This is a genomic window from Massilia sp. PAMC28688, from assembly GCF_019443445.1.
Classification (GTDB): domain Bacteria; phylum Pseudomonadota; class Gammaproteobacteria; order Burkholderiales; family Burkholderiaceae_D; genus Telluria_A.
The window spans coordinates 4,361,194-4,475,580 of record NZ_CP080378.1; the positions used below are offsets into that span (position 1 = coordinate 4,361,194).

The 114,387-nt window shown below is 63.6% G+C and carries 106 protein-coding genes and 2 riboswitches (2 of these 108 cut by a window edge); of the genes, 66 read left to right on the forward strand and 40 right to left on the reverse strand.

The window, feature by feature from the left end:
- The 3 genes in view from KY495_RS19445 to KY495_RS24115 are tightly spaced (each overlapping or abutting the next) and all read right to left on the reverse strand, a layout consistent with a single transcriptional unit that may run on beyond the window.
- A protein-coding gene (locus tag KY495_RS19445) for a type IV pilus modification protein PilV (RefSeq protein ID WP_229518378.1) crosses the window boundary here: on the reverse strand, positions 1 to 366 show its 5' portion. 267 nt of this gene lie to the left of the window's left edge; the window shows 366 of its 633 coding nt (coding positions 1-366); its start codon is at positions 364 to 366; its stop codon lies off the left edge, out of view.
- A complete protein-coding gene (locus KY495_RS19450) occupies positions 363 to 839 on the reverse strand; it encodes a GspH/FimT family pseudopilin (protein ID WP_219884337.1) in 477 nt (158 codons plus the stop codon). Before KY495_RS19450 ends, KY495_RS19445 begins: the two co-directional genes overlap by 4 nt.
- A complete protein-coding gene (locus tag KY495_RS24115) occupies positions 833 to 1,234 on the reverse strand; it encodes a type IV pilin protein (protein ID WP_219880974.1) in 402 nt (133 codons plus the stop codon). The genes KY495_RS19450 and KY495_RS24115 overlap by 7 nt, the downstream gene beginning before the upstream one ends.
- Before the next feature lie 220 nt (positions 1,235 to 1,454).
- Here KY495_RS24115 and KY495_RS19460 point away from each other — a divergent pair, with 220 nt between their 5' ends.
- The 7 genes from KY495_RS19460 (at position 1,455) to KY495_RS19490 (ending at position 10,837) form a co-directional block, all read left to right on the forward strand.
- Positions 1,455 to 3,149, forward strand: coding sequence for a peptide chain release factor 3 (locus KY495_RS19460; protein ID WP_219880975.1), 1,695 nt, complete (start codon positions 1,455 to 1,457; stop codon positions 3,147 to 3,149).
- 155 nt (positions 3,150 to 3,304) lie between these two features.
- Positions 3,305 to 3,730 carry a type IV pilin protein gene (locus KY495_RS19465; protein ID WP_219880976.1) on the forward strand — a complete coding sequence of 142 codons (426 nt, stop codon included), beginning with the start codon at positions 3,305 to 3,307 and terminating at the stop codon, positions 3,728 to 3,730.
- Positions 3,718 to 4,350, forward strand: coding sequence for a Tfp pilus assembly protein FimT/FimU (locus KY495_RS19470; protein WP_219880977.1), 633 nt, complete (start codon positions 3,718 to 3,720; stop codon positions 4,348 to 4,350). Before KY495_RS19465 ends, KY495_RS19470 begins: the two co-directional genes overlap by 13 nt.
- A complete protein-coding gene (locus KY495_RS19475) occupies positions 4,347 to 4,787 on the forward strand; it encodes a hypothetical protein (RefSeq protein WP_219880978.1) in 441 nt (146 codons plus the stop codon). Before KY495_RS19470 ends, KY495_RS19475 begins: the two co-directional genes overlap by 4 nt.
- Positions 4,784 to 5,980: a PilW family protein gene (locus tag KY495_RS19480; protein ID WP_229518379.1), complete on the forward strand. Its 1,197-nt coding sequence runs from the start codon at positions 4,784 to 4,786 to the stop codon at positions 5,978 to 5,980. Before KY495_RS19475 ends, KY495_RS19480 begins: the two co-directional genes overlap by 4 nt.
- Positions 5,977 to 6,570 carry a hypothetical protein gene (locus KY495_RS19485; RefSeq protein WP_219880979.1) on the forward strand — a complete coding sequence of 198 codons (594 nt, stop codon included), beginning with the start codon at positions 5,977 to 5,979 and terminating at the stop codon, positions 6,568 to 6,570. Before KY495_RS19480 ends, KY495_RS19485 begins: the two co-directional genes overlap by 4 nt.
- A gap of 52 nt (positions 6,571 to 6,622) precedes the next feature.
- Positions 6,623 to 10,837: a pilus assembly protein gene (locus tag KY495_RS19490; RefSeq protein WP_219880980.1), complete on the forward strand. Its 4,215-nt coding sequence runs from the start codon at positions 6,623 to 6,625 to the stop codon at positions 10,835 to 10,837.
- 36 nt (positions 10,838 to 10,873) lie between these two features.
- Here KY495_RS19490 and KY495_RS19495 read toward each other — a convergent pair whose 3' ends face one another.
- Positions 10,874 to 11,881, reverse strand: a complete 1,008-nt coding sequence (locus tag KY495_RS19495) for a DUF3108 domain-containing protein (protein WP_219880981.1) — start codon at positions 11,879 to 11,881, stop codon at positions 10,874 to 10,876.
- A 324-nt stretch (positions 11,882 to 12,205) separates the two neighbouring features.
- Entirely contained in the window at positions 12,206 to 12,571 is a 366-nt protein-coding gene (locus tag KY495_RS19500; RefSeq protein WP_219880982.1) for a hypothetical protein, read from the reverse strand.
- Between the two features lie 178 nt (positions 12,572 to 12,749).
- Here KY495_RS19500 and KY495_RS19505 point away from each other — a divergent pair, with 178 nt between their 5' ends.
- Complete coding sequence (locus tag KY495_RS19505) at positions 12,750 to 13,871, forward strand: methyl-accepting chemotaxis protein (RefSeq protein ID WP_219880983.1); 1,122 nt, start codon at positions 12,750 to 12,752, stop codon at positions 13,869 to 13,871.
- Positions 13,872 to 13,961: 90 nt separating this feature from the next.
- On the opposite strand, the gene gcvP is transcribed toward KY495_RS19505, so the two are convergent.
- The 3 genes from gcvP to gcvT form a co-directional block, all read right to left on the reverse strand.
- Entirely contained in the window at positions 13,962 to 16,859 is a 2,898-nt protein-coding gene (gcvP, locus tag KY495_RS19510; RefSeq protein WP_219880984.1) for an aminomethyl-transferring glycine dehydrogenase, read from the reverse strand.
- Positions 16,860 to 16,942: 83 nt separating this feature from the next.
- A complete protein-coding gene (gene gcvH, locus KY495_RS19515; protein ID WP_219880985.1) occupies positions 16,943 to 17,323 on the reverse strand; it encodes a glycine cleavage system protein GcvH in 381 nt (126 codons plus the stop codon).
- Between the two features lie 38 nt (positions 17,324 to 17,361).
- Positions 17,362 to 18,480 carry a glycine cleavage system aminomethyltransferase GcvT gene (gcvT, locus tag KY495_RS19520; protein WP_219880986.1) on the reverse strand — a complete coding sequence of 373 codons (1,119 nt, stop codon included), beginning with the start codon at positions 18,478 to 18,480 and terminating at the stop codon, positions 17,362 to 17,364.
- 71 nt (positions 18,481 to 18,551) lie between these two features.
- A riboswitch (glycine riboswitch) is annotated at positions 18,552 to 18,655 on the reverse strand.
- An 18-nt stretch (positions 18,656 to 18,673) separates the two neighbouring features.
- A riboswitch (glycine riboswitch) is annotated at positions 18,674 to 18,760 on the reverse strand.
- A gap of 159 nt (positions 18,761 to 18,919) precedes the next feature.
- Between gcvT and KY495_RS19525 the strand changes: the two genes are divergently transcribed.
- Entirely contained in the window at positions 18,920 to 19,480 is a 561-nt protein-coding gene (locus KY495_RS19525; protein WP_219880987.1) for an ATP-dependent Clp protease proteolytic subunit, read from the forward strand.
- A 182-nt stretch (positions 19,481 to 19,662) separates the two neighbouring features.
- Here the strand turns inward: KY495_RS19525 and KY495_RS19530 are convergent, their stop codons facing one another.
- Positions 19,663 to 19,893 (reverse strand): hypothetical protein, encoded by a 231-nt coding sequence (locus KY495_RS19530; protein WP_219880988.1) that lies wholly within the window; start codon positions 19,891 to 19,893, stop codon positions 19,663 to 19,665.
- Between the two features lie 172 nt (positions 19,894 to 20,065).
- Positions 20,066 to 21,409 carry a methyl-accepting chemotaxis protein gene (locus tag KY495_RS24130; protein ID WP_307728205.1) on the reverse strand — a complete coding sequence of 448 codons (1,344 nt, stop codon included), beginning with the start codon at positions 21,407 to 21,409 and terminating at the stop codon, positions 20,066 to 20,068.
- Positions 21,410 to 21,699: 290 nt separating this feature from the next.
- Here KY495_RS24130 and KY495_RS19540 point away from each other — a divergent pair, with 290 nt between their 5' ends.
- The 5 genes from KY495_RS19540 (at position 21,700) to def (ending at position 31,613) form a co-directional block, all read left to right on the forward strand.
- Entirely contained in the window at positions 21,700 to 24,222 is a 2,523-nt protein-coding gene (locus tag KY495_RS19540; RefSeq protein ID WP_219880990.1) for a DUF1631 family protein, read from the forward strand.
- A gap of 108 nt (positions 24,223 to 24,330) precedes the next feature.
- Positions 24,331 to 27,855 carry a chromosome segregation protein SMC gene (gene smc, locus KY495_RS19545; protein ID WP_219880991.1) on the forward strand — a complete coding sequence of 1,175 codons (3,525 nt, stop codon included), beginning with the start codon at positions 24,331 to 24,333 and terminating at the stop codon, positions 27,853 to 27,855.
- A 112-nt stretch (positions 27,856 to 27,967) separates the two neighbouring features.
- Entirely contained in the window at positions 27,968 to 29,026 is a 1,059-nt protein-coding gene (locus tag KY495_RS19550; protein WP_219880992.1) for a cell division protein ZipA C-terminal FtsZ-binding domain-containing protein, read from the forward strand.
- Positions 29,027 to 29,040: 14 nt separating this feature from the next.
- Entirely contained in the window at positions 29,041 to 31,080 is a 2,040-nt protein-coding gene (ligA, locus tag KY495_RS19555; protein ID WP_219880993.1) for an NAD-dependent DNA ligase LigA, read from the forward strand.
- Complete coding sequence (gene def, locus KY495_RS19560; RefSeq protein ID WP_219880994.1) at positions 31,077 to 31,613, forward strand: peptide deformylase; 537 nt, start codon at positions 31,077 to 31,079, stop codon at positions 31,611 to 31,613. Before ligA ends, def begins: the two co-directional genes overlap by 4 nt.
- Positions 31,614 to 31,624: 11 nt before the next feature.
- On the opposite strand, the gene KY495_RS19565 is transcribed toward def, so the two are convergent.
- The 5 genes from KY495_RS19565 to map form a co-directional block, all read right to left on the reverse strand.
- Complete coding sequence (locus KY495_RS19565; protein WP_219880995.1) at positions 31,625 to 32,338, reverse strand: dienelactone hydrolase family protein; 714 nt, start codon at positions 32,336 to 32,338, stop codon at positions 31,625 to 31,627.
- A gap of 32 nt (positions 32,339 to 32,370) precedes the next feature.
- On the reverse strand, positions 32,371 to 33,282 hold the full coding sequence (locus KY495_RS19570; protein WP_219884339.1) for an ADP-ribosylglycohydrolase family protein: 912 nt from the start codon (positions 33,280 to 33,282) through the stop codon (positions 32,371 to 32,373).
- A gap of 98 nt (positions 33,283 to 33,380) precedes the next feature.
- Positions 33,381 to 34,127, reverse strand: a complete 747-nt coding sequence (locus KY495_RS19575; RefSeq protein WP_219880996.1) for a pseudouridine synthase — start codon at positions 34,125 to 34,127, stop codon at positions 33,381 to 33,383.
- Between the two features lie 20 nt (positions 34,128 to 34,147).
- Positions 34,148 to 36,730 (reverse strand): [protein-PII] uridylyltransferase, encoded by a 2,583-nt coding sequence (locus KY495_RS19580; protein WP_219880997.1) that lies wholly within the window; start codon positions 36,728 to 36,730, stop codon positions 34,148 to 34,150.
- Between the two features lie 3 nt (positions 36,731 to 36,733).
- Positions 36,734 to 37,564, reverse strand: coding sequence for a type I methionyl aminopeptidase (gene map / locus KY495_RS19585; protein WP_219880998.1), 831 nt, complete (start codon positions 37,562 to 37,564; stop codon positions 36,734 to 36,736).
- Between the two features lie 315 nt (positions 37,565 to 37,879).
- On the opposite strand from map, the gene rpsB reads away from it, so the two are divergent.
- The 17 genes from rpsB (at position 37,880) to KY495_RS19670 (ending at position 54,506) form a co-directional block, all read left to right on the forward strand.
- Positions 37,880 to 38,626, forward strand: coding sequence for a 30S ribosomal protein S2 (rpsB, locus tag KY495_RS19590; protein WP_219880999.1), 747 nt, complete (start codon positions 37,880 to 37,882; stop codon positions 38,624 to 38,626).
- 108 nt (positions 38,627 to 38,734) lie between these two features.
- Positions 38,735 to 39,643, forward strand: coding sequence for a translation elongation factor Ts (tsf, locus tag KY495_RS19595; RefSeq protein ID WP_219881000.1), 909 nt, complete (start codon positions 38,735 to 38,737; stop codon positions 39,641 to 39,643).
- Between the two features lie 103 nt (positions 39,644 to 39,746).
- Positions 39,747 to 40,463, forward strand: coding sequence for a UMP kinase (gene pyrH / locus KY495_RS19600; RefSeq protein WP_219881001.1), 717 nt, complete (start codon positions 39,747 to 39,749; stop codon positions 40,461 to 40,463).
- Between the two features lie 43 nt (positions 40,464 to 40,506).
- The gene (gene frr / locus KY495_RS19605; protein ID WP_219881002.1) at positions 40,507 to 41,067 is read left to right on the forward strand and encodes a ribosome recycling factor; all 561 of its coding nucleotides are present in this window, start codon (positions 40,507 to 40,509) and stop codon (positions 41,065 to 41,067) included.
- Between the two features lie 97 nt (positions 41,068 to 41,164).
- Entirely contained in the window at positions 41,165 to 41,917 is a 753-nt protein-coding gene (uppS, locus tag KY495_RS19610; protein ID WP_219881003.1) for a polyprenyl diphosphate synthase, read from the forward strand.
- A complete protein-coding gene (locus KY495_RS19615; protein WP_219881004.1) occupies positions 41,918 to 42,751 on the forward strand; it encodes a phosphatidate cytidylyltransferase in 834 nt (277 codons plus the stop codon).
- 11 nt (positions 42,752 to 42,762) lie between these two features.
- Complete coding sequence (gene ispC / locus KY495_RS19620; protein WP_219881005.1) at positions 42,763 to 43,944, forward strand: 1-deoxy-D-xylulose-5-phosphate reductoisomerase; 1,182 nt, start codon at positions 42,763 to 42,765, stop codon at positions 43,942 to 43,944.
- Positions 43,941 to 45,281, forward strand: a complete 1,341-nt coding sequence (gene rseP / locus KY495_RS19625) for an RIP metalloprotease RseP (RefSeq protein WP_219881006.1) — start codon at positions 43,941 to 43,943, stop codon at positions 45,279 to 45,281. The genes ispC and rseP overlap by 4 nt, the downstream gene beginning before the upstream one ends.
- A gap of 64 nt (positions 45,282 to 45,345) precedes the next feature.
- Positions 45,346 to 47,676, forward strand: coding sequence for an outer membrane protein assembly factor BamA (gene bamA / locus KY495_RS19630; RefSeq protein ID WP_219881007.1), 2,331 nt, complete (start codon positions 45,346 to 45,348; stop codon positions 47,674 to 47,676).
- A 37-nt stretch (positions 47,677 to 47,713) separates the two neighbouring features.
- Complete coding sequence (locus KY495_RS19635; protein ID WP_219881008.1) at positions 47,714 to 48,226, forward strand: OmpH family outer membrane protein; 513 nt, start codon at positions 47,714 to 47,716, stop codon at positions 48,224 to 48,226.
- Between the two features lie 50 nt (positions 48,227 to 48,276).
- The gene (lpxD, locus tag KY495_RS19640) at positions 48,277 to 49,341 is read left to right on the forward strand and encodes a UDP-3-O-(3-hydroxymyristoyl)glucosamine N-acyltransferase (protein WP_219881009.1); all 1,065 of its coding nucleotides are present in this window, start codon (positions 48,277 to 48,279) and stop codon (positions 49,339 to 49,341) included.
- Positions 49,338 to 49,838, forward strand: coding sequence for a 3-hydroxyacyl-ACP dehydratase FabZ (fabZ, locus tag KY495_RS19645; RefSeq protein ID WP_219881010.1), 501 nt, complete (start codon positions 49,338 to 49,340; stop codon positions 49,836 to 49,838). The genes lpxD and fabZ overlap by 4 nt, the downstream gene beginning before the upstream one ends.
- Positions 49,838 to 50,626, forward strand: coding sequence for an acyl-ACP--UDP-N-acetylglucosamine O-acyltransferase (gene lpxA / locus KY495_RS19650; RefSeq protein ID WP_219881011.1), 789 nt, complete (start codon positions 49,838 to 49,840; stop codon positions 50,624 to 50,626). The genes fabZ and lpxA overlap by 1 nt, the downstream gene beginning before the upstream one ends.
- A gap of 13 nt (positions 50,627 to 50,639) precedes the next feature.
- Entirely contained in the window at positions 50,640 to 51,773 is a 1,134-nt protein-coding gene (lpxB, locus tag KY495_RS19655; RefSeq protein ID WP_219884340.1) for a lipid-A-disaccharide synthase, read from the forward strand.
- On the forward strand, positions 51,770 to 52,465 hold the full coding sequence (gene rnhB, locus KY495_RS19660; protein WP_219881012.1) for a ribonuclease HII: 696 nt from the start codon (positions 51,770 to 51,772) through the stop codon (positions 52,463 to 52,465). The genes lpxB and rnhB overlap by 4 nt, the downstream gene beginning before the upstream one ends.
- Positions 52,462 to 53,274 (forward strand): RNA methyltransferase, encoded by an 813-nt coding sequence (locus KY495_RS19665; protein WP_219881013.1) that lies wholly within the window; start codon positions 52,462 to 52,464, stop codon positions 53,272 to 53,274. The genes rnhB and KY495_RS19665 overlap by 4 nt, the downstream gene beginning before the upstream one ends.
- Positions 53,275 to 53,306: 32 nt before the next feature.
- On the forward strand, positions 53,307 to 54,506 hold the full coding sequence (locus KY495_RS19670) for an EAL domain-containing protein (protein WP_219881014.1): 1,200 nt from the start codon (positions 53,307 to 53,309) through the stop codon (positions 54,504 to 54,506).
- A gap of 147 nt (positions 54,507 to 54,653) precedes the next feature.
- Here KY495_RS19670 and KY495_RS19675 read toward each other — a convergent pair whose 3' ends face one another.
- The gene (locus KY495_RS19675; protein WP_219881015.1) at positions 54,654 to 56,021 is read right to left on the reverse strand and encodes a DUF389 domain-containing protein; all 1,368 of its coding nucleotides are present in this window, start codon (positions 56,019 to 56,021) and stop codon (positions 54,654 to 54,656) included.
- Positions 56,022 to 56,394: 373 nt separating this feature from the next.
- On the opposite strand from KY495_RS19675, the gene KY495_RS19680 reads away from it, so the two are divergent.
- Positions 56,395 to 56,661 (forward strand): hypothetical protein, encoded by a 267-nt coding sequence (locus KY495_RS19680; RefSeq protein ID WP_219881016.1) that lies wholly within the window; start codon positions 56,395 to 56,397, stop codon positions 56,659 to 56,661.
- Between the two features lie 34 nt (positions 56,662 to 56,695).
- On the opposite strand, the gene KY495_RS19685 is transcribed toward KY495_RS19680, so the two are convergent.
- A complete protein-coding gene (locus tag KY495_RS19685) occupies positions 56,696 to 57,544 on the reverse strand; it encodes a pyruvate, water dikinase regulatory protein (RefSeq protein ID WP_219881017.1) in 849 nt (282 codons plus the stop codon).
- A 265-nt stretch (positions 57,545 to 57,809) separates the two neighbouring features.
- On the opposite strand from KY495_RS19685, the gene ppsA reads away from it, so the two are divergent.
- The 5 genes from ppsA to KY495_RS19710 all read left to right on the forward strand — a co-directional run bounded on the left by ppsA (position 57,810) and on the right by KY495_RS19710 (position 63,835).
- On the forward strand, positions 57,810 to 60,167 hold the full coding sequence (gene ppsA, locus KY495_RS19690) for a phosphoenolpyruvate synthase (protein WP_229518645.1): 2,358 nt from the start codon (positions 57,810 to 57,812) through the stop codon (positions 60,165 to 60,167).
- Positions 60,168 to 60,326: 159 nt separating this feature from the next.
- Complete coding sequence (locus KY495_RS19695; RefSeq protein WP_219881019.1) at positions 60,327 to 60,749, forward strand: NfeD family protein; 423 nt, start codon at positions 60,327 to 60,329, stop codon at positions 60,747 to 60,749.
- A 21-nt stretch (positions 60,750 to 60,770) separates the two neighbouring features.
- Positions 60,771 to 61,718, forward strand: coding sequence for an SPFH domain-containing protein (locus KY495_RS19700; protein WP_219881020.1), 948 nt, complete (start codon positions 60,771 to 60,773; stop codon positions 61,716 to 61,718).
- 61 nt (positions 61,719 to 61,779) lie between these two features.
- Complete coding sequence (gene lepB, locus KY495_RS19705) at positions 61,780 to 62,445, forward strand: signal peptidase I (protein ID WP_219881021.1); 666 nt, start codon at positions 61,780 to 61,782, stop codon at positions 62,443 to 62,445.
- Positions 62,446 to 62,620: 175 nt separating this feature from the next.
- Positions 62,621 to 63,835, forward strand: coding sequence for a multidrug effflux MFS transporter (locus KY495_RS19710; RefSeq protein ID WP_219881022.1), 1,215 nt, complete (start codon positions 62,621 to 62,623; stop codon positions 63,833 to 63,835).
- Here KY495_RS19710 and smpB read toward each other — a convergent pair.
- The gene (gene smpB, locus KY495_RS19715) at positions 63,832 to 64,281 is read right to left on the reverse strand and encodes an SsrA-binding protein SmpB (protein ID WP_219881023.1); all 450 of its coding nucleotides are present in this window, start codon (positions 64,279 to 64,281) and stop codon (positions 63,832 to 63,834) included. The genes KY495_RS19710 and smpB overlap by 4 nt on opposite strands.
- Positions 64,282 to 64,357: 76 nt before the next feature.
- Here smpB and KY495_RS19720 point away from each other — a divergent pair, with 76 nt between their 5' ends.
- Together KY495_RS19720 and KY495_RS19725 are read left to right on the forward strand one after the other, a co-directional pair.
- Positions 64,358 to 64,789, forward strand: coding sequence for a type II toxin-antitoxin system RatA family toxin (locus tag KY495_RS19720; protein ID WP_219881024.1), 432 nt, complete (start codon positions 64,358 to 64,360; stop codon positions 64,787 to 64,789).
- Positions 64,782 to 65,069 carry an RnfH family protein gene (locus tag KY495_RS19725; protein ID WP_219881025.1) on the forward strand — a complete coding sequence of 96 codons (288 nt, stop codon included), beginning with the start codon at positions 64,782 to 64,784 and terminating at the stop codon, positions 65,067 to 65,069. Before KY495_RS19720 ends, KY495_RS19725 begins: the two co-directional genes overlap by 8 nt.
- A 21-nt stretch (positions 65,070 to 65,090) precedes the next feature.
- Here the strand turns inward: KY495_RS19725 and KY495_RS19730 are convergent, their stop codons facing one another.
- Positions 65,091 to 65,606 (reverse strand): DUF4124 domain-containing protein, encoded by a 516-nt coding sequence (locus KY495_RS19730; RefSeq protein WP_219881026.1) that lies wholly within the window; start codon positions 65,604 to 65,606, stop codon positions 65,091 to 65,093.
- Between the two features lie 169 nt (positions 65,607 to 65,775).
- On the opposite strand from KY495_RS19730, the gene guaB reads away from it, so the two are divergent.
- Positions 65,776 to 67,236 (forward strand): IMP dehydrogenase, encoded by a 1,461-nt coding sequence (gene guaB, locus KY495_RS19735; RefSeq protein ID WP_219881027.1) that lies wholly within the window; start codon positions 65,776 to 65,778, stop codon positions 67,234 to 67,236.
- A gap of 94 nt (positions 67,237 to 67,330) precedes the next feature.
- The gene (gene guaA / locus KY495_RS19740; RefSeq protein ID WP_219881028.1) at positions 67,331 to 68,941 is read left to right on the forward strand and encodes a glutamine-hydrolyzing GMP synthase; all 1,611 of its coding nucleotides are present in this window, start codon (positions 67,331 to 67,333) and stop codon (positions 68,939 to 68,941) included.
- A gap of 159 nt (positions 68,942 to 69,100) precedes the next feature.
- Here the strand turns inward: guaA and KY495_RS19745 are convergent, their stop codons facing one another.
- Together KY495_RS19745 and KY495_RS19750 are read right to left on the reverse strand one after the other, a co-directional pair.
- Positions 69,101 to 70,447, reverse strand: coding sequence for an MFS transporter (locus tag KY495_RS19745; protein ID WP_219881029.1), 1,347 nt, complete (start codon positions 70,445 to 70,447; stop codon positions 69,101 to 69,103).
- A 204-nt stretch (positions 70,448 to 70,651) separates the two neighbouring features.
- Positions 70,652 to 72,229, reverse strand: a complete 1,578-nt coding sequence (locus KY495_RS19750; protein WP_219881030.1) for a sensor domain-containing diguanylate cyclase — start codon at positions 72,227 to 72,229, stop codon at positions 70,652 to 70,654.
- Between the two features lie 325 nt (positions 72,230 to 72,554).
- On the opposite strand from KY495_RS19750, the gene KY495_RS19755 reads away from it, so the two are divergent.
- Positions 72,555 to 73,967 (forward strand): DUF1565 domain-containing protein, encoded by a 1,413-nt coding sequence (locus KY495_RS19755; protein WP_229518380.1) that lies wholly within the window; start codon positions 72,555 to 72,557, stop codon positions 73,965 to 73,967.
- A gap of 134 nt (positions 73,968 to 74,101) precedes the next feature.
- The gene (locus tag KY495_RS19760; RefSeq protein WP_219881032.1) at positions 74,102 to 74,860 is read left to right on the forward strand and encodes a SapC family protein; all 759 of its coding nucleotides are present in this window, start codon (positions 74,102 to 74,104) and stop codon (positions 74,858 to 74,860) included.
- 52 nt (positions 74,861 to 74,912) lie between these two features.
- Here the strand turns inward: KY495_RS19760 and KY495_RS19765 are convergent, their stop codons facing one another.
- The 3 genes from KY495_RS19765 to KY495_RS19775 form a co-directional block, all read right to left on the reverse strand.
- Positions 74,913 to 76,082 (reverse strand): DNA topoisomerase IB, encoded by a 1,170-nt coding sequence (locus KY495_RS19765; RefSeq protein ID WP_219881033.1) that lies wholly within the window; start codon positions 76,080 to 76,082, stop codon positions 74,913 to 74,915.
- A gap of 83 nt (positions 76,083 to 76,165) precedes the next feature.
- Complete coding sequence (locus tag KY495_RS19770; protein ID WP_219881034.1) at positions 76,166 to 76,720, reverse strand: hypothetical protein; 555 nt, start codon at positions 76,718 to 76,720, stop codon at positions 76,166 to 76,168.
- Positions 76,721 to 76,820: 100 nt separating this feature from the next.
- Positions 76,821 to 77,216, reverse strand: coding sequence for a DUF4124 domain-containing protein (locus KY495_RS19775; RefSeq protein WP_219881035.1), 396 nt, complete (start codon positions 77,214 to 77,216; stop codon positions 76,821 to 76,823).
- A 264-nt stretch (positions 77,217 to 77,480) separates the two neighbouring features.
- Here KY495_RS19775 and KY495_RS19780 point away from each other — a divergent pair, with 264 nt between their 5' ends.
- Both KY495_RS19780 and KY495_RS19785 read left to right on the forward strand, forming a co-directional pair.
- Positions 77,481 to 79,697, forward strand: coding sequence for an ATP-binding protein (locus KY495_RS19780; protein WP_219881036.1), 2,217 nt, complete (start codon positions 77,481 to 77,483; stop codon positions 79,695 to 79,697).
- A 52-nt stretch (positions 79,698 to 79,749) separates the two neighbouring features.
- Positions 79,750 to 80,976, forward strand: coding sequence for a hypothetical protein (locus KY495_RS19785; protein WP_219881037.1), 1,227 nt, complete (start codon positions 79,750 to 79,752; stop codon positions 80,974 to 80,976).
- A 6-nt stretch (positions 80,977 to 80,982) separates the two neighbouring features.
- Here KY495_RS19785 and KY495_RS19790 read toward each other — a convergent pair whose 3' ends face one another.
- Positions 80,983 to 81,342: a hypothetical protein gene (locus tag KY495_RS19790; protein WP_219881038.1), complete on the reverse strand. Its 360-nt coding sequence runs from the start codon at positions 81,340 to 81,342 to the stop codon at positions 80,983 to 80,985.
- A gap of 2 nt (positions 81,343 to 81,344) precedes the next feature.
- Here KY495_RS19790 and KY495_RS19795 point away from each other — a divergent pair, with 2 nt between their 5' ends.
- Positions 81,345 to 82,031, forward strand: coding sequence for an NUDIX hydrolase (locus KY495_RS19795; protein ID WP_219881039.1), 687 nt, complete (start codon positions 81,345 to 81,347; stop codon positions 82,029 to 82,031).
- Positions 82,032 to 82,038: 7 nt separating this feature from the next.
- On the opposite strand, the gene KY495_RS19800 is transcribed toward KY495_RS19795, so the two are convergent.
- The 5 genes from KY495_RS19800 to KY495_RS19820 form a co-directional block, all read right to left on the reverse strand.
- On the reverse strand, positions 82,039 to 82,293 hold the full coding sequence (locus KY495_RS19800; RefSeq protein WP_219881040.1) for a hypothetical protein: 255 nt from the start codon (positions 82,291 to 82,293) through the stop codon (positions 82,039 to 82,041).
- 62 nt (positions 82,294 to 82,355) lie between these two features.
- On the reverse strand, positions 82,356 to 82,625 hold the full coding sequence (locus KY495_RS19805; RefSeq protein ID WP_219881041.1) for a DUF5985 family protein: 270 nt from the start codon (positions 82,623 to 82,625) through the stop codon (positions 82,356 to 82,358).
- A 5-nt stretch (positions 82,626 to 82,630) separates the two neighbouring features.
- Positions 82,631 to 82,888 (reverse strand): DUF5985 family protein, encoded by a 258-nt coding sequence (locus KY495_RS19810; RefSeq protein ID WP_219881042.1) that lies wholly within the window; start codon positions 82,886 to 82,888, stop codon positions 82,631 to 82,633.
- Positions 82,888 to 83,223, reverse strand: a complete 336-nt coding sequence (locus KY495_RS19815) for a hypothetical protein (RefSeq protein ID WP_229518381.1) — start codon at positions 83,221 to 83,223, stop codon at positions 82,888 to 82,890. The genes KY495_RS19810 and KY495_RS19815 overlap by 1 nt, the downstream gene beginning before the upstream one ends.
- Before the next feature lie 148 nt (positions 83,224 to 83,371).
- Entirely contained in the window at positions 83,372 to 85,159 is a 1,788-nt protein-coding gene (locus KY495_RS19820) for an alpha/beta hydrolase (protein WP_219881044.1), read from the reverse strand.
- Positions 85,160 to 85,304: 145 nt separating this feature from the next.
- On the opposite strand from KY495_RS19820, the gene KY495_RS19825 reads away from it, so the two are divergent.
- From KY495_RS19825 to KY495_RS19835, 3 genes are all read left to right on the forward strand, one after another.
- Positions 85,305 to 85,778 (forward strand): YsnF/AvaK domain-containing protein, encoded by a 474-nt coding sequence (locus KY495_RS19825; RefSeq protein WP_229518382.1) that lies wholly within the window; start codon positions 85,305 to 85,307, stop codon positions 85,776 to 85,778.
- A complete protein-coding gene (locus tag KY495_RS19830; RefSeq protein ID WP_219881045.1) occupies positions 85,750 to 86,934 on the forward strand; it encodes a YsnF/AvaK domain-containing protein in 1,185 nt (394 codons plus the stop codon). Before KY495_RS19825 ends, KY495_RS19830 begins: the two co-directional genes overlap by 29 nt.
- Positions 86,935 to 87,075: 141 nt before the next feature.
- On the forward strand, positions 87,076 to 87,855 hold the full coding sequence (locus KY495_RS19835) for a hypothetical protein (protein ID WP_219881046.1): 780 nt from the start codon (positions 87,076 to 87,078) through the stop codon (positions 87,853 to 87,855).
- 12 nt (positions 87,856 to 87,867) lie between these two features.
- Here the strand turns inward: KY495_RS19835 and KY495_RS19840 are convergent, their stop codons facing one another.
- The gene (locus tag KY495_RS19840; protein ID WP_374040965.1) at positions 87,868 to 88,863 is read right to left on the reverse strand and encodes a diguanylate cyclase; all 996 of its coding nucleotides are present in this window, start codon (positions 88,861 to 88,863) and stop codon (positions 87,868 to 87,870) included.
- A 116-nt stretch (positions 88,864 to 88,979) separates the two neighbouring features.
- Entirely contained in the window at positions 88,980 to 89,825 is an 846-nt protein-coding gene (locus KY495_RS19845) for a sensor histidine kinase (RefSeq protein ID WP_219881047.1), read from the reverse strand.
- A 174-nt stretch (positions 89,826 to 89,999) separates the two neighbouring features.
- On the opposite strand from KY495_RS19845, the gene queE reads away from it, so the two are divergent.
- From queE to nadC, 14 genes are all read left to right on the forward strand, one after another.
- Positions 90,000 to 90,635 carry a 7-carboxy-7-deazaguanine synthase gene (gene queE, locus KY495_RS19850; RefSeq protein WP_219881048.1) on the forward strand — a complete coding sequence of 212 codons (636 nt, stop codon included), beginning with the start codon at positions 90,000 to 90,002 and terminating at the stop codon, positions 90,633 to 90,635.
- 34 nt (positions 90,636 to 90,669) lie between these two features.
- Positions 90,670 to 91,116, forward strand: a complete 447-nt coding sequence (gene queD / locus KY495_RS19855) for a 6-carboxytetrahydropterin synthase QueD (RefSeq protein ID WP_219881049.1) — start codon at positions 90,670 to 90,672, stop codon at positions 91,114 to 91,116.
- The gene (tadA, locus tag KY495_RS19860) at positions 91,109 to 91,603 is read left to right on the forward strand and encodes a tRNA adenosine(34) deaminase TadA (RefSeq protein WP_219881050.1); all 495 of its coding nucleotides are present in this window, start codon (positions 91,109 to 91,111) and stop codon (positions 91,601 to 91,603) included. Before queD ends, tadA begins: the two co-directional genes overlap by 8 nt.
- Before the next feature lie 103 nt (positions 91,604 to 91,706).
- Positions 91,707 to 92,528: an alpha/beta fold hydrolase gene (locus KY495_RS19865; RefSeq protein WP_307728208.1), complete on the forward strand. Its 822-nt coding sequence runs from the start codon at positions 91,707 to 91,709 to the stop codon at positions 92,526 to 92,528.
- An 11-nt stretch (positions 92,529 to 92,539) separates the two neighbouring features.
- On the forward strand, positions 92,540 to 93,463 hold the full coding sequence (locus KY495_RS19870; protein WP_219881052.1) for an alpha/beta fold hydrolase: 924 nt from the start codon (positions 92,540 to 92,542) through the stop codon (positions 93,461 to 93,463).
- The gene (ldcA, locus tag KY495_RS19875; RefSeq protein ID WP_219881053.1) at positions 93,460 to 94,377 is read left to right on the forward strand and encodes a muramoyltetrapeptide carboxypeptidase; all 918 of its coding nucleotides are present in this window, start codon (positions 93,460 to 93,462) and stop codon (positions 94,375 to 94,377) included. The genes KY495_RS19870 and ldcA overlap by 4 nt, the downstream gene beginning before the upstream one ends.
- On the forward strand, positions 94,370 to 95,638 hold the full coding sequence (locus KY495_RS19880) for an FAD-binding oxidoreductase (RefSeq protein WP_219881054.1): 1,269 nt from the start codon (positions 94,370 to 94,372) through the stop codon (positions 95,636 to 95,638). The genes ldcA and KY495_RS19880 overlap by 8 nt, the downstream gene beginning before the upstream one ends.
- Entirely contained in the window at positions 95,635 to 96,801 is a 1,167-nt protein-coding gene (locus KY495_RS19885; protein WP_219881055.1) for a DUF418 domain-containing protein, read from the forward strand. The genes KY495_RS19880 and KY495_RS19885 overlap by 4 nt, the downstream gene beginning before the upstream one ends.
- A gap of 14 nt (positions 96,802 to 96,815) precedes the next feature.
- Complete coding sequence (locus tag KY495_RS19890) at positions 96,816 to 98,087, forward strand: glycerate kinase (RefSeq protein WP_219884343.1); 1,272 nt, start codon at positions 96,816 to 96,818, stop codon at positions 98,085 to 98,087.
- A gap of 53 nt (positions 98,088 to 98,140) precedes the next feature.
- Positions 98,141 to 99,850: a YbaL family putative K(+) efflux transporter gene (gene ybaL / locus KY495_RS19895; RefSeq protein ID WP_219881056.1), complete on the forward strand. Its 1,710-nt coding sequence runs from the start codon at positions 98,141 to 98,143 to the stop codon at positions 99,848 to 99,850.
- Positions 99,850 to 100,359 (forward strand): DUF1697 domain-containing protein, encoded by a 510-nt coding sequence (locus tag KY495_RS19900; protein ID WP_219881057.1) that lies wholly within the window; start codon positions 99,850 to 99,852, stop codon positions 100,357 to 100,359. The genes ybaL and KY495_RS19900 overlap by 1 nt, the downstream gene beginning before the upstream one ends.
- Before the next feature lie 125 nt (positions 100,360 to 100,484).
- Entirely contained in the window at positions 100,485 to 102,083 is a 1,599-nt protein-coding gene (locus tag KY495_RS19905) for an ABC-F family ATPase (protein ID WP_219881058.1), read from the forward strand.
- 45 nt (positions 102,084 to 102,128) lie between these two features.
- Positions 102,129 to 103,265 carry a quinolinate synthase NadA gene (gene nadA / locus KY495_RS19910; RefSeq protein WP_219881059.1) on the forward strand — a complete coding sequence of 379 codons (1,137 nt, stop codon included), beginning with the start codon at positions 102,129 to 102,131 and terminating at the stop codon, positions 103,263 to 103,265.
- Entirely contained in the window at positions 103,262 to 104,128 is an 867-nt protein-coding gene (gene nadC / locus KY495_RS19915) for a carboxylating nicotinate-nucleotide diphosphorylase (RefSeq protein ID WP_219881060.1), read from the forward strand. The genes nadA and nadC overlap by 4 nt, the downstream gene beginning before the upstream one ends.
- Here the strand turns inward: nadC and KY495_RS19920 are convergent.
- The 4 genes from KY495_RS19920 to nadB form a co-directional block, all read right to left on the reverse strand.
- Positions 104,118 to 104,657 carry a lipocalin family protein gene (locus tag KY495_RS19920; RefSeq protein ID WP_307728209.1) on the reverse strand — a complete coding sequence of 180 codons (540 nt, stop codon included), beginning with the start codon at positions 104,655 to 104,657 and terminating at the stop codon, positions 104,118 to 104,120. The genes nadC and KY495_RS19920 overlap by 11 nt on opposite strands.
- A gap of 65 nt (positions 104,658 to 104,722) precedes the next feature.
- Positions 104,723 to 105,535, reverse strand: a complete 813-nt coding sequence (locus KY495_RS19925) for an NAD-dependent protein deacetylase (protein WP_219881061.1) — start codon at positions 105,533 to 105,535, stop codon at positions 104,723 to 104,725.
- Between the two features lie 13 nt (positions 105,536 to 105,548).
- Positions 105,549 to 106,448: a DMT family transporter gene (locus KY495_RS19930; protein ID WP_219881062.1), complete on the reverse strand. Its 900-nt coding sequence runs from the start codon at positions 106,446 to 106,448 to the stop codon at positions 105,549 to 105,551.
- Between the two features lie 6 nt (positions 106,449 to 106,454).
- Positions 106,455 to 108,080, reverse strand: a complete 1,626-nt coding sequence (gene nadB, locus KY495_RS19935; protein ID WP_219881063.1) for an L-aspartate oxidase — start codon at positions 108,078 to 108,080, stop codon at positions 106,455 to 106,457.
- A gap of 160 nt (positions 108,081 to 108,240) precedes the next feature.
- Here nadB and KY495_RS19940 point away from each other — a divergent pair, with 160 nt between their 5' ends.
- Positions 108,241 to 109,632, forward strand: coding sequence for a TIGR03013 family XrtA/PEP-CTERM system glycosyltransferase (locus tag KY495_RS19940; RefSeq protein WP_219881064.1), 1,392 nt, complete (start codon positions 108,241 to 108,243; stop codon positions 109,630 to 109,632).
- A 10-nt stretch (positions 109,633 to 109,642) separates the two neighbouring features.
- Here KY495_RS19940 and KY495_RS19945 read toward each other — a convergent pair whose 3' ends face one another.
- Entirely contained in the window at positions 109,643 to 110,386 is a 744-nt protein-coding gene (locus KY495_RS19945) for a hydrolase 1, exosortase A system-associated (protein WP_219881065.1), read from the reverse strand.
- Positions 110,383 to 111,198, reverse strand: a complete 816-nt coding sequence (locus KY495_RS19950) for a hydrolase 2, exosortase A system-associated (protein WP_219881066.1) — start codon at positions 111,196 to 111,198, stop codon at positions 110,383 to 110,385. Before KY495_RS19950 ends, KY495_RS19945 begins: the two co-directional genes overlap by 4 nt.
- 247 nt (positions 111,199 to 111,445) lie before the next feature.
- Here KY495_RS19950 and KY495_RS19955 point away from each other — a divergent pair, with 247 nt between their 5' ends.
- On the forward strand, positions 111,446 to 111,931 hold the full coding sequence (locus KY495_RS19955; protein ID WP_219881067.1) for a methyltransferase domain-containing protein: 486 nt from the start codon (positions 111,446 to 111,448) through the stop codon (positions 111,929 to 111,931).
- On the opposite strand, the gene KY495_RS19960 is transcribed toward KY495_RS19955, so the two are convergent.
- Entirely contained in the window at positions 111,861 to 112,754 is an 894-nt protein-coding gene (locus KY495_RS19960) for a polysaccharide deacetylase family protein (RefSeq protein WP_219881068.1), read from the reverse strand. The genes KY495_RS19955 and KY495_RS19960 overlap by 71 nt on opposite strands.
- A gap of 178 nt (positions 112,755 to 112,932) precedes the next feature.
- On the opposite strand from KY495_RS19960, the gene KY495_RS19965 reads away from it, so the two are divergent.
- The gene (locus tag KY495_RS19965) at positions 112,933 to 114,000 is read left to right on the forward strand and encodes a glycosyltransferase family 4 protein (protein ID WP_219881069.1); all 1,068 of its coding nucleotides are present in this window, start codon (positions 112,933 to 112,935) and stop codon (positions 113,998 to 114,000) included.
- A 2-nt stretch (positions 114,001 to 114,002) separates the two neighbouring features.
- On the opposite strand, the gene KY495_RS19970 is transcribed toward KY495_RS19965, so the two are convergent.
- On the reverse strand, positions 114,003 to 114,387 hold the 3' portion of the coding sequence (locus tag KY495_RS19970; protein ID WP_219881070.1) for a TIGR03088 family PEP-CTERM/XrtA system glycosyltransferase. It continues 806 nt past the right edge of the window; only the last 385 of its 1,191 coding nucleotides appear in the window; the start codon falls outside the window, past its right edge — the gene reads right to left on this strand; its stop codon occupies positions 114,003 to 114,005.

A 114,387-nucleotide genomic window follows, 5' to 3' on the forward strand; every position in this document is an offset into this window, starting at 1 on the left:
GGCGCCGCCCTTGACTTCGCTGGTGCCGCGCAAGGCCTGGCTCCACTCGCACAGGTCGCGCGCCGGGCGGGTGCTCAGCAGGTTGCAGGCCGCCGGCGCGTCGCCTGTGCCAACGCCCGTGGTGACGTAGCTGGCGGCCAGGGCTGGCGAAGCACTGATGCGGGCGTGCATGTCCTCCATCAGCACCACGGCCTGGGCACGCTGATAGGATTCCACGGAGCCGACCTGGGCCTTGGCCTGGAAAGCGGCAATGCCCAGCAGCCCGAAGGCGAGGATCACCACTGTGACGAGCACTTCAATCATGGTGGTGCCGGCGTGCCGGGACAGCGGGGGCAGCGGGGATCGATTGGGGGTAGCCATGGTCATGAACACGCGCTAGGTTTGTGGGAGGGCAAGCCATTGAGTTCCAGCTCCACGCAGCGCACTTCTTCGCTGCCGGCCACGCTGACCTGCCACTGGGCGCCGGCGCTGCCGGGCGCACGGCCACTGAACTGGTAAATGATATTGGCCGGGCCCGTGATGGTGACGTTCTTGAGCGCACCTTGCTCATGCAGGGCCGGCTGGTCCGGATCCGGGTGCAGCATCTGCCAGCCGCCTTCCCATGACGTTCCGGCGGTAGCCGGGGCCAGGGTGACATTGCGTTCCATCTTGATGGCAGTACTGCGGGCACGCATCAGGGCGTTGACCAGTTCCCCGGCGCTGGCGCGCAGGCGCTGGCGCTGGGTCATGTCCTGCACCGACGGGGCGGCAATGCCGGCCAGGATGCTCAGTACCAGCATGGTCCAGAGCATCTCGACCAGGGTGAAGCCGCGCGCGCGGCGCTGCGCGAGGCTTACCATTTGTCCGAAGGCGTCTTGACGCCGGTATTGGACAGAGTGAGGTCGCCATCGTCGACCTGGTTGCCGATGGCCGTGGCGGTGATCACAAAGCCGGTCGGTTCGGTGCTCGCTTCGCTGGTAATGGTGTAGTAGCGGGAAATGCTGTCCGGGACCGGCAGCAGGTCTGCCATCTCTTCGGCCGTGGCATAGCTGCGCGAGTCAATCAGGATCTCGCCCTGGCGCAGCGCCATGTCCATCATGAACTGCTGGGCATCGGCCCGGTGCGCCTTGCGGGTGTAGGCGCCATACGAGGGAATGGCAATGGCGGCCAGGATCGCGATGATGGCCATGACGACCACCAGCTCCATCAGGGTGAACCCTTTGGCAGAGCGGAGGGAGAAGGGCGAAATAGTCATAGGAAACCTCGGCGAGCAAGTGGAAACGGGAACTTATGTTGCTTAGTATAAACACTGAAGCTGTCAGTTTCCTGAACCTTTCCTGACAAACTGCTGACAATTGCACACCGGCAAGTATTTATCGCATCCGTCGCAGTTGAGCCGCTTAATCAGTTCACACGGCAGGGGGCGGAAACGGTAAAATCGCCGGTTTTGTGTACCGGCCGCGCAGGCGGACTATATGGCCAACGACATCGACCCAACAATTTCCGAATTTGACAGCGCGGCCCCGGCTGCTGTGGACAGTGCCCAGGACGCCGCCGGCGCGGCCTCGCGCCTGCCGGCCCAGATTGCCCGGGAAGTGGAACGCCGGCGCACCTTCGGCATCATTTCCCACCCCGACGCCGGCAAGACCACGCTGACCGAAAAGCTGCTGCTGTTTTCGGGCGCGATCCAGATGGCCGGCACGGTCAAGGCCAGGAAGAGCGGGCGCCATGCCACGTCGGACTGGATGGAGATTGAAAAGCAGCGGGGCATTTCGGTGGCCAGCTCGGTGATGCAGTTCGAGCACCGCGACCACGTGATCAACCTGCTCGATACGCCCGGCCACCAGGACTTTTCGGAAGATACCTACCGCGTGTTGACGGCGGTCGACTCGGCCCTGATGGTGATTGATGCGGCCAAGGGCGTGGAAGCGCAGACCATCAAGCTGCTGGCCGTGTGCCGCATGCGCAATACGCCCATCGTCACCTTCATGAACAAGATGGACCGCGAAACGCGCGATCCCCTCGAACTGCTTGACGAACTGGAATCGGTGCTCAAGATCCAGTGCGCGCCCGTGACCTGGCCAATCGGCATGGGCAAGAACTTTCGCGGCGTGTACCACCTGCTGCGCGACGAGATCATGCTGTTCAAGGCGGGCGAGGAAAAGGCCGATGGCGCCTTCGAGATCGTCAAGGGCATCGACAACCCGAAACTGGCGGCCATGTTCCCGCTCGAGATCGAGCAGCTGAAAATGGAAGTGGAGCTGGTGCACGGCGCCTCGCATCCGTTCGACCTCGAGCAGTTCCTGGCCGGCGTGCAGACGCCCGTGTTCTTTGGCTCGGCGATCAACAACTTCGGCGTGCGCGAGATTCTCTCGGCCCTGATCGACTGGGCGCCGGCGCCGCGCCCGCGTGACGCCAGCCTGCGCGTGGTGGCGCCGAGCGAGCAGCCGTTTTCCGGCTTCGTCTTCAAGATCCAGGCCAATATGGACCCGGCCCACCGCGACCGCATCGCCTTTCTGCGGGTGTGCTCGGGGCGCTTCGAGCGCGGCATGAAGGTCAAGCACCTGCGCCTGGGGCGCGAGATCAAGGTGTCGTCGGTGGTGACCTTCATGGCGTCCTCGCGCGAGCAGGTCGAAGAAGCCTACGCCGGCGACATCATCGGCTTGCCCAACCACGGCAACATGCAGATCGGCGACAGCTTTTCCGAAGGCGAGATGCTGCAGTTCACGGGCATTCCTTATTTCGCGCCGGACTTCTTCCGGTCGGTGCGCATCCGTAATCCTCTCAAGATCAAGCAGCTGCACAAGGGCTTGCAGCAACTGGGCGAGGAGGGGGCGGTGCAGGTGTTCAAGCCTCTGCTCGGTTCCGACCTGGTGCTGGGCGCCGTGGGCGTCTTGCAATTCGAAGTCGTGGCCAGCCGCTTGCTCAACGAATACGGGGTCGATGCGGTATTTGAAGGTACCAGTATCAGCAGCGCGCGCTGGGTCAGCGGTGAGGACAAACGCGTCCTGGCCGATTTCGAAGCAGCCTTGGGTCACAATGTGGCCCACGATGCGGCCGGCAATCTTGCCTATCTTGCTACCTCAAATGTCAATTTGCGCCTCACGGAAGAGCGCTGGCCCAAGCTGACCTTCCATGCCACGCGCGAACACTCGGCACGCCTGGGCTAACCGCCGGCACGCATTGCGGCGACGGCCGTTAGCCCCCTCAAGTTGATGTTTCTTGAGGATAAGTGTGCCTGTCAGCAATTTGTCAGTATTCTTTCAGGCAATTGTCAGCTACCTAAGCTAGGATTGTCACTACACACTTAAACTCAGGAAATGCCATGGTTCGGAAGCAACGCGGATTTACTTTGATGGAAGTGATGATTGCCGTGGCGATCATCGGCATTCTCAGCGCCATTGCACTGCCATCGTATAACCAGCACGTCACCCGCACCCGCCTTAACGGGGGCTTCTCGGCACTGGCGAGTATGGAACTGGTGGCCGAACAGTTCTGGCCCAACGACCGCACCTATGTTGGCCTGGACGAGCGCCTGCCGGCCGACACGGACGACTTCACCTATGAAGCGAGCGACCTGACGGCCTCCACCTATACCGTCACGGCGACCGGGCGGGCCAAGGCAGACGGCTTTGTGTACTCCATTGATCAGAATGGGGTACGCAAGACGGTCAGCGTACCGGAAGGCGGGGAGTGGGAAGCCAAGGACACTTGCTGGGTGGATCGCAAAGGTGGCCTGTGCACGCAATAACGACAAGGCGCCCCAGCGGCGGCTTCACGCTGCTGGAATTGCTTATTGGACTGGCGATCCTGGCCTTTCTCATGATGCTGGCCGCGCCCAGCTTCAGCAACTGGCAACTGAGGACGCGCTCTGCCGCGGCATCCCAGTATTACCTGGAAGCGTTCCGGAGCGCCCGGCTGGAAGCGGTCAAGCGCAACAGTACTTCACGGCTGGTTTTGACGGAAAACGCTGCCACCGGCCAGTTTGACTGGCGGGTCGATATTTGCTTTCGCAACAGCGAGCGCAACTGCGACCGCGACAGCGATGACTGGTCAAGCGTGGACGCGGCAGCGCCGGGGGATCCGGGCGCGGTCGGCTACAGGTCGGTGTCCCATAGCGCCGGCCAGTTGCTCAAGGCCAGCGTCATGCAGCCGACCCTGGTGCCGGACGGCGCCACCAGCGTGTATTTCACCTCTACCGGCTGGGTCAACACAGCGCTGGCGCCGAATCTGAATCGGATCGAGCTGGCCTCCACCGACGACCCCCCCGCTTTTCGCAGGACTGCCGTGGCACTGACGCTGGCCGGTGGCGCCAGCATCTGCCTGCCCGATGACTCCATTGACGTGACTGATTCCAGGAGATGCCCATGATGATTAAGCAACAACGCGGCGTGGCGCTGCTGGAGTCCCTCATTGCCATTGTGCTGCTTGCCATCGGCGTGATCGGCACCATGGGCCTGCAGGCGCGTACCGTGGTGGCGATGTCGGAAGCCACCTTGCGTGCCGAAGCGGCCATTGCCGGCGAGCGCCTGGTGGCGCAGCTGTTCAATGACCAGGCCAACATTCCCGAGTATGCGACCGACGGCAGCAGTGTCCCGGAGCGCCTGGCACCGTGGCTGGCCGAGACCCAGAAATACATCCCTGGCGCCACCGTGGTGGTGGCCGAGACCGAGCTGGCCGAGGCCGAAGCCGGCGCCGCTGCCGCCCATCGGCAGGTCGACATCGCCATCAGCTGGCAGCGCCGCGGCGCCCCGGATGCGTCCATCAACACGCACCGGGTCAGTGCACACATCGCGAGTTCCCAATGATGCGCGCTTTGCGGCCTGCGCACGCGCGCGGCTTTTCGATTGTCGAACTGATGGTGAGCATCGTCATCGGCATGCTGGCCCTGGTCTTTGCCACCCGCATGCTGCTGGTGTCGGAGTCGAACAAGGACATGTCGCTGGGGGCCTCCGACTCCATGCAAAATGGCTTGCAAGCCTTGCAGGCCATGAAAAAAGACCTGGAGCAAGCCGGGTTTGGCCTGAACGATCCCCTGATCAACGGTTGCGACACGGTGTTTAGCGATGCCGATGGCTTCACGCTGGCCACCGCCACGCGCGGCGGCGTCGATACCACGCCCCTGACCGCAGTCGTGATCAATACCAACGCCGGCGGCTCGGATGTGATCAGCGTGTATGCCGGCACGTCGCTGAGCGGCACTGGCAGCGTGGGGATTGCCCTGGACAGCGACGGCGGCAGCTTTACCGCCGACCGTCTTCCATACGGCTTTGCCCGGGGCGATGTTGTCGTTGCGGTGCCCGAGTCGGACGATGACGACCGCCAGTGCCTGCTGGCCCAGATCACCGAGGACCCGGGCGCGACGGTCGACATTGTCACCGGCGGCGATTCACGCTACAACGGCGCTGGCGCCGTTGAATTTACTGGCGGCTCCTCGCGCCTGCTCAATCTGGGCCCGGCGGCAGGGTTGGCGTTTCACCAGTGGTCCGTCGCCGGCGGCTTTTTGAACCTGCGGGCGACCAATTTGCCAGGATCGACCGAGCAGCCCCAGGGCGCGGTCGTGATCGACAATATCGTGGCCATCAAAGCGCAGTACGGCTTTGACACCCGCCCCGCCAACGCCTTCGTGCAGGCCAGCGGGATGCAGGCCACCGGCATGCGGGTGGCGCGGTGGAGCAATACCATGATTGACGCCGACGGCGACGGTACCGTGGGCAGCCATGACGACTGGGCGCGGGTGGCGGCGGTGCGGCTGGCCATTGTCGCGCGCGGACGTAACGTGCAGCAGGTCAAAGGCAGCGCCAGTTGCGATGCCACCACGGTAGCGCCGGAGCTGTTCGGCACCGAAGAGCCGCAGGGAGTGGACCCGGTGGCCGTCACGCCCGTGCTGGCGGTGGCCGATGACCCGGTGGACTGGAAATGCTACCGCTACCGCAAGTTTGAAACGATTGTTCCGATTCGCAACTCAGGGTGGCGCCCGACCCCCTACAGGCCACAATGAAAACTCAGCTACCGCGCCAGGCAGGTGTCGCGCTGCCGATCATGCTGCTGATGGTGCTGACCATGGCCATCACCAGCATCTACCTGATCAAATCGGTCAACTCGGCCGCGATCAATGCCACCAATGCCGCCTACGAGAGTGCGCTGGTGCGCGCGGCCGACCTCGGTCTGCATGAAGGCTACAAGTGGCTGCATGAAAAGTCCAAGGTCAACAAGGCTGCGCTCAACACGCCCAAACCGGCCGACGGCTATACATCGAGCTTTGTGCCGACCCTGGTGCCGAGCGACACGGCGTTCTGGACCAATTCCAAAAAGGTGACCAGTGCCCAGGGGGAGGAGGTGGAGTATGTCATTCACAGGATGTGCTCCCTGAACGGACCGTTCGACCAGACCAAGCCGAACCCCAACAGTTGCGTGATGACGTCGGAAGCCGATATACCGCCACGAGTCTTGCCGCCGGGCGAAAGCATTATTCAGGATAACGGCATGTTCAAGAGCGCACCGCAAGTGCATTACATCATTTCGTCCAGGCTCTCGGGTCCCCGTGGCGGCAGCGTGGTCAATCAGATGGTGGTTTTGATCGGCGTATGACAAGGGCGCCTGCTTGGGCGCACAAGTGGCAATATCTTTGAGGTAGAACGACATGAAACCATTACTCCCGCTCCTGGCAGGCTTGCTGCTGGCACAGGGGGCCCAGGCCGGCCCCACCGAAATCGCGCAAAGTCCACTGCTCAATATCACCGGCGGGGGGCTGGTGCGCCCGAATTTGATGATCCTGTATGATAACTCAGGCTCGATGGCGCGCAATTTCACGCCGGATTACGTGGGCACGGGGGTATGCCGCTCAAGCAGCACGCTGGCCGGCGGCACGCGCACCTGCAAGGCTGGCGATCCCCCCTTCAGCTCGGCCGACTTCAACAAGCAATATTACAACCCCAACACCTGGTACAAGCCCCCGGTCAAGGCTGACGGTACTTTTTACGCGTCGATGACGTCGTCTGCTACGAGCGGCTGGACCGTGGTGCCCACCGATGGTTTCGGCATTAACAAAGTTGACCTGCGCGACGATACGTTCACCAACTCCAATCTGGCCACCAGCTTTCCCGACTTTAAGTGGTGCAATGGCTCCAGCACGACCGACTGCATGGTCAATACGGTGACTTACTCCTACCCCAACGCCACCTATAGAACAGCGCGCGAGATTGTCGGTAACCCGTATTATTACACCATCAACGCAGCAGAGTCCTGTACCGATGCCACGCTGAAAACCTGTATTCCCCTCAAAATCGGTGCCACGCCACCATCGAGCCATCCGTTTCTGGCCAAGGTACGTTTTTGTACGGACCGCAACCTCACCGACTGCCAGGCAAAGAATCTGGACACTCACCCCTGGCCGCGCTTTTCCAATGCGTCCAGCGGCGCGGTCTCCCATGGTTTGCTGGAAATAAATTCGCTCAGTGGCACTGGTTCACGCTCGATCAGCAGCGTCAGCGTGAGCGGCGTCACCATTACCGATACGGGCGTTACCTCCTCCAACGGCTTGAACACCGTCGATAAGGTCAGGGCCTTCACCTCCGCACTGGCCCGTTCGATCATCAACAAGAATGGCCTGACCGCGCCCTATACCGCCTGCGTGCGCACGCCGACACTGTCGAGCGTGCCCGCCTGTGCCGGCTTTGGTATCGTGGTGCCGGATGGCACGATCGCAGTGGTGCCAGTCACCTGCGCACCCAACAGCACAAGCAAGGAAATCGGTGAGGTCTGCAACTTCGTGCTCGACGATTCCCGGGCAGGCAATCAAATAACCGTCTCTACCGGCAATGTGAGCTATAACACGGTGGCCATTGCGGCGGGCAATGTGGTATTTAACCGGGTGGACCTGACTCCCAGCCGCACCCAGTACCCGCGCGGCACCAAACGTGGCGATTGCGCCGCAGGTACCCATTGCACCTATGCCGAGGAGATGACCAATTTCGCCAACTGGTATACCTACTATCGTACCCGCAACCAGATGATGAAGACGGCAGTAGGCATGGCCTTTGACCCGATCGGGGGCAATTACAACGTGGGACTGGTGTCGCTCTCGACCGCCGCTGCGAACGGGACCATGAACACGCCCAAGAAATTCATCGAGTCTGCCCGCAGCGCCTGGTACACCCAGCTGTACGCCATGAATGGCAATAGCTTCACCCCCACGCGGGCGGCGCTGCATGCCATCGGAACCATGTATGCCAACCAGGGTAATTACGTCAAGCCGGCCGGATCCGAAGTGGTGCAGTTCGCTTGCCAGCAAAACTTTACCTTTGTTACCTCGGACGGCTACTGGAACGGTGCCGGCGCGACCTCCGAAGTGACCAACAATGACAGCACCGAGGATCCTGCGCGCTTTTGCACGCAGGCATCGGGCTGCGTGCAGCCAGCTGCCGAGGGCGTCAGCCTGGCCGACATTGCCCTGCACTGGTACAACGGCGGCTCGAGCACATCCACGGAGTCGCTCCGTCCGGATCTGGAAGGGCCGGTCGGCCGCGTGCCTTCTCTTCCGGGCGGCAACAAGCGCTTGCATATGTCCACCTATACGCTGGGACTTGGCGTCGATGGCCTGATGACCTATGAACCGGAGTACAAGGACCGGCCGTCACCGACGGGCGATTTCATCAAGGTACTCAACCGGGTGCCAACTGGATGTCCGTGGAACGACAACAAGGAATGGGTATGGCCTGATCCCAAGGTCTCCGTCACCTCCGGCGATCCCCAGTCGCGCGTGGACGATTTGTGGCATGCCGCCGTCAATGGCCGGGGACGCTATTTCAGCGCCGCGGAACCGGACGAAGTGGTGGAGGGCGTCACCCGTGCTCTGCTGAACATTGAATCGTCCATCGGCGCCGCCGCCGCCGCGGCCACTTCCACGCCGAACATTTCTTTGCAAGACAATGACATTTTCTCCGACACCTTCACCACCGTGAAGTGGTTCGGCGAATTGACCAATCGCCGGCTCGATCCGCTGACCGGCGAGATCATTCCGCAAGTACGCTGGAACAGCTCCAATACGGTCGGGCAAAAAGTGGCAAGCGCCTCCGATACGCGGGTCATCAAGATGCTTGATACCAGCGCGGGCGCGGCTGCCAACAAGCTCAAGGACTTCAAGTTCAGCGCCATGACGAACGCGGAAAAAGCGTGGTTTACCGGCAAATGCAGCACTATGCTCCAGTGCGATGACATGTCGCCGGCACAGCGTACGCTGGTCGATGGGGGCAGCGCCCTGGTTGACTGGCTGCGCGGCCAACAGCAGTATGCGGACGACATCGTGTTCCGTCAGTACAGCACGGTACCGGTGGCGCCCGGCGAGCCGCCAGGCTTGCCCATTGTCCTGGGCGACATCGCATCATCCAAGCCAGCCTTCATGCGTCGGCCACGGCTCAATTACGACGACGACGACTACAAGTTATTCAAGCAGGCCCACGCTGGTCGCCAGGCCACCGTCTTTGTTGGCGCCAACGATGGCATGCTGCACGCCTTCGACGCGGCGACCGGCAACGAACTATGGGCTTACGCGCCGCGCATCACCATGAAAAAGCTGTACAAACAGGCCAGCACCACCTACGGCGGCAACCACCAGTATTCGGTGGACGGTTCGCCTGCCATCTGGGATGTCAAGATTGGTTTGGCCTGGAGAACTGTGCTGGTGTCGGGCTTGAACGGCGGCGGGCGCGGCTATTTCGCGCTGGATGTGACCGACCCTGCCAACCCCAAGGCGCTGTGGGAATTGTGCGCCGACCCGGCAGTCTGCAGCGGCATCAACCTGGAGCCGGAACTGGGGCTGACGTTTGGCAATCCTCAGTTTGGCCTGCGCAATGGCAAATGGGTGGTCTACCTCACCTCCGGCTACAACAATATTCCCGGTACCGACGGCGTGCCAGGGGGTACCGGCAATGGTTTCCTCTTTATCGTCGACGTCGCCACTGGTGAAGTACTCAGCAAGACGCCCACCATGCACAATAATGTGGCAGCAGGCAACGTGACCACACCATCGGGTTTCGCTAAGATTTCTGCAGTCAATTCCAATCCTAACGCCGATCCCATCATTACCGAAATCTATGGCGGGGACAACCTGGGCAATATGTGGCGCTTCAACGTGAACGGGCCGTCCGTGACAGTGCGGCGCATGGGCTCGTCCGGGGTCGATCAACCGATCACCACGCGCCCGGAAGTGACTGCCTGCGTGGTACCGACCAGCCAGAACGGCGTTGAACGCATTGTTACCTTCGGCACCGGGCGCCTGCTTGACGTGCCCGATCTGGCGAGCGAAAAGGTGCAAGCCATCTATACGATCAAGGACAGCGCCAGCAATCTTAATCTGACCGGAGCGACCATGGTGCAGCGCAAGCTCAAGGCCATCGTTGCTGGCGGTACCAATTACATGGTGGAGGAGGCAGATGTGGACCTGGCATCCAAGAGCGGCTGGTATATGAAGCTGGACAAGAACCTGCGCGAACGCGTCAATCTGGATCCGCGCGTCATCGCAGACAGCCTGACGGCAGTGACGAATATCCCAGGCACATCGAGCAGCTGCACTGTGGGCGGCAGTTCCAACATCTATCGTCTGAACGTGTGCACCGGCGGCGCGCTCAATCAGTCAACGACGACCTTGATCAAGGATGCCAATGGCGTGGAACAGTCAGTGGCCGGTGAAGTCTTGTCGGACAATGCGGCCGCGGTGGGCTTTATCGTAGTCCAGCTGCCCAATGGTGCGCTCAAGATCGTCACCACCACCGCCGACGGTGGCACCAGGACCGATACCGGCCCGGTCACCCAGTCCCACGGCAGCCGCAAGTCGGGCTGGCGCCGCGTCGACGACTGACAGGCACAAGCGGCGCAGGCCCGGGCGCGGCCCGGGTCAGCGCAGTGGCGTTTGCGCGCTCGTCAACCGTTGCACGGTCATGCTGCCGTCGGCGGCGCGAGTGATAATTTGCACGGGATACCAGCCCAGCTCCGGCGCCAGCCATAGTTCCAGCGGCGCCGGGCCGCCCGATTGCTGGACCAGATGCCATGCTTCAAAGGTGCCGAGGGGGACGCGGACCGGTTCTACCCCGGCCAGCGTGAATACCACGATCTCGACACCGGTCGGCCCGCCCACAGCGACCTTGACCGGCTCTTGCAGCTGCGCGGAATCATGCAGACCCATGCCGCTCAGCAGCAAAATGATAGCCGTGCGGTCATACACAATGGCGGTGCCCATATCCCCGGCGCCGCCGTCGGCAGCGGTCTCGCGCTCGTACTGCCGGTTCAGTCGCACGCTGCCCTGTCCCAGGCCACGCCAGCTGCTGTCTGCCCGCAGCGGGGCAAAGCCGTCATCGGTACGCGTGCCCTGGCTGCTGGCACCTTGCGCGCCGTCCTGGCCGATCCCGTCCATCACCACCGAATAGCTTTCCGCATCATAGGACAGCGCCAGCCGCGACTGGCCCGTTATCTGGGCGCCGGGACCGCCGGAGCGCGTTTCGTAGCTGAGAATGTTGGGTGCCGGCCAGCGCATGGTGTGCGGTGGTGGGGCTGCCAGATCGTTGGGAAAGGCCACGCCGTCTTCAGCGGCGCGCGCAAGGTTGTCAGGCGCGGGCGCTGGGGTCACGGTTGTGGCACCGGGCTGCGCGGGCGGTAGCGGGACCGCGGCCGGGCTCACCGCCGTCGGCATAGCGGGCCTGGCATCAAGCCCGGCGCTGGCCGTTGTCGGGTTCCGAGCCGGACCGGGGGGCGGCGCGAGGCGCACGCTGACAGCGCGGGTGTGGGGGCCTGTGGGCACGTCCAGCGCGTAGCGTGGTGTGAGCAAGGCCGCCCCGAGGAGGTGAATGCATCCCGACAGCGCCAGCAAGGTGGCCAGCCGGACCGCGGAAGGGTGCTTGTCTGTCATGGCGCTAGTGTACCGCAAGGCTGCCTGGTGCTGATCACGGGAACTGCGCCGCGGCAGGGGTGTGAATGGCGGGCAGGGCCAACTTTCTTTCTCGAGCCGGTAGATATGTACCAGATTAGCAATCAGGGCATGTTGCAATCACCTGCCCATCACTTTTTTGCAGAGGTTTCACAAGCGCCAACGTCGATTTCGCTCCGCACAGATTGTGCAGCCTGGAGTTGCCCCTGCCGCCTCAGCTGGTCGCTTCACACGGGCAAGCCCGCAGGACGCATCGGCGCAGGCCATTAAAGTCGAAAAGGCCCTGGCAATGCTTCCTGATCGCTGTCAGCGGTGCGGGCCAGCAACCCTATCTACATCGGGTTTTGCTTTCCCCACCATCCACGCATCGACGGTCGCGCCGATCCACGCCGCCAGCATGACCAGGGCGGCCACGTTCATCAGCGGCGAGACCGCCTGCCCATTTTCCCGCAGCCGCAGCTCGATCGCTACTGGGTCAAAAGGCATGCTTCCGAGCCGGATTTCCCTGGCAATGGTAAAGATCGGGTCCAGCACGCCGGCCGAAAAATACACCGCCGCTGCCAGCGCCGGGAGCAGAAATACGCAGGCGCGCGCATGGCGGCCCAGGAACAGCTGGCCCACGCCGGGAAAAACGAGGCCGGAAAGTAACGCTGCCTTCGTGGATCGTTGCATCAAAGCATCCTTATTTTTTGACTGTTGATCTGGCGCAAGCCGAGACCCGCCTGAGCGCGTAGATTGGGAATGCGCCTAAGCAACTTTACGCGGAGGACGTTGGCGCAGCGACATCATAACCTGTCCCACCGGCTAAGCCGCACCGGGCATCGAACAACGCGACAACAAGGGGATGGACATGCTGGATCGCCTGCGCATTGGAACCAAACTGCTGCTCGCACCGGCGCTCGTGCTGCTGCTCCTGATTGCCTCATCGGGCAGCGCGTGGTGGGCCATGGTGCGCCAGCACGCCATGCTGGAAACGGTGGTGGAGGTACGCGCGGCCCGCATCCGCGAAGTGGCGCACCTGGCCAGCAGCGTGCAGGCGGCGCATGCGAAAAGCTACCAGCTGCTGACCTGGATCAGCGCCAGCATGTCGGCGCCGCGCACCAGTGCCCTGGTGGGCGATATCCATGCGCGCCACGCGGCCATTGTCCACGCCTTCGAGCAACTGCAGGCCGAGCGCCCGGCCCCGGAGCGAGCCCTGGTGGCGCAGGGGCGCGCCGCGTACGGCCGCTACATCCAGGCAGTTCACGACGTGATCGAGATGTCGCGTGGCGACCAGTCGCTGGCCGCCAGCGCCATGGTCAAGGCCGAACGCACGTTTGACGATGTGGCAGCGCACCTGGCCAAGCTGGCGCAGCGCGAACAGGCCCTGGCAGAAGCGGCTGCACGCCGTGCGGCAGCCGATGTGGCCAGCATGTCGGTGCTGATGCCGGTACTGGTGGCGCTGTCCGTGTTCCTGGCGCTGGGGATCAGCATGGCGGTGCGGCGCTCGCTGCTGGCCGAAGTGCGCGCCATCGCCCAGTCGGCCCTGGACCTTGCCAGCGGCAAGCTCACGGTGCGTGCGCGCGCCTATGGCAATGATGAAATCGCCGACACCGCGCGGGTACTCGATGAAAGCATTCGCAACCTCAATGGCACGCTCAAGGGCGTGATTGATTCGGCCAGCGCGCTGGGACTGGCCAGCGAGGCCAGTGGCGCCATGGTGGAACGCCTGGCGCGTTTCATGGCAGCGGCGCCGGATGACGCCAGCCGCCTGCTGGACTGGCCGGACGCCTGCGCCGTGGTGGAAACGCGCCAGAAAACTTCCAGCAACTGCGTTCTGGTGGAGGAAGCGGCTGCCGTGGCAGCGGCCCTGCAGCAGCAGGTGATGAGCCTGTCGCAGGCGGTGGCCGGGATCGAGCTCGATGGCGGCGACGAACCGCGACCGGTGCCCGGAGCCAGGGCCCATCTGCGCCTGGCGTCCAGACGCGACTGATTCAGCGGCGGGCAAAAAAAAAAGGCAGGCGAGCCATGCCCGCCTGCCATCTGGTGCGGCCGGCGCCAGCGGCCGGCCGTACAGGCACCTTTACTCGTAATCGCTGATCGGTGCGCAGCCGCAGAACAGGTTCCGGTCGCCATACACGTTGTCCGCGCGGCCGACCGGCGGCCAGTACTTTTGCTTGCGCAGCGAGGCGACCGGGAAGGCTGCCACTTCGCGGCTGTACTTGTGCTCCCACACGTCGGCGGTCAGCACTTCTGCCGTGTGCGGCGCACCCTTGAGCGGATTGTCCATGCGGTCATATTCGCCGCGCTCGACCTTCACGATTTCGGCGTGGATGGTGATCATGGCTTCGATGAAGCGGTCGATCTCGGCCTTCGATTCGCTTTCGGTCGGCTCAATCATGAGGGTGCCCGGTACCGGGAAGCTCATGGTCGGTGCATGGAAGCCAAAGTCCATCAGGCGCTTGGCCACGTCTTCATTGCTGATGCCGGTGGCGTCGGTGATCGGGCGCAGGTCCAGGATGCACTCGTGCGCCACCAGGCCATCGTGGCCGGTGTACAGCACGGGGTAGTGCGGTGCCAGGCGCCGTGCAATGTAGTTGGCAGCCAGGATCGCGGTTTCGGTGGCGGCGGTCAGGCCTTCGCCGCCCATCATGGCGATATACATCCACGAAATCGGCAGGATGCTGGCCGAGCCGTACGGCGCCGCGCTGACCGCGCCGATGCCGGCTTCGTCACGGGTATAACCGCTTGAACGCTGGTTGGGCAGGAACTTGGCCAGGTGGGCGCCCACGCCGATCGGGCCCACGCCCGGTCCGCCGCCGCCGTGCGGGATGCAGAAGGTCTTGTGCAGGTTCAGGTGGCTGACGTCGCCGCCAAAGCTGCCCGGAGCTGCCACGCCGACCAGCGCATTCATGTTGGCGCCGTCGATATAGACCTGGCCCCCGTGCGAATGGATGATCTCGCACAGCTCCGTAATGCCTTCTTCAAACACGCCGTGGGTGGAAGGGTAGGTGACCATCACGCACGCCAGGTTCTCGCTGTGCTTTTCCGCCTTGGCGCGCAGGTCGTCCAGGTCCACGTTGCCGTTGTCGTCGCAGGCCGTGACCACGACCTTCATGCCCACCATGTTGGCCGATGCAGGGTTGGTGCCGTGGGCCGACGACGGGATCAGGCAAATGTTGCGGTGGCCTTCGCCACGCGATTCGTGGTAGGCCTGGATCACCAGCAGGCCGGCGTATTCACCCTGCGAACCGGCGTTGGGCTGCAGCGAAATGGCGGCGTAACCGGTGACGGCGCACAGCATCTCTTCGAGCTGGCCGATCATCTCGCGGTAGCCCACGGTCTGGGCATCCGGTGCAAACGGGTGGATGTTCGAAAATTCCGGCCAGGTGACCGGGATCATCTCGCTGGTGGCATTGAGCTTCATGGTGCACGAGCCAAGCGGGATCATGGTGCGGTCCAGCGCCAGGTCCTTGTCGGCCAGGCTGCGCAGGTAGCGCAGCATTTCGTGCTCGGCGTGGTAGCGGTTGAAGGTCGGGTGGGTCAGGTAGGCGCTGGTACGGGCCAGGTTGTCCGGGAACGCGGTCTGGGCAGCAGCTTCAAATGCGTCAAAGTCCGGTGCGGCCGGCGCGTTGGCCACGCCCTGCGCGAAGATGGACCACAGCAGGGCCAGGTCTTCGCGGGTCGTGGTTTCGTCCAGCGACACGCCCACCATGGCCTCGCCGGCGCGGCGCAGGTTCACACCCTTCGCTTCGGCTGCCGACAGCAGTTCGGCCGCGCGGCCGGTGCGGATGGTCAGGGTGTCGAAGTAAGTGCTGTTGACGATCTCATAGCCGAGCTGCCCCAGCTTGGCGGCCAGGATGTTGGTGAAGCGGTGCACGCGCTGGGCGATGCGCTCCAGCCCCTTGGGGCCGTGGTAGACCGCGTACATGCCGGCCATGACGGCCAGCAGCACCTGTGCGGTACAGATGTTGGAGGTCGCCTTTTCACGGCGGATGTGCTGTTCGCGCGTTTGCAGGGCCAGGCGGTATGCCTTGTTGCCCTGGGCGTCGATGGTCACCCCCACCAGGCGCCCGGCCATGCTGCGCTTGAATTCGTCGCGCGTGGCCAGGTAGCCGGCGTGCGGGCCGCCGAATCCGAGCGGCACGCCAAAGCGCTGGCTGTTACCTACCACCACGTCGGCGCCCCATTCGCCCGGTGGCGTGAGCAGGGTCAGGGCCAGCAGGTCGGCGGCGGCAACGACCATGGTGCCGGCCGCGTGCAGCCTTTCGACCGCGGCGCGGTAGTCGCGCACGTCGCCGTGTACGCCCGGGTACTGCAGCAGCACGCCGAAGCACGGCTCCGACAGCGTGGCGACGGCGTCGGCGGCGATCACCCGCACTTCCACGCCAATCGGGCGGGCGCGGGTCTGGATCACTTCCAGCGTCTGCGGCAGCACGTCGTCGGCCACGTAGAACACGTTCGATGCCGACTTGCCCACGCGCTGGATCAGCGTCATGGCTTCGGCGGCGGCGGTGCCTTCGTCAAGCATCGACGAATTGGCGATGCCCATGCCGGTCAGGTCGGTGATCATCTGCTGGAAGTTCAGGATCGCTTCCAGGCGGCCCTGCGAAATCTCGGGCTGGTAGGGCGTGTAGGCGGTGTACCAGGCCGGGTTTTCAAAGATGTTGCGCAGGATGACGCCGGGCGTATGGGTGTTGTAGTAGCCCTGGCCGATCATCGACTTCATGACCTTGTTCTTGGCGGCGATGCCCTTCAGTTTGGCCAGTGCGGCCTGCTCCGGCATGGGGTCGAAGAACTGGCCCAGTTCGAGCCGGCTCTTGGTACGGATATGGGCAGGGACGATGGCGTCGATCAGCGCCGCGCGCGACGGGTATCCCAGCGTCGACAGCATGGCTGCCTGTTCGCTGTCGGAGGGACCGATATGGCGCGGGATGAAGGAGTCGCGTGCTTCGAGTTGGGTCAGGCTGGAGCGGGTCATGATGTGGGAGGCCAAAGAAAGGAAAAGCGAGAGGAGTGCTGTGTGCCGCGGCGCGCACTTGCGCAGCCGCGGCGGCGAGTGGATTACTCTGCGGTGTTCTTGCCGTAGGCGGCTGCGTCGAGCAGGCCGTTGATCGAGGACGCATCGGCGGGCTTCAACTTGAACAGCCAGGCGCCGTAGGCGTCGCTGTTGATCGAGTCCGGAGCGTCGGTGACGGCGGTATTGATGGCCACGACTTCGCCCGATACCGGGGCGTAGATGTCGCTGGCGGCCTTGACCGATTCCACCACGGCGGCGTCGTCGCCGGCGCTGAAGGACTTGCCCACCTTCGGCAGTTCGACGAACACGATGTCGCCCAGGGCATCCTGCGCGTATTCGGTGATACCGACGGTGAAGGTGCCGTCGGCTTCAGCGCGTACCCACTCGTGGGACTCGGTGTACTTCAGGTCTGCAGGAATATTCATGTAAGGCTCCGGATTAAAAGATTCGATATGGGTTCGGGTCAGGCAGCGAGGATTTTACCGTTTCGCACGAAGGGCAGCTTGATTACGCTGGCGGCCAGGCGCTTGTCGCGGATTTCCACGTGAACGGTGTCGCCCACGGCGACGTCCATCGGCACCCGCGCCAGGGCGATGGCCTGCTGCATGGTGGGGCTGAAAGTGCCACTGGTGATTTCGCCTTCGCTCCCGGAGGCGCTGATGATTTTCTGGTGGGCGCGCAGGATGCCGCCTTTCTCACGCAGGATCAGGCCCACGTACTGCTGGTTCTGGCCCTGCGCCTTGAGCGCATCCTTGCCTACGAAGTCGCGCTCGGACACCAGGTCCACGGTCCACGCCAGGCCGGCGTCAAGCGGGTTGACCGTGTCGTCCATGTCCTGGCCGTACAGGTTCATGCCCGCTTCCAGGCGCAGCGTGTCGCGCGCGCCCAGGCCCGCAGGCTTGACGCCGGCCGCCAGCAGGGCATTCCACAGTGCCTCGGCCTGGGACGCGGAGAACGCCAGTTCAAAACCGTCTTCGCCCGTGTAGCCGGTGCGCGCCACCATCACGTCGCCAAACGCGGTGTCCTTGACGATGACGGCGTTAAAGGGCTTGAGCGGTTCGGACGCCTCTTTGGTGGTGGGCAGCACTTCCCACACCTTGGCACGGGCATTCGGGCCCTGCACGGCGATCAGCGCCATCGGGTCGGCACCGTCGCGGCGCTGCGTGATCGTCACGCCGCTACCGGTGGCCTCGTTACGGGCACTGATCCAGGCCACGTCCTTCTCGGCGGTGCCGGCGTTGACCACCAGGCGGAACCAGTTTTCGGCAAAGAAGTACACGATCAGGTCGTCGATGACGAAGCCCTGCTCATTGAGCATGCAGGAGTAGAGCGCCTTGCCCGGCACCTGCAGCTTGTCGACGTTATTGGCCAGCAGGCCGCGCAGGAAGGCGCGCACATTGTCGCCTTCGAGGTCGACCACGCACATGTGGGAGACATCGAACATGCCCACGTCGGTGCGCACGGCATGGTGTTCTTCGATCTGCGAGCCGTAGTTGACGGGCATGTCCCAGCCGCCAAAATCGACCATCTTGGCGCCGGCTGCGCGGTGTGCGGAATTGAGCGGGGTCGCTTTAAGCGTCATGGAATCCTCGGGCAGGTGTATAGGGGACCGCCGAACAGGTACGCAGGACCACACTGGCCCGTTGCGGGTGTTCGCGCCCCTCTGTCCTTGGTACCTGAGAGATAGCGGAGATGTTCCGCCTGCCCCTTCGGTGGGCCGCCGGCATGTGCCGCGGCCGCTCTCCAGAGTTTGATCCGCCGCGACACGCGCTGCCGACCCCTGACCGGTCCTTTTGCCTGAGAGTTTTTGGGTGATGCCCCTTCGGCGGCAGCGCGTGGCTACCCTCTCCCGATCAAGAGTGCAGAGCATATGCCAGCAGGCTGCCAAAGTCAACTTAAGAGCGCCCATCGCAGGGGGAAACCAGGGGCGAGAGAGGGCGCGCACGAATGCAGTGCGCCCGCCACGCCGGCATAGGGCGGATTTGTTAAAATTGCTCATCCCTTTTACGAGTAAAACAGCCATGACCGAACAACAAACGAAAAGTGGTACGGAAGCGTGGTTTACGCTCTCCGGTGACGTCAACAGCGATATGGTGCATCGCGTGTTCGAGAGTGTTTCGGCCATGACCGAGGCGGGCGTGGAACGGGCCCATATTCTGATCCAGTCCAACGGCGGCTACGTCAGCGATGGCCTGTGCATGTATAACTTCCTCTCCAGGGCGCCCATCGAATTCGTCATGTACAACGGCGGCGCGGTAGCGTCCATCGCCGTCATCCTGTTCCTGTCCGGTACGCGCCGCTACGCCAGCGAGACGGCGCGCTTCATGGTCCACAAGTCGCACGCCACCGCGTCGCCGGGCGCGCGCCCGGACGCGCTCAATATCATCGTCGAAGGCTTGCGGGCCGATGATGCGCGCACTGAATCCATTTTGCGCAAGCACATCGAACTGTCGCCGGAGCAGTGGGCCATTCACCAGTATTCCGACCTGCACCTCACCTCGCGCGACGCCAAGGCTGCGCGCATGATCGACGATGTGGCCGATTTTGCCCCGCCGCGGGGCGTCCATATCCGCAATATCTAGCGCCCGGTTGCCTGGCTCCCCGTTTCCTGTCGAGCCGGGCCCGGTAGACGCGCAAAAGAAAAGAGCGTTTCAACGAAAAGAGCCTGTCAACGGCGCGCCGCTGCAGACTCTTTCGATGGCTTCCTGTTTGGCACTGTAGTGGTACTGCCCGGAAACCCGGCAGTACCCAGCGGTCAGCCTGATCAGCGGTTGCCGCTGCTCTTGCTTGCGCTGCCCGAACCCGAACCGGACTGGCGCGAACCTTCCTTGTTATCGTTCTTGTGGCTCTGGCGGCCGGCTTCCACGTGCTGCTCGTGGGTGCCACCCTGGGTGCCGCCCGAGCGCGAACCGGAACCCTGGCTGCCGGACTGCTTGTTCGACGATGCGCTGTCACTTTGCTTGCTACCACCCTTGTTTTTCTGATTCGAGGCCATGTTCATTCCTTTAAGAAAGTTTGAAATGTCTTGCTCGCCTTGCGCGCCTGAATTGTTTCTCAGGCCCGTTTGGTGAACCAATGATGGGATGCCCGCAACAGGGCCGCTATCAGAAGATCGCTCGACCCGCTGTAGGAGCGCTTCCTACAGAATTGCAACAAATTGGCCAGGGTCAGAACTCTTCCCAATCCAGGTCCAGCCGGGCCATTGCCCCGCGCTGACGCTGGGGCCGCGCGGCAGGGGACGGCGCCACGACATGGATGGCGGGGGCCTTGCTGCGGGCAGTGGCCGTGCCCGCTGTTGCACGGGCGTGAGGATTGCTCGCGACCAGGTGCACAGCTGCTTTGCGCACCCCGTGTTCCGGCCCCAGGACAAAGGCGGCCGACGCGCGTGACAGGTGACCTGCTTCGTCGCGCAGCGAGGCCGCCGCCGCCGCCGATTGCTCGACCAGCGCCGCGTTCTGCTGGGTGGCCGCGTCCATGGCTGAAATGGCCTGGTTGATCTGGTCGATGCCGGCTGTCTGTTCCGCGCTGGCATGGGCAATTTCGCCAATGATGTCGGTCACCCGCTTGACGCTCGTGACGACGTCATGCATGGTCTTGCCCGCGCGCCCGGCCAGTTCCGTGCCGGCGCTGACCTTGCCCACGGAATCGTCAATCAGCAGCTTGATTTCCTGCGCCGCTGCCGCCGACCGCTGGGCCAGGCTGCGAACTTCGCCAGCCACCACGGCGAAACCGCGTCCCTGTTCGCCGGCGCGGGCCGCTTCCACTGCCGCGTTCAGGGCCAGGATGTTGGTCTGAAAAGCAATGCCGTCGATGACGTTGATGATCTCGGCAATCCGGCTCGACGATTCGTTAATGGATGCCATGGTGCAAACCACTTCGGCCACCACGGCACCGCCGCGCACTGCCACGTCGGAGGCTGAAATGGCAAGCTGGCTGGCCTGGTGCGCGTGTTCGGCATTCTGGCGGACCGTGGCCGTCAGCTGGCCCATTGAAGAGGCCGTCTCTTCGAGCGATGCCGCCTGCTCTTCCGTGCGCGCGGACAAGGACATGCTGCCGGCGGCGATCTGGCCGGCGCTGGTGGCAATGCTTTCCGTACCGCTGCGCACCTTGACAATCATGCCCGCCAGGCGTTCATTCATCTCCTGCATTGCGCCCAGCAAGATGCCGCCGGCGCCGCCCTGGTCGCTGACTTTTCCGCTCAGGTCGCCTTCCGCCACGCGCCGGGCCAGGGCGCCGGCTTCCTCCATGGGCCGATCCAGCGCCGCCTGCAGCCAGGCCCCGCCCAGCACGGCAACGAGCGTCAGGGCCACGGCCGCGCACCAGAAGGTGATGCGGGCGGTGTCGTAAATTTTTATTGCAGCACTTAACTTTTGACCGGAACCGGCCGATAACAGGGCAATCTGCTCTGCCTGGCCGAGGATCCAGAACGCCAGCGTCAGGCACGCCGCAAGCAGCGCGCCGATGCAGGCAAATAGTTTATGGCGGGTATCGAGGCGGGGCAGTGGGGACATGATGGTTTCCTTGGCAAGGTCGGTGCACCAGGAGGGCGGCCGCGCCGCCCCTGAAGCAAGGTGATTCTTCATGTTAAGGAAACGCCGAAGCGCGACCTTTGCGCAGTATCAAAAGTCGGCCCGGCAATAAAACGTGTTCAAAAAAGCACGTTGTTGATCTTGAATGTGTACTTACAAAAGAAATTCTGCAAAAACAGCGATTCGTTATATTTTGTCTATTGCCTTGTGGAAATAACGTGGCAAAATAGAAGCGTCAAATAGTCAATTCATCCCGCGGAGAATAATCAACCATGGCTCCAGTAGCGTCCAAACCGGCAAATGCACAGAAGGCGGCCGTGTCGCAGCATGAGCTGTTGGAAGCCTTGGTGGAGATCGTCACCAAGCACGCCAATGAGCAATGGCTCGGCGTCGGCACGCGCCTGGTATCGGCCCTGCTGGATGTGGCCGACCCAAGCATGGATGCGCGCGACGTCTTCTTGCGGGTGAAGTCGGGCAATTTGCTTAAAGAACACAGCTACGCCTTCCTGCACCTCATTTCTGAGGAGCTGGAAAAATCGCTGCGGGCCGAAGTGGCCGGCCTGACCCCCCGCCCGCGCGCCACCCTGATTTCCGAAGCGGCGCTCACGCTGGTGCCATTCGCCGAGATGGACAACCGGGTCGCCTTCGATGCCCTGAGCCGGCCGTTTGAAATGAAATATGCGACCCAGATTGCCACGCTGAACGTGCGCCTGGGTTACCTGCTCAACCGCGACATCCTGCGTCTTGCCCAAAACCCCTTCCGGCCAGAGCTGTTCCTCGCTGCGCTCAGCAGTGCCTGGCGCGAGTTTGAACCCAACGAAGAGGCACACGGCCTCATCACGCGCCTGCTGCGCCCGGAAATCCTGTTCGACCTGGGGCCGATGTACGACGCCTTGTGCGATGCCCTGGTCAACAAGGGGACCCAGCCGGGGTCGATGGACGCCTACAACATCAAGAAAACCGAATGTGCCAATGCCGCCAAGGCCAAGCGCGCCAAGAAGCAGGAAGCACTGGCCCAGCAGCTGCGCCAGTTCCTGACGGGCGAAGCGGACAGTGAGTTTGACGCCGGCATTCCCCTCATTCCGAATTTGCCGCAAAGTACCGGTGGCCCCGGCGGCTGGCGCCCGAGCGCCGTGCACGGTTTCGTGCCCGAACCGGCCGCAGCGCAGAGCGCACCCGTCCATGGCGCCGCGCCGCACGCGATGGCAGCGGGCGCGTCCCCGTTCCACGGCGTGCAGGGCGGCACGCACGGATTTGCCGCTGCCGGCCCGGGTGGCCCTAACCCGGGCGGCCCTTTCCCGGGCGGCCCTTTCCCGGGCGGCCCTATCCCGGACGGCCCTATCCCGGGTGGCCAGTTCCACAGCCAGGTGATGGCCGGGGGGCTGATGGCGCAGGTGGCCTTCGGCACGTCGCCCCAGCCGCACGCAGCCACTGGGGCCGTCCTCGGTCAGGCCGGCTTCGGCGCGGCCCCGGCGCCGCTGCTGGACATGCTCAAGACGCTGCAGGCGCGCATGCCCGAACAGTTTGCCGCCACGCCGTCCACCCCCGGCGCGGCCCAGAACGCGGACGTGTTCTACCTGCCGCGCCTGAAAGCGAGCATTCCGCAGGGCAGCCTGTCGCGCGGCGATGAAAGCACGATCGACCTGCTGTCGAAGATTTTCGACACCGTTTTCCTCGACCCGAATATTCCCAAGGAAATCCGGGAACTGATCCAGTTCCTGCAGATTCCCGTGCTCAAGGCCGCGCTGGCGGACAAGAATTTCTTCTTTGAAGAGGCGCATCCCGCGCGCCGCATGATCAACCTGCTCACCCGCCTGGGCCCCGAGCAGCGCAGCGCCGACGACCCCCTGTTCCAGGCCATGCAGCGCAGCGTCGACAAGGTCGGGCGCGAAGAAGGGCAGGGCGACGCCGCCTTTGCCAGTGCGGTGGCCGAGCTGGAAGATTCGATCAAGGCTGAGGAATCATTTGAAGTCGAGGCCATTGCCGCGCCCATCGCCGCCGCCCTCAAGCAGGAAAAGGTCACCGCCGCCACCCGTTCAGCCAAATCTGCCGTGGCCGCGCGCGTTTCCAGTGGCGAGGTGGTGGCCGTGCTGGAGACTTTCCTGGAAAAGAAATGGACCTCGGTACTGACCCTGGCTTACACGCTGGAAGACGAAAAGCCCGGTGCCGTCGGCAGCGCCACCCGCACCATGGATGACCTGATCTGGAGCGTCAAGCCCAAGATCACGCACGAGGAGCGCCGCTCCCTGATCGCCAAGCTGCCCACGCTGCTGGCCACGCTGAACAAGTGGCTCGACATCATCCAGTGGCAGGAGGCGGACCGCCTGCAGTTTTTTGCCGAACTGGCCGAATGCCACGCCTCCATCGTACGCGCGCCGCTCGACATCACGCCGGAACGTCAGCTGGAAATTGCCGTGGAAGTGGCGCAGGAAGACGCGATGCGCCGCCTGCAGAAGGAAAAGGCGGCCGAACAGCAGCCGGAGCAGCAGATCGACGCCGCCGCCGTCACGGTCGAAGCGCTCGAGCGCGGCGCCTGGATGGAATTTACCCAGAACGACGGCACCGTCCGGCTGGCCAAGCTGGCCTGGGTCAGCCCGCTCAAGACCCTGTACATCTTTTCGGTCGGCGCGCGCAAGGAGTCGTTCTCGCTCAGCGTGGAAAAGCTCACTGCCGGGGTGCGCCAGAAAAAGGTCAGCCTGGTGCGCACCGAAGGCGTGGTCGAGCGCGCCCTGTTCGATGCCATGGGCGTGGGCGCCATCAACGACACCACCGTCATGATGGACGTGGCGGCCTGACAGGGGGCGGGGGAGTGGCTCCGGCGCAATGGCGCCGTGCCACTACCGGAACGAAAGCAACAGATGGTATGATGAGATTCTTTCATTCTGCCCCTCCAGCCCTGCAACGTGCGTCTATCTTCAATTAAATTGTCGGGATTTAAGTCTTTCGTCGATCCCACCAATTTCCAGGTGCCGGGTCAGCTTGTCGGCGTGGTAGGACCCAACGGCTGCGGCAAATCCAACATTATCGACGCGGTGCGCTGGGTGCTGGGCGAGTCCAAGGCGTCCGAACTGCGCGGCGAGTCCATGCAGGACGTTATTTTCAACGGTTCCACCCACCGCAAGCCTGCCGGCCGCGCCTCGGTGGAGCTGGTGTTCGACAATAACGATGGCAAGGCGGCCGGACAGTGGGGCCAGTACGCCGAGATTGCCGTCAAGCGCACCCTCACGCGCGACGGTACGTCCACCTATTACATCAATGGCCAGCCGGTAAGGCGGCGCGATATCCAGGATATCTTCCTCGGCACGGGCCTGGGTCCGCGCGCCTACGCCATCATTGGCCAGGGCATGATTTCGCGCATCATCGAATCGCGCCCGGAAGAGCTGCGCGTGTTCCTCGAAGAAGCTGCCGGCGTGTCCAAGTACAAGGAACGGCGCCGGGAGACGGAAAACCGCCTCAATGACACCCGCGAAAACCTGCTGCGGGTGGAAGACATCCTGCGCGAGCTGAACGCCAACCTGGAAAAGCTGCAAGCGCAGGCCGTCGTGGCAACGCGCTTTCACACGCTGCAGGCCGAGCAGGAAGAAAAGCAGAAGCTGCTGTGGCTGCTGCGCAAGAACGAAGCATTGGCCGAGCAGGGCAAGTACCAGCGCGAGATGGAGCAGGCCCAGACCGATCTGGAAGAGCAGACCGCCAAGCTGCGCCACGTGGAGCTGGAACTGGAGCACATGCGCCAGGCTCACTTTGCCGTGGGCGACCGTCTGCACACGGCCCAGGGGCATCTGTACCAGACCAACTCCGAAATCGGCAGCCTGGAAGCGCAGATCAAGTTCGTGATCGAGTCGCGCAGCCGCCTGCAGAATCAGCTGGGCGTGCTCGCGGCGCAGCGCACGCAGTGGCAGGTGCAGGCGGAAGACTACGGTTCCCAGATCGAGGAAGCCGAGTTCCTGCTCGAAGAACTGGGCGGGCGCGTGGAAGAATCGCAGATGGCGGCCGAAGCGCAGGCCGAACGCTTGCCGGAGCTGGACGCTGCCTGGCGCGCAGCCCAGCACAAGACGACTGAATCGCGCGCCAGGATCATGCAGGCGCAGCAGCAGATCGAGCTGGAATCGGCGCACCAGCGCAACGCCTCCAACATCCTGAGTAGCCTGGCAACCCGGCGCGAACGCCTGCAGCAGGAAAAAAATGGCCTGAACCTGCCCGACAGCGCCCACCTGTCCAACCTGCGCATGCAGCTCGAAGAAAAGCAGCAGTCGCTGGAAGAGCAGCAGATGCTGCTGGAAGAAGCGCTCGAACAGCAGCAGCGCGTCGATGAAGAACGCAGCACTGCGCAGGCCCAGGTCAATACCGAAACGGCCGCCAACGCCCAGCTGGAAGCGCGCCTGTCGGCCCTCAGGCAGCTGCAGGAGCGGGTACAGACCCAGGGCAAGGTCACGCCATGGCTGCAGAAGCACGAACTCGATGCGCTGCCGCGCCTGTGGCAAAAGCTGCAGATCGAGCAGGGCTGGGAAACGGCCATGGAGTCGGTCCTGCGCGAACGCACCACGGCGCTGGAAATGTCCAACATCGAGTGGGCCAAGGCTTTTTTCAGCGATGCGCCGCCCGCCAAGCTGGCCCTGTATTCGCCGTCCGTGGTCCATGCCGCAACGCAGGCCGAAGTGCCAGGGCTGCAATCATTTGCCAGCCTTCTCAAGTTGAACGACGCCGGCCTGCGCGGCCTGCTGCAGGACTGGCTGCACAACGTCTTTGCCGCCGACGATGCGGCCAGCGCCATGGCCGACCGCGGCAAGCTGCCGGCGGGCGGCTCGTTCGTGACGCGCCAGGGCCACGTGATCACGCAGTCGAGCGTGCGCTTCTACGCCGCTGACGCCGAGCAGGATGGCCTGCTGGGCCGCCAGCAGGAAATCGAGAACATCACCAAGCAGCTGCGCGCCCAGGGCATGCTGGCCGACGAAGCGCGCGCCCGCGCCGTGCGGGCCGACGCTGCTGCGTCCGAGCTGGCGCGCCGCCTGCAGGATGCACGCGCCCGCGTGGCCACGCTCACCCAGGCCGTCCATGTGCTGCAGATCGACGTGGTCAAGCAGTCCGAGGTCGAAGCGCGCTTTAACCAGCGCAGTTCGCAGATCCAGTCCGACCTGGCCGAAATCACAGCCCAGGAAGAAGAGCAGAATCAGATCCGCATGGAGTCGGAAGAAAAGTTCGAGCAGCTCGACATCGCGCTGGCCGAGCTGCAGGGTGCGCACGAAGATGGCCAGACCGATTTTCTGAGCAAGGAGCAAGCCCTGGCCGACGCGCGCGAACGCCTGCGCGAGATGGAACGCGCGGCGCAGGAAGCGCAGTTTGCCGAGAAGTCCCAGCGCAGCAAGATCGAAGAACTCAAGCGCAGCATCGCCACCGCCACCCAGCAGGCCGCCCAGGTGAGCGAAAGCATTGCCGTCGGCCAGCAGGAGCTGGAGTCGCTCGAAACGGGCGCCGCCAACGACGGCTTGCAGGAGCTGTTGGAGCGCCGCTCGGCCCAGGAGCGCGCCCTGTCGGATGCGCGGCATGAACTGGACCAGGTCACGCAAAAGATGCGCACCCTGGAAGAAGCGCGCATGCAGTCCGAGCGCAGCCTGCAGCCGCAGCGCGACAAGATCACCGAGATGCAGCTCAAGGAGCAGGCCGCGCGCCTGAACCAGGAGCAGTTTGCCGAAGCGCTGCGCGCAGTGGAAGCCGACGAGGCAGCGCTGTCCGAAAAGCTCAACCCCGACATGAAGCCATCCTACCTGCAGGGCGAAGTGACGCGCCTGACCAATGCCATCGCGGCGCTGGGCGCGGTCAACCTGGCCGCGCTCGATGAACTGGCGCAGGCGTCGGAACGCAAGAACTTCCTGGACGCGCAAAACGCCGACCTGACGGAGGCCATCCGCACGCTGGAAGACGCCATCACGCGCATCGACAAGGAAACGCGCGATCTGCTGCAAGATACGTTCGACCGCGTCAATCATCACTTTTCCGAATTGTTCCCGATCCTGTTCGGCGGCGGCAATGCCAAGCTGGTGATGACGGGCGACGAAATCCTGGACTCCGGTGTGCAGGTCATGGCGCAGCCGCCGGGCAAGAAGAACGCGACCATCCATCTGCTGTCGGGTGGCGAAAAGGCGCTGACGGCGACGGCCCTGGTGTTTTCCATGTTCCGCCTGAACCCGGCGCCATTTTGCCTGCTCGACGAGGTGGACGCGCCGCTCGACGACGCCAACACGGAACGCTTCTGCCGCATGGTCAAGCGCATGTCCGAGCACACGCAATTTCTCTTCATCTCGCACAACAAGATCGCCATGGAGATGGCCAACCAGCTCATTGGCGTGACCATGCAGGAGCAGGGTGTTTCGCGCATCGTGGCGGTAGACATGGAGGCCGCGGCCAACCTGGCGGACCTTGCGCCGGCATAGTGGGCGCATTCATGGCGCCATCAGGGTGAAGTTGGTATGATGGCATGATCATGGCGGCATGGTGCCGTCAACCGCATAACAGAATCAACAGAAAAACAAAGGCACAAGCAGCATGACAGACATCGAAATGAGCATCAGCATCGGCGCGGTCATCGTGGTCGGTGTGCTGGTCTATAACAAGTGGCAGGAGCACAAGGCGCGCAAGAGCGTGGCGCGCGCGTTTTCGGCGGATCACGACGATGTGCTGATGCGCACCGAGGAGCGCAGCGAGCCGCGCTTCGATATCGGCAGCGGCGCTGACGGCGAAACGCCGGACGTGGAGGGCAGCACCACGGTGCTGCCGGGTACGGACGTGGGGGTGTCGGCAGCCGAGCTGGCGATCAGCCTGGTGGACCCGCTGATCGACTGCCTGATCCCGCTGGCGCTGGAAGCACCGGTGCGCGGCGACAAGATCCTGCCCATCCTGCACACGTTGCGCCACGTCGGCAACAAGCCGGTGCACTTCATTGGCCTGCATGTGAATGGCGACTGGGAGCCGATTGCCCACGGTGGCGTGTACACGCGCCTGCAGGCTGGCGTGCAGATGGCCACGCGCACCACGGCACTGAACGAGCTTGAGTACTCCGAGCTCGTCACGCGCCTGCGCGCGGTGTCGGACGAGATCGGCGCCGAGCCGGAAATCCCCGACATGATCGAAGTCATGGGCGAAGCACGCACCTTGCAGCGCTTTGTCTCCGGCCACGATGCGCAGCTGGGCGTGAACCTGCTCTCGAACGGCGCGCCATGGTCGATCACGACCCTGATCGGCGCGCTGGAAAAGCAGGGCTTCGACGTGCGTCCGGATGGCCGCTTCATCATGCCCGACGGCGACGGCGGCCAACTGTTCACGCTCTCGACCAACGTTACGCTCGGCGCCGACACCACCTCGCGCCTCACGCTCCTGCTTGATGTGCCCTGCGTGGCACCGGCGCGCGACGGCTTTGGCCAGATGGTCACTTGCGCGCGCGCCCTGGTAGGCCGCCTGGACGCCACCATCGTGGACGACAGCGACCAGCCCCTGCTCGATGAAGCGCTGGGCGAAATCAACAATCAGGTGCTGGAGTTCTACCAGGAGATGGAAATCGCCGACATTCCGGCCGGCTCGACCCGCGCCATGCGCCTGTTCAGCTAAGGAGGCGCCGCAGCATGACCAGCGTAGCCCCGAGCAAGGATGTCCTGGCCCGCATGGCCTGGCTGACGGAGGAACTGAACCGCCACATCTATGCCTACCATGTGCAGGATGCGCCGACCATTCCGGACGTCGAGTATGACAAGATGTTCGTCGAGCTGCAGCAGCTCGAAGCTGCGCACCCGGAAGCGGTGTCGGTCGATTCTCCCACCTTTCGCGTAGGCGCCGCGCCGCTGCCGGGCTTTCTGCAGGTCACGCACAGCGTGCCCATGCTGTCGCTCAACAATGCCTTTGCCGACGAGGACATCGACAACTTCGACCGGCGCGTACGCGAGGGACTGGGCGCGCCCCAGGTTGAATACGCGAGCGAACTGAAATTTGATGGCCTGGCCGTCAGCCTGCGCTACGAGAATGGCGTCTTCACGCAGGCGGCCACCCGCGGCGACGGCGCCACCGGCGAGGACGTCACCGCCAACATCCGCACCATTCGTACCATTCCCCTGCGCCTGCGTGGCGACAGGATTCCGGCGGTGCTGGAAGTGCGCGGCGAGGTGCTGATGTACAAATCCGATTTCGCCAGGCTCAATGCGCGCCAGCGCGACGCGGGCCAGAAGGAGTACGCCAACCCGCGCAACGCCGCGGCCGGCAGCTTGCGCCAGCTCGATTCGCGCATCACCTCGCAGCGCAGCCTGCGCTGCATGGCTTATGGTGTCGGCGCGCTGGAAGGCATGCCCATGCCGGAGTCGCATTCGGCCCTGCTGGACTGGTACGAGGAGCTCGGCTTGCCGGTGTCAAAGGAACGCGCGGTCGTGAGCGGGGCAGAGGGGCTGCTGGAGTATTACCGTGACATCGGCAAGCGCCGTGCGACGCTGCCGTTCGATATCGACGGTGTGGTCTACAAGGTCAATCGCGTGGAGGACCAGCAGCAGCTCGGTTTCGTGTCGCGGGCACCGCGCTTTGCCATTGCCCACAAGTTCCCGGCGGAAGAAGCGCTTACCACGGTGCTCGATATCGAAGTGCAGGTAGGCCGCACCGGCGCCATCACGCCCGTGGCGCGCCTGGCGACAGTGTTTGTGGGCGGCGTCAACGTCAACAACGCCACGCTGCACAACGAAAGCGAAGTGCGGCGCAAGGATATCCGTATCGGCGACACGGTTGTGGTGCGCCGTGCCGGCGACGTGATCCCCGAAGTCGTGTCGTACGTGGCAGACCGGCGTCCTGCCGATGCGCGAGAATTCATCATGCCGGCCAATTGCCCGGTGTGCGGCTCCCCCATCGTGCGCATGGACGACGAGGCGGTTGCGCGCTGCTCGGGCGGCTGGAAATGCAGTGCCCAGAAAAAGGGCAGCCTGATGCACTTCGTCTCACGCCGCGCGATCGACGTGGAAGGCCTGGGCGACCAGCTCATCGAGCAGCTGGTGGACAAGGGCATGATCGACACTGCAGCCGACCTGTATACGCTCGACCACGACAAGCTGCGCAACCTGGACCGCATGGCTGCCAAGTCGGCGCAGAACGTGGTCAATGCACTCGACAAGTCGCGCGATACAACGCTTGCGCGTTTCATCTACGCGCTTGGCATTCGTAACGTGGGCGAATCCACGGCCAAGGCACTGGCCCAGCACTTTGGCAACCTGGCCGCGCTGCTGCACGCAGCCAGCTTTGAGGGCGGCATCGGGCTGCTGGAAGTGGACGATGTCGGACCCGTCGTGGCGCGCTCGATTGCCGAGTACCTCACCGATGCCGACAACCTGGCACTGGTCCATGCCCTGGCCGGCCACCTGCGCTGGAAGGAAGGCGAGCATGTCATGAAGGCCGCTGGCGCCATGGCCGGCAAGACCTTCGTCCTCACCGGCACCTTGCCGACCATGAGCCGCGACGAGGCGGCCGCCATGATTGAAGCTGCCGGCGGCAAGGTCTCAGGCTCGGTGTCGAAAAAGACGAGCTACGTGGTAGCCGGCAGCGATGCCGGCAGCAAGCTGGCCAAGGCACAGGAGCTCGGTCTCACCATTCTGGACGAAGCAGGCCTGGTGGCTTTGCTCAAGGAGCAGGCATGAGCGTGCGTGAAATACTGAAGATGGGCGACCCGCGCCTGCTGCGCGTGGCCGAACCCGTGACCGAGTTTGATACGCCGGCCATGAAGGCGCTGATCGCTGACATGTTCGATACCATGTACCACGCCAACGGCGCGGGACTGGCAGCGCCGCAGATCGGCGTGAACCTGCAGCTGGTCATTTTCGGCTTCAAGCAGAACCAGCGCTATCCGGAAGCGCCGCCGGTGCCGGAAACGGTATTGATCAATCCCGTGCTCACCCCGCTGTCGGAAGAAAAGGAAGAAGCCTTTGAAGGCTGCCTGTCCGTGCCGGGTCTGCGCGGCAGCGTGCCGCGCTACAAGCGCTTGCGCTACGAAGGATTCGACGAGCACGGCGCGCCAATCAAGCGCGAGGTGGATGGCTTTCATGCCCGCGTGGTGCAGCATGAGGTGGACCATCTGCTGGGGATTCTGTACCCGATGCGGATTACGGACTTCAGCAAGTTTGGTTACACCGACGTGATGTTCCCGGACCTCGATCCCAACGACGACGATTGAGATGTGTTAAATCATGCGCCCGTTGAAAGCTGGCGCAAGTGCTTGCTAAAGAATGCGTCGGTCCGCTGGTTCGCCAAGGTCGCCGCTTCGGCGCTGTAATGGCTGCCGTTGACGCGGGCAAAGGCATGGTCCTGGCCGGGGTAGATGAACAGTTCCACGTTCTCCTTGGGCGTCGCCGCCACGCGGATTTTTTCCTGCGCCGGCTTGGGAATGTACTGGTCTTCTTCGGCCAGGTGAATCATCAGCGGGCAAGTGACCTTGCTCATTTCGCTGATGTAGTCGCTGGTGCGTCCACCGTAATAGGACACGGCCGCATCCGGACGGTTACGGGCCGCTGACAGGAACGTCATCAAGCCGCCCAGGCAAAATCCCATCACCCCGATCTTGCCGCTGGCGCCGGAAATGCTGCGTGCCCGTCCCATGGTGGCGGCAATGTCGCGCACTCCGGCCTCGATGTCGAACGCCTTCAGGTACGCCATCGCCTGCTCCCATTCTTCCTTGCTGCCGTCGGTCAGCTCGACGCCTGGCTGCAGGCGCCAGAACAGGTCGGGCGCCACCGCGATGTATCCCTTGGCGGCCAGCGCATCGCAATGGGCGCGAATGTCGGCATTGATCCCGAAGATCTCCTGAATCACAACGATGGACGGAGCATTCTCCGCTTCGGGCCGCGCCATGTACGCCTCAAAACTGCCATCCGGGGTGTCGATGGTGATACGTTCGTGCATGAGAAACTCCTTGTCAAATGGAGGGCCTGCTATCAGATTTCGGAAGCGGGGCGCTCCGACGCCAGCCGGTCGGCCAGCAGGATGATGTCGTCGCGCATGGCGAGGCGCTCGATCCACGGCGCGGGTATGTCCTGCACGCCGTAGTAGGCGCCGCACAGCTGGCCACAGATGGCAGCCGTAGTATCGGCATCGTCACCGAGGTTTGCCGCCAGCAGCACGGCCTCCTTGAAAGAATTGGTACGCCAGAAGCACCACAGCGCCGCTTCAAGCGATTCAACCGCATAGCCGCTGCCCTTGATCTGTTCCTCGGTCTTGTCCACGTAGGCGCCCGTTGCCAGGGGCTGCACCTTGGCGCTGAGCTGTTCGGGCAGCACCGGTTGCATGACGTCGGCCTTGGTCCGTCCGTGCAGGGCCGCCCTTAGCTGCAGCGCGAATAGTTTGGAGCACTCGATCGCTTCTACGGCTGCATGGGTCACGCGCGTGCTCTCGGCGGCATGCCGCAGCAGTACTGCTTCATCGTCTGCGTAGAACATGGCAACCGGTGCCAGCCGCATGAGCGCCCCATTGCCGGCAGTGGACGGGTCGTCCGAACCTGCGAAGGGATCTCTGGTCGATTCATAGCGGCGCAGTGCGGCCGCCGTCGTGTTGCCGATGTCGAAGCATGTGCCGGTGCTGCTCATGTAGCCGTTGTTGCGCCAGTTGCAGTAGCGCTCCATCTGGTCGGCCGGATCAAAGCCGCCGCGCTCGAGCAGGCTGTGGGCCAGGCACAGCGCCATCGAGGTATCGTCCGTCCACTGGCCAGGCTGCAGCTTGAACGGTCCCCCGCCCACCATGTCCACCACTTCCGGGAATGATCCGCGCGGCTTGAATTCAACGGTCGTGCCAATGGCGTCGCCGCAGGCGAGGCCCAACAGTGCGCCGCGGTAGCGGCCTTGCTCAGTAATCAACGCTAGCTCCTTCCATGGGAATGGTTGCGAACCGAAGGTTCAGCGCCAAACCATAGCAGAAACATAACGGCAGCGGCGCGCGGACCGCCAATCAATCAGAAGGTCTCTTCCGGTCGCAGATAACGCCATTGTCCAACCGGCAAGTCGCCCAGCTTGACCTTGCCAATCCGCACGCGCTTGAGGCCAATGACCTTCAAGCCCACCATGTCGCACATGCGGCGGATCTGGCGCTTCTTGCCTTCTTTTAGCGTAAAGCTGAGCTGGTCATCGTTCTGCCAGCGCACCTTGGCCGGCAGCAGCGGCTTGCCATCCATCCACAGGCCAAAACACAGCTTTTTCAGGTCAGCGTCAGGCAGCTTGCCTTCCTTGGTGTACTGCACGCGCACCAGATATTCCTTTTCCACCGACGTGGTTTCGCCGATGAGGGTTTTCGCCACGCGCCCGTCCTGGGTCAGCACCAGCAGGCCCACCGAATCAATGTCCAGTCGTCCGGCCGGCACCAGGCTGCGCAACTGCGTTGGGTGGAATACCTCGGTGGAGGGATCTTCGGCCCAGTGGTTCTCGGGCTTGATCAGCGCGACCGCCGGCGTGTAGCCATCTTCGGCCTGGCCGCTCACATAGCCCATCGGCTTGTTGATCAGGACCGTCACGCGCTTGGACTGTTCGGCCGCAGCCTGGCGTTCCACCGTGATGTGCTGGTGCGGCAGCACCTTGCTGCCCAGTTCCGACACCACCTGGCCATCCACCCGCACCCAGCCGCGCGCAATCCATTCATCGGCTTCGCGGCGCGAAGACAGGCCAAGCTCGGACATGCGCTTGGAAAGCCGTACTAGTTCACTCATAAATCACTTTATAAAAATCGTCATACCTTGAGCGCTTCCAGCAGATCCGTTTCAAGCTGGATCTGGGTGCGCGAATTGTTCAGTGTGGGGCCATCGACCAGGAACACGTCTTCGACCCGCTCGCCCAGTGTCATGATCTTGGCCGTATGCAGGCTGATGCGGTAGCGCGTGAGTACGCTGGCGATCGAATACAACAGCCCCGTGCGGTCATTGGCCGCAATCGACAGCAGATAGTACTGGCCCCGTTCATCCGGCCGCAGGTCCACGGTCGGCGTCATGGGGAAGGTGCGCGACAGGCGCGACAGGCGCCCGCGCGTGGGCGCCGGCAGCGGGGCCGGATTGGTCAGCAGCTCGCATACTTCATGTTCGATCAGGCTGATGATGTCGCGGTAGCTCTTGGCAAAACTCTGCTCCGTCACCAGGAAGGTGTCGAGCGCGTAGCCATGGCGCGTGGTGTGGATCTTGGCGTCGAGGATGCTGAAATTCTTGCGGTCGAAATAGCTGCAGATGCGCGCGAACAGGTCCGGCTGGTCCTGCGTGTACACCACCACCTGCAAGCCTTCCCCGATTGGCGCCAGGCGGCATTTGACCACCGGCTTGCCGCTGTCCATGCGGTCCCACAGGCAGCGCGTCTGCCAGGCGATGTCGGAGGCATCGTGGCGCAGGAAGTAGGCCACATCGAGCTGCTGCCACAGCTTGTCGTGCGCGTTGGCGTGCAGGCCGTAAAGGCGCAGCGTTGCCATGGCTTCTTCCTGGCGGTTCTTCAGTTCGCGGTCGGCCGAATGCTCTTCGCCGCCCAGCACGCGCAGGGTGATGCGGTACAGGTCCTCGAGCAGCTTGGCCTTCCACGCATTCCATACCTTGGGACTGGTGCCGCGAATGTCGGCCACCGTCAGCAGGTACAGGGCCGTCAGGTGGCGTTCATCCTTGACCGTTTTGGCAAAGGCGCCGATGACGTCCGGGTCGGACAGGTCCTGCTTTTGCGCCACCTGCGACATGGTGAGATGGTGCTCCACCAAGAACACCACCAGCTCGGTGTCGGCGCTGCCGATGCCGTGGTCTTCACAGAACTGGGCCACGTCCATGGTGCCGAGCTTGGAATGGTCGCCCCCGCGCCCCTTGGCAATGTCGTGGAACAGGGCGCCCACAAACAGCAGCCAGCGGCGCGGGAAGTTGGCAATGAGCTGGCTGCAGAACGGGTATTCGTGCGCATGCTCGGTCATGGTAAAGCGGCGCATGTTCCGCACCACCATCATGATGTGCTGGTCGACGGTGTACACGTGGAACAGGTCGTGCTGCATCATGCCCACGATGCGCCGGAAGTTGGGCAGGTAGCGACCCAGGATGCTGGTGTCGTTCATGCGGCGCAGCGCATGCACCAGCCCCACCGGCGCCTGCAGGATGCGCAAGAACAGGGCACGGTTGACCGGGTCTTCGCGGAACTTGGCGTCGATCTCGAAACGCGCGTGCCACAGTGCGCGGATGGTGCGCGCCGTCATGCCCTTGATGTGAGGGCGCTCGGTCATGAGCAGGAATACCTCCAGCACGGAGGAGGGCGTGGTGACAAAGGTGTCGTCGTCGGCGATGTCGATGAAGTCGTTGACGTCGTTGAAGCGCTCGTTAATCGGCACCACCGAGCAGCTTTGCGGGAATAGCTGCGCCTCGATATTTTGCAGCATGATGGTGTTAAGCTGCGTGACCGTCTTGGCGGCCCAGTAGTAGCGCTGCATCAGGTACTCGCTGGCGCGGCGCATGTTGATGCCTTCCCCGGTCGCCTTCAGTCCAAAGCTCTCTGCAATCGGGGTCTGCACGTCAAACACCAGCCGGTCTTCGCGCCGCCCCGTGTGCAGGTGCAGGCGAATGCGAATATCCTTGAAGGCGCGCTCCTTTTCCATCAGCTGGCGCGCCTCGGTCTGGGTGATCAGGCCGCGCGTGGCCAGCTGGCCCCAGGAATTAGCCAGCCCCGCCGCCTTGGCCACCCACAGGATCACCTGCAGGTCGCGCAGGCCGCCCGGGCTTTCCTTGACGTTCGGCTCCAGGCTGAATGCCGTGTCTTCGTACTTGGCATGGCGCAGCCGCATTTCGGCCGCCTTGGCGTTGAAGAAGGCTTGCGGGTCGAGCGCTGCCTGGTAGCGTTCCTGCAGTTGTTCAAACAGATCGGCGTCGCCCGTCACAAGGCGCGCTTCGAGCAGGCTGGTTTGCACCGTGATGTCGGCCTTCGACTCGCTCATGCACTCGTCCACCGTCCGGATGCTGCTGCCAATTTCCAGGCCCAGGTCCCACAGCATCTGCACCAGCTCTTCGAGCTTGCAGGTGGTGGCAGCGTCGGGCGGCTCGCCCAGCAAGATGAGGACATCGATGTCGGAACCGGGAAACAGCTCGCCGCGCCCGTAGCCGCCCACACCGACCAGCGCCGTATTGGCGGGCAGGCCAAGCGAGTCCCACGCTTCGGTCAGCACCGCGTCCACGCTCTGGCGCAGGCAGCGCAGGAATTTTTCCGGCATGCCCTCGCTGCGGAAGGCATCCACCAGCACTGCGCGCTCGGCCTTGAGGCGCTGCTTGAGCAGGTCGCGCAGCTGGACCTTGAGCGCGGCGGCGGTCATGACTTAAGCGGCAACGGCCGCTTGGGCTTCGGTGATAAAGGCCGGTGGCGGCGGCGAGCCGGCCGACAGCGTCAGCACTTCGTAGCCGGTCTCGGTCACCAGGACCGTGTGCTCCCACTGGGCCGAAGGCTTGCGGTCCTTGGTCTTGACGGTCCAGCCGTCGCCCATGTGGCGAATGTCGCGCCGGCCGGCGTTGATCATCGGCTCGATGGTGAAGATCATGCCCGCTTCCATGCGCTCGAGCGTGCCCGGGCGGCCATAATGCAGCACCTGCGGCTCTTCGTGGAACACCCGGCCGATGCCGTGACCGCAGAATTCGCGCACCACGCTGTAGCCATTCTTTTCGGCGTGCTGCTGGATGGCGTGGCCAATGTCGCCCAGGTGGGCACCCGGCTTGACCTTGGCAATGCCCAGCCACATGCATTCGTACGTCACTTCCGACAGGCGCTTGACCAGCTGCGAGGGCTCGCCAATGAAGAACATGCGGCTGTTGTCGCCATGAAAGCCGTCCTTGATGACGGTGATGTCCAGGTTGACCACGTCGCCGTTCTTGAGTACCTTTTCGTCCGGAATGCCGTGGCAGATGACGTCATTGACCGAGGTGCAGATGGATTTTGGATACGGCGTGTAGCCGGGCGGGCAGTAGTTAAGCGGCGCCGGGATTGAGCCTTGCACGTTGACCATGTATTCATGGCACAGGCGATCGAGTTCACCCGTGGTGACGCCGGCTTTGACAAAAGGGGTGATGTAATCGAGCACTTCGGAGCCAAGGCGGCCGGCAATGCGCATCCCTTCAATTTCTTCGGGAGTTTTGATGGAGATAATGTCGGACATAGGTGGCAATCGGCTCAAAAAAGATGACAGATGTGTAACGGCACGTAACAGCGGCACAACCTTGCCTGGTGCCCGTGCAAATATGTTGCCATTATAAGTGATGTGGCTTGCAAGGGTGTAGGCCAGGGCGGCGCAGCAGGCCGCCGCCGGAGCGATCGCCACTCTTGAACATTTACCCGATTCCGGTTAGAATGCCGGGTTGCTTGGGTGTGGTAATGCCCAATCAGACAATATTTTGTTAAATCGCGAGTCCGGTCGCAAAGGGTGCCGACAATGGTGACTGACCGGATTCCAGACCCAACCCTGGAGATTCAAATGTCCGTAACAATGCGTGAAATGCTGGAAGCCGGTGTCCACTTCGGTCACCAAACCCGTTTTTGGAACCCAAAGATGGCACCGTTCATCTTCGGTCACCGCAACAAGATCCACATCATCAACCTCGAAAAGACGATGGGGATGTATCAGGAAGCCATGAAGACGATCAAGCAGGTCGCTGCCAACCGCGGCACCATCCTGATGGTCGGCACCAAGCGCCAGGCGCGCGACATCATCGCTGCTGAAGCTGCCCGCGCCGGCGTGCCTTTCGTTGACCAGCGCTGGCTGGGCGGCATGCTGACCAACTTCAAGACCATCAAGACCTCGATCAAGCGCCTGAAGGACATGGAAGCCCAGATCGAAGACGGTTCGGTCGAGAAGCTGTCGAAAAAAGAAGGCCTGATGTTCCAGCGCGAAATGGTCAAGCTGCAAAAGTCCATCGGCGGCATCAAGGACATGGGCGGCGTTCCTGACGCAATCTTCGTTGTCGACGTTGGCTACCACAAGGGCGCCATCACCGAAGCCGGCAAGCTGGGCATTCCAGTGATCGGCATCGTCGATACCAACCACTCGCCAGAAGGCGTGACCCACGTCATCCCGGGCAACGACGACTCCTCGAAAGCGATCATGCTGTACGCCCGCGGCGTCGCTGATGCGATCCTGGAAGGCCGTGCCAATTCGTCCAACGAAGTGATGGACATGGTCAAGTCGTCCGACGAATTCGTCGAAGTGTCCGAGCAGGCTTAAATTCTCCGGCGGCCGGGTTCGTCCCGGGCTCCGCCGCAGTGATCAAAAGGGGTAGCGTCTGCTCCCCTTTTTTTTAAACAGAATGCGTAACAATCTTAGGAGAAACACATGGCAGCGATTACAGCAGCGATGGTAGGCGAACTGCGTCAGAAGACTGATGCACCAATGATGCAGTGCAAGAAGGCACTGACCGAGGCGGACGGCGACATGGCCCGTGCGGAAGAAATCCTGCGCGTCAAGCTCGGCACCAAGGCTTCCGGCGCAGCGTCGCGCATCACCGCCGAAGGCGTGGTAGCGATCTACACGGCCGGCGGCGTTGGCGCCCTGGTCGAAATCAACAGCGAAACCGACTTCGTTGCCAAGAACGATGACTTCCTGGCCCTCGGCAATGCTGCCGCGCGTCTCGTAGCCGAGCACAACCCGGCTGACGTTGCCGCCCTGCTGGCCCTGCCGCTCGACGGCAAGACCCTCGATGAAGTGCGCCTGGCCCTGATCGGCAAGATCGGCGAGAACATGACCATCCGCCGCTTCCAGCGTTTTGAAACCGCTGCCAAGCTCGCTTCGTACATGCACAACTCGCGCATCGGCGTGCTGGTAGAATTCGACGGCCCGGACGAGCAGGTTGGCAAGGATCTGGCCATGCACATCGCCGCCATGAAGCCGGCCGCGCTGTCGTCGGACCAGGTGCCGGCTGAACTGATCGAGAAAGAGCGTTCGGTCGCTGCCCTGAAGGCCCAGGAAGATGCGGACAAGGCCGTTGCCGAAGGCAAGCCGGTGCAGTCGCCGGAAATCCTGGCCAAGCGCCTGGAAGGTTCGATCGCCAAGTACCTGAAGGAAGTCTCGCTGCTGAACCAGATGTTCGTTAAGAACGACAAGCAGTCGATCGAGCAGATGCTGAAAGAAAAGAACACCACCGTGAAAGCGTTCACGATGTATGTGGTGGGCGAGGGCATCGAGAAGAAGCAGGACGACTTTGCAGCAGAAGTGGCTGCACAAATGGCTGCCTCGAAGCAGTAAAGTAGCAAAGCGGGCCGCAAGGCCCGTTTTTTTAATCCAGCGGCTTGATTGAGTCCCTGGGGAACTACCCGAATACAATCTGTCATTTATTGGAGCCCTGCACATGTCGAAACCAGCCTATAAACGCGTCCTTCTGAAACTGTCCGGCGAAGCACTGATGGGCGACGACGCGTACGGCATCAACCGCGCCACCATCGAGCGCATGGTGGCCGACGTGGCGGAAGTGGCCAAGGCGGGTGTGGAACTGGCAGTGGTCATTGGCGGCGGCAACATTTTCCGCGGTGTGGCTCCCGGGGCGCAGGGCATGGACCGCGCCACCGCCGACTACATGGGCATGCTGGCCACGGTCATGAATGCGCTGGCCCTGGCCGACGCCATGCGCCACGTGGGCATCACGGCGCGCGTGATGTCAGCCATCGGCATCGAGCAGGTGGTCGAGCCTTACGTGCGTCCCAAGGCATTGCAGTACCTGGAAGAAGGCAAGGTCGTGGTGTTTGCGGCCGGCACCGGCAATCCATTCTTTACCACCGATACGGCAGCTGCCTTGCGCGGCTCGGAAATCAGCGCCGAAATCGTGCTCAAGGCAACCAAGGTCGATGGCGTTTATACTGCCGATCCAAAGAAGGACCCGAACGCCACGCGCTACGAGTCGATCACCTTTGACGAAGCCATTTCCAAGCATCTGCAGGTCATGGACGCCACCGCCTTTGCGCTGTGCCGCGACCAGAAGCTGCCGATCAAGGTGTTTTCCATCGTCAAGCCGGGCGCCCTGATGCGTGTCGTCATGGGCGAGGACGAGGGTACACTGGTACACGTTTAATTTTCACTAGTCACATTCACTAGTACAGCTACAGGAGAGCAGCATGACTATCGCCGACGTCAAGAAGAGTGCGCAGGAGCGCATGAACAAGTCGATCGAGACCCTCAAGGCCGATCTGGCCAAGGTGCGCACGGGCCGTGCCCACACGGGTATCCTGGACCACATCATGGTCGAATACTACGGTTCGCCAACGGCGCTGACCCAGGTGGCCAACGTGACCCTGATCGATGCCCGCACCATTGGTGTGCAGCCATTTGAAAAGAAGATGCTGACCACGGTTGAAAAAGCGATCCGCGATTCCGACCTGGGCCTGAACCCGTCGGCGCAGGGCGACATCATCCGCGTGCCAACCCCGGCCCTGACCGAAGAGCGCCGCAAGGAAATGGTCAAGCTGGTCAAGGGCGAGGCGGAAGATGCGAAAATTGCTATCCGTAACATTCGCCGCGATGCCAACGAATCGCTCAAGAAGCTCGTCAAGGACAAGGCCGTGTCGGAAGACGACGAGCGCCGCGCCTCCGACGAAATCCAGAAGCTGACCGACAAGTTTGTGGTCGATGTCGACAAGCTGGTGGTAGAGAAGGAAAAGGAAGTGCTGACGGTCTAGCCGCTGCCAGCATTTCCCAGGCGTGGAAGAGGGCAGCTTCTTCCACGCTTTTGCCAGTCATCCAGCACATTTGCAGCAAAACCGTTAGCCCGCATTTATGATATTCAAGAGTTCGACGACAGCTGTACCGGAAGTGGCCACCGTGCCGCGCCATGTGGCCATCATCATGGATGGCAATGGTCGCTGGGCAACGAAGCGCTTCCTGCCGCGCGTAGCCGGCCACGTCAAGGGCGTGGAAGCCGTGCGCGACGTCGTGGAAGCCTGCGCCCTGCGCGGCGTCGAGTACCTGACCCTGTTTGCCTTTTCGTCCGAAAACTGGCGCCGCCCCGAGGAAGAAGTGTCGCTGCTGATGAAGCTATTCGTCACTGCCCTTGAGCGCGAAGTGTCCAAGATGCATGCGAACAATATCCGCCTGAAGGTGGTGGGTGACTTGTCGCGCTTTGACAGCAAGCTGCAGGACATGATTGCCAATGCCGAGCGCCGTACCGCCAACAACACGCGCCTGACGGTCTCGATCTGCGCCAACTACGGCGGACGCTGGGACATCATGCAAGCGACCAGCAAGATGATCGCGGCCAATCCCGGCATCACCAATTTTACCGAAGAGCAATTGTCGGAGCACCTGGCCATGGCCTACGCGCCCGAGCCGGACCTGTTCATCCGCACCGGCGGCGAACAGCGCATTTCCAACTTCCTGCTGTGGCAGCTGGCATACTCCGAGCTGTACTTCAGCGATACCTACTGGCCCGATTTTTCGATCGCCTCGCTCGACGAAGCGATTGCCTCGTACCAGAGCCGCGAGCGCCGTTTCGGGCGCACGGGCGACCAACTAGCCGAGAATAAGACTTAAATGCTCAAGACCCGGGTCATTACCGCTGTTGTCCTGCTCGCCGTTCTGCTGGCGGTCCTGTTTGGCGATTTTTATCCGGGCTTCGTGGCCGTGATCCTGGCCTTCCTGCTTGCCGGCATCACCGAAGGCTTCCAGCTGTTTGGCCGCTCGCGCAAGCAGTCACTGATCATCGGCGTGTTCTGGACGGCGGCCTTTGCCTACGCCTTCCTGTATCAGCAAAACCCGCAAGCTTACAAGTTGTGGTTCGTGCTCTCGACCGCGTTCTGGCTGCTGCGCTTCGTGCCCTGCCTGGCGACCGGCCTGCCGCCACTGGCCACCACGCGCAACACCGTCATCGGCTATATGTATCCGATCTCGGTCATTGCCTGCTTTGCCGCCATTGTCATGTTTTTCAAGGTCTCGGCCGTCTACCTGCTGTCGGTCATGGCGCTGGTGTGGATTGCCGACATTTTTGCCTACTTCTGCGGCAAGGCCTTTGGCAAGCGCAAGCTTGCGCCCACCATTTCGCCCGGCAAATCATGGGAAGGCGCCATTGGCGGCGGCATCTTTGTGCTCCTGATTTCGGCTGCCGTGATCCTGTTTGGTGGCGAGGCGCTGGCCGGCACCTTCGTGGTGGCTGTGCAGGCCAAGTTCGGCTGGGCCATGACGCTCCTGATCCTGATGGTCATCACCGCGGCCAGTGTCGTGGGCGACCTGTTTGAATCCCAGCTCAAGCGCCGCGCCGGCGTCAAGGACAGCAGCAATCTGCTGCCTGGCCACGGCGGCGTGCTTGACCGTATTGACGCCCTGATCCCCGTGCTGCCGCTGGCCGCGCTGATCCACACGGCGCTCTAGAAGGACCCACAATGCAACGCATCACCATTCTTGGCGCGACCGGCTCGATCGGCGTGTCAACCCTCGACGTTCTCGCGCGCCATCCCGACAAGTACGAAGTCTATGCCCTCTCGGCCCACGGCCGGGTGGACGAACTGGCCGCCCAGTGCGCCCAGTTCCGCCCCGCGCGCGCCGTGGTCGGCAGCGCCGATGCCGCCGCCCGCCTGGCTTTGTTGCTGCGCGAGCGCGGCATCAAGACCGATGTGGAATACGGCGAAGCGGCCCTGTGCGACATCGCCTCGCACAGCCAGACCGATACCGTGATGGCCGCCATTGTCGGCGCGGCCGGTCTGGCGCCCACGCTGGCCGCTGCCCGCGCCGGGAAAAAGATCCTCCTGGCGAACAAGGAAGCGCTGGTCATGTCCGGCCAGCTGTTCATGGACGCGGTGCAGGAGCACGGCGCCACGCTGCTGCCCATCGACAGCGAGCACAATGCCATTTTCCAGTCGCTGCCGCAGTCGTATGCCCGTTCGCCGCGCGGCGCCGGGGTATCCAAGATCCTGCTGACGGCTTCCGGCGGACCGTTTCTCAAGCGCGACGTCGCCACCCTGGAGCACGTCACGCCCGACGAAGCCTGCAAGCACCCGAACTGGGAAATGGGCCGCAAGATATCGGTCGATTCGGCCACCATGATGAACAAGGGCCTGGAAGTGATCGAGGCGCACTGGCTCTTCGGCGCGCCTGCCAGCCTGATCGAGGTTGTCATCCACCCGCAAAGCGTGATTCACTCAATGGTGTCGTATGTCGATGGCTCCGTGATTGCGGAGCTGGGCAACCCCGACATGCGTACGCCGATCGCCAACGCGCTGGCTTTTCCGGACCGGATCGAATCGGGAGTAGGGCAGCTGGACCTGACCGCCATCGGCACGCTGCACTTTGAAAAGCCCGATTTCGTACGCTTTCCCTGCCTGGCGCTGGCCTTTGAAGCACTGCAAGCCGGTGGCACCGCCCCCGCGCTGCTCAACGCCGCCAATGAAGTGGCGGTGGCAGCCTTCCTGGACCGCCGCATCGGCTTTCGCGATATCGACCGCGTGATTGCGCGCGTCATGCACGAGAACGAGCATGGCGCCGCCTCCAGCATCGACGCGGTCATGGCCCAGGATGCGCGCGCCCGCCGCGCGGCCACCGCCATCGTCGACGGCATCGCGAGATGAGTCTGTTGCAGACGGTGCTGGCGTTCCTGCTGGCCCTCGGTCCGCTGATCGTCTTCCACGAACTGGGTCACTACTTTGTGGCGCGCCTGTGCGGCGTGAAGGTGCTGCGCTTTTCGGTTGGCATGGGCAAGGTCGTGTGGTCGCGCAAATTCGGTCCCGATCAGACGGAATGGGCGATTTCCGCGCTGCCGCTGGGCGGCTACGTCAAGATGCTCGACGACCGCGATCCCGCCACCGCCGCCAAAACCGCCTCCGACGCGGCGCGCGAATTCACGCGCCAGAGCGTATGGCGCCGCATTGCCATCGTCGCCGCCGGGCCGATTGCCAACTTCCTGCTCGCCATTGTGGTGCTGACCGGTCTTTACATGTACGGCATGCAAGACGCCACCACCCGCCTGCGCGCCATGCCCGAGACGGCCATCGCCCACCAGGCCGGCCTGCGCGAGGGAGACCGCATCATCGCGGTCAATGGCCGTGAGATCGCCGGCTGGAGCGAGCTGCGCCTGGAAATCATGAGCGCGGCGATTGACAAGACCAGCGCGCGCCTGGAAGTGGTCCAGGCTGACGGTGGCCGTTCAAGCGCCGAGATTGCCGCTACCGCGTTTGAGAAGGTGGACCTGGAGAAGGATGTCCTGGCCCCATTGGGCCTGCAGCCGCGCCTGTCGCCCGCACAGCTGCGCACACCGCTGCCAGGCAGCGCCGCCGAACAGGCGGGCCTGCGTGAGGGCGACGTGGTGCAGGCCATCGACGGCCAGCCGGTGGTCGATGGCCTGGATCTGATACAGCAGGTACGGGCCAGCAAAGGCAGGACGGTGACGCTTGCTATCCTGCGCGACGGTGCGCCCCTCAAGGTGTCAGCGACGCCGCGCATGGATGCCAGGAGTGGCTACGCCATGCTGGGCGTGCAGACCAGTTCGCGCCCCGAGATGGTGCGCCTGCCGGCGGGGCCGGTCGAAGCGCTGGCCAAGGGCACTGCGGCCACCTGGGCCAGCGCCGTGATGCAGGTAAAACTGATCGGCAAGATCATCATGGGCGAGCTATCCTGGAAAAACATCACGGGCCCGGTGACGATTGCGGAATATGCCGGCGAGAGCGCGCGCCAGGGGCCGGAGACCTTCCTGCGCTTTCTTGCCGCTGTCAGCATCAGTCTGGGCGTGATGAATCTGTTACCAATTCCGGTTCTGGACGGTGGGCTTTTGCTGTATTATTCGCTGGAAGTTTTGGCCCGGCGTCCGCTGCCGGAGCGCGTCATCGAGTTGGCGCAGCGTGCGGGCGTGGTCATGCTGGTCATGCTGATGTCGCTGGCCTTCTTCAACGACGCCATGCGGCACATCTGAATGTGCCCCCGCATCCCCGAACAAATATGTAGGTAGTCCAAACGATAGACCATTGATTTAGCCGATGAAATTACATTCTGAACGTCTAGCCGCACCTTTCTTCCGCCGTAGCCTGGTAGCCGCCGCCGTCATGACGCTGTGCGCCGCGCCTGCCTTTGCAGTGAGCCCGTTCGTGGTCAAGGACATCCGTGTCGAAGGCATCCAGCGTATCGAAGCCGGTACCGTGTTCAGCTACCTGCCGGTGCGCGTGGGCGAAACGTTTGACGACACCAAGAGCATCACCACCATCAAGGCGCTGTACAACCTGGGCTTTTTCAAGGACGTGCGCCTCGAGGAAGACAATGGGGTGCTGGTGGTGATCGTGGAAGAGCGTCCCGCCATCTCCACCGTGGACTTCACCGGCACCAAGAATTTTGAGAAAGATGCCCTGATCAAGTCGCTCAAGGAAATCGGCATTGGCGAAACCAAGACCTTCGACAAGTCCTCGGTCGACCGCGCCGAGCAGGAACTCAAGCGCCAGTACCTGTCGCAGGGCCTGTACGGGGTCAAGATCACCACCACCGTCACGCCGATCGAGCGCAATCGCGTCACCGTCATGTTCAATGTGGACGAAGGCGAAATGGCGCGCATCCGCGCCATCAACATCGTCGGCAACACCAAGTTTACGGACAAGGAACTGCGCCAGCAGCTCCAGCTCAACACCAAGGGCTGGTTCACCTGGTACACCAAGGCTGACCAGTATTCCAAGACCAAGCTGACCGGCGACATCGAGACCATCAAGTCGTATTACCTGAACCGCGGCTACCTGGAAGCGAACGTGGAGTCGACCCAGGTCGCCATCACGCCGGACAAGAAGGATATCTATCTCACCATCAACATTACCGAAGGTGAGCAGTACCGCGTCAAGGCCGTCAAGCTTGAAGGCGAGACCTTTGGCCGCGAAGAAGAATTGCGCTCCCTGATTCTGCTGCGTCCAGGCAATATCTATTCGGGCGACCTGCTCACCGCGAGCAACAAGCTGATCTCGGACCGCCTCGGCACCTTTGGGTATGCCTTCGCCAACGTCAATGCCAATCCTGAAATCGACCGCGACAAGCGTGAAGTCACCTTCACCTTCATGATCGACCCGGGCAAGCGCGCCTACGTGCGCCGTATGAACATCGCCGGCAATACCACCACGCGCGACGAAGTCATTCGCCGCGAGTTCCGCCAGTTTGAAGGCTCTTGGTACGACGGCAACAAGATCAAGCTCTCGCGCGACCGCGTCGACCGTCTTGGCTACTTCAAGGACGTCACCATCGACACCCCGGAAGCCCAGGGCACGTCGGACCAGGTGGACGTGAACGTGACGGTGACGGAAAAGCCGACCGGTAACTTCATGATCGGCGGCGCCTATTCGCAGGCCGAGCGCTTCACCTTCAACGCCTCGATCCAGCAGGCCAACTTTGCCGGCAGCGGCACCACGGTGGGCTTCGAGATCAATACCAGCAGCTACAGCCGCACCATCGCGCTGTCGCAGGTTGACCCGTACTTCACGGCCGACGGCATTTCGCAGTCGTTCGAGCTGTACACCCGTACCACGCGGCCGCCTATCCTCAATACCGGTACCTTCAAGGTACGCCAGCACGGCGGGCGCCTCAATTACGGCGTGCCGTTCTCGGAAAACGATACCGTGTTCTTCGGCCTGGGCCTGGAACGCACCGAGATTGAAACGGACGTCAACAGCCCGCTGCGCTACCAGGCCTACGTGCGCAGCGTGAACGGTGGCGGCTCCGGCATCGGCAGCGCGCGCACCAATTCGTTCCCGCTGACGGCCCAGTGGGCACGGGACAGCCGCGACAGCGCCGTGACGCCATCCTATGGCCGCTTCCAGCGCGCCAACCTGGAAGTGGACCTGTTCGGCGACACCAAGTACTACCGCGCTGTGTACGAGCAGCAGTGGTACAAGCCGCTCACCCGCTCGATCACGCTGGCACTGCGCGGCGAAGCGGACTACGGCCGCGGCTTGCGCGGCAGCGATTTCCCGATCTTCAAGAACTTCTATGCCGGTGGTATCGGGTCGGTACGCGGCTACGAAAGTTCGTCGCTGGGCGTGGTGGATGCCCGTAATGACGCCCTGGGGGGCGCCTCGCGCGTGATCGGCAACGTGGAGCTGCAGATGCCCTTCACCAGCGGCCCGGACAAGAGCTTGCGCTGGTTCGGCTTCATCGACGGCGGCCAGGTATTCCAGGAAGGCCAGCGCTGGCGTGCCAGCGAGCTGCGCTTCTCGTCCGGCCTGGGCCTGTCGTGGATTTCCCCGGTCGGTCCGCTCAAGTTGAGTTATGCTCTGCCTTTGAACAATAAACCGGGCGACCGCCTGGAGCGCTTCCAGTTCCAGATGGGTACAGGTTTCTGATCAGTTGCACCGTTTTACTTAAAGATTGCGGAGAACTATGTTGAGAACATTGACTGCCTCGTTGCCCAAGCAGCTGGCCGTGCTGACATTGCTGGCCTGCGCGTCGCTGGCCCAGGCGCAGCCCAGCAGGGTGGGCTTCGTCTATACCGAGCGCCTCATGACCGAGTCCAAGATGGCCAAGACGGCGGACGCGAAAATCGAAGCGGAATTCTCCAAGCGCCAGAAGGCCATCCAGGAAACCATTTCGCGCTTCAAGGCCATGTCGGACAAGTTCGATGCGGAAGCGGCCAAGTTGACCGAGCCGGAACGCACCAAGCGCGCGCGCGAACTGATCGACCTCGACAAGGATGTTCAGCGCACCCAGCGCGAATTCCGCGAAGACCTCATCCAGCGCAAGAGCGAGGAACGGGCCAATATTTCGACCCGCGCCTACAAGCTGATCGAGCAGATCGCCGAGCAGGAACGGCTCGACATCGTGCTGCAGGAAGCAGCCTGGGTCAGTCCGCGCATCGATATTACCGACAAGGTACTCAAGCTGCTGGACAAGTAATTGCAGGCGTCGGCCTTGCAGGCATTCAATTTTTATTCTGAAAGACCACGATGGGCACTCGACTAGGTGAATTGGTCGAACGCTTTGGCGGCCAGCTGGCGGGCGATCCCAATCTTGAAGTAAGCGGGATCGCACCCCTGGCTGACGCGGGCGTTTCGCACATCAGCTTCCTCAGCAACAGCAAATTCCGGGCCCAGGCGGCCCAGAGCGGCGCCGCGGCGCTGATCGTATCAAGCGCCGACGATGCGCTCGTTGCCGCGACTTATACCGGTGCGCGCATCGTCACCGCCAATCCTTACGCCTACTTTGCCCGCGCGGCGCAGTACTTCGCTTCGCTCGACGAGATCGTGCCGGCCCCGGGCATCGACCCCACGGCCAGCGTGGCTCCGGGCGCGCAGATTGCGGCCAGCGCCCACGTGGGGCCCCATGTGACGGTGGAGGCGGGCGCGCAGGTGGGCGAGGGCGCCGTGATTGACGCCGGCTGCTTTGTCGGCCGCGACGCCGTCATCGGCGCGCACACGCACCTGTTTGCGAATGTGACTTTCCACGCCCGCTGCCAGATTGGCGCACGCGGCATCATCCACTCGGGCGCCGTGATCGGGACCGACGGTTTTGGTTTTGCCAATGAAGGCGGCGTGTACATCAAGATTCCGCAGACCGGGCGCGTGGTCATTGGCGACGATGTGGACATTGGCGCCAACACCACCATCGACCGCGGCGCGCTGGCCGACACCATCATCGAAGACGGTGTCAAGCTCGATAACCAGATCCAGATTGGCCACAACTGCCACATTGGCGCACACACGGCCATGGCCGGCTGCGTGGGCGTGGCAGGCAGCGCAAAAATCGGCAAGTACTGCACCTTTGGCGGCGCCGCCATGGTGCTTGGCCACCTCACCATCGCCGACAAGGTCCACATTTCGTCGGGCAGCATGGTGTCGCGCTCGATCCTGGAGCCGGGCCAGTACACCGGCTTCTATCCGCTGGCGAAAAACGCCGAGTGGGAAAAAAGTGCGGCAATCGTTCGCAACCTCGATGCCATGCGCGATAAAATCCGGGCGCTGGAAAAAACCCTCAAGACCCTTACCGAGCAATCACAGAATAACAAACCATGACGACCACCGCCGACACCGCCGACACGAGCAAGATGCTCGACATTTGCCAGATCAAGAAGCTGCTGCCGCACCGCTATCCGCTGCTGCTGGTGGACCGCGTGCTGACCTGGGAAGCCAACAAGTCGATCACCGCGATCAAGAACGTGACCGCCAATGAAGAATTCTTCAACGGCCATTTCCCGCACAAGCCGGTCATGCCCGGTGTGCTCATGATCGAAGCGCTGGCCCAGACCGCGGCCATCCTGTCGTTCCTGACCATGGGCGTGACGCCGGACGAGAATTCCGTGGTCTATTTCGTGGGCATCGACAATGCGCGCTTCAAGCGCCCGGTCGGCCCTGGCGACCAGCTCAAGATGGATGTCGAGATCCTGCGCGTTTCGCGCGGCATCTGGAAGTACAAGGCCGTGGGGACCGTGGACGGCGCGGTGGCGCTGGAAGCGGAACTGATGTGCACCATCCGCAGCTCCGCCGACGCGAGCCAGCCAGCGGGGAAGTGATGAGCAGGATTCATCCAACCGCCATCATCGACCCCAAGGCGCAGCTCGACAGCAGCGTGGAAGTGGGACCGTACTCCATCATTGGTCCGCACGTGTCGATTGATGCCGGCACCGTGGTGGGCCCGCACGTGGTCATCGAAGGCCACACCACCATCGGCAAGGACAACAAGTTCTTTCAGTTCTCGTCCATCGGCGCGGCCCCGCAGGACAAGAAGTGGTCCGGCGAAGCGACTCGGCTGGAAGTGGGCGACCGCAACACGGTGCGCGAATTCTGTACCTTCAATACCGGCACGGTGCAGGACAAGGGCGTCACCCGCCTGGGCAACGATAACTGGATTTCGGCCTATGTCCACCTGGCGCACGATTGCCAGGTCGGTAGCAACACCATTTTCTCCAACAATGCGCAGCTCGCCGGCCACGTGGAAGTGGGCGACTGGGCGATCCTGTCCGGCTACGCCGGCGTCCACCAGTTCTGCAAGATTGGGGCGCACGCCTTTATCGGCATGTACACCAGCCTGACCCAGGACGTGCCACCGTTCGTGCTGGTGTCGGGTAATCCGGCCGGCGCGCGCGGCGTCAATATCGAAGGCATCAAGCGCCGTGGTTTTACGCGGCCGCAGATCGATGCCGTGCGCGCGGCGTACAAGAATATCTACCGCAACAATCTGACGCTGGAAGAAGCCAAGGCAGTGCTGGCAAAAGACCACGCTGCAGCGGCTGAAGGCGCCGAGCAGATTGGCATGATGCTCGACTTCCTGGGAACGGCCACCCGTGGCATCGTCCGCTGATTTGTCGATAGCAATGGTCGCCGGCGAAGTCTCCGGCGACATGCTGGCCGCGCGCCTGCTGGCGGGCCTGCGCCCGCAGCTGCCGCAGGCGCGCTTTCATGGCATTGGCGGCGAGCGCATGGCCGAGCAGGGCTTTGTGTCGCACATCCCCATGGACAAGCTGACCGTGCGCGGGCTGTTTGAAGTCATTCCGCGCTACCGCGAAATCAAGGCCATTCAAACGACGCTGCGCGACCAGCTCATTGCCGACAAGCCGGCGGTGTTCATCGGCGCCGATTACCCGGGCTTCAACCTGGGCCTGGAAATGCAGCTGCGCCAGGCCGGCATTCCGACCATGCATTTCGTCAGCCCGCAGATCTGGGCCTGGCGTGGTGGGCGCATCAAGAAAATCATCAAGGCCGTGTCGCACATGCTGGTGATCTTCCCGTTCGAGGAAGAGATCTACAAGGCGGCCGGGGTGCCGGTGACCTATATCGGTCATCCGCTGGCTGAAGTCATTCCCATGGAGCCTGATACGGCAGGCGCGCGGCGCAAGCTGGGCGTGCCGGACGATGTGCGCGTGGTCGCCGTGATGCCGGGCAGCCGCATGGGCGAGTTGAAATACCTGGCGGCGCCGTTCATCGAGGCGGTCAAGCTGCTGGCAAAACGCGACCCTGATCTGCGCTTCGTGGTGCCGATGGCGGGCGAACGCCAGCGTGTCTACTTCAACGAGCTGGTGGCCAAAGCCGGCCTGCAGGACGTGGCCATCGACCTGGTCGACAGTTCGCACACGGCCATTGAAGCGGCCGACGCGGTGCTGGTGGCATCCGGTACCGCCACCTTGGAAGTGGCGCTCTACAAGAAGCCCATGGTCATCGCCTACAAGGTCATGGCAGCATCCTGGCACATCATGAGGCACATGGGCTACCAGCCCTGGATTGGCCTGCCCAACATCCTGGCGCGCGAATTCCTGGTGCCGGAGTTCCTGCAGGGAGCCGCCACGCCGCAGGCGCTGGCCGACGCCACCTGGCAGCAGCTCAGTGACGCGCCAAATCGCGCAAAGCTGGTGCAGCGCTTCACCGCCATGCATCACAGCCTGCTGCGCAACAGCGCGCAGGAAAGCGCCGACGCGGTCATGCGCGTGATTACCTCGTCGAAGGCATCATGAGAAAAAAGAAGGTCAATTTCTATCCCGGCCTGAAGAAAAACGCGCTGCCGTTTTCGCCAGAGGATATCGTGTGCGGCGTGGACGAGGCAGGGCGCGGGCCGCTGGCCGGCCCGGTGTTTGCGGCCGCCGTCATCCTGCATCCCGATCGCCCCATCGAGGGCCTGCGCGACTCCAAGAAGCTGACCGCGGAGCGGCGCGGCGAGCTGGCGCCGCTGATCAAGGAACATGCGCTGGCCTGGGCCATTGCGGAATGCTCGCACGAAGAAATCGACAATATTAACATCCTGCAGGCGACCATGCTGGCCATGCGGCGCGCGGTGGAAGCACTGGCCACCATGCCGACCGTGGCCCTGATTGACGGCAACCGCAGTCCGGTGCTGTCGATCCGCTGCTGCCCGATCATTGAAGGTGACGACAAGGTCCACGCCATTTCGGCCGCTTCCATTCTGGCCAAGACGGCGCGCGACGCGGCGCTGGTGACGCTGCACGAGCTCTATCCGGAGTATGGCTTCGACCAGCACAAGGGCTACGGCACGGCGCTGCACCTGGAGCGCCTGCGCGAGCATGGCGCCTGCCCGGTGCACCGCCGCTCGTTCTCGCCCGTGCGCGCGGTGCTGCCGGTGGCGCCGGGCGACGCCTACCTGGGCGCGTCGATGGAATTCGATTTCGGCGACATGGACGAAGCGGCATGAAGGCCATTTCCTCGCGCGACAATCCGCTGTACAAGGAACTCAAGCATCTGGCGGGCAGCTCGCAGGCACGCAAGAAGGCGGGCCAGACGCTGCTCGACGGCGTCCATCTGTGCCAGACCTACGTGGCCATGCGCGGCGCGCCCCAGCACTGCATCGTATCCGACAGTGCCCTGGCCAACCCGGAAGTGGCCGACATCGTGCAGCAGGTGGAGGCCGCGCGCGCCCACTGCACCGTCATGCCGGATGCGCTCTACAACGCCCTGAGCCAGGTGGAACACGGCGTGGGCATCATGTTTCTGATCGCCACCCCGGTGCTGGAATTGCCGGCGGCCCTCAGTCAAGGCGCCGTCCTGCTCGACAACCTGCAAGACCCCGGCAACGTCGGCTCCATCCTGCGCAGCGCCGCGGCGGCCGGCATCGCGCACGTGTACTGCAGCGCCGGCACCGCCTTTTGCTGGTCGCCCAAGGTGTTGCGCGCGGCCATGGGTGCGCACTTCGTGGTCGACATCCACGAAAACGTCGACCTGGCCAGTCTGATCAAGTCCGCAACCATTCCCGTGCTTGCCACGAGCGGATACGCAACACAGCGCGTGTATGACGTTGATTTGCGTCAATCGGTGGCTTGGTTGTTCGGTCATGAGGGGCAAGGAGTTGCAGACGATCTGCTAGGATTGGCCAGCAATCAAGTTGTCATTCCTCATCTCGGCCAGATCGAATCGCTCAATGTGGCTGCCTGCGCGGCAGTGTGCTTCTTTGAACAGGTGCGCCAGCAGCAGAGCCGGCTCCAGGACGGGTCTGACAACGCTTGATTTCGTGAAGGCTGGGCTTTCGTGGAGCGGCGATGGACATTGGACAGTTGCATTTTCTGGTGGCGGAAGGCGACAGCCGCGTGCGCAAATCCTTGTGCGAGGCGCTGCGCCAGCTGGGGTCCGGGCGCATCACTGAAGTGCCGGACGGGCATACGGCGCTGCGCTGCTTCCAGGATTCCTTCACGCCCGCCGTTGATATCGCCATCATCGACATCGCCCTGGCCGGCATGGACGGGCTGGAACTGCTGCGCAACCTGGCCGCCATGAATTGCCGGGCGCGCGTGATCATCGTGGGCCAGCTTGCCAACAACCTCCTGTTTTCGATCGAGACCATGGCCCAGGCGTATGGCATCGACCTGCTGGGTACACTCGGCAAACCCGTCAACGTGCAGGCGCTGAGCCAGCTGGTGCAGCATTACGCGCCGCCGGAGGCCCTGCTGGACCGGCCGGTGCCGCCCACCTTCACCTTTGCCGAGGTAGGCCATGCGCTGCAGGCGGGACAGTTCGAGCCTTACTTCCAGCCCAAGATCGCGCTCGACACCGGCCACGTGAAGGGACTGGAAGTGTTCGCCCGCTGGGTGCACCCGGTGCACGGCGAACTCGGTCCCGGTTCCTTCATCGACGCCCTGGAAGAAAACAGCCGGATTGATTTTCTCGACTGGTGCATGATCGAAAAATCGGTCGCATGCTGCCGCGACCTGCATGACCATGGCCTGCCCATTGAAGTGTCGATCAACGTGGCGCCGGAAACGCTGGCCCATCCCGCCTTTTTGCAGCAGATATCGGCGTGCCTGGAACGGCATCAGGTCGCGCCCATGTACCTCACGTTCGAGATGCCCGAGTCGTCGGTGCTCACGCATGACCCGAGCTTCCTGGAGCGGCTGGTGCGGCTGCGCATGATCGGCTACGGCCTGGCCATCGATGATTATGGGACCGGGCGCTCCAACCTGCAGCTGCTGGCGCGCGTGCCGTTCACGGAACTGAAAATTGACCGCACCTTCGTGGACGGCGCCTCGCGCCGCAGGGCGCTGGGAACGGTGCTCAGCTCCTGCCTGGGCCTGGCGCGCAGTCTGGACCGGGAGTCGTGCGCCGTGGGCGTGGAGACGCGCCAGGACTGGGACTTCCTGCAAGGGCTGGGCTGCACATACGCGCAAGGCTATCATATCGCGCGGCCCATGAAGGCGAGCGCCTTTCCCGGCTGGCTGCAGGAGTGGATGCAGTTTTTTGACTGATTATCTCGCTAGTGAGGCAGCGGACAGCACTATTGGATGGGCATTACGACGGTTTTTGGTGGTGGGGAATTACGGAGTTGTGTCCGTTATTGCCTGCGACACTTTCGGACAGAACCAGCGGTGATATTGCACCGCCTCCCGCTGCATTCAACTGCCGCGCCGGTTGACCTTCCTCGCCACCTGGCGCACGGGTGCTGGCGGCGCCGCTTGCTGAACGGCGACGGCGCGGTCGGGAAAGCGCGCAGCCAGGCCGGCACGGATACGCACCAGGTCTTCCTGCGCCAAGGCCGGTGTGGCCTCGATGGCCAGGACCAGGACCGGGCCACCTGCCTGAGTATCACCCGCGCCCGCGCCCGCGCCGTCCCCGCCGGCTTCGACCACTTGCCCATCGCGTGACCCGCTCACCCCGTCACCCACCGCAATGGTTTTGATGTCAGGATAGGCTGCCAGCAGTTCGCGGATCACTTGTGCCTGCAAGGAGCGCTGCAGGTTTGCCTTTGCCAATTCGATGCGCATGGCATTGAAGGCTTTGTCCTCTGCCGCTTCAGGCACGGCGCGATCGGCCTGCAGTTCGCGCCGCAACTGTTCCCGCAGCGCGATCACGTCCAGCTTTTCGCCCACGCTGCGGATTTGCAGCGTGGCCCGGACAAATCCCTTGCTTTGCAGGCGCTGCTGCAGCCGGGCCTGTTCGGCGGGCGAAACCGGGTTGCCGCCGATGACGATGGAAAGCCGGCGTTCCTTCAGCGACGTTTCTTTCGACAACACCAGCACGCCCCGCTGCCGTTCCAGTGCCGCGCTGACATCCCTGCTCGCGGCCAGGAACAGCTGGTCCTGCACCAGGCGATAAGCGAGAAAGCCGCTGGGCACGGTCAGCGTGAGCATGCACACGCCAATGGCAAGGTGCACGCGCAGCCGGCGGCGCGGGTCCGCTTCCTTGTGTTCCGGCAGGCGAAGCAGCTTGACGAACAGGTAGGTGGCCAGGGCAATGAAAAAGGCGTTGATCACGAACAGGTAGGCGGCGCCTGCGGCAAAATTCCAGTGGCCATTGGCCAGGCCGTATCCGACCGTGCACAGCGGCGGCATCAGAGCCGTTGCAATGGCAGCGCCTGGAATGATGGTCGAGACATCTCTGCGGGTGTGGGCAATGATTCCCGCACAGCCGCCAAAAAAGGCGATCAGCACGTCCCACAGGGTGGGCGAGGTGCGCGCCAGCAGTTCGGTGTGGGCTTCAGACAAAGGGCTCAGATAGAAGTACACGGTCGACGTGAACACGCTGAGCAGAACGAACACGCCCAGGCCGCGGCCCGCATTGCGGATCAGGTGTGAATCGCTGATGCCTGCGCCGTAGCCAATGGCCAGCAGCGGGCCCATCAGGGGCGAGATCAGCATGGCGCCGATCACCACGGCGGTCGAATTCACATTGAGGCCAACCGACGCAATCAGGATGGCAAAGAAAAGCACCCACAGGTTGGTGCCGCCGATTCGCGCGCCGCCGCGGATACTGCGGTCGATCACGTCACTTTCGTGTTGATCGTGCCGCAGGTCGAACCATTTTCTCAGGATTGCCCACATATCTTCATCTCACAGTGCAGCGCCGTGCACAGGTGGCGACGGCAACGCGGCAGTATATCAGCGCTCGTTGCCCACACTCATGTGCTCCGGTGCACCAATGTCAACAGGACATGCGCAATCTTGTGTTTGTGGTAACGTGTCGTGCCTTGGCTTTTGCCTTATCACTGTCTCGGCCCGCGCCGAGCTGTTACCCGGGATTCCTATGCTGAAACCAATTCTTGCAGTGGCATTCGCGTGTACAACGTTTTTTTCTTCCCCAGCCTGCCGGGCCCAGGACAGCGAAGGGTCTTCAGGGCTTGACTGTGGGCAAGGTCCGGTGCAGAAGACCTTTGGTGCCTCGCCCTGGCTCGTGTATGCCTGTTCCGACAATACCTCGGTGGTCGTGGTGAGTGCGCCGGACAGCCCCGGCAACCCGTTCTATTTCATGCTGTACTTGAAGGAGGGCGTGCGCTACGTGATGGGCAGAGGCACAGGGTCGCCTGCCGTCAGCGCCGCCGCGCACAAGGAAATCATCAGGCTGAACGAGGAAGAAATCGCCGCGCTGATCAATGCCGCCAATGCGGTACCCAGGGCGGCGCGATAACCCATTGGCAGGCCTGTAGCGGCGGCGCGGCGGCTCAATAATCGCGCCGGTCCGGCTTGATCTCCTGCAAGATGGTGGTCGCGATTTCCTCGATCGACTTGGTGGTCGACGACAGCCAGCGTATGCCTTCGCGCTTCATCATCAATTCTGCCTCGTTGACTTCATAGCGGCAGTTTTCGATGGATGCGTACTTGCTGCCGGCGCGACGCTCGTGGCGAATCTCCGACAAGCGTTCCGGCGTAATGCTCAGGCCGAAAATCTTGGCCCGAAATGGCGGCAGCGATGATGGCAGCTTGCCGCGCTCGAAATCGTCGGGGATGAGTGGGTAATTGGCAGCCTTGATCCCGTACTGCATCGCCAGATACAGGCTGGTAGGCGTCTTGCCCGAGCGCGAAACGCCTACCAGGATCACATCGGCCTGCGCCAGGTTCTTGTGCGACTGGCCATCGTCGTGCGCGAGCGAGAAGTTGATGGCTTCGATGCGGTTCTTGTATTCCTCACTGTCGACCACGTTATGCGAACGGCCGATGGTATGGGTCGACTTGACGCCCAGTTCCTGCTCCAGCGGCGCCACGAAAGTCTGGATCAGGTCCATGTGCATGCCGTGCGCCTTGCGGATCACGGCCGACAAATCGGGCTTGACGAGCGTGGAAAACACGATCGGATGCTGGTTGTCGACGGCGTAGGTTTCATTGATCTTGCGCGCGGCATCGTAGGCCTTTTCCAGCGTATCGATGAAGGGCAGGCGAATCTGGCGAAAGCGCAGATCGAACTGCGTCAATACGGCGTGGCCAAAGGTTTCCGCGGTAATGCCGGTGCCGTCCGACACAAAGAAAACGGTGCGGGCGGAGGTGGGAAGGGGCGGGCGCGGTTCTGTTGTCATATTTGTCCGGTCTGAGTCACATGCTGCCAATGTTTCAAGTGTTGTGCGCTGTAAATTTGCGCTTCACGCGGTAAAATGCGCTGATCCGTAACAATTGTGCTGCACCACACCAAGAATAACAAGAACAGTCAGCTAGCTACACGTAAAGATTTCTATCAATAGTAAGGGTGTAACCATGACAAGTTTGTCCAACGCAGCATACAAGGAGTCGAGCGCCGGCAGCACCGCAGGCAGCACGTATGTCGCCCCGTTCGAAGCCTTGCGCATGACCGATGTGGAATCGGTCGGCGGCAAGAACGCCTCGCTTGGCGAAATGATCAGCCAGCTGGCCGCGGCCGGCGTGCGCGTGCCCGGTGGCTTTGCCACCACGGCCGACGCCTTCCGCGATTTCCTGACCCATGGCGTCAATGGCGGCCCATCGCTGGCCGACCGCATCGCCACGCGCCTGGAAGGCCTCGATATTGACGACGTGCGTTCGCTGGCCGCCGCCGGCGCCGAGATTCGCCAGTGGATTGTCGAAACCCCGTTCCAGGAGCGCCTGGAGCAGGAGATTCGCGCGTTCTACGAGCGCCTGGTTGCCGATTCCGAGACCGAAATGTCGTTTGCCGTGCGCTCGTCCGCGACCGCCGAAGACTTGCCGGATGCATCGTTCGCAGGCCAGCAGGAGACCTTCCTGAACGTGGTCGGTATCGACAATATTCTGGAAGCGATGAAGCATGTGTTTGCGTCGCTGTACAACGACCGCGCCATCTCGTACCGCGTGCACAAGGGCTTTACCCACGCTGAAGTGGCACTGTCGGCCGGCGTGCAGCGCATGGTCCGTTCCGACCTGGGCGCGGCCGGCGTGATGTTTACGCTCGATACCGAGTCCGGCTTCAAGGATGTGGTGTTCGTCACTTCCAGCTACGGCCTGGGCGAAACGGTGGTGCAGGGCGCGGTCAATCCCGACGAATTCTACGTCCATAAGCCCATGCTGGAACAGGGCAAGTCGCCTGTCATCCGCCGCAATATCGGCTCCAAGCTGCTGAAGATGGAATTTACCGCGGAAGCGAAGGCTGGCCGCTCGGTGCGCACCGTCGATGTGCCGATTGAACTGCGCAACCGCTATTCGCTGACCGACGAAGAAGTGGTGGAACTGGCCAAGTACGCCGTCATCATCGAGAACCACTATGGCCGTCCTATGGACATCGAGTGGGGCAAGGATGGCCGCGACGGCAAGCTGTACATCCTGCAGGCGCGTCCGGAGACGGTCAAGTCGCAGCAGAAGTCGACCGACGCGCAGCAGCGCTTCAAGCTCAAGGGCACGGGCACGGTGCTGGTGTCGGGCCGCGCCATCGGCCAGAAGATTGGCGCCGGTCCCGTGCGCGTGATCAGCGACCCGTCGGAGATGGAGCGCGTGCAGCCGGGCGACGTGCTGGTGGCCGACATGACGGACCCCAACTGGGAACCGGTCATGAAGCGCGCTTCCGCCATTGTCACCAACCGCGGCGGCCGTACCTGCCACGCAGCGATCATCGCGCGTGAACTGGGCGTGCCCGCTGTCGTGGGCTGCGGCGACGCGACCGAGATCCTCAAGGACGGTACCTTCGTCACGGTATCTTGCGCCGAAGGCGACGAAGGCATGATCTATGACGGCCTGCTGGAAACGGAAGTGACGGAAACGGCGCGTGGCGAACTGCCCCCCATCGCCACCAAGATCATGATGAACGTCGGTAACCCGCAGCTGGCCTTCGACTTCCAGTCGATTCCCAACGGCGGCGTGGGCCTGGCCCGTCTTGAGTTCATCATCAACAACAACATCGGCGTGCATCCGAAAGCGATTCTGGAATATCCGAACATCGACGCTGACCTCAAGAAGGCAGTGGAATCGGTGGCACGCGGCCATGCTTCGCCAAAAGCCTTCTACATCGACAAGCTGGCCGAAGGCATCGCCACCATCGCCGCCGCCTTCTGGCCAAAGCCGGTGATCGTGCGCCTGTCGGACTTCAAGTCCAACGAATACAAGAAGCTGATCGGCGGTTCGCGCTACGAGCCGGATGAGGAAAACCCGATGCTGGGCTTCCGTGGCGCGGCGCGCTACCTGTCGGAAGACTTCGCGGAGTCGTTCGAGATGGAGTGCTCGGCCATGAAGCGCGTGCGCAACGACATGGGCCTGACCAACGTGGAGATCATGGTACCGTTCGTGCGTACCCTGGGCCAGGCAGAAAAGGTCGTGAACCTGCTGGCCAAGAATGGCCTCAAGCGTGGCGAGAACGGCCTGCGGCTGATCATGATGTGCGAAGTGCCATCGAACGCGATCCTGGCCAAGGAGTTCCTTGAACACTTTGACGGCTTTTCCATCGGTTCCAACGACCTGACCCAGCTCACCCTGGGCCTGGACCGCGACTCCGGCATGGCGCTGCTGGCAGCCGACTTTGACGAGCGCGATCCTGCCGTCAAGGCCATGCTGTCGATGGCAATCAAGGCTTGCCGCGAGCAGGGCAAGTACATCGGCATCTGCGGCCAGGGCCCTTCCGACCATCCTGACTTCGCGGCCTGGCTGATGGAGCAGGGTATCGAATCGATGTCGCTCAACCCTGACTCGGTGATCGACACCTGGCAGAAGCTGGCGGCCATGAAGTAAGCAGCGCAGTCTGTACTGACCAGCAAAAGGCCCGGCGCATGCGCCGGGCCTTTTGCATCATGCATCCCGACGCGCTTGACAGGGCCGGCAACTATCACCATCATCATGATAAGAAATGCAATTCGCCTTCGCGCTGCATGATTTTTGCAAGGGGCCGCAATGAGTGAATGGATGTTCTGGCTGGCGCTCGCAGGCGTGCTGGTGGTGTTTGAACTGTTCACCGGCACGTTCTATGTGCTGATGATCGCCATCGGCATTGCCGCCGGCGGGGTGGCGGCCATGATGGGCATGTCGCTGCCGGTCCAGTTCCTGGCCGCTGCCATCATTGGCCTGGCTGCCACCGGCATTTTGCATCGCAGCCGCTTTGGGCGCCCGCTCAAGTCCGATCCCGCACGCGACCCCAACATCAACCTCGACATCGGCCAGACCATCGAGGTGTCATCCTGGTCTGACGGCCACGCGCGCGTGCCTTACCGCGGCGCGCTGTGGGATGTGGACCTGGCGCCCGGCGCCATCGCGCAAGCGGGCACCTATCGTATCGTGGAAGTGCAGGGCAGCCGCCTGCTCGTGACCAACCAATAGCCACTCACTGAAAGGGCCACCATGGAACCGTTTGGCATCGTCACACTGATCCTGCTTGTCATCGCGCTGGTCTTCGTCTTCAAGACCATCAATGTCGTGCCCCAGCAGCACGCGTGGGTGGTCGAGCGTCTTGGCAAATACCACGCCACGCTGGCGCCGGGGCTGAACATCGTGATCCCCTTCATTGACCGCATCGCCTACAAGCATTCGCTCAAGGAGATCCCGCTCGACGTACCGCCCCAGGTCTGCATTACGCGCGATAACACGCAGCTGCAGGTGGACGGCATCCTGTACTTCCAGATCACCGATGCCATGCGCGCGTCCTACGGCTCGTCCAATTACCTGGCCGCGATCACCCAGCTGGCACAGACGACCCTGCGCTCGGTCATCGGCAAGATGGAGCTTGATAAAACCTTTGAAGAGCGCGAGCACATCAACACCCATATCGTCAACGCCATCGACGAGTCGGCCGCCAACTGGGGCGTCAAGGTGCTGCGCTACGAGATCAAGGACCTGACGCCGCCCGAGGCGATCCTGCATTCCATGCAGGCGCAGATCACGGCCGAGCGCGAAAAGCGCGCCCTCATCGCCGCCTCGGAAGGGCGCAAGCAGGAGCAGATCAATATTGCCACCGGCGAGCGCGAGGCGGCCATTGCCCGCTCCGAGGGCGAGAAGCAGGCATCGATCAACCGCGCCCAGGGCCAGGCGGCGGCGATCATTGCGCTGGCCGAGGCGAACGCCAATGCCCTGCGCCAGATCGCTGCAGCCATCGACGAGCCGGGCGGGCATGACGCGGTCAACCTCAAGGTGGCCGAGCAATATGTGAATGCCTTTGGCAACCTGGCCAAGACCAACAATGCCATCATCGTGCCGGCCAACCTGTCCGACATCAGCGGCCTGATTGCCAGCGCGATGACGATCGTGAAGACCCAAACAGCTGGCCCGGGTGTCGTCGTGAAACATCATTAAGCCTTGCCAAAGTATCCTGGCGTATAAATTGTCTTACTCAACCAATAACAAGGAGTAAGCAATGACACGCTGGCTGGCTGCAAACCGGGGCTTTGTCGCCTTTTTGATTCTGTTTGGCTTTTTCCGGACCGCGATTGCTGATTGGAATCCGATTCCGTCCGGTTCCATGCGGCCTGGCCTGCTGGAAGGGGATGTGGTCTTCGTTAACCGGCTCGCCTACAACGTCAAGCTGCCGCTGACGGACACCATCGTGGCGCGCACGGGCGAACCGCAGCGGGGCGATGTAGTGACGTTTTCCTCGCCGTCGGACGGCACCCGCACCATCAAACGCATCATCGCGCTGCCGGGCGACGTGCTGGAAATGCGCGATGAACGGTTGATCATGAACGGTGTTCCCGCCAGCTATGCGCTGGTGGAGGCGGTGAGCGAGCAGGCCGGCCAGGGTCACACCGTGGCCCAGCGCGTTGATGAAGTGCTGGGCACCCAGCGTCAGCGGATTCAGCTCATGCCTGCCATGCCCGCCCGGCGCGACTTTGGCCCGGTGGTGGTGCCCGCCGATCACTTCCTGGTTTTGGGAGACAACCGGGACAACAGCGCCGATTCCCGCTATTTTGGGTTCGTGCCGCGCAAGCTGTTGATCGGCCGGGCCGAGCGCATCCTGGTATCGGCCGACATCCATGGCAACTGGGCGCCGCGCGGCGAGCGCTTCGGCATGCCGCTGCACTAGTCAGGCGGCAGGTCCGTCCATGGGCGCAGGGTAGGTGTACGGACACGAGCCAGGGCAGGCTTGACCGCCAGGCAGCGCCAAAAAAGGCAGGGGCCAGCGAACATGCGGCTGTTTCGTTAGAATTCTGGTCCGGCGTCACGCATTTCGCGGTCCCGATGCTTCTTCAAGGACTGCAATGCAGCGTCTGCTTACCGTGATTCTCGCTTGCCTGGGCATGGTCGGTGCCCTGGCCATCGATACCTATCTGCCATCTTTCCACGCCATCGGGCGCGACTTTCAGGTCAGCCAGGTGGCGGTCCAGCAAAGCCTCAGCATCTTCCTGTTCACCTTTGCCTTCATGATGCTGTTTTACGGCACCTTGTCGGATTCTTTCGGGCGCCGCCCCGTCATTCTCACCGCGCTCGGCCTGTACACGGCCGCATCGATTGGCGCCGTGTTTGCGCCCAGCTACGGCTGGTTCCTGGCGTGCCGCGCGCTGCAGGGCCTCGCTGCCGGCGCCGGGTCGGTCATCGGCCAGGCCATCGTGCAGGACCGCTACGCGCACGACCAGCCGCAGGCGCAGAGAATCATGTCGCACATCATGATGGTGTTCGGCCTGGCCCCGGCCATTGCCCCGATCCTGGGCGGCTGGCTGCATGTCACCTTCGGCTGGCGCGCCACCTTCGTGTTCCTTGCCGTGTTTGGCGCCTTGTTAATGCTGGTGGTGATCAAAGCCCTGCCGGAAAGCTTGCCGCGCGAGCAGCGCCACGCCTTCCACGGTCTGGCCATCGCCCGCAATTACCTGAAAGTGCTGAAAAAGCCCCAGTTCCTGCTGATGTCGTGCGCGGTGGGCCTGGCCTTTGGCGGCCTGTCGCTGTATATCGGTTCGGCCGCCAACTTCATCATGGTCATCCTGCACTTGCCGGAAACGGCATTTGGCTGGCTGTTCATCCCCATGATCGGCGGCATGACGATCGGCTCGGCGTGGGGCGGCAGGGCGGCAGCGCGCATGGCGCCGCGCAGCATGATGTGGCTGGGCTTTGCCATCATGGGCACGGCCGGGGTGATCAACGTTGCCTACAACTATATTTTCGCGGCAGAAGTGCCATGGGTGGTGTTGCCACTGGCAATCTACACCTTTGGCCTGGCAGTGGCCTTGCCGCCCATTCAAGTGGCGGCCTTAATGCTGTTTCCCGACAACCGGGGCCTGGCCGCCTCGATGCTGTCATTCATCCAGATGATGCTGTTTGCCCTGGTGTCCGGGCTGGTGGCGCCCCTGCTGTTTGACAGCGCCTTCAAGCTGGCCTGCGGGGTGCTGGCCAGCGTGGTGGCCGGCTTTGCGTGCTGGCGCCTGAGCCTGCTCCTGGCCAGCCCGGCTGGCGTGCCGGTGCCGGGCGACAGGCGCGCCTAGCGCGAATGCGTCTTCATGGCGGCAGCGACTTCCCGCTTGCCGTCGCGCTCTTTTTCGGTGGCGCGCTTGTCGTGCTGCTTCTTGCCCTTGGCCAGGCCGATTTCGCACTTCACGCGCCCACCCTTGTAATGCAGGTTGAGGGGCACCAGGGTATAGCCCGAGCGCTCGACCTTGCCGATCAGCTTATCCATTTCCGAGCGGTGCAGCAGCAGCTTGCGCGTGCGCACCGCTTCCGGGTGGGTGAAGGAGGAGGCCGTGGCAAGGGCGCTGATGTGGGCGCCGAACAGGAACAGCTCGTCCCCGCGCACGACCACGTACGCTTCCTTGATTTGCACCCGCGAGTCGCGGATGGCTTTGACTTCCCACCCCTCCAGCACGACGCCCGCTTCGTAGCGGTCCTCGATGAAGTAGTCGTGAAAGGCTTTTCTGTTGTCAACAATGCTCATGAAATGGCTAAAATATGTGGTTCAGTTAAACTACTGGCAAAAGAGCGATTCCAACATCATAGCAAACGGTTGATTAATGGCAGTAGTGCACAAAACAGTATTTCTCGGTTATAGCGCCGAGCAAATGTTCGACCTGGTGGCCAAGGTCGAGGATTATCCGAAATTCCTTCCCTGGTGCGGCGGGGTGAAAGTGCTTGAGCGCACTGACGATACGCTGGTTGCCTGCCTTGCCATCCATTTCCATGGCGTCAAGCAGAGCTTCACCACGCGCAATCACAATACCCGGCCCACGCAAATGAAAATGAAGCTGGTCGACGGCCCTTTCAAGACCATGGATGGCACCTGGACCTTCAAGGCGCTGCGCGCCGACGCCTGCAAGGTGCAGTTTGACCTGCACTACGAATTTTCCAGCATGATCCTCGAGCAGCTGATCGGCCCCGTATTTGGCGTGATCGCCAACAGCATGGTCGATTCCTTCTGCAAACGCGCGGAAACCGTGTATGGCTGAGATGCTCCAGGTCCAGGTCTGCTACGCCACGCCGCTGCGCGAAGTGCTGCGCGCGCTGTCGGTGGCGCAGGGCACCACGATTGCGCAGGCCATCGCGGCCAGCGGCATCCTGCACGATATTCCCGGGATTGATCTGGCGGTGCAGCCGGTGGGGCTGTATGGCAAGAAGCGGCCGCTTGACACGGTGCTGCGCGCGCACGACCGCATTGAAATTTACCGCGCCCTGGTGGCCGACCCCAAGGATTCGCGCCGCCGCAGGGCGGAAAAAAAGGCCGCGTGAGCGGCCCCTGTCTGTTTGCGCTTACTGGCAGTTTGCGGCAAGGAAGCGTGCAGTTTCCTTCATGTTGTCGGCCCGTTCCTTGTCGGACATGAATTCGGAGCGGCCCGCGCCGTTGCGGATGCGGATGCCGGAGTCGAGCTTGGCCTTGTTTTCCTGGGCCGCGCGGCAGGCATTGGCCTTGCTGTCGCTGGCCGCCGCCGCATCGGCCAGTTTCTTGTCCTGCACCGCCTTGTCGGCCTGGCGCTTGCGGTAATCCGCCTCGCGCTCGGCCAGGGTCAGCCCCTTGGTGGGCGCCGGCGCCGGGGCTGCGCTGGCGAGGGCCTCCTGCGCGGCAGCTTCGGCCTCCTTGGCCGCCGGGTCCTCGACCACGGCATTCATGGGCGCCCTGAGAATGTTCTTGGCCGGAATGGATGCCGGTGGCGGACGGTCCGACACTTGCTTGAGGCCCTTGGCATCGACCCACATCCATTGCGCCGGGGCGGCGCCGGCCGCGGCCAGCAGCGCTGCTGCAAGGGCACATTGTAAAGAACGCATCATGGTCGCCTTCGCCATCAAAATCTTTCCGTAGGTAATCTAATTGGTGATTTAACCGTGAAATGACGAGGCGGTCAACGTGTTCAATCGAATTGCGGCCATTTTGAGGCCCTGAGGCGACGGCATGGTGGAACTTCTGTATAATTCGCTTTTGCGCCAATAGGAAAATGCTATGCGTCTACTCCAAAAAGCACTCACGTTCGATGATGTGCTGCTCGTCCCCGCTTATTCGAACATCCTGCCTGCCAACACTTCCCTCAAGACTCGCCTGACCCGCAACATCGCCTTGAACATTCCGCTGCTGTCGGCAGCCATGGACACGGTGACGGAAGCGCGGCTTGCCATCGCCATGGCGCAGGAAGGCGGCATCGGCATTATCCACAAAAATCTCTCGCCCAAGGACCAGGCGCGTGAAGTGGCGCGGGTAAAGCGATTCGAGGCAGGCGTGCTGCGCGACCCGATCACGATTCCGCCGGACATGAAGATCCGCGATGTGATCAAGCTGACCGAGCAATATGGCATCAGCGGTTTTCCTGTGGTGGAAGGCAAGTCGGTGGTGGGCATCATCACCAACCGCGACCTGCGCTTTGAAGAGGAACTGGACGCCGAGGCGCGCGCCAAGATGACCCCGCGCGAAAAGCTGGTGTTCGTCAAGGAAGATGCTGATCCAATCGAAGCGAAGCGCCTGATGAACAAGCATCGTCTCGAGCGCGTGCTGGTCGTCAATGACGACTTTGAATTGCGCGGCCTGATCACGGTCAAGGATATCCAGAAGTCGCACGAGCACCCGTTCGCCTCCAAGGATGCCCAGGGCAAGCTGCTGGTGGGCGCTGCCGTTGGCGTGAGCCAGCGCGATGAAGAGCGCATCGATCTGCTGGTGGCAGCCGGTGTGGATGTGCTGGTGGTGGACACGGCACACGGCCATTCGCAAGGCATTCTCGACCGCGTGAAATGGATCAAGACCAAGTACCCGCAGGTGGACGTCATTGGCGGCAATATCGCCACGGCTGCCGCCGCACTGGCCCTGGTGGAATATGGCGCCGACGCGGTCAAGGTGGGCATCGGCCCCGGTTCCATCTGCACCACCCGCATCGTTGCCGGCGTGGGCGTGCCGCAGATTACCGCCATTTCGAATGTGGCCGAGGCGCTGGCCGGCACCGGTGTGCCATGCATTGCCGATGGCGGCATCCGCTTTTCGGGCGATATTTCCAAGGCCCTCGCGGCTGGCGCATCGACCGTCATGATGGGCAGCATGTTTGCCGGCACTGAAGAAGCGCCCGGCGAAGTGATCCTGTACCAGGGACGCAGCTACAAATCCTACCGCGGCATGGGTTCGTTGGGCGCCATGGCGGACGGGTCGGCCGACCGCTACTTCCAGGAAGCCGGTGCCAAGGCTGACAAGTTCGTGCCCGAAGGTATTGAAGGCCGCGTTGCCTACAAGGGCAGCGTGCTGGCCATCATTTACCAGCTGGTGGGCGGCGTGCGCCAGTCCATGGGTTACTGTGGCTGCGCGTCCATTGACGAGCTGCGCGAAAAGGCCGAGTTTGTGGAAATCACCTCGGCCGGCATGCGCGAATCGCACGTCCACGACGTGCAGATCACCAAGGAAGCGCCGAACTACCGTTCCGAGTAAGCAGCAGGACCGGCGCGGCGGCCAGTTCGCCGCGCTGCGGTTTTGCCGTGCCCCTTCCGCTTTACCTCTTCAGATACTTTTATAGCGCGCCTCCATGCATTCAAAAATCCTCATCCTCGATTTCGGTTCCCAGGTCACCCAGCTCATCGCCCGCCGCGTGCGCGATGCCGGCGTCTTTTCGGAAGTGTTTCCGTATGACGTCAGTGACGAGTTCGTGCGCAACTATGGCGCTGCCGGCGTCATCCTGTCGGGCAGCCACAATTCCACGCTGGACGGCGAGTCGCCGCGCGCGCCGCAGGCCGTGTTTGAACTGGGTGTGCCGGTACTGGGAATTTGCTATGGCATGCAAACCATGGCGGCCCAGCTTGGCGGCAAGGTCGAGAATGGCGCCGTGCGCGAATTCGGCTACGCCGAAGTGCGGGCGCGCGGCCATACGGCGCTGCTCAAGGGTATCAACGATTTCGTGACCAGCGAAGGCCATGGCATGCTCAAGGTGTGGATGAGCCACGGCGACAAGGTGCTGGACATGCCGCCCGGCTTCAAACTCATGGGCGACACGCCAAGCTGCCCGGTGGCGGCCATGGCCGACGAAGCGCGCCGCTTCTATGCCGTGCAGTTCCATCCGGAAGTGACCCATACGAGCCAGGGCAAGGCCATCCTGGGGCGCTTCGTGCATGAAATCTGTGGCTGCAAGTCCGAGTGGAACATGCCGGACTACATTTCCGAAGCAGTTGCCAAGATCCGCCAGCAGGTCGGCAGCGACGACGTGATCCTGGGCTTGTCGGGCGGGGTCGATTCGAGCGTGGCGGCGGCCCTGATTCACCGCGCCATCGGCGACCAGCTCACCTGCGTATTCGTCGACCATGGCCTGTTGCGCCTGGACGAAGGCAAGATGGTGATGGACATGTTTGCCAAGAACCTGGGCGTGAAGGTGCTGCGCGTCGATGCGGAAGACCAGTTCATGGGACACCTGGCCGGCGTGGCCGATCCGGAAGCCAAGCGCAAGATCATCGGGCGCGAGTTCGTGGAAGTGTTCCAGGTCGAGGCGGGCAAGCTCTCCAATGCCAAGTGGCTGGCGCAGGGCACCATTTATCCGGACGTGATTGAAAGCGCCGGCAAGGGCAAGAAGGGCCAGACCATCAAGAGCCATCACAATGTGGGCGGCCTGCCGGAAACGCTCAACCTCAAGCTGCTGGAGCCGCTGCGCGAACTGTTCAAGGATGAAGTGCGCAAGCTGGGCGTGGCACTCGGTTTGCCGCACGACATGGTGTACCGTCATCCATTCCCGGGTCCCGGCCTGGGCGTACGCATCTTGGGCGAAGTGCGCAAGGACTTTGCCGACCTGCTGCGCCGTGCCGATGCCATTTTCATTGAAGAGCTGCGCAATACGCCGTGCGAACTGCCGGCGCTGGAAAGCATCGATGCCGGCGAAGCGCCGCGTAACTGGTATGAAGCGACCAGCCAGGCGTTTGCCGTCTTCCTGCCGGTGAAGTCGGTGGGTGTGATGGGCGATGGCCGCACCTACGAATACGTGGTGGCCCTGCGCGCGGTGCAGACGCTGGACTTCATGACGGCGCAGTGGGCGCATTTGCCGCACAGCCTGCTCGGCAAGGTGTCGAACCGCATCATTAACGAAGTACGCGGCATCAATCGCGTGGTGTACGATATTTCGGGCAAGCCGCCGGCGACCATCGAATGGGAGTGATGCACCAGCCGGCAAGTGTCGGCATCTGCATCAGCCAACAAAAAAGCCCGTGACTCACGGGCTTTCTTGTTGGGGCTGCCATTTGTTGTGGTGGCATTCGAGGAGAAAACAGCACCCCGGTTGCCCGCCGGCGCTGCCTTGTACGCCGCGCGGCGCTGCTTAGTCGAGTTCCTTGACCACCATCGACAGGCATGCGGCGATCAGCATGGACACGCCCGCCAGGATCAGCATCATGATCGCCTGGCCTTCAAAGAAGCGGGTCAGGAAGTAGCCCAGGGTCAGGCCGGACACCAGCTGCGGGATGACGATCGACATGTTGAACATGCCCATGAACATGCCCATCTTGTGGGCTGGCGTGGCGCAGGCCAGGATGGCGTAGGGCATCGACAGGGTGCTGGCCCAGGCCAGGCCAATGCCGATGAAGGGCAGCACCAGCATCGCAGGCGAGCTGACGAAATAGATCGAGATAAAGCTCATGCCGCCCACGGCGAGCGCCACTGCATGGGCTGCCTTGCGGCTGGTCTTGCGTGCGATCACCGGCAGCAGGAAGGCAAAGGCAATCGAGGCCGCATTGTAGACAGCGCTGCACACGCCCCACCAGTCGGCGCCTTCATTGAAGAGGGCGGAAGTGGTGTCGGTGGTGCCGTAGATGTGCTGCGTAATGGCGGCGGTGGCATAGGTCCACATGGAAAACCAGGTGAACCAGGTAAAGAATTGCACCAGCGAGAGCTGCTGCATGATCTTTGGCATGTGGCGGTAGTCGCTGAAGAAGCTGGCGATGCCGCTCTTGCCCTGTTCGATCGGTTCGGCTTCCGGATGGTATTGGCGCACTTGTTCCGGCGAATATTCCTTGGTGCGAAACACGGTCCAGGCAACGGCGCCGAAAAAGGCGGCAGCGCCCAGGTAGAAAGCCAGCGTCACGGACGGTGGCGCTTCGCCGGCCGGCCCCGTGTTGGACACGCCAAAGGCGTGGGTCAGGATATAGGGCAGGGCCGACGCGACAACGGCGCCAATGCCGATGAAGAAGGTCTGGAATGCATACCCCTTGGTGACCTGTTCTTTCGGGAGCAAGTCGCCCACGAAGGCGCGAAACGGTTCCATGGCCACATTGATGGCCACGTCCAGGATCAGCAGCAGGGCAGCGGCCACCCACAGCGCCGTGGCGTTGGGCATGCCGCACAGTGCCAGCGAGGCAAACAGCGCCCCCAGGATGAAGTAGGGACGGCGCCGGCCCCAGCGGCCCCAGGTGCGGTCGCTCATGTAGCCAATGATGGGCTGCACCAGCAGGCCCGCCAGAGGCGCGGCAATCATGAGGTAGCCAATCTTGTCGAGCTCCGCACCCATGGTCTGGAAGATGCGGGGGACGTTGGCCTGCTGCAAGGCGAAACCGAACTGGATGCCGAGGAAGCCGAAGCTCATGTTCCAGATTTGCCAGAACGAGAGTGCTGGCTTTTTGACTGGCGTAATCTTGTGCCCGACGTCGGCAACTTTAAGTGGGGTCTGCATGTCTCGTTCCGAAAGGTTCAAATTGCTCGGTTATTGTAAGGGTAATGTAGTAAAGATACTCGATCCGCCAACTTATATCAAGCAATGTCCACACGGCCATGTCCAACCGTTGTAAGCGGAGCGGGCGCGGTGGCCACGAATCTACGTCTTAAAAAGTAGCTTAACTACAGAGGCAATGTAACATTCGCGTCAAGCACGCATCTTTCAGGCCGCCCCGCGCGCGTCCACCTGCAGCGTGAAGCGATTCTTGCCCGTTGCCTTGGAGCGATACATGGCTTCGTCGGCACTGAGGATGAGGTCGGCGCTGTTGCTCGCTGAATATGGATAGAGGGCGATGCCGATGCTGGCAAACACCGCTACCTCACCGCAGCTGGTCACGACCGGCGCCGACAGTTCCGCGATCAGCCGCTTGGCCAGCGTTTCGGCGCCGTGGGCGTCGGTGTCGCTCAGGGCGATGACAAATTCGTCGCCCCCCAGGCGGGCGGCGCAGTCGGAGGCGCGCACCATGTCCTTCATGCGGGTGGCGCTGGCGGCCAGCAGTTCGTCGCCGGCCAGGTGCCCGAGCGAGTCGTTGATGGCCTTGAAGCCATCGAGGTCGATGTACAGAAGGGCCACGGAGCTTTCCGTGCGCCTGGCAAAGTTGATCTGGAAGTCGAGGATTTCGATCAGCAAGTTGCGGTTGGCCAGGCCCGTCAGGGGATCGTGCTGGGCCTGGTGCCGTGTAAGCCGCAACACTTGCGAGGCCTGGGCCAATGATTGCGACAAGGTATTGAGTTCGATGATGGGGCCGGTAGTTGGCGCGAACGTTTCCCACGCCGACAGGCGGTCGGCCTGGGGCACCAGCTCGGCCACGGCCTGGCGAATGCGCGACGAGAGCACGCGTGCGGCCAGTACGCCAAACACCAGCACCACCAGCACCCCGGCGATGGCAAGCAGGATCTGCAGCCGCAGCTGAGCCACCAGTGCCGCCTTGGGCGCACCAATGGCCACGGTCCAGCCGGACACGGGCGACAAGGTGTAGGCGGCAATGACATGGATGCCTTCGCGCGTGACGCCTTCAAGCACGCCTTCCGGGGCGCGCGACAGTGCCGCCATGAGGTCGGCCGATCCCTTCTGCCCATTGAAGCGCGCGTGCTCCCGGCTGCGTGCAATGAACAGGCCGTCGCGGTCATGCACCGACACGATCCAGCTGGCCGGCATCAGCTTGCCGTCGCGCAGGAGAGTGGCGAGCTTGTCCACGTCCAGCGAGGCAAACAGGGCGTAGTGCACCTTTCCCGCCGCGTCGCTGACAGGCACGCCCACCGACACCATGCGGCGGCCGGTGAGGGTGCCGGTAAAGATGCCGGAAATACGCGGCTGGCCGCTGGACATGATGGCCTTGACCAGTGCCACATTGCCGGACATGGGCAGTTTGCCGGGGGCGGGCGCGCGCGTGCTCATCAAGAGGCGGCCATGCGGGTCAGTCATGTACACATCGCGCGCCGAGGGCAGGGTGGCCAGCACCTTGACGGCCTGGCGCTGGAATGCTGGCAGGGTGGCCGCACCGATGGCGCTGGAGTGGCGCAAGGTATGCAAACTGCCAATGACCATCGCGACTTCCCGGTCGATGATGGCAGACACTGCGCGCGCCGCGCTCGACTCCTGTTCCAGCAGCCGGTCGTACGCGCGGTCGTACTGGTGCCACAGGGCCAGAACGGCGACGACAACGGCAGGAATTGTGCAGGCGGCCACGAGGAGCCAGAGGGCAGTGCGCAGGTGAATGGCGTGGCTGAAATATCGCATGCGGCAAGGATAGTGCAGGCTGACCATTCCGCCTAGAATTTTCCCGCGCCAGGGGCCGGTGCAGGCGCGCACCGGGCGTGCAGCGTGGTTATTTTGGCAGGCGGGCCACCTTCAGGGCACATGTCACACGCTGAACTAATTGGCAGCGTCCCTGTCTAGACATGGTCAGTTACTGGCACAGGTGGCTTGCCGTCACGCTGCTGCCATGCAGTCCTCTTGCGCCGGCATACCGGCGTTCCGTGTTCAACCCCGGTTCCCGCCACTGTGCGCCCTGCAACGGCGCAGCGCCGCATATGTGCCCGTGAGCCTGCCAAGGAACAACCTTATGAACAAACCAAGTCTTGTCATGCTGTCCAGTGCCATTTTCCTGTCCGCCTGCGGGAGTAACAGCGAACCGCCATCGCGCGCCGCTGTCGCGCCGTCCCCGGCGCCGGCCCTGCCGCCTACGGCAAACGCAGCGGCGCCGCCCGCGCTACCCGACCCCGGTGCGGCTGACCCACCTGCCGACGCGCCCTTCGTGGCAAGCCCCATGGCGCTGCCGGAAGAGGGGGCGGCCCCCGACACCGCGCCGGACACCGAGGCGCCCCAGGCCACGTCGGCCGACGAATTCGCCGTGGCCGCTTATGTTCCGGCCGACGGCCCGCTTGTGGCTGCCGCCGTCCCGGGCGAAGGTCTGGAGGCACTGGCCGGCCCCGGGCGGCCCAGGCTGTACGTCTCGCCCAAGGGGGCCGATGCCAACCCGGGTACCCAGGAGCGCCCCTTCAGGTCGCTTGCCAGGGCCGCGCGCACGGTGCGCCCCGGCACGCTGGTGCTGGTGGCGCCGGGAAGCTATAGCGGCGGCCTGCGCAGCGCGATCAGCGGCAGCGCCGGCGCCAGGATCACCTTCCTGTCCACGCAAAAGTGGGGTGCGCGCATCACTGCGCCGCGCAATTCGCCCAGCAAGACGGCCTGGGATAACCGTGGCAGCCATGTCGATATCGTCGGCTTCGAGATAGACGGCCGGGCATACCAGGGCGGCGTGCCCTGGACGCACGGCATTTACAGCGGCGGCTCCTTTGTCGCCATCCGCCACAACCGGGTTCATCACATTGCGCAACAGTCGCCATGCAATCGCGGGGGCGGCGCGGCCATTGGCGTGGACAGCTATTTCGGCGGCGTCAGTGCCGACGTCATCGCCAACCTGGTCCATGACATCGGCCCGGCCGGTTGCCGCTTCGTGCAGGGCATCTATGTCAGCACCTCGGCCCGGGTGAAGAACAATGTGATCTACCGCGTGGCCGAAGGTGGCATCCATCTTTGGCACGATGCCAACAATGTCATCATCACCAACAATACGGTGACCGCCTCGAACACGGGCATCATCGTCGGCGGCGGCAATTTTTATCATCGCCACGCGGGCAACGACCATACGGCTGTGTACAGCAATATGGTGTATGACAATCGGATGGGCATTTCCGAGCAGGGCAAGACTGGACGCCATAATACTTACCGGAACAACCTCGTCTATAACAACAGCCGCTACAACTGGCAGCTCAAGAACGGCCTGCGTCACGCCGGAACGGTCACGGCGCCGCCGCGCCTGCTCGGTTCGGTACGTGACAGCAGCCCCAACCTGCGTCCGGCACCGGGCTCGCCTGCAATCGGCATGGCCTTGCCCCTGCACGCGGAAAGCACCGATTTTGCAGGCCGCCCGCGCAATGCGCAGGCCGGATTTGATATCGGTGCGTATCAGCATTGATACAGGCAGCCGGGCGCGCCGTCAAAAGGCATTGCACTTGAATAAATAAATCTGTACATTCCCGCTATTCGTTCCCGCGCGCCGTGCAGCCATGGCGTGCGGTCTTTCAAAAGTGCAAACTAAGGAATCACCCCGTGGCCACATCGAATTTCTTCCAGAAGCCTGTTCCGCTCAATCGCGAGCATCACCGCGGCATCAAGCTTGACGGCAGCGTCGCCAATTTTTCTTTTGCCGCCAGCACCAGCTCGATGATGATCGCAGCGGCGGAGCTGGAAGAAGCAGCATTGACCTATCCGGTCGTGTTTGTCGGCGCCGACGGCTCGCCGACCGCATTGACGGCGCTGATGGGCATCAACCAGGATGAAAACCTGTTTGTCAACGACGGGCGCTGGGAAGAAGGCTGCTACCTGCCTGTATTCGTGCGCCGCTATCCCTTCGTGTTTGCCGAAGGCGGGCCGGATGAGCAGCTGACGGTGTGCGTGGACGAAGCCCACCCGGGCTTGAACAAGGAAACGGGCGAACTGCTGTTGACCGACAAGGGCGAGCCGACGGAATTCATGCAAAGCGCTATCGATTTCCTGGGCAACTGCCATAGCGAAATGGACCGCACCAAGATGTTTGCCCAGCGCATGCACGAACTGGGCTTGCTGGTGGAGCGCAATATCGAAATCACTCGCGATGGCGCCAACTTCCGCCTGGAAGGCTTTTTCGTGATCGATCGCGAAAAGCTCGCCGCTGTCGACGACACCGTTGCCCTGGAATTGTTCCGCACGGGTGCCATGGGTTTGATCTCGGCGCACCTGGTGTCGCTCAACAACGTCAATCGCCTGGCCTATCGCCTCGACCGGCGCCTGGCCGCCCAGGCTGCCGCAGCCCCGGCAAGCGCTGCCTGATCACGCCGCCATGCCGTCACAAGGCCCGCCGCGTGCGGGCTTTTTCAATGGTTCAGCGCATTGAAGCGGTCTGGGCCTTGGTGCCCGAACGGGCCGCGGGGCGGCGGCGCTTGCGTACCGCGGCCGGGGCCGGTTGCTGCAGGCGCTGCTGCAATAGCGCCACCACAGCCGCTTCCTCCGGCTTGAGTGCGTGCAGATCTTCGACCAGTTCGCGCTCGGTGCGCAGGCGCAGCGCTTCCATGATGGTGCCGTCCAGGTAGGATTCAATGACCGCCGGATGGACATAGCACTTGCGGCAGATGGAGGGGGTATTGCCGAGCCGCTCAGCCACCGCTTCGATGGCACGCACGATGTTTTTCTTGGCCTGGGTCTCGGAATCGAATTTCTCAAATTCGTGCAGGGCGAGGGCGGCCAGTACCGTGCCCGACCAGGTACGAAAATCCTTGGCCGTGTAATCCTCGCCCGTGATCTCGCGCAGGTAGTCATTGACGTCGGCCGAATCGATCGTGTGGCGCTCGCCGTCGCCGTCCACGTACTGGAACAATTCCTGTCCCGGCAAATCGCGCACGCGGGCAATGATCCTCGCCAGGCGCTTGTCCTCGACCCGGATTTCGTGGAAGACCCCGCTCTTGCCACGGAAGCGGAACTGCACCTGCCTGCCATCGACCTTGACATGGCGGTTGCGCAGCGTGGTCAGGCCAAAGGACTTGTTGGTGCGCGCATATTCTTCATTCCCGATCCGCATCATCGTCGCTTGCAGCAGATAAACGATCGTGGCCAGGACTTTTTCGCGCGGCAGGCCCGGCAGGCGCAGGCCGGCGTCCACCCGGCACCGGATGGCGGGCAGGGCCTTTCCGAAAGAAATCATGCGTTCGTACTTGACCTCGTCACGCGAGCTGCGCCATTTGGGATGGTAGCGGTACTGCTTGCGCTGCCTGGCGTCGCGCCCGGTGGCTTGCAGGTGGCCATTGTCACTCTTGCAGATCCAGACCTCGGTCCAGGCAGGGGGAATGGCGAGCGACTTGATGCGCGCCAGCGTGGCCTCGTCCGTCACCGGCTTGCCGTCGGGATCGAGGTAGCGAAAGCCGCTGCCCGCGCTTTGACGGGTGATGCCGGGCTTGTCATCGCTGACATGGCGCAATCCTGCTGAGCGGGCCGCGGCAACGGCCTCGGCAGGAGAAGTCAATGCCGGGGCCGGCTGGGAAGAGTCGTCGCGTTTCATGGTTGGCGTGATCGGAGAGGCAGTCAATGTGATGACGCGATACTACTCTCCCCGGACCCCCAGCTCTGTTGCGCCACGCACATTCAGTCCGGACAGGCGGCGGGGGCACCGGAATAAGTGCCGTTATTGTAGCTGTCGAGGATGCGGGCCCACTCTTTCTGCGTCTGGCAGGATGCGCCGCCACAGTCGGCAATCTGGGCGCCGCTGTTGAAGTAAGCCGTTGCCTGGTCAATGACGGTTTGCACGGCGGCCGGCACCGAAGCGCCTGCCGCGCGGTTCAGGACCGCGGCAATGTATTGATGGGCCAGGATCAGGTAGCCATTGCCACCTGCCGGCGGCGTGTCCAGGATGTCTTGCCAGGTGAGGGTACTGCGGAAGAAAGTGGTATCGCGCGCGTAGGGCGCAGGCCAGGCAAGCGCAGGCTTGTTGCCCCAGTAACCCTGGGTCCGCACGCATCCCGTGGGCTTGGGGCAGCATGTGCCCGACTGCACGTCCGGCGCGCTGCCGGGCTGCTTGATTCCCTCCTGGGCAAGGGGCAGGGATGGCGCGGCCAGCGCCCCCGACGGGTGCAGCACTGCCAGCGGCAGCGCCATGGCGCCATTGATGAGCAAGAGTTTGCAGGCGGCAGTCAGCTTCATGGTGTTCTCCAAAGAGGATCAATCGTCTGAACGATCATGTCCTCCTTGGCGAACTGTGCTGTTGTGGCAGCGCAGACGGCATGGCTGCCGTCGGAGGAGCTTATTGCAGCGACGCCATGCGCTGTCCGCGCATGGTTTCTTCTACCTGCAGGTTGACGCGGGCCGCGCGCAGGGTTTGCGTGTCGAGCGACAGGCCGCGGGTGACCTTGCTCTTCCTGGCCAGATTGACGTAGCGTGCGGCAATGCGCGGCAGCGTGAAGCGTTCAACCGGGACCTCACGCGCGGCCAGGGTCGTGACCACCGGCTCCACCGGCTCCGCAGCCTCGTCGGGGGTCTTGATGACCTTGGCCACAACGGTCCCGTCCGGACATGCATCGTCGGTCAGGGTGACATGGCCTTCTGCGGTGACGCATTTGCGGATTTCGCCGGCATGGGCGCCGGCGGCGCAGATGAAGCTGGCGGCAAGCAGGGCGCGTGCTATTGCTGAGTTGATCATGATGTTGCTCCTTGATTCTGATTGCCTTCATTGTCGGCATCGGGAGCGTCCACCTCTGTTCGGTACTACACAGTAGTCTTTTAATATCATTTTTGCGGACACATCGTTGCCTGGCAGGCATCCGGCTTGAATTTGCCATTGGATATTTGTTTTCACGCCACGCTTGTATGCGTGCCGGGTAAGCCTGCTTCGCCTTGCGACCGAGCCTTTGCATTTCCTGCCACTGTTAGTTACATTTCAATCATCAGTCTCAGGTGTTCGATCATGCACATACGCACGTATCTCTACATGATGGCTGCGGCAATTTTGTTGCCGGTCATTGTGCTGTCCGGTGTGGCGCTGCGCATGTTGCAGCAGGCCGAACGCGACGCTGCGCTCGGCGCGCTGGCCGAGACCGCCAACAGCTTCGCCCTGCTGGTGGACAGTGAACTGTACAGCGCCGAAGCGTCGCTGCGGGTGCTGGCAGCGTCGCCCTCGCTGGCGCGCGGCGATTACGCGGCGCTGCGTGTCCAGGCCACCGCTGCCGGGCCGGGCCGGCACGAGTGGCTGGTGCTGCTCGATGCCAGTGGCCATGAGCTGCTCAGTACCGCGCGGGCACCGGGCAGGCCCAAGGTGCCGCTGGCCGACGCGGCAGCAATGCGCGCCCCACTGGCGCAAGGCAAGACAGTGGTGTCCAACCTGGCCCGGTCGGCGCCGGACAAGCTCGTCTCCGCCGTCAACGTCCCCGTGCGTCTGCCTGACGGGCGCGCTTACATCCTCTCGCACGCCTTTGCCAGCGAGCATTTCATGTCCTTGATGCAGGAAATCCGCGCCCCCCAGGGCTGGCTGATGGGCATCATTGATGCCAACGGCAATTTTGTCGCGCGCAACGTCGATGCCCGCAACCGGCTGGGCACCCAGGCCCGGCCAGAACTGGTGGCGGCCATGCGCGCCACCGCGCGCGGCCGCATCCGCCACCGTGCGCTGGAAGGAACCGAGGTCTACAGCGTGTTCGGCCGTTCCTCCATGTCCGGCTGGTCGGTGGCCGTGGCCGCGCCCGTGGCGCTGATCGACCGCTCGGCGCGCAACGCCACCCTGGTGGCAGCAGGTGGCCTGCTGGCAGCGCTCCTGTGCGCCTTCGTCGTCACTGCCCTGTTCGGGCGCCAGCATGTGCGCTCCATCCAGCGCGCCATGCATGCCGCGCGGGGCCTGGGAAATGGCATTCCGCCCGCGCCCACCCATTCGCGGGTGGTGGAAGTGGACCAGCTGCACCAGGCCCTGCACGCGGCCGGTGAGCAATTGCTGCAGGCCCACGCTTACCGCAAGCACGCCGAAACCGAGCGCCAGAGCCTGCTTGAAGGGGAGCAAAAGGCACGCGTGATGGCAGAGCAGCAAAATAGTGCCAAGGACCAGTTCCTCGCCATGCTGGGGCATGAATTGCGCAATCCGCTCGCACCCATCAGTACCGCGGCCCAGCTGCTCAGGCTGCAGTCGCCCGATGCGGCGCGCGTGCGCTATGCCAGCGACGTGATTGCGCGCCAGGTCGACCACATGAACAGCCTGCTTGGCGACTTGCTCGATGTGTCGCGCGTCACGCGCGGCCTGGTAGCGCTCAATGTTGAACAGGTCGACCTGAAGTCGATTATCGAGCGCGCCCTGGAGCAGACGGCCGCGCTGGTCGGGGTCAAGGAGCACCAGCTGCGCGTGACATTGCCGGATCAGCCGGTGCTGCTCCACGGCGACAAGGCGCGCCTGATCCAGATCTTTGCCAACCTGATCAATAACGCGGCCAAGTACACGCCGGCCGGGGGCAAGATCGCGCTGGCGGCCACGCTCGCGCCGGCCAGCGTGGTGCTCACCATCAGCGATAACGGGGAAGGATTTTCCGACAAGCTGCTGCCGCGCATCTTTGATTTGTTTTCGCAAGGCGAGCGTACCCCGGACCGCTCCCAGGGCGGGCTGGGGCTGGGACTGGCGCTGGTGCAAAGCCTGGTCAAGCTGCATGGCGGCTCGGTCAGCGCGTTCAGTGCGGGGCCGGGGCAGGGCAGTGTGTTCACCGTCACCTTGCCCTACGCCCCCCATGCGGCGGCGCCTCCGGCGCCTGCGCGCCCGTCGCGCCCGGCGCCGCAGCGCCTGGGCATCATGATTGTTGACGACAATATCGATGGCGCCATCAGCCTGTCGCTGTTTCTCGAAGAAGCGGGCGGCCACCGCGTCTCGACCTATTACGACGCCAGTACGGCACTGGCCAGCGCCGCCAGGGAGGCGCCCGAGGTCTTCATCCTCGATATCGGCCTGCCTGACTTTACCGGTTATGAACTGGCGCGGCGCCTGCGCGCCATGCCCCAGTTCGCCGAAGCCCTGTTCATTGCCCTGACCGGCTATGGCCAGCCGCAGGACAAGCAGGCTGCCCTGGACGCCGGCTTCGACCACCATGTGGCCAAGCCGGCCGACCCCCAGACCATCCTGGGACTGGTAGGGCGGCTGGCGCAGCAAGCCTGAGTGGTCCTGATTTTGCTACCATGGCGGCATTGCTCACTTTGCGACTGTCGCCATGCCCAAGAATAAACGCCCCGTCCCACGTAAATCGCATACGCCCGCCCTGGACGAAGCCGAACTGCTGTCGCGCCAGCTCGCGACGCTGGCGCTGGCACTGGCGGAAAGTGAACACGGTGATGACACCGACGAGGACGGCGAGGACGAGCCGGGTCAGGCCAGCGTGGCAGAGCAGCGCGCCGCCTTTGACAAGCTGCTGCGCAACGCGCTGCGCAACAAGAACGATGAGGTACTCTACGGCGCCATTGAAATGGCGCGCGACGAGGATGTGGGCGCGTATGCCTTCTTGCGCGAGGCCATTGGCGAAGCCAGTGCCACCCTGGTGGTGCGCAAGGAGGGCAGGCCGGCGATGGAAGTGACTGCCTTTGCCATTCCCCTGTTCGTGGGCAGCGAAGGCGGCCTGCGCGAGGAGCAGACTTTCCAGGACGGGGAAGCCTTCGAGTTGCTGCGCGAGAGTTTCGTTGCGGGCGCTCTGGAAAGTCCACAGGCGAGCGTGGTACTGCTCAGCCATGCCTACGATCCGGGCGAGGCCGAGCGCATCACCTACAGCATGCTGCACGAGATGACGCGCGACGCCGCCGCCAGCATGACCGAGAAAAAACTGGTCGCGCGGCCGGCGCTGGAACAAAGCATGTCCGGCTGGTCCGGCACCCGCTTCGGTCCCGCCGACCGGGCGCTGGAACTGCGCTTTTTGATCGGATTTGCCATGAAGCGCGCCGACGACCCTTTTTACCAGGTCCCGTCCGGCGAGGCCGAGGCCGACCGCTATTTCGAGGAGCGCCTGGCGCGCTACCGCACCTGGACCGCCACGGCGGCGCCACTGGTGCGGCGCTGCCTGGGGCCGGCGCCGGATCGCCTGGAAATCAACTTCCTGTATCAAGACCTGTTTTTCGGCGCCCGCGAGCAAGGCATGGCCGAGCTGGACATGCTGGCCATGTTGGCCGAACTGAGCGCGGCGCAGGCCGGTCACGGCGGCGCCGTCAACGCGGTCGTGGGGCCGGCCGACGCCGGCGGCAGCATGCAGCTGCAGGTGTGCCTGCGCAGCAGTGAAGGGGAGGTGCTGGCGCGCGCCGGCCGCCCGCTCGATCTGGCGGCGGACCTGGAGACGGAAGTGCTCGATATCTGCGACGCCCTGGCCACGCTGGGCATTGACCACGTGTCGGTGGCGCTGCGCTTTGGCCCGGACGGCGTGCCCTGGGACGAGCAGCCCTTTCGCCTGCCTTAAAGAGGCTCAGGGTGCGCGCGCCAGCAAGACCCAGGACACGGCAATGACCATCATCCCGGTCAGCGCCACGCAAGACCAGGTATAGCAGCCGGCACTGAGCAGGGCAGCTCCCGTATGGCGCTCAAGCAGGCCGCCCAGCGCAAACCCGATGGCGCTGAGCCAGGCCCAGCGCCGCAGGTAGATGGGCAGGTAGCGCCGCATGTAGCGGTTGTGCTGCAGGGCGGCGTGGCGCTGGTACAGGTCGCGCGCCGCCTGGACGTCGCAAAACATCCAGTCAAAGAAGATGAAGCGATACCACAGGGTCAAAAATGGCAGCTCGGCCGCCTGGGGCAGGGTCTGCGCTCTGGAGTCTCGGTGGTCCGCCATGCTTGCCTCCTTGGTTGCCGGGCCGCCAGCGGCCAGCTTCACTATATACCGGCTGGGGCGCCGGTGGCGTGCGCGAGAGCAGCTACCGTATTCCATCACGCATCATTGCCGCCGCGGCCGGTGCCGGCTGCGTACTGCTTGCCAGATCCGGGCTGGCCGCGCAATATGGATGGGATGAACCAGTCCATGATGCACCAGCGCGGCGATTGCCGCCGTCAGGCGCGCTGCGAGCGCCCATCTTGCCCTGCCCGGGTGGCGCCGTGAGCGCGCCATTGCCCGTTTCCTGCGGTACCTTGGTGGTCAACCCGCAGGGGCAGCTGTTGCTGTGTCACGTGACCAATACGGCGCGCTGGGATATTCCCAAGGGAATGCAGGACGAGGGGGAAACGCCCCTGCAGGCGGCAATGCGGGAACTGATGGAAGAAGCGGGCGTGTGCCTGCCAAAGGCGCTGTTTGAAGATCTGGGCAGCTTTGACTACCGGCGCGACAAGCGCCTGCACCTGTTCCGGGTGGCGGTAGCAGACGAACTGGGCGACCTGTCGCAGCTGGCCTGCACCAGTTTCTTCCCCCATCCCAAGACGGGCCGGCCCACACTGGAGGCCGATGGCTTCCGCTGGGCCGGGCGCGACGAACTGGCGCAACTGTGCTGGCCGCGCATGGGCCAGCTGCTGCTATCGCTGCAGTGGTAGCGCCGCCTCAGGTGGAACCGGCTTGCGGCTTGCCCTCCGCGGGCGCACGCAGTGCGTCGGCAACCGCCTGCGCCGGCTTGGCCTGCGCGGTATCCTTGGGCATGGCGCCAACGCGGCGGGCCTCATCCGATTGCAGGTCAAAGGCCACTTCTTCGGCCACTTGCAGGTTGGGGTCGGTCTGGTCGGCCGGCAGCAGGCTCTCGGAACGGTTGTCCTGCTGGGGCTCGGTGCGGGCGGCGCTGGTGTGGGGTGGCTGAGTCATGGACATCTCCGGCAAATGAGTATGTGCCGATTGTGCCAAAAGCGGCGCCGCCCCGGCGCGCGCTAGGGGCGGTTCTTACGCTGGGGCAGGTTCTTTTCCAGGATGGCCCACAGAATCAGGGCATACGCGGCCAGGCGAATCAGGTACTGCAAGGGCGAGGCTTCGTTCTGCACCATTTCGAGCGTGCCGTAGACGCGGTGCGCACCCTCGATCATGAACGAGAGGGCAAAATACAGGAAGAAGCGGTCCTTGGTGTCGCGCCAAAAACGCAGGAAGAACAGGGCGATGATCATCGATCCCATGGCAATGGCGCCGGCAAGCAGGTGCGTCATGGGCGCTACTCCTTTTCGAAAATGAGGCCGTACAGCAGCAGGGCGACGGCAAACAGGGCGGCAAACAGGCGCAATGGCAGCAGGTACACGTCCGGGAACACGACCTTGTCGAGCGTGAGCAGGATATTGTTGACCGTCATGCAGACAAAGCACAGGCCGCTCCAGAACAGCAGGCGGTGGCCCGTGCGCCGATAACTGCTGAGCAGCAGCCAGGCACATGCCAGCGAGGTGATCGTGCACAGCAAATAGATGATGATCGCCATCAGGTGTCCTTTCGCCATTTGAACGCGTCGGCGAACTGTTGTGCCTTGCGCTCGAGCCGGGAATGTATCAGGTGGGTCACTTCGACCAGCTGGCGCGCGTACAGGTCGGCCAGGCTGTCGATGGTGGCGCGCAGCGCAGGGCTGACAGGTGCATAGGCATAGGCGAGGGGCTGGTCGGGTTCACCGCGGGCCAGCGCCATGCCGCTCTCGCACAGGTCCGACAGCAGGGACTGGGCCAGCTTTTCGCCAATGTACAGGCGCGCGGCCAGGGTGGCGGCATTCCAGAAGGCCGGTTCGGCCGCCCGCAGCAGCAGCAGTGCCTCAAGATGAGGCACCGAGGGGATGCTGGTCAGAACGAAGCGTCGTATGTCTTCTGGTAAGGGGGGTGCCGCCATGTGGGTTCAGAAGTTCCGGTATTTGTGCTGGCCAATATCGTATTGTATTCGATTCCATGTTGCAATGTTAACTCAATCGTGCGCAGCCTTATCGCTCCAGAACATAGCTTCCCGGGGCCGCGCCCAGCCCCGGCGCGACTGCGCGCGGCGCGGCGGCGGCCTGGCCATCCTGGCACTGCAGCCAGTCCAGCCAGGCCAGCCACCATGAACCTTCCCGTTCCTGCGCCGCTTCCAGCCAGCGGTCGGGGTCGAGGTAGCAGGCGCCCGGCTTGCGCAGCGCCGTGTAGTAATGCCGCCCCTTGTGGCCCGGCTCGCTGACGATGCCCGCATTGTGGCCGCCGCTGGTGAGCACGAACTGCACGTCGCACGAGGGCATCAGGTGCAGCTTGTACACCGAGCGCCAGGGCGAGACATGGTCGCTAATGGTGGCCACGGCAAAGATGGGCAGGCGCATGTCGGACAGGGCGACCGGCCTGCCGTCCACACGGTAACGGCCGGAAAACAGATCGTTATTGAGGAACAGCCGGCGCAGGTAGTCGCTGTGCATGCGCCACGGCATGCGGGTGGTGTCGGCATTCCAGGCCATGAGGTCGGTCATCGGGGCACGCCGGCCCAGCAGGTACTGGTTGACGGCCAGCGACCACACCAGGTCATTGCTGCGCAGCAGGCGGAAGGCGCCGGCCATCTGCCGGTTGTCGAGATAGCCCTGCTGCCACATCAGGTCTTCGAGCCACGCGATCTGGCTCTCGTCGATAAACAGCATCAGTTCGCCCGCCTCGCTGAAATCGGTCTGGGCCGCCAGCAGCGTCATGGACTTGAGCGGGCCCGGCCCACTCTCGCCGCAGCCCAGCGCTGCCGCGGCAATTGCCAGCAGGGTGCCGCCGAGGCAATAGCCGACGGCATTGATGGCCTGCCCGGGAATGATGCTGCGTACCTGGTCGATGGCGGCCATGACGCCGTCGCGCAGGTAGTCGTCCATGCCAAGCTCGCGGTCCGCGGGGCCCGGGTTGTGCCACGAAATCATGAATACCGTATGGCCGTTCTCGACCAGGAAGCGCACCAGCGAATTGTGGGGCGAGAGGTCGAGGATGTAGTACTTCATGATCCAGGCCGGCACGATCAGGATGGGGGCGGCATGCACGCTGTCGGTAGCCGGGCTGTACTGGATCAGTTCGATCAGGCGGTTGCGGAACACCACCCGTCCCGGCGTGACCGCCACCTCGTGTCCGGGACGGAAGGCTTCGCTACCGGCGGGCGGCGCGCCGGCAGCACGGCGCTGCAGGTCGTCGAGCAAATTGACGGCGCCGCGCACCAGGTTGGCGCCGCCTTCGGTGGCAATGGCGGCCCCCACTTCCGGATTGGTGGCAATGAAATTGACCGGCGAGAACAGGTCAAGCAGCTGGCGCGCCACGAACGACACCACCTGTTCGTGGTGCCGGGTCACGCCATCAATGCCGGTGGTGGCATTGAACCACCACTGCTGGTTGAGCAGGAAGGCTTGCTGCAGCAGGTTGTACGGCCATTGCTGCCACAGGGGGCCGCGAAAGCGCCGGTCCTGGGGCAGCGGTTCGATGCATGGCGGCGCCGCCAGGCCCAGCGTGGCGCGCGCGGCGTAATGGAGCCAGCGCAGGTCCTTGCGCACCGCCTTTTCCAGCAGCCGCTGCCACTTGCCGGGCGACTGCGCCAGGTGCCAGGCCCAGTCGATGCCAGCCAGGGCCAGGCTGCCCGGCGCCACGCCCTGCGTGGCCTGCCCCATGAACGCATGGAGCAGGCGGTCGATGTCGGTGGGCGGCTCCGGCGGCTCCGGGTGCAGGGCGGTAATGTCGCGCCGCTTTTGCCAATCCTTCCTGCGTTCCTGCTCAAACGACGCGGTCATGTGCACGCTCCTGTTGATCGATATCTGCAAGCTTGCTGGCCTCATCGAACAGGTACTTGATTAGCGTCAATGGTGTGAGGCTGGCCTGCGATTTGCTGTACTCTAAATTGCTCATATGGCAGCACATTGCAAGGAGCGTAGAACCATGGCGACAGATTCACCTTCCACTGCGGATGACGGCGACACGGTCATGCCGGTCATGCGTGAAGATGTACAGGTCGGGACCCGTCAAGTGGACACCGGCCGTGGCGTGCGCATCCACAAGACGGTGAGTGAACAGCCTCACCACATCGACCAGACCCTGCTGCGCGAAGCCGTCAATGTGCGGCGGATTCCGGTCGACAAAATAGTGTCCCTCACTGAAGCGCCGGTGGCGCGCCAGGAAGGCGACACATTGATTGTGCCAATTCTGGAGGAAATCCTGGTCGTTGAAAAACGACTTCGCATCAAGGAGGAGATTCACATCACGCGTACCGCCCAGCAGGAACCGTATGCCGAGACCGTGATGCTGCGGTCCGAGCATGTTTCTGTCGAGCGGTTTGACGATTCATCTGCAACTGAAGTGACATCACCTAACGGAGGAAATCATCATGAAGCACACACTCGTAGCCGTATTTGACAACCGTACCGACGCCCAGAAGGCACTTGAGGACCTGGCCTCATCGGGCTTCTCGCGCCAGTGCGTCCGTCTCTCCGAAGGCGATACCACCGGCCAGACCGGGATCAGCAGCAGCGGCACCACCGGCACCACCGGCACCACGGCCCGCAGCGATGACATGGATGACGATGGCTCGTTCGGTGCGAGCATCCGCAACTTCTTTGGCGACCTGTTCGGCAATGACCGCAGCGAAGACTACCGCATGTATTCCGAGGCCGTCTCGCGCGGCAATTATGTGCTGACCCTGGACGCCGACAGCGAGCCGGAAGTCGAGCGCGCAGCAGACATTGTCGAACGCTATGGCCCGATCGATATTGACGAGCATGCCCAGCAGTGGGGCGTGATGGGCCAGGACAGCGCGCGCATGGGCAGCAGTGGCCGTCAGCAGTCGCAGTCCATGTCGCAGCAGGCCGCCCTCGGTTCCTCGCAGGGGCTGCTCGGCGGGCAGCTGCAGGGTTCACAGCTGCAGGGTTCGCAGCAGTACCAGGATACCGCTTCCCAGCGCGTGGGCGAGGGCAAGTCCATCCCCGTCATCCAGGAAGAGCTCAAGGTGGGCAAGCGCGAAGTGCAGCGCGGCGGCGTGCGCGTCTACAACCGCCTGGTCGAGACGCCCGTCAATGAAACCGTGGGCCTGCGCGAAGAGCATGTCAATGTCGAGCGCCACGCGGTGGACCGTCAGATCGATCCGGCCGACCTGAACGCATTCAAGGAAACCACCATTGAAATGCGCGAGACGGCCGAAGAGGCAGTGGTGGAAAAAACCGCGCGCGTGGTCGAGGAAGTGGTGGTGGACAAGCAGGTCACCCAGCATCAGCAGCAGATCAACGACACGGTGCGCCATACCGAAGTGGAAGTCGAACAGCTCTCGGCGGAAGACGACACCTATTTCCGCAATCATTACCAGAGCAGCCTGGCCAGCTCGGGGCAGCGCTATGAAGACTATGCGCCCGCCTACAGCTACGGCAACAGCATGGCGCGCAGCGAGATGTACCGGGGCCGTCCATGGAACGATGTCGAACCCGAACTGCGCAGTGACTGGGAATCGCGCAACAGCGGCTCGACCTGGGAAAACATGAAGGCTGCCGTGCGGCACGGCTGGGAACGCATGACTTCCTGACCCTTGCCATCGCCCCCGCGTGCGGGGGCGCAAGGCTGCTGAAGGGCGGGCCGGACATGGACATTCGTAAAGCTTGTACAAATGGTAATTTCCCGTGGTAGGATAGGCGAATTACCTGATACTGACTTTGTCGATGCGACCATGATCCGGCCCGCCCTTCTTCTTTGCTTCTTCCTGGCCGCCAGCGCGCTGCCCGCGCCACCAGTGCTCGCTGCGCCGGCCGGCAGTGCCGTCTTCACCGCCCCGTGCGGGGCCGTCCAAGCGCGCAAGAAGCAGGCGGGCGACCTGTCTTACCAGACCATGTGGCGCATGCAGACACGGGTATCGGCCATGCTGCCGCGCACGGCGCAGCTGATCACGCCTGTGCTGCGCCTGACGCTCGACGAGATGGGCGAGCGCGAGCGCCTGGAATTCCTGCCCCCGGTCTGGGGCCTGGCCGTCATCGGCAAGACGCTGGACACCGTGCTGCCGATGCGCCGTGGCGGCTATTTCGAAGTGCCGGCCATTGCCCAGGCCCAGGCCCGGCAAGAAGATGCGATCGTGCGCTTCAATATCGCGCCCCAGTCAAAAACGTTCGAGGTGGCCTGGCAGGTGGCCGTTCCCGACGGCGGCAGCATGCCGTATGCCCGGCTGGCCCAGGCATTTGACGAACTCCGGCTCGCCCAGCAGGAAATGGCCTGGTGGGACATCATGGTAATGGAGGAAAAAAATGCCCGCTTCGATGCCGTGCGCGCCTGCTTTGCCGACGAAGGCGGGCGCATCCTGGTCGATGGCATGCCGGCCGGTACCGCGCTCAGCCCGCACTGCATCTTGCTGCCGTTCGAGCCGGTGCGCGCATCCGGCCACACGCAGCTGGTATTTGCCGGTGCGCTTGACTCGGTGACGCTGGACCGGCGCGCCAAGTACAGCGGCACGCCTTGAGCGGCTTTTCCCTCAAGCCACTTCCGTGGCGGGCAGGCTGATCCGGTTCCTGCCCATGTGCTTGGCGCGGTAGAGGGCGGCGTCGGCAATGGCCAGGAGCTGGCTGGGATCCGTGTCCGGGGCGGCAAAGGCCGTGGCCGCACCAATGCTCACCGTCACATGCCTGTTGCTGCCGCTGCCATGGGGCACCAGCAGCTGCTCGACCCTGCAGCGGATGCGTTCGGCCACGATGGCCGCGCCCTTGAGCGACTGGTTGGGCAGGATCACGGCGAATTCCTCGCCCCCGTAGCGCGCCACCAGGTCATTGGCACGCATTTCCTTGGCCACCGCGCAGGCAATGCGCTTGAGACATTCGTCGCCGCCCAGATGGCCGTTGGCATCGTTGTACGCCTTGAAATTGTCGACATCGACCATCAGCAGCGACAAGGGCTGGTGCTGGCGGGTGGCGCGCGCCCATTCGGCGCGCAGCGTTTCATCAAAGCAGCGCCGATTGGCCAGGCCGGTCAGCCCATCGCGCGTGGCAAGCTGCTGCAGCGCGTTTTGCGCCGCCTTTTCGTCCGTGATGTCGCGCAGCGTCTGGACCACGGCGGCAAGTTCACCATCATCGTCAAATATCGGGCTGGCATCGGCGGCAATGTAGCGCCGTTTGCCCGAGCGCGGCATGTCGCACCAGGTTTCGGCGCACAAGGCGCTGCCGGTGAGGGCATCGCGTCCCACGTGCAGGTACAGGTGGTCGATTTCGTCCATCCGGTCCTGGATCACCAGGTCGGCCAGGGTGGGGCGGGCAGTGTCGTAAAAGCTGCGCCAGTGTTCGCGCGTGCCCACCATTTCGTGGGCCGGCACCCCCGTCAGCTTCTCGCAGGCCCGGTTCCAGATCACCACCCGGCACTCGGTATCGAGCACGAAGGCGGGAACGGCCAGCATTTCCAGCATCCTGATGGCAAAGGCGCGCTCCGGGTCCGGCGCCTGGAAGCGCGGCATTGGCTGGGCAGGTTGTATGCTGGTCATCACTATTCCTGTTTAACTATCCTGGGGGCAAATAATTGACTGCCGACAAGTCGATTCTGCGCCAGCCGTCGAACATTCTTTTGATCTACAACAAACGCGTGAGCCTTGCGGTTGCCTTACTGCACGGCATAGGCCTGCGGAACGGGATACGACAGGCGCACCAGGGTGCCGACCCCAGGTTTACTTTCCACCACCACCTTGCCGCCGATGGCGGCAGCCCGTTCGCGGATGCCGGGCAGGCCGCTGCCGCGCTGCAGGGCGCCGCTTGGCATGCCCACGCCGTTGTCGCGCACCGACATGGTGAGCACGCCGCCGCAGCGTTGTAGCTCGACAACGACTTGCGTGGCGTGGGCATGGCGCGCCACGTTACACAGCGTTTCCTGAAGGATGCGGAACACGGCCGCATCGCGCTCATCATCGGGTGGACAATCAAAGACGCCCGGCTCGGCCCGCAGCTGATGCTCTACATTGTGCATGCGCGACAGGTCGGCCAGCTGGCTGGCAATGGCAGTGGCGAGCCCGGCCGACAGGGCCAACGGACGCAGGTCATTGATGACCGCGCGCAGGGAGGCAATGGTCTGGTCCAGGTTGCCCATCATGGAATCGACCTTCTGCGTGATTTGGGGATGGGCGCCGGTCGTGCTGACATGCAGCAGCGACAGGTCGATGCGCAGGGCCAAGAGGTTCTGGCCCAGGTCGTCATGGATATCGCGCCCGATGCGCTGGCGCTCGGCTTCGCGCACGGTTTCCTGCTGCTTGGCCAGCTTGCACAGCGACATATGGGTGCTCGAGAGGGCGCGCTCGGCCGTTTCGCGGGCATGCTGTTCCACGGCCAGCTGCGCTTCCAGGTCGGCCAGGCGGTCGTCCAGGCGGAGGTGGCGCCTCAGCAAGGCTTGAAAGCCCCATCCCAGCAGCGTCATCCAGGCAATTGCAAGCAGCATGGTCGGGTAGGTAGCGTTCATGGCATCCTTGGGCATGAGATTGGGCGGGACAGGCTCACGATAGCGCTGCCAGCCCCGACCTATCTTGTCTGAGATCAACTGAGTTTCGTTTGAGAACTAAAATGCGCGCTACCGGTTTTGTGGAACCCGCCCGGCTATTGCTATAATGGAGGGTTGACGTTAGGGGCAATGGCCGTGACTTACAGTATTAAAGAGATTTTCTACACCTTGCAGGGCGAGGGCGCCCATGCGGGACGCCCGGCCGTGTTCTGCCGTTTTGCCGGCTGCAACCTGTGGACCGGGCGCGAGAGCGACCGGGCCGGCGCCGTCTGCACCTTTTGCGACACCGATTTTGTCGGGACCGACGGCGAACTGGGCGGCAAGTTCGCCAGCGCCGCGTCCCTGGCCGCGCGCATCGACTCCCTGTGGCCCCCCACGCACGCCGCCAGCAAGTACGTGGTCTTTACGGGCGGCGAGCCCCTGCTGCAGCTGGACGCGGCGCTGATTGCGGCGATGCACGAGGCCGGCTTTACGATTGCCATTGAAACCAATGGCACCTTGCCGGTGCCGCCCGGGGTGGACTGGATTTGCGTCAGCCCCAAGATGGGCGCAAAACTGGTGGTGGAAAAGGGGAGCGAGCTGAAGGTCGTGATTCCGCAAACGGGCCAGGATCTGCACGCCTACGAGCACCTGGACTTCGACAATTTCTTCGTGCAGCCCATGGATGGCCCGCTGGCCGAGTTCAACACGCGCCTGGCCATCGACACTTGCAAGCGCAATCCCAAGTGGAAGCTGAGCCTGCAAACCCACAAACTGCTGCACATTCCGTAACCGACACTGTCACCACTTTAAGCGCTACCTTTTCATGCTCACCATTACCCGCAAGCTCGAATTCGATGCCGGTCATCGCATTCCCGACCATAAGAGCCAGTGCCGCAATCTGCACGGCCACCGCTACACCCTGGAAATCACGCTGACCGGCGCCGTCATCCATGCCGAAGGCAATTCCGACAATGGCATGATCATGGACTTTTCCGACATCAAGGCCCTGGCCAAGGAACACCTGGTCGATGTCTGGGACCACGCCTTCCTGGTCTACGAAAAGGATGACAAGGTGCGCGACTTCCTGGCCACGCTGCCCGGCCACAAGACGGTGGTCATTGACCGCATTCCCACGGTGGAAAACCTGGCCCAGATCGCCTTTGACATCTTGCGCGCCACTTACACCGACCGCTACGGCACCGGCCTGCGCCTGCACAAGCTGGTGTTGCACGAAACGCCGAACTGCTGGGCCGAGATCACCGATGCCTGACGACGATTTCATGCGTCTGGCGCTGGAGCAGGCCGGCCACGCATGGGAGCGCGGCGAAGTGCCCGTAGGCGCGGTCGTGGTCAAGGATGGGCAGGTCATTGCCACCGGCTTCAACCAGAACATCGGCTGCCACGACCCCACCGCGCATGCCGAAATCGTGGCCCTGCGCGCGGCTGCGCAAAAGCTGGGCAATTACCGCCTGCCGGGCTGCGAACTGTACGTCACGCTCGAACCATGCGCGATGTGTTCGGGCGCCATGATGCATGCGCGCCTGGCGCGCGTGATCTATGGCGCTGCCGACCCCAAGACCGGCGCCTGCGGTTCGGTGCTCAACCTGTTCGGGCAGGCACAGCTCAATCACCACACGGCTTTGACCGGGGCCGTGCTGGCCGACGAAGCCGGCGCCATGCTGCGCTCTTTCTTTGCCGAGCGCCGGCGCGCGGCGGCCGCAGCGCGCGACGCGGCCGCCCCAGTCAAGCCGGCGTGAGTGCGGGCCGCCGCACGGGCGGCGCGGAAATGCTATGCTGGCGCAAAAAGAGCCGGTGCAACAAGGAAGACGCAGTACAGGATACGCAGTGCAGGAGAACAAGGTGCCACGCAAGAAAGTAATCAAGGAAAGCAAGGTCGAGACCGCGCCCGGACTGGTGCGGCTGGCACTGGAAATGCGCGCCCCCTGGGAGCTGGGCATGGCGCTCGCTTCCTGGCCCTTCACGCGCGTGGCGCCGCGCGGCGACAATCACCCGGTGCTCGTGTTCCCGGGCCTGGCCGCCGGCGACGTGACCACGCTCGTGATCCGGCGCTTTCTGAAAGACCTCGGTTACCCGGCGCATGCATGGGAGCAGGGCCTCAATTTCGGTCCCCGTCCCGGCGTGCTGGAAGCATGCATGGAGCGCATCACCGAGCTGCGCCAGGAATTCGGCCGGCCCGTCAGCCTGGTGGGCTGGAGCCTGGGCGGCGTGTACGCGCGCGAACTGGCCAAGATCATGCCCGGCGATGTGCGCCAGGTGATCACGCTCGGTTCGCCCTTTGCCGGCAGTCCCAGGGCCACCAATGCCTGGCGCGTCTACCAGCTGGTGTCGGGCGAGCGCGAGATTGACGAAGAGCGCTTCGCCTCGCTGCGGCAACGCCCGTCCGTGCCCACCACCTCCATTTTCAGCCGCACCGACGGCGTGGTGGCCTGGCAGTGCAGCGTGGAAGAAGAAACCGACCTTTCCGAGAACATCGAAGTGCATGCCAGCCACGTGGGCATGGGCGCCAATCCGAGCGCGCTGTACGCGATTGCCGATCGCCTGGCGCAGCCCGAGGGACAGTGGCAGCGCTTTGACCGCCAGGCGCACACGGGACTGAAAAAGCTGCTGTACCGTGATCCCGCCCGCGCCTCCTGGCCCAATCCGTTTTTCGGGTTCTACTAGGCGGGCACTGGATGCCTTACCTGATGTCCAACCGGATCCGGATCGCCTACGAGACTGCGGGCGACCCCAAGGATGTGCCCCTGTTGCTGATCATGGGCCTGGGCATGCAGATGACGGGCTGGCCCGATGCCCTCGTCGAGCAGCTGGTGGACATGGGGTTTTATGTGGTGCGCTTCGATAACCGCGATTGCGGCCTGTCGGACAAGTTCGAGCATGCCGGCACGCCGAGCGTGCCGCTTGCCTTGCTCAAGCACCTGGTGCGCTGGCCCCTCAAGGGGGCCTACAGCCTGCACGACATGGCCGCCGATGCCATGGGCGTGTTAAAGGCGCTTGGCATCAACAAGGCGCACGTGGTGGGCGCCTCCATGGGCGGCATGATCGCCCAGATCATGGCGGCCACCCATCCGGAGCGGGTGGCCAGCCTGACGTCCATCATGTCCACCAGCGGGCGGCGTGCCTTGCCGGGGCCGACGCGCGCGGCCCGGGCGGCGCTGCTGGCGCGTCCCCGGGGCAGCGATGCCGACAGCCTGATTGCCCATGGCGTCCATGTATTTCGCGTCATCGGCAGTCCGGCCTATCCCACCTCCGATAAAGCGCTGCGCGCGCGCATCGCCGCCAGCATCCGGCGCAATGTCTGCCCCGGTGGCGTCGCGCGCCAGATGCTGGCCATTGCCGCCTCGGGCGAGCGCTCCGGGCTGCTGGCCTCGATTCGCGTGCCCACGCTGGTGATTCACGGCGCCGCCGACCCGCTGGTGCCGCTGGCGGCCGGGATCGATACCGCGCGCCTGGTGCCGGGCGCGCGCCTGGAAGTCATTGAAGGCATGGGCCACGATTTGCCGGCCCAGCTGATCGAGCGGATTGCCGCCTTGATCGACGCCCATGCACACGGTAAGATAGGTCCGGACTCCACAGCGCGGCTCTTCGAACGACAGTGAACAATCTCAAAACCGGCATTGCCATCGTCGCGCCCAGCGGCTATACCCTCGACGACGCGGCCCTGGCACGTGGCATTGCGTGGTTCGAGGCGCAGGGCCACACCATTCACAATTATTTCGATACCTGCGGCGTGCACCAGCGCTTCGGCGGCACCGACGACGCGCGCCTGGCCCAGCTCGAGGCGGCCGTCGCCAATCCCGACGTGCAGGTCGTCATGGCCCTGCGCGGCCAGTATGGCCTGACGCGCCTGCTGCCGCAGATTGACTTTGCGCGCATGGCCGCCAGCGGCAAGATCTTTGTGGGGCACAGCGATTTCACGGCCTTCCAGATGGGCCTTCTGGCAAGGGCAGGGGGCGCCAGCTACGCCGGCCCCATGTTCCTGCCCGACTTTTGCGCCGGCGAGCCGGACGCATTTACGGTCAGCGAATTCTTCCAGTGCCTGGGCAGCCGCAATCACCGCATCACGCAGGCTGCGCGCCGCAATCCCACCCTCAACGTCAGCGGCACGGTCTGGGGCGGCAACCTGGCCATGCTCATGTCGCTGCTGGGCACCGGTTACTTTCCCGATATCGATGACGGCATCCTGTTCGTGGAAGACGTCAACGAGCACCCGTACCGGATTGAACGCATGCTGCTGCAATTGATGCAGGCCGGCGTGCTGGCGCGGCAAAAGGCGCTCATCCTGGGCGACTTTTCCGCCTACAAGATCACCCCGGCCGACAATGGCTATGATTTCGATGCCATGCTTGCCTACCTGCGCCAGACGCTGCCCTGTCCCGTGCTCACCGGCCTGCAGTTTGGCCACTGCGCCAGGCGCGTGACGATTCCCGTCGGGGCCCGGGCCACGCTGTGGTCGGACGCGGTCCACTTTGAACTTCTCATCAGCGGCTATCCCACCTTGAACAATGCCTGAGGCGCGCGACTACTACCGCGCCACGGCGCCGGCGGCCGCCTATCCCCCTCTGGCCGGCGCGCAGGATGCTGCCGTGTGCATCATTGGCGGCGGCTTTGCCGGGCTCTCCACGGCGCTGGCGCTGGCCGAGCGCGGCGTGCGCGATATCGTGCTGCTGGAAGGCGAATCCATCGGCTACGGCGCCTCGGGGCGCAATGGCGGCTTCGTGTTTGGCGGCTTCTCGCTGGGTGAACGGGCTATAATTGATACAGTTGGCGAAGAATCCGGCAAAAAACTGTATCGCATGACGCTGGAAGCCGTGGAGCTGATCCGCAAGCGCGTGCGCCAGTATGGGATTGACTGCGACATGCAGGAAGAGGGCGTCTACCTGGCCAACTGGTTCGACGACCAACGCATCCTCGAGCGTCAGCAGCGCTACATGCGCGAGCAGCTTGACGTCCACTGGGAGCGCCTGAGCCGCGCCCAGTTTGCAGAAAAGGTCAGCTCCGAGCGCTACTTCGGTGCCTTGTTCGAGCCGGCCGCGTTTCACTTCCATCCACTCAAATATGCGCAGGGCCTGGCCCGGGTACTGGCGCAAAAGGGCGTGCGCATCCACGAAGCGAGCAAGGTGACCGCTATCGACGCTGCGGGCACGGCCTGGCGTGTCGGGACCGGAGCCGGCCACGTGACTGCTGCCCAGGTGGTGGTGTGCTGCGGCGGCTACATCGACACCCTCTATCCGGCCCTGTCGCGCGCCGTGCTGCCCATTGCGACCTATGTGATGGTGACCGAAGCACTGGGCCCGCGCCTGGACAGCGCGCTCCATACCCGGGCCGCCATCTACGATACCCGCTTCGCGTTTGACTATTACCGTCCGCTGGCTGACACCCGCCTGCTGTGGGGCGGGCGCATCTCGATCCGCCAGCGCAGCGGCGAGGAAGTGGCGCGCCTCTTGTGCAAGGACATGCTCAAGGTCTATCCGCAGCTGGCAGGCACGCGGGTGGAGCATGCCTGGAGCGGCTTGATGAGCTATGGGCGGCACAAGATGCCGCAGCTGGGCCGGCTGCCGGATGGGATCTGGTACGGCCTCGGTTTCGGCGGGCACGGGGTGGCGCCCACCACGCTGGCAGGCGAAGTGCTGGGGGCCGCCATAGCCGGCGAGGGCGCCGACCTGGCCCGCTTTGGCAGCTGGGGCCTGCCGCCCACCTTTGGCCCGGCCGGCCTGCTGGCCGCGCAAGTGACCTACTGGTACTACGAGCTGCTTGACTGGATGCGCCAATGAAGGCGCAGCGCGTGGCGCGCATCGATGCCCTGCGCGGGCTGGCCGTGTTCGGGATCATGCTGGTCAATATATGGGGCTTCGTGTATGGCTTCGATCTGATCAGCGCCCCGGTGATGGGTGAAGTGCTCGGTGAGGCCGACAAGGCGGCGGTCTTTTTCAGCGCCGCCTTCGCGGAGCAGAAGTTCTATCCCATTTTCTCCTTCCTGTTCGGTGCCGGTTTTGCATTGCAGACGGGCGGCGCGCGCAGGCCCGGGCCGGCACTGGAGGCGATCAGGGCCACCTACCGGCGCCGCCTCCTGTGGCTGCTCGTTTGCGGCCTGGCCCACGCAACGCTCTTGTGGTTTGGCGATATTCTGGTGGCTTACGCGCTGACGGGCTTCTGGCTCGCCACAAAAATCGGGGCGCGGCCTGCGGCCCTGGTGCGTTCGTTCAAGATACTGGTGGCGGTCAATATGGGCATCATCGCCTTCACCCTCAGCTGGGTGTCGCTGCTGCCTGAACTGTTCCCTGGTGTCTTTGATCAGGCACCGCAGGACCTGATCAAGGCCTACACCATTTATACCGGCGGCAGCTGGGAAGCAGTCACCCTGCAGCGCCTGAACGACTACCTGATCAGTGTCGCCGGCTACGTGTTTGTGCTGCCGGTCCTGGCGCTGCTGTTCATGCTTGGCGTGCTTGCCGTGCGCCTGGGGTGGCTGCACCGTCCCGAGCGCCATCGGGAGCAGTGGCGCAATGTGCTGTGGGTGGGCCTGGCCATCGGTGTCCCCATCAATCTCGCGTGGGGGATCATCACGCTCGACAGCGTGCTGGCAGCCGGGCCTTCTGCCTCGTACTTTCCCGCCTCGGTGGCGGTTTCGGTGGCCGGACCGGCACTTGGCGCGGCCTATGTGGCCATGTTCATGCTGTCCGGCCCTGGCGTCGCGCGCATCCTGCAGCCGGTAGGGCGCATGGCGCTGACCAACTACCTGATGCAGTCGCTGCTGCTCATGCTGCTGCTGCAAGGCGTCGGCCTGGGCTGGGGCGCTGTTCTGTCGCGCGCAGGTTTGCTGGGCGTGGCGGCCGCGATCATGCTGTTCCAGCTGTGGTTCAGCCACTGGTGGCTCGCGCGGCATGCGCAGGGGCCGATGGAAACCCTGTGGCGGCGCTACACCTACCGCCGCTGATCGGCAAGGACCACATGACGCCCGAATCGGCCCGCCAGTTTTTGCGCGATCTGCACCAGGCAGCGCTGGCCGCGGTAAGCGCAGCGGCGTGCCTGCCGCCACAGCTGCCGCCACCTCCCGCCAAGGGCCGCACCATCGTGATCGGCGCCGGCAAGGCCGCGGCAGCCATGGCGCGCTGCGTGGAAGAGCACTGGCCGCAACCGCTCACGGGCCTGGTGGTGACGCGCTACGGCCACGGCGTGCCATGCCGCCAGATTGAAGTGATCGAAGCGGCGCACCCGGTCCCGGATGGCGCCGGGGTCGACGCCGCGCAGCGCATCCTCGCGCAGGTGCAGGGCCTGGGCCCCGACGACCTGGTTCTGTGCCTGCTCTCAGGGGGCGGCTCGGCGCTGCTGGCCCTGCCGGCACCGGGGATCACCCTCGCAGAGAAGCAGGAAATCAGCCGCGCCTTGCTGCGCAGCGGGGCCGCCATCGGCGAAATAAACTGTGTGCGCAAGCATCTGTCGGCCATCAAGGGCGGGCGCCTGGCACTGGCATGCGCTCCCGCGCGCGTGGCCACGCTGGTCGTGTCCGATGTGCCGGGTGACGATGCGGCCATTGTCGCCAGCGGCCCCACGCTGCCCGATGCGAGCACCTGCGCCGATGCGCTCGCCATCCTGGCCAGATATGGCATTGCCGTCCCTGCCAGTGTGGCCGGCTGGCTGGCCAGCGCGGCGGCCGAAACGCCCAAGCCCGGCGATCTTCGTTTTGCCGCGCATGGCTGCACCGTGGTCGCGCGCGCGTCGGACGCGCTGGAGGCAGCCGCCGCCTTTGCCCGCGCGGCCGGCATCACGCCCTATATCCTGTCCGATGCAATCGAGGGGGAGGCGCGCGAGGTGGCAAAAGTGCATGCGGCACTCGCGCGCGAAGTGGCGCGGCGCGGCAGGCCCTTTGGCGCACCATGCGTGATCCTGTCCGGCGGCGAAACCAGCGTGACCGTACGCGGCAACGGGCGGGGCGGGCGCAACGCCGAATTCATGCTGGCCCTGGCCATGGCACTCGATGGCCAGGAGCGAGTGTACGCCCTTGCCTGCGACACCGATGGCATTGACGGCTCGGAAAGCAACGCCGGCGCGATCGCCGATCCGGCCACACTGGCGCGCGCACAGGCGCTGGGCCTCGATGCTGGCGCGCTGCTGCACAATAACGACGCCTACCGCTTTTTCGACACCCTGGGCGAACTCATCTATACCGGCCCGACCCGGACCAACGTCAACGATCTGCGTGCCATCCTCGTATTATCTTGACGCTTTTGCATGTAAAATACGGCATCCCTCCCACCTTCTCTTGATGGAGCCCGATGCACGACAATATTCCCCTGATCACCACCCTCGCAGCCGGCTTCGGCATTGCCCTGATCCTTGGCTTTATTGCCGAACGCGTCAAGCTGCCGGCACTTGTCGGCTATCTTGTCGCCGGCATCATCATCGGTCCCGCGACACCGGGTTACGTGGCCGATGCGCACATTGCCGCCCAGCTTTCCGAAATCGGCGTCATGCTCCTGATGTTCGGGGTAGGCCTGCATTTTTCCTTTGCCGACCTGCTGTCCGTGCGCCGCATTGCCATTCCGGGCGCCGTGATTCAGATGAGCCTGGCTACGCTGCTGGGCATGCTGATGGCACATTTCTGGGGCTGGAGCTGGGGGCAGGGGCTGGTGTTCGGGCTGTCGCTGTCGTGCGCGAGCACGGTGGTGCTGCTCAAGGCGCTGGAAGCGCGCGGCATTACCGACAGCATGAACGGGCGCATCGCCATCGGCTGGCTGGTGGTGGAAGACCTGGCGACGGTGCTGGTACTGGTGCTGCTGCCGCCGCTGGCAGGTCTGCTGGGCGGCACCGCGACCGTGGCCACGGGACCCTTGTGGCTCACCATCGGCAAGACCTTGCTCGGTGTATCGGCTTTCATTGCCCTGATGCTCATTGTGGGCAAGCGCGCCTTGCCATGGCTGCTGTGGCAGGTGGCGCGCACCGGCTCGCGTGAATTGTTCACCCTGGCCGTGGTCGCCATTGCCATTGGCATTGCCTACGGCGCCTCGGCATTGTTCAACGTCTCGTTTGCACTCGGCGCCTTCTTTGCCGGCATGGTCATGCGCGAATCGGAGTTCAGCCACCGCGCCGCCCAGGAATCGTTGCCGCTGCGCGATGCATTCTCGGTCTTGTTCTTCGTCTCGGTGGGCATGCTGTTCGCGCCCGATATCCTCGTCGAGCAGCCGCTGCAGGTGCTCGCTGTCGTGGCCATCATTATCCTGGGCAAGGCCTTCGCTGCAATGGCCCTGGTGCTGGTGCTGCGCTATCCCCTCGGCACCGCCCTGACCGTGGCCATGAGCCTGGCGCAGATTGGCGAATTCTCGTTCATCCTCGCCGGCCTCGGCATGTCGCTGGGCCTGCTGCCCCAGGCCGGGATGAGCCTGGTGCTGGCCGGCGCCCTGATCTCGATTGCGCTCAACCCCTTCCTGTTTACCGCCATTGCCCCGCTCAAGCGCTGGGCGCTGGCCTCGTCCGATTTTGCCCGCAGGCTTGACCGGCGTGAAGACCCGTTCGCCGAGCTGCCCATGAGCACGGAGCGCAAGTACTTGGAAGGCCAGGTTGTGCTGGTGGGCTATGGCCGGGTGGGGCGCCGCATTGCGGCCGAGCTTGATAAGCGCAACGTGCCCTACGTCGTTGTCGAGCAGAACCGCGAGCTGGTGGAAGACATGCGTGGCCAGGGCTTGCCGGCCGTGTCGGGCAATGCGGCCGACGCCGACGTCCTGATCCAGGCCCACATTGCCAATGCGGCCATGCTGGTCGTGGCCTTGCCCAATCCGCTCAATGTGCGCCAGATGGCCGACATTGCCAAAACGCTCAACCCGGGCATCGAGATTGTGGTGCGTACGCACAGCGAGACCGAGTCCGACATGCTGCGCGAAGAAGGCATCGGCAAGATCTTTTACGGCGAAGAAGAATTGGCGCGCGGCATGATGGAGCACGTGCTGGCCCGCTGCATGCCGGCTTCGGCCGAGAAACCGGGACACTGATGACGACCTATATTGCCTTGCTGCGCGCCGTAAACGTGGGCGGAACCGGCAAACTTCCCATGACGGAATTGAAGCGGATGTGCGAAAGCGCCGGGTTCAGTGCCGTGCAAACCTATATTGCCAGCGGCAATGTCGTGTTTGATTCGGACTTGCCGGCCCCGTCCATCAAGCAGCTGCTGGAAGCTGCCTTGGCCAGCTATGCGGGCAAGCCGGTGGCGGTGATGGTCCGTACCGGGCCGGAAATGCAGGCCGTGCTCGATGCCAATCCTTTCCCCGATGCGGCGTCCAACCGGGTGCTCGCGATTTTCCTCGACGACGCGCCGGCTGCCGACGCCCTGGACAGCTTGCCGGGGCGCAAAGACGAGCAAGTCGCTGTGGGCAAACGTGAAATCTATGTCCATTACGGCAGCGGCATGGGCACTTCCAGGCTGCGCATCCCGGCAGGCGAGGCTGGCACTGCCCGCAACATCAATACCGTGGCCAGGCTGGCCGCGATGGCGGCGCGCTAGCTTTTCGCGGCCCCCCGTTCTTATTTTGTCAATCGGTCAAGGTTCCAGCGCGGTGCCCTGGCTGCCCGGGCCGCAAAACTGGTAAAATGCCCGGTTAATCCAATTCGCTCGCAAAGGCAAGACCCGTGCTCTCCACTGCTAATATCACCATGCAATTCGGCGCCAAGCCGCTGTTTGAAAATATCTCCGTCAAGTTTGGCGACGGCAACCGCTATGGCCTGATCGGCGCCAACGGCTGCGGCAAGTCGACCTTCATGAAGATCCTGGGCGGCGACCTTGAGCCGTCGGCCGGCAACGTCATGCTCGACCCGAATGAACGCCTGGGCAAACTGCGCCAGGACCAGTTCGCGTTTGAAGACATGCGCGTGCTCGACGTGGTCATGATGGGCCACACCGAATTGTGGAAAGCCATGACGGAGCGCGATGCCATCTACGCCAACCCCGAGGCCACCGACGACGACTACATGCACGCGGCCGAACTGGAATCGAAAGTGGCCGAATACGACGGCTACTCGGCCGAAGCGCGCGCCGGCGAACTGCTCTTGGGCGCGGGCGTGTCGATCGACCAGCACCATGGCCTCATGAGCGCCGTGGCCCCGGGCTGGAAGCTGCGCGTGCTGCTGGCGCAGGCACTGTTCTCCAATCCCGACATCCTGCTGCTGGACGAGCCGACCAACAACCTGGACATCAACACCATTCGCTGGCTGGAAGATGTGCTCAACGAGCGCAACTCCACCATGATCATCATTTCCCACGACCGCCACTTCCTCAACCAGGTGTGCACCCACGTGGCCGACATGGATTACGGCACGCTCAAGATCTACCCGGGCAACTACGACGAGTACATGTTCGCCTCGACCCAGGCGCGCAACCAGCAGCTGTCGAACAATGCCAAGGCCAAGGAAAAGGTCGCGGAACTGCAGGACTTCGTGCGCCGCTTCGCCGCCAACAAGTCCAAGGCGCGCCAGGCCACCTCGCGTGCCAAGCAGATTGAAAAGATCAAGGTCGACGACATCAAGCCGTCGTCGCGCGCCTACCCGTTCGTGCGCTTTGAAGCGGAAAAGAAGCTGCACCGCCTGGCAGTGGAAGTGGAAGGCATCTCCAAGAAATACGACAAGCAGCTGTTCAGGAATTTCAGCGCGATGGTGGAAGCGGGCGAGCGCATCGCCATCATCGGTGCCAACGGCGCCGGCAAGACCACGCTGCTGCGCTGCATCGGCGCCGACATCACGGGCCTGCAGCCCGACACGGGGCGCGTCAAGTGGGCCGAAAACGCGAACGTGGGCTACATGCCGCAGGACCCGACCGAGGAATTTGCCAGCGACACCGTTCTCACCGACTGGATGGGCCAGTGGACCCAGGAAGGCGACGACGACCAGGCCGTGCGCTCCATCCTGGGGCGCCTGCTGTTTGGCGGCGACGAAGTGCGCAAGTCGGTCAAGGTGCTCTCCGGTGGCGAGAAGGGCCGCATGATGTACGGTAAGCTCATGCTGGGGCGCCACAACGTGATGCTGCTTGACGAGCCGACCAACCACATGGACATGGAATCGATCGAGTCGCTCAACATCGCGCTGGAAAAATACACCGGCACGCTCATCTTCGTGTCGCACGACCGCGAATTTGTGTCGTCGCTGGCCAACCGCATCCTCGAGATCAAGGAAGACGGCATCGTCGACTTCCGCGGCAACTACGAAGACTACCTGAAAAGTCAGGGTATCGACTGAGGCAACCATCCTGCACGTTTTGCGCTCCTGTGAGATAGTATCGGCATGAATATTTTACCTATCAAGACGGTCGAGTTCGAGATGCCCACTAAGGCCGGTGCCAGCTGCACCGCCGAAGCGTGGGCCCGCACCCCGGCCGCTCCCTCGCCAGAGGAAAAAGTTGAACTGATCGCCCGCATCAAGCGCCTGCTCAAGGAGCGCGAAGCGGTGCTGGTGGCGCACTACTATGTCGACGGCGAGCTGCAGGACCTGGCCGAAGAAACGGGTGGCTGCGTTTCCGATTCGCTTGAAATGGCGCGCTTCGGACGCGACCATCCGGCCAAGACCCTGGTCGTTGCGGGCGTCAAGTTCATGGGCGAGACGGCCAAGATCCTCAGCCCCGAAAAAACCATCCTCATGCCCGACCTTGACGCGACCTGTTCGCTCGACCTGGGCTGCCCGATCGATGATTTTTCGGCCTTTTGCGACGCCCATCCCGACCGCACCGTGGTCGTCTATGCCAACACCAGTGCCGCGGTCAAGGCGCGCGCCGACTGGATGGTGACGTCCTCCATCGGCCTCGATATCGTGGCCCACCTGCACGCCCAGGGCAAAAAGATCCTGTGGGCGCCGGACAAGCACCTGGGGTCCTACATCCAGAAAAAGACCGGTGCCGACATGCTGCTGTGGCAGGGTTCGTGCATCGTGCACGACGAGTTCAAGGGCATCGAACTTGACCTGCTCAAGGAAGAACACCCGGAGGCAAAAGTGCTGGTGCACCCGGAGTCGCCCGCCAATGTGGTGGCGCTGGCCGACGTGGTCGGCTCCACCACGCAGCTGATCAACGCGGCCCAGACCATGGACGCGACCACCTTCATCGTGGCCACCGACAACGGCATCTTGCACAAGATGCGCGCCGCCGCGCCGGGCAAGCACTTCATCGAAGCGCCCACCGCCGGCAACAGCGCCACCTGCAAGAGCTGCGCCCACTGTCCCTGGATGGCCATGAACGGCCTGCGCAACCTGGCCGACGTGCTCGAAAACGGCAAGAACGAAATCCATGTCGATCCAGCCATTGGCCGGGAGGCGGTACGCGCCATCGACCGCATGCTCGATTTCGCCGCCGCCAAGAAGGCCAAAGCACTGCCGGGCGCCGACCTGGCCCAAGAAGGACAACTGTTTTCTGGAGTCGGACCTGCATGAGCAACCTGCGCAACCCTTACGCCCAGTTCGACGAAGCATTGCAGTCGGCCTTTGAATCAAATTTGCTGGCCGCGCTGCTTGAAGACGTGGGCAGCGGCGACCTGACGGGAAAACTCGTCCCGGACGACAAGCGCGTGCGCGCGCGCGTGATCGTGCGCGAAGACGCGGTGCTGTGCGGCGCGCCCTGGTTTGAAGGCGTGATGCACGCCCTCGACCAGAGCATCGACATCGACTGGCAATATGCCGAAGGCGACATGATGAAGGCCGGCAGCGTGGTGTGCACCATGGAGGGCCCGCCACGCGCGCTGCTCACCGGTGAGCGCAGTGGCCTGAACTTCATGCAGATGATGTCCGGCGTGGCCACGGCCACCCGCAAGTACGTGGACATCGTGGCCGGCACCAGGGCCGCCATCCTGGACACGCGCAAGACCCTGCCGGGCCTGCGCCAGGCCCAGAAATATGCGGTGCGTGTGGGCGGCGGCAAGAATCAGCGCATGGCGCTGTTCGACGGTATCCTGATCAAGGAAAATCACATCGCCGCAGCCGGTGGCGTGACCAATGCCTTGAGGGCGGCGGACGAACTCAATGCCGGCGTGCCGGTGCAGATCGAGGTCGAAACCCTGGCCCAGCTGACCGAAGCGCTCGACGCCGGCGTCAAGTCGGTGCTGCTCGATAACTTCGAGCCACCCATGATGGTGCAGGCGGTGGCAATCAACGCCGGCCGCGCACTGCTCGAAGCATCGGGCGGCGTGAACATGGACAGCGTGCGCGCGATTGCGGAAACCGGCGTGGACCGCATCTCCATCGGCAGCCTGACCAAGGATGTCAAGGCCACCGATTTTTCGATGCGGATTATCGACTAGCCTGCTGGTTCCTGGTCTGGTCCACCCAGATCAGCTTTGACGTGTCATACCCGAGCGCCTGGGCCTTGTCGACCAGGCGCTTTTTTGTTGCCTCGTCCATGGTGGGAGTGCGCGACAGGATCCACAGGTAGTCCTTGTCGTTGCCGGTGACGAGCGACCAGCTGTAGTTTTCCCGGTCCAGGTCCATCACCACGTATGACCCATAAAACGGGCCGAAGAACGATACCTTCAGGTAGCCGATGTCGGGTGACTCGACAAAATATGCCTTGCCTTCGGACTGGGTCCACTCCGATTTTTCATCCTTGTAGCCGCGGTTGATCACCTTGATGCCGCCATCGTCGCGCGCTCTGTAATCGGCCGTGACATTGGACAGGCCGCGCTCGAAGCGGTGGTCAAAGCGCGCAATCTCGTACCACTTGCCCTGGTACCTCGTGGCGTTGAAATTGTCCACCGGGGTGATGCCTTCCGGCTTGGAGACGCAGCCGGCCAGCAGGGCAGATGCCATGACAAGCGCAAATGTCATCTTCATGATCGTTCCTTTTGCTTGTTGTTGTTCTCCCAATTGTAGGGCAAGGAACAAGATCGGACCGCGCGTTAGATCAGCCCAGGCAGCACCACTTCGGCCGAGGCAGGGATTTTCAGCGCCAGCATGTCGTCGGCCCGCGTTTTGCCCAGATTGAGCGCTGCAATCGGCTTGCCGCTGGCCGCCGCCATGCGGCAGAAGCGAAATCCGGAGTAGACCGTCAGCGAGGTGCCGACGACAAGCAGGGCGTCGGCTGCTTCCATCCTGGCCAGCGCTTCGGCACTTACCTGTGGCGGCACGCCATCGCCGAAAAACACGACATCGGGCTTGAGCATGCCGCCGCAATGGACACACCAGGGCGCCTCGAACGTGGCCAGGGATGCCGGTTCCAGCTGGGCGTCGCCATCGGGCAGGGGCTGGGCGGCGAGCTGCGCCAGGGCGGGATTGGCCTGCACCAGAAGCGCCTGGATCGCCGCGCGCGAAAAGCCGGCGTGGCAGTCAAGGCAGATGACGCGGTGTATGTTGCCGTGCAATTCCAGCACCGGGTCGCTGCCGGCGCGCTGGTGCAGGCCATCGACGTTTTGCGTGAGGAGCGATCCGATCCGGCCCTGGGACTGCAGGGTTGCCAGGGCGTGGTGGCCGGCATTGGGCGCAGCGCCGCAAAGCGTGGGGTAGCCGACCATGCTGCGCGCCCAGTAGCGGCGGCGCACCAGTTCCTGCTTGCGAAATTCCGGCCCCTGGGTCGGTAGCGCGCCGCGCCGCTTGCCGTCCGCGTCGCGATAGTCCGGGATGCCCGATGCAGTGCTCATCCCGGCGCCGGTCAGTACCAGCACGCGCGGGTGGCGCTCCAAAAAGCGCGCCAGCATTGTCAGATCGTCGGCCATGCCCGATTTTATGCTATCGGCGCGCGGACAGCACGATGCCGCCCACGATCAGGACAAAGGCCAGCGCGTGGTACGGCTGCGGCACTTCCCCCAGGAAGGCAGCCGACATGACGGCGGCGAACAGTGGCGTCAGGTTGGTAAAAAATGCGCCCACCGAGGGACCGGCGCGCGCGATGCCGGCCCCCCAGCAGCGAAACGCAATTACGGCCGGGCCTATGGCCACATACAGCAGCGCTGCCAGCACCGGCCAGCTCCAGGCGATGGGAGCACGCCCGATCGCCCACTCGCCGGCGGTAAAGGCGGCTGACCACAGCACCCCGTAGATCACCTGGGCCAGCAGAAAGGCGGCCCAGTCGGCGCGCACGGCGCTGGACTCCTGGCGGCGCGTGAGCAGCCAGCTGTAGAAGGACCAGGCGATGGTGGCCAGGATCATGTACACGTCGCCGGGCACCAGGCGCATGGCCGCCAGCTGTTCCCACTGGCCGCGGCACAGCACCAGCAGCACGCCGCCGATGGACAGCACGGCGCCGGCGATCTGCCTGCGCGACGCCGGCACGCCAAAGAACATGGCGCCGACCAGCAGCATCCACACCGGCATGCCGGCCGCCACCAGCGTGACGTTGATGGGCGTGGAGCTTTGCAGCGCCAGGTACTGGAAGGAGTTGTAGAGTGCCACGCCGAGCAATCCGAGCACGGCGTAGCGGCGCCAGTGCAGCAGCAGGCCGGAACCGGGACGCAGCAGCCGGCGCCCCAGCGGCAGCAGGATGGCCAGCGCGATCGACCAGCGCAGCAGGTTCAGGGCCATGGGCGGCACGGCATCGCGCACCAGCCGTCCGACAATGGCATTGCCCGCCCATAGCAGGGGCGGGACGGTCAGCAGGGCGGCGGTGGCGGGAGTGAGGCGCTTGCTCATCGCCCGTCAGCGGCGTGGAGGCGTCAGTACGCTGGGCAGGGCCTTGGGCAGGGTGTTGGGATAGTCGCGGCTAAAGTGCAGGCCGCGGCTCTCGTGGCGCGACAGGGCGCTGTTGACGATCAGCGAGGCCACATCGACCAGATTGCGCAGCTCCAGCAGGTCGTGGGTGATGCGGAAGTTGCGGTAATACTCGTCGATTTCTTCCTTGAGCAGGGCGATCCGGTGCTGGGCCCGTTCCAGGCGCTTGGTGGTGCGCACGATGCCGACGTAATTCCACATGAAGCGGCGCAGTTCGTCCCAGTTGTGGGCGATCACGACTTCTTCGTCGGCGTTGGTGACGCGGCTTTCGTCCCAGTCCGGCAGGTCCGGCGTTTCCTGCTGCGCGCTGGCTGCAATCACGTGGGCGCAGGCGCGGCCCACCACCAGGCATTCGAGCAGCGAATTCGAGGCCAGGCGGTTGGCGCCATGCAGGCCGGTGCAGGCGGTTTCGCCCACCGCGTACAGGCCCGGAATGTCGGTGCGTCCGGCCAGGTCGGTGACGATGCCGCCGCAGGTGAAGTGCACGGCCGGCACCACGGGAATCGGTTCCCTGGTGATGTCGATGCCCAGCTCCAGGCAGCGCGCGTAAATGGTGGGGAAGTGCTCCTTGAGGAACTCCGGGCTCTTGTGGCTGATATCGAGGTTGACGTAATCGAGGCCGCGCTTTTTCATTTCAAAGTCGATGGCGCGCGCCACCACGTCGCGCGGGGCCAGCTCGCCGCGTTCGTCGTGCATGGGCATGAAGCGGGTGTCCGCGGCGGCCCCGGCCTCCCTGGGCAGCTTGAGCAGGCCGCCTTCGCCGCGGATCGCTTCCGTGATCAGGAACGACTTGGCATACGGGTGGTACAGGCAGGTCGGGTGGAACTGGATGAATTCCATGTTCGACACGCGGCAGCCGGCGCGCCAGGCCATGGCGATGCCGTCACCGGTGGCGGTATCGGGATTGGTGGTGTACAGATAGACCTTGCCGGCGCCGCCCGTGGCCAGCACGGTGTGTTCGGCTTCAAAGGTCAGCACCTGCCCGGTTTTTTCGTCCTGCACATACAGGCCGTGGCAGTGCGGCTGGCTGGGACTGATGGACGCTTTCTGCGCCACCTTGCCGGTCAGCTTGTCGGAAGTGATCACGTCAATGGCGCAGTGCTGTTCGAAGATGCTGATGTTCGGGTGGGCGCGCACCTTTTGCTCGAGCGTGACCTGGACCGCGTGGCCGGTGGCGTCGGCGGCGTGGATGATGCGGCGCTGGCTGTGGCCACCTTCGCGCGTGAGGTGAAATCCCAGCTCGGCGCTGGCGTCACGGGTAAACGGCACGCCCTGGTCAATCAGCCATTCGATGGCTTCGCGCCCGTGTTCGACGATGTAGCGGGTGGCCGCCTCGTCGCACAGCCCGCCGCCGGCAACCAGCGTGTCATCAATGTGCTGCTGGTGAGTGTCACCCGAATCGAGGACGGCGGCAATGCCGCCCTGAGCCCAGTTGCTGGCGCCATCGAGCAGGGCGCGCTTGGAAATGATGGCCACGGTACGGGTCTGCGCCAGGTGCAGCGCGACGGACAGGCCGGCAAGACCACTGCCGACGATTGCAACGTCAAATTTCATGATGGGACTGTGTCGTTTGTCAGAATCATCACTATAGACCATTTGCCACGCAGGCGTCTGGCATTGAGGAAACGCCAAATTTTCATTGTCCGTAGTCAATGTTTAGGCAGCACTAATGCAGCACACTGGGCAGGCCATTGCGAATACCCCAAGGAGTGCCGTGATACGGATTTTCAGTCACTACGTGTCGAAGATGGCGTTCGTCTTGCTGCTGCTGGAGCTGATCATGCTGCTCTCTTGCGCCAGCGTGGCGTCGGCCATCTGGGTCTCCGACGAGAACGGTCATTTCCGCTCCGATAATCTGTACGTGTCCTCGCTGGCGTTCGCCCTCGTGATCATTTTCAGCATGAGCGCGCTGGGCATGTACCAGCATGGTGCGCGCGAGGGCATGCGCACCACGCTGTTTCGCATCATGCCCTCGTTTGCGCTCGGCTTTGCCCTGCTGTCGGCTCTGATCGCGGTGCGGCCCGAAATGTATTTCGGGCGCGGCGTCTCAAGCGCCATTTTTGCCCTGGGCGCCACCGGCGTGGTGCTCACGCGCCTGCTGGTGTTCAAGTCGGCCGAGTCGGCCCTGCTCGAAGCACGCCTGATCTTTATCGGCGGCGGCAGCATGGCGCGCGAATGCATGGATCTGGCATCGAGCAAGCTGGGGCTGCACCAGTTCAAGGTGATCGGCTGCGTGCCGGTCGCGGGCGAGGACAACCGGGTGCCTGAATCGTGCCTGCTGCCGATGGGCGAGTCGCTGCTGCAGATGGCGCAGAAATACGAGGTGAGCGAAATCGTCGTCACGCTGCGCAACCGGCGCGGCAGTGCCTTTCCCATCGAGCAGCTGCTCGAATGCGCGCTGGGCGGGGTGCGGGTGATCGACGCGGCCACCTTCTTTGAGCGCGAAGCATGCCAGATCCGCCTCGATTCGCTGCAGCCGAGCTACCTGATCTTCGGCGGCGGTTTTGACCAGAGCTTCATCCGCGCCAGCAGCAAGCGCCTGTTCGACCTGGTGGCCGGCGGCTGCATCAGCATCCTCACGCTGCCGGTGCTGCTGCTGGCGGCAGCGGCCATCGCGCTGGAAGATGGCGGCCCGGTGTTCTACCAGCAGGAGCGGGTGGGACGGCACGGCCGCATTTTCAAGGTGGTCAAGCTGCGCAGCATGCGACGCAATGCCGAGGAAGCGGGCCTGCCGACATGGGCCAGCGCCAATGACCCCCGCATCACGCGCGTCGGGCGCGTGCTGCGCAAGCTGCGGGTCGATGAACTGCCCCAGATGTTCAATGTGATCAAGGGTGACATGAGCTTTGTCGGGCCGCGTCCGGAGCGCGCCTACTTCGTGAACCAGCTGATCGCCCGCGTGCCTTACTACAATGTGCGGCACGGGATCAAGCCGGGCGTAACCGGCCTGGCCCAGGTGCGCTACCAGTATGGTGCCTCGATCGAGGACGCCATTGAGAAGCTGCAGTATGACCTGTACTACGTCAAGAATAATTCCCTGTTTCTCGACCTGCTGATCCTGATCGATACGGTGCAGGTGGTCTTGCTGGGCAAGGGCAGCCGCTGAGCGAGCCGGCCTACCAGGCTGTGATCCAGTTGGCCGACAGTTCTGCCACTTCGTCGCGCCATTCGCGGCTGGCAAAGGTATGGTTGGCGCCGGCGATGGTGACGCTGCGGCAGGGCGTATCGCTGCGCTCCACGAGCTCGACAAATTCGCGGCCCACCGTGTCGGCGCCGCCCACGATCACCAGCGCCGCGCCGCCAAAGCACGACAGGCTGGCGATGATGCGCTGCGCGAGCGGCATGTCAGGGTCGACCGCGACTGCGTGGCGGCTGCCGACTTTTTTCCAGAAGCCGATTTCGCCAAGGCGCGACAGGCGCCCGGGCAGCTGCGGCCCCGGCGCGCCCCCGGCCCAGGGATTGAGCAGCACCATGCCGCGCACGCGCTCGTCGAGGTGGCCATACAGGGCGGCGGCCGTGGCGCCGTCACCGAGACCCCAGATGACGACTTCGCGCAGCTCCGGCACCTGCATGAAGAATTCGCGGATGGCGGCGGCGATATCGTCGTGGATGTCGCCGAACGGGCGCGGGTCGCCCTCGCTGTCGCCCACGCCGCGGCAGTCAAAGCGCATCACGGCAATGCCGCGCGGCGACAGCAGGCGCGCCAGCAGGGTGTAGTGGCGATGGCTGCCCACGCGGTACTGGGAACCGCTGGTGAGCACCAGGACCCCGCGCCCGATGGGGCGCTCGGGGACATCGATGATGCCGACCAGGGAACTGCCGTGGCAGGCGAACTGCAAGGCGCGCTGGACGATGTTCATGGCTCCTCCGGCGCAAGGATGGCGCAGGTGGCGTCCAGCAGGGCCGGGCATTCGGCCACCCCGCCGAGCCAGAATGGCAGGCCTTGAATGGGATGGAAATAGAGACGCACCCCGCGCGCCGCCCAGCGCTGCTGCAGCCGGGCGGCACTGGCGGCAAGGCGCCGTGGCGCCGGCTCGCCGCTGGCCAGCCAGTGGACCGGGCACGCGGGCAGGGGCAGGGTGGCGGCGTCGCAGGCGTCAATCGCCTGGGCCAGCGGCAGCGCCAGTTCATAGCCGGCCACTTCGATGGCGCCGCGCGCGAGCAGCTGGGAACGCAGCGCGCCCGCGCGGCGCGAACTGTCACGCTGGCGCAGGAACTGGTTCAGGCAGGTGTGCCCGTTGAGGAAGGGTTGCCACATGATGATGCCGTCGGCGTGGCTGGCGGCGGCAAAGTCGAGCGCCAGCAGGGCGCCCAGGCGCAGGCCCCACAGGTACAGCGGGCCGGCGCTGCGTTCGGCCAGCCAGTCGCGGGCGATGGCCAGGTCGCGCTTCCAGAGGTCCCAGCGGGCCGTGTTGAAGTCGCCGCAGCTGTCGCCGCAGCCGAACAGGTCGATCTGCAAGACCGCAAAGCCCATGGCGGCGAAGCGGCGCGACTGCAGCGCGGCCATGCGGCGCGAATGATTGAGTTCTTCGGCAAACGGGTGGACATACAGGATGGCGCCGCGGGCGGGAACATGGGGCGAAGGCGCGTGATACAAACTGAATCGGGTGCCGGGTTCGGCGTCAAAGAAAAACGGCAGGACGCGCGGGGTGGAGTGCATTGGTGCATTCATGCTGTGCTTTCTCCTGCACGGAAACGGCGTGGCGCCGCGTCCGTAAAATGACGGCGCGCCAATGGCGGGCGCCGGTTCCTGCAACTTCGGGACTTCGCTCACTTCATGGCAATTAGACACCCCACGCCAGCGGCGGGGATTGAGCGCGCACAAGTGCGCCCGAGCCTGCCAGTTAGCGGCAGTCAAGAACGGCCGCCGCCTTTCTGGCCATCATGCATTCTCGCCCACCACTGCAAGGAAACCCGGCATGGACATCTCGCTACTGCGTTTGTTTTTCCAGTCACGCCAGGCCTGGCCCCTGCAAATCGGGGTGGCGGGGTGTGGCGACGGCAGCGCGGCACTGGCGCTGGCCCGCGCCGGCCACCAGGTGTATGCGGCTGATGCCGATCCGGCGGCCGTGGCGCTGGCGCGCCAGCTGGGCGGCGCCGACATGCTGGTGGATGTGGCCGGGCCGCACGCCCTGCCATGGCCGTCGCACAGCCTCGACCTGTGCGTGGCGCCGCATGGCTGGGATGGCGCCTTCGGTGAACTGATGCGCGTGATCCGCCCCGGTGGTGCGCTGTTTCTGGACCAGGCCGGCGCTGACATGCGCACCCGCCTGGTGCTGGCCGGTGTCGCCTGGCTCGACCAGATCAGTTGTCCGGACGGCGGGCTGTTTGCCTTCAAGCCGGTGCAAGCAGATTGCTGCCCAGCCGCAGCAGAAAGGCGCCCTTGCTGCGATCCTGCGGCATGAGCCGGGGCAGTTCGAACGGGTCGCTGGCGGCGCGCGCGGCACCGGTGGCGGTCGTGACGGCCGCTTCAAAGCCGGCCGAGCGCAGCATGTTGCCGTGGCGCTTTTCAAAGTCGGCGCCCGGTTTGCCCTCGGGGTAGGAAAACATGCGCACGGGCGCCTGCACCAGGGCTTCCAGGCGCGCGCGGCTGTTGCCGATTTCGGCCCGCGCTTCGGCATTTGACAGCGTCGACAGGGCTTGCTGGGTGACGGTATGGGCGCCGATATCCATTCCGGCCCGGTGCAGGGCAATGACCTGGTCGGAACTGAGCATGGTGGGGGTGACGCAGCGCGTCATGGCATGCACGCGCGCCAGCCGTTCGACCGGGGGCAAGGTCGCCAGTGCCGCCAGGATCAGGTCGATGACGGCGCGGCGGCGGGCGCTGCAGCCGATGTCATAGATCCCCAGGCCGCTGCACGACAGGTCCAGGCGCACGCCGGGCGCCTTGCGCACCAGTTCGACGACGGCGTCACTCCAGCGGTAGCCGCCATCGAGGAAGCCGCTGGCCACGAAAAACGTGGCCGGCAAGCCGAAGCGCTGCAGCAGCGGCAAGGCCACGCTGGCGTGATCGGCGTAGCCGCCATCGAAGGTGATGCATACCGCGCGGCTGGGCAGGGAGCGTTCGTGCAGGCGCCGCACTGCCTGCGCCAGGGGCAGTACCCGGCACCAGCGCCGCAGCAGGCGCAGGTGCACGGCAAAACGGGCCGCGTCGACCAGGTCCGGAAACAAGGGGTCGGGCTGGGCCAGCACGCGGTGGTAGACCAGGATGGAGAGGGGTAATTGCATCAGTCACCTGCTCAGTTTGGTGCCGACGAGCAACTTGTTGCGCGCCGTCAAAATTGCCCGGCGGACGGCCGGTACACTCGGAACTTATGTTGAGGCAATACTAGAACACGGTGACAGGAAGTAAGTTGACCGTTCTCATGATGCCCCGACATGCCTTCACAACCACGCGGAGACTTCCATGCGCATCGGCATTCTTTCCTACCCCATGCTGTTTCAGCGGGAAGCGGCAATCCAGCTGCAAATTCGTGAAACCACGCGCGCCTTGAATGCATTGCACGAGCACCGCGGCATTGCCCTGCAGGTGGAGATGGTCGACCCGCACCCCATGCACCTGGAAGACTATGACCTGATCCACGTCTTTTCCGCCAGCGGCGGCAACTATCGCATTGTCGAGGCGGCGGCCGAGCTGGGTGTGCCGGTCGTGCTGTCGCCCCTCATTTCGCCGGGCTGGGACCGTGCCTGCGGCGAACATGCGCGCCTGGCCGACCACCGGCTGGGGCGCCAGACGGCGTGGTCGGTCCAGAGCAGCTACGCCCAGACCCGGCGCGCCCTGCAGCTGGCCAGCACGGTGGTGGCGCTGGGCCAGAGCGAGAAACGGGCCATTGAGGAGGGTTTCCTGATCGACGGCGCCAAGGTAAGGGTGTTTCCGAATGGCGTGAGCCCCCATCTGTTCGATGCCAATGGCGAACTGTTCCGCCAGCGCACCGGCATCCAGGGGCCGTTCGTGCTGATGGCAGGGCATATCTCGCCCTATCAAAACCAGCTGGGCATGGCCAGGGTGCTGGCCGAGATGGCCTTGCCGTTTGTGCTGCTGGGAGAAACGCGCGAGCGCGACCAGGATTACCTGCGCCAGGTACGCGCCGTACGCGGCGTGACCTGCCTGGGTGGTCTCAAGCATGATGCAAAGATGCTGGCCAGTGCCTGCGCCGGTGCCTCGGTCCTGGTCTTGCCTTGCCAGGGCGATGCCTGCTCGCGCACGGTGTTCGATTCGCTGGCCGCCGGCACGCCCGTGATCATGAACACCGCCAGCCCTGTTGAGCTGCCCGAGAGCGGCTTCGCCCTGCGCCAGGTGGCATGGGACGACGCGGCCGCCCAGCAGCACGCGCTGCGCCAGCTGATTGACGCGCCGCCGGCACGCGAGCAGGTCCGCGCGCTGGTGCGGCCATACACCTGGGAGCGGGCAGCGGCGCAGCTGGCGTCCTGCTACGTGGACCTGGCGGCCAGCCGCAGCACCCTGCATGCCTGAATTCAGGCCGGCGGCGCGCGCAGCGACGCTTCGCAAGGCGAGGCGGCGCCGGCCAGCGCGTCGTAGACAGCAGTGTAGCTGCGCGCCATTTCCGGCAGGCTGTGGCGGGCAATGACCTGGCTGCGCGCGCGGGTGCCGTGGCGCGCGCCCATCTCCGGAATGCGGCAATAGTCGGCAATGGCGGCGGCCATCAGGTCCGGCGTGCGGGGCGGGACCAGGATGCCGGTAAAGCCCGGGTGCACCAGCACCGGATTGCCGCCCACGGCCGTGGCCACCACCGGCAGGCCGGTGGCCATGGCTTCGAGAATGGTATTGGAACTGCCTTCGGCCAGCGAAGGGAGCACGAACAGGTCCATGGCGCGCAGCAACTGGGCGATATCGCTGCGT

Coding starts and splice junctions, on each gene's coding strand:
- KY495_RS19665 (WP_219881013.1), top strand. CDS start 52,462: ATGAAGGCCATTTCCTCGCGCGACAATCCGCTGTACAAGGAACTCAAG.
- KY495_RS19685 (WP_219881017.1), bottom strand. CDS start 57,544: ATGACAACAGAACCGCGCCCGCCCCTTCCCACCTCCGCCCGCACCGTT.
- KY495_RS19810 (WP_219881042.1), bottom strand. CDS start 82,888: ATGGCGATCATCATCTATTTGCTGTGCACGATCACCTCGCTGGCATGT.
- KY495_RS19840 (WP_374040965.1), bottom strand. CDS start 88,863: ATGACCAGCATACAACCTGCCCAGCCAATGCCGCGCTTCCAGGCGCCG.
- KY495_RS19750 (WP_219881030.1), bottom strand. CDS start 72,229: ATGCGATATTTCAGCCACGCCATTCACCTGCGCACTGCCCTCTGGCTC.
- lpxD (WP_219881009.1), top strand. CDS start 48,277: ATGGGCACTCGACTAGGTGAATTGGTCGAACGCTTTGGCGGCCAGCTG.
- KY495_RS19955 (WP_219881067.1), top strand. CDS start 111,446: ATGGACATCTCGCTACTGCGTTTGTTTTTCCAGTCACGCCAGGCCTGG.
- KY495_RS19950 (WP_219881066.1), bottom strand. CDS start 111,198: ATGAATGCACCAATGCACTCCACCCCGCGCGTCCTGCCGTTTTTCTTT.
- KY495_RS19530 (WP_219880988.1), bottom strand. CDS start 19,893: ATGGCCTCGAATCAGAAAAACAAGGGTGGTAGCAAGCAAAGTGACAGC.
- def (WP_219880994.1), top strand. CDS start 31,077: ATGAGCGTGCGTGAAATACTGAAGATGGGCGACCCGCGCCTGCTGCGC.
- KY495_RS19460 (WP_219880975.1), top strand. CDS start 1,455: ATGGCCAACGACATCGACCCAACAATTTCCGAATTTGACAGCGCGGCC.
- KY495_RS19825 (WP_229518382.1), top strand. CDS start 85,305: ATGGCGACAGATTCACCTTCCACTGCGGATGACGGCGACACGGTCATG.
- nadB (WP_219881063.1), bottom strand. CDS start 108,080: ATGAAATTTGACGTTGCAATCGTCGGCAGTGGTCTTGCCGGCCTGTCC.
- frr (WP_219881002.1), top strand. CDS start 40,507: ATGACTATCGCCGACGTCAAGAAGAGTGCGCAGGAGCGCATGAACAAG.
- lepB (WP_219881021.1), top strand. CDS start 61,780: ATGACACGCTGGCTGGCTGCAAACCGGGGCTTTGTCGCCTTTTTGATT.
- KY495_RS19830 (WP_219881045.1), top strand. CDS start 85,750: ATGAAGCACACACTCGTAGCCGTATTTGACAACCGTACCGACGCCCAG.
- KY495_RS19635 (WP_219881008.1), top strand. CDS start 47,714: ATGTTGAGAACATTGACTGCCTCGTTGCCCAAGCAGCTGGCCGTGCTG.
- gcvT (WP_219880986.1), bottom strand. CDS start 18,480: ATGACGCTTAAAGCGACCCCGCTCAATTCCGCACACCGCGCAGCCGGC.
- KY495_RS24130 (WP_307728205.1), bottom strand. CDS start 21,409: ATGTCCCCACTGCCCCGCCTCGATACCCGCCATAAACTATTTGCCTGC.
- KY495_RS19775 (WP_219881035.1), bottom strand. CDS start 77,216: ATGATCAACTCAGCAATAGCACGCGCCCTGCTTGCCGCCAGCTTCATC.
- KY495_RS24115 (WP_219880974.1), bottom strand. CDS start 1,234: ATGACTATTTCGCCCTTCTCCCTCCGCTCTGCCAAAGGGTTCACCCTG.
- KY495_RS19800 (WP_219881040.1), bottom strand. CDS start 82,293: ATGACTCAGCCACCCCACACCAGCGCCGCCCGCACCGAGCCCCAGCAG.
- nadC (WP_219881060.1), top strand. CDS start 103,262: ATGAGCAACCTGCGCAACCCTTACGCCCAGTTCGACGAAGCATTGCAG.
- KY495_RS19960 (WP_219881068.1), bottom strand. CDS start 112,754: ATGCAATTACCCCTCTCCATCCTGGTCTACCACCGCGTGCTGGCCCAG.
- rpsB (WP_219880999.1), top strand. CDS start 37,880: ATGTCCGTAACAATGCGTGAAATGCTGGAAGCCGGTGTCCACTTCGGT.
- KY495_RS19785 (WP_219881037.1), top strand. CDS start 79,750: ATGCCCAAGAATAAACGCCCCGTCCCACGTAAATCGCATACGCCCGCC.
- KY495_RS19925 (WP_219881061.1), bottom strand. CDS start 105,535: ATGGCCGACGATCTGACAATGCTGGCGCGCTTTTTGGAGCGCCACCCG.
- ybaL (WP_219881056.1), top strand. CDS start 98,141: ATGCACGACAATATTCCCCTGATCACCACCCTCGCAGCCGGCTTCGGC.
- KY495_RS19900 (WP_219881057.1), top strand. CDS start 99,850: ATGACGACCTATATTGCCTTGCTGCGCGCCGTAAACGTGGGCGGAACC.
- KY495_RS19710 (WP_219881022.1), top strand. CDS start 62,621: ATGCAGCGTCTGCTTACCGTGATTCTCGCTTGCCTGGGCATGGTCGGT.
- KY495_RS19770 (WP_219881034.1), bottom strand. CDS start 76,720: ATGAAGCTGACTGCCGCCTGCAAACTCTTGCTCATCAATGGCGCCATG.
- KY495_RS19500 (WP_219880982.1), bottom strand. CDS start 12,571: ATGCAACGATCCACGAAGGCAGCGTTACTTTCCGGCCTCGTTTTTCCC.
- KY495_RS19920 (WP_307728209.1), bottom strand. CDS start 104,657: ATGAAGATGACATTTGCGCTTGTCATGGCATCTGCCCTGCTGGCCGGC.
- KY495_RS19780 (WP_219881036.1), top strand. CDS start 77,481: ATGCACATACGCACGTATCTCTACATGATGGCTGCGGCAATTTTGTTG.
- KY495_RS19485 (WP_219880979.1), top strand. CDS start 5,977: ATGAAAACTCAGCTACCGCGCCAGGCAGGTGTCGCGCTGCCGATCATG.
- KY495_RS19450 (WP_219884337.1), bottom strand. CDS start 839: ATGGTAAGCCTCGCGCAGCGCCGCGCGCGCGGCTTCACCCTGGTCGAG.
- KY495_RS19880 (WP_219881054.1), top strand. CDS start 94,370: ATGCCTGAGGCGCGCGACTACTACCGCGCCACGGCGCCGGCGGCCGCC.
- KY495_RS19885 (WP_219881055.1), top strand. CDS start 95,635: ATGAAGGCGCAGCGCGTGGCGCGCATCGATGCCCTGCGCGGGCTGGCC.
- tadA (WP_219881050.1), top strand. CDS start 91,109: ATGCCTGACGACGATTTCATGCGTCTGGCGCTGGAGCAGGCCGGCCAC.
- guaB (WP_219881027.1), top strand. CDS start 65,776: ATGCGTCTACTCCAAAAAGCACTCACGTTCGATGATGTGCTGCTCGTC.
- KY495_RS19580 (WP_219880997.1), bottom strand. CDS start 36,730: ATGACCGCCGCCGCGCTCAAGGTCCAGCTGCGCGACCTGCTCAAGCAG.
- KY495_RS19790 (WP_219881038.1), bottom strand. CDS start 81,342: ATGGCGGACCACCGAGACTCCAGAGCGCAGACCCTGCCCCAGGCGGCC.
- KY495_RS19695 (WP_219881019.1), top strand. CDS start 60,327: ATGAGTGAATGGATGTTCTGGCTGGCGCTCGCAGGCGTGCTGGTGGTG.
- KY495_RS19615 (WP_219881004.1), top strand. CDS start 41,918: ATGCTCAAGACCCGGGTCATTACCGCTGTTGTCCTGCTCGCCGTTCTG.
- KY495_RS19505 (WP_219880983.1), top strand. CDS start 12,750: ATGCTGGATCGCCTGCGCATTGGAACCAAACTGCTGCTCGCACCGGCG.
- lpxB (WP_219884340.1), top strand. CDS start 50,640: ATGGTCGCCGGCGAAGTCTCCGGCGACATGCTGGCCGCGCGCCTGCTG.
- KY495_RS19890 (WP_219884343.1), top strand. CDS start 96,816: ATGACGCCCGAATCGGCCCGCCAGTTTTTGCGCGATCTGCACCAGGCA.
- KY495_RS19725 (WP_219881025.1), top strand. CDS start 64,782: ATGGCTGAGATGCTCCAGGTCCAGGTCTGCTACGCCACGCCGCTGCGC.
- KY495_RS19965 (WP_219881069.1), top strand. CDS start 112,933: ATGCGCATCGGCATTCTTTCCTACCCCATGCTGTTTCAGCGGGAAGCG.
- ispC (WP_219881005.1), top strand. CDS start 42,763: ATGCAACGCATCACCATTCTTGGCGCGACCGGCTCGATCGGCGTGTCA.
- KY495_RS19575 (WP_219880996.1), bottom strand. CDS start 34,127: ATGAGTGAACTAGTACGGCTTTCCAAGCGCATGTCCGAGCTTGGCCTG.
- gcvP (WP_219880984.1), bottom strand. CDS start 16,859: ATGACCCGCTCCAGCCTGACCCAACTCGAAGCACGCGACTCCTTCATC.
- ligA (WP_219880993.1), top strand. CDS start 29,041: ATGACCAGCGTAGCCCCGAGCAAGGATGTCCTGGCCCGCATGGCCTGG.
- KY495_RS19720 (WP_219881024.1), top strand. CDS start 64,358: ATGGCAGTAGTGCACAAAACAGTATTTCTCGGTTATAGCGCCGAGCAA.
- lpxA (WP_219881011.1), top strand. CDS start 49,838: ATGAGCAGGATTCATCCAACCGCCATCATCGACCCCAAGGCGCAGCTC.
- KY495_RS19930 (WP_219881062.1), bottom strand. CDS start 106,448: ATGAGCAAGCGCCTCACTCCCGCCACCGCCGCCCTGCTGACCGTCCCG.
- KY495_RS19550 (WP_219880992.1), top strand. CDS start 27,968: ATGACAGACATCGAAATGAGCATCAGCATCGGCGCGGTCATCGTGGTC.
- rseP (WP_219881006.1), top strand. CDS start 43,941: ATGAGTCTGTTGCAGACGGTGCTGGCGTTCCTGCTGGCCCTCGGTCCG.
- nadA (WP_219881059.1), top strand. CDS start 102,129: ATGAATATTTTACCTATCAAGACGGTCGAGTTCGAGATGCCCACTAAG.
- KY495_RS19835 (WP_219881046.1), top strand. CDS start 87,076: ATGATCCGGCCCGCCCTTCTTCTTTGCTTCTTCCTGGCCGCCAGCGCG.
- KY495_RS19945 (WP_219881065.1), bottom strand. CDS start 110,386: ATGAACATCGTCCAGCGCGCCTTGCAGTTCGCCTGCCACGGCAGTTCC.
- ppsA (WP_229518645.1), top strand. CDS start 57,810: ATGACCGATGTGGAATCGGTCGGCGGCAAGAACGCCTCGCTTGGCGAA.
- KY495_RS19540 (WP_219880990.1), top strand. CDS start 21,700: ATGGCTCCAGTAGCGTCCAAACCGGCAAATGCACAGAAGGCGGCCGTG.
- KY495_RS19765 (WP_219881033.1), bottom strand. CDS start 76,082: ATGAAACGCGACGACTCTTCCCAGCCGGCCCCGGCATTGACTTCTCCT.
- KY495_RS19495 (WP_219880981.1), bottom strand. CDS start 11,881: ATGACAGACAAGCACCCTTCCGCGGTCCGGCTGGCCACCTTGCTGGCG.
- KY495_RS19820 (WP_219881044.1), bottom strand. CDS start 85,159: ATGACCGCGTCGTTTGAGCAGGAACGCAGGAAGGATTGGCAAAAGCGG.
- KY495_RS19700 (WP_219881020.1), top strand. CDS start 60,771: ATGGAACCGTTTGGCATCGTCACACTGATCCTGCTTGTCATCGCGCTG.
- KY495_RS19565 (WP_219880995.1), bottom strand. CDS start 32,338: ATGCACGAACGTATCACCATCGACACCCCGGATGGCAGTTTTGAGGCG.
- KY495_RS19480 (WP_229518379.1), top strand. CDS start 4,784: ATGATGCGCGCTTTGCGGCCTGCGCACGCGCGCGGCTTTTCGATTGTC.
- KY495_RS19475 (WP_219880978.1), top strand. CDS start 4,347: ATGATGATTAAGCAACAACGCGGCGTGGCGCTGCTGGAGTCCCTCATT.
- smpB (WP_219881023.1), bottom strand. CDS start 64,281: ATGAGCATTGTTGACAACAGAAAAGCCTTTCACGACTACTTCATCGAG.
- KY495_RS19465 (WP_219880976.1), top strand. CDS start 3,305: ATGGTTCGGAAGCAACGCGGATTTACTTTGATGGAAGTGATGATTGCC.
- rnhB (WP_219881012.1), top strand. CDS start 51,770: ATGAGAAAAAAGAAGGTCAATTTCTATCCCGGCCTGAAGAAAAACGCG.
- KY495_RS19845 (WP_219881047.1), bottom strand. CDS start 89,825: ATGAACGCTACCTACCCGACCATGCTGCTTGCAATTGCCTGGATGACG.
- KY495_RS19525 (WP_219880987.1), top strand. CDS start 18,920: ATGACCGAACAACAAACGAAAAGTGGTACGGAAGCGTGGTTTACGCTC.
- KY495_RS19670 (WP_219881014.1), top strand. CDS start 53,307: ATGGACATTGGACAGTTGCATTTTCTGGTGGCGGAAGGCGACAGCCGC.
- KY495_RS19805 (WP_219881041.1), bottom strand. CDS start 82,625: ATGACGCACCTGCTTGCCGGCGCCATTGCCATGGGATCGATGATCATC.
- KY495_RS19870 (WP_219881052.1), top strand. CDS start 92,540: ATGCCTTACCTGATGTCCAACCGGATCCGGATCGCCTACGAGACTGCG.
- KY495_RS19755 (WP_229518380.1), top strand. CDS start 72,555: ATGAACAAACCAAGTCTTGTCATGCTGTCCAGTGCCATTTTCCTGTCC.
- tsf (WP_219881000.1), top strand. CDS start 38,735: ATGGCAGCGATTACAGCAGCGATGGTAGGCGAACTGCGTCAGAAGACT.
- KY495_RS19730 (WP_219881026.1), bottom strand. CDS start 65,606: ATGATGCGTTCTTTACAATGTGCCCTTGCAGCAGCGCTGCTGGCCGCG.
- KY495_RS19745 (WP_219881029.1), bottom strand. CDS start 70,447: ATGCAGACCCCACTTAAAGTTGCCGACGTCGGGCACAAGATTACGCCA.
- uppS (WP_219881003.1), top strand. CDS start 41,165: ATGATATTCAAGAGTTCGACGACAGCTGTACCGGAAGTGGCCACCGTG.
- map (WP_219880998.1), bottom strand. CDS start 37,564: ATGTCCGACATTATCTCCATCAAAACTCCCGAAGAAATTGAAGGGATG.
- queD (WP_219881049.1), top strand. CDS start 90,670: ATGCTCACCATTACCCGCAAGCTCGAATTCGATGCCGGTCATCGCATT.
- pyrH (WP_219881001.1), top strand. CDS start 39,747: ATGTCGAAACCAGCCTATAAACGCGTCCTTCTGAAACTGTCCGGCGAA.
- bamA (WP_219881007.1), top strand. CDS start 45,346: ATGAAATTACATTCTGAACGTCTAGCCGCACCTTTCTTCCGCCGTAGC.
- gcvH (WP_219880985.1), bottom strand. CDS start 17,323: ATGAATATTCCTGCAGACCTGAAGTACACCGAGTCCCACGAGTGGGTA.
- KY495_RS19490 (WP_219880980.1), top strand. CDS start 6,623: ATGAAACCATTACTCCCGCTCCTGGCAGGCTTGCTGCTGGCACAGGGG.
- fabZ (WP_219881010.1), top strand. CDS start 49,338: ATGACGACCACCGCCGACACCGCCGACACGAGCAAGATGCTCGACATT.
- guaA (WP_219881028.1), top strand. CDS start 67,331: ATGCATTCAAAAATCCTCATCCTCGATTTCGGTTCCCAGGTCACCCAG.